Source organism: Desulfonatronum parangueonense, assembly GCF_054656975.1.
This window is the reverse complement of record NZ_BAAHXH010000003.1, coordinates 4,348,598-4,463,940: the sequence shown is the minus strand read 5'-3', so window position 1 is coordinate 4,463,940 and position 115,343 is coordinate 4,348,598. Positions and strand designations below refer to the sequence as shown.

Genomic DNA, 115,343 nt, shown 5'->3' with positions numbered 1-115,343 from the left:
CACTGTAAAAAAGCGGCAATACCCGGGTCCACCGCAAGGGGTCCGGCTCGTTTTCCGACAGGGGCCGGACTTTTCGCCGTTTGGCCGTGTCCAGGGCCGTTTGGATCACCATTTCTTCGCTGAGATTGCCGTGAACAGCGGCCAGGTAGTGTTTCCGAACCAGGCCCTGCTCCTGCCATGCCCCATATTCTTGAGCCGCCGGAGCGCCCAGGGCCACCAGCACCAGTCCGGAGACGGATTGATCCAGGCGATTGAGCAGGATTGCCGACCTGTCCGGAAAAAGTTCGGGCAACACCGCTTCAACACTGGGACCAGTGCTTCCAGCCACAATTTCACTGTTCACCCCGCTTGGCTTGACAAGTGCCGCGAAAGATCCGTCACGAGCCGCAACCGTAATCGGGAGATGATCTGCCACACTCCGTGCTTCAACGGCCTCCCGGTCACTCTCCAGGGCTCTGAGACTGACCCGCTGCCCGGCTTGGACCCGAAATCCGGGCACTCGGCACCGCCCGTTCACCAGAACGAGGTGCTGCGCAAAAACCCTGCGGGCTCCCCGCCGCCCCAGACCGGGCATGATCCGCGTCAAAGCCTGGTCCAGCCGCCATTCATGGCAATCATCCGGAACGATCCAGTCCGCGCCACCCGGCATGATATGCCGATCCGATTCCTGACCGGAAATTTGCGACCTATTCGCCAATGATCTTCACCAGCACCCGCTTGCGGCGGTTGCCGTCAAACTCTCCGTAGAAAATCCGCTCCCAGGTGCCGAAATCCAGCCGTCCCTCGGTGACGGCCACCACCACCTCCCGCCCCATGATCTGGCGCTTCAGATGGGCGTCGCCGTTGTCTTCGCCGGTCCGGTTGTGATGGTACTGGCTGATGGGAGCATGCGGGGCCAGTCTTTCCAGCCAGGCGTCGTAGTCGTGGTGCAGCCCGGATTCATCGTCGTTGATGAACACGCTGGCCGTGATATGCATGGCATTGCACAACAGCAGCCCTTCCCGGATGCCGCTTTCCCGCAGGCATTCCTCCACCTGGGGTGTAATGTTGATGAAGGCCCGCCGTCCGGAAACGTTGAACCACAATTCCTTACGAAAGCTTTTCATTTGCTTCTCCATTTGTTTGATCACGGGGTTGCTCGGAAATTTCGCACTGCTCTGGCCGGCCGAGGGGGTCATCAATGCCCGCGGCCGAACCGGGGGTCTCCATGCGTATGAAAAAAGCCAGCAGTGATGGGATCACAAAAATGGTAAACACCGTGGACAGAGCCAGGCCGCCCAGGACCACGCTGCCCAGTCCGCGATAAAGTTCCGATCCCGGCCCCGGAAAGATCACCAGCGGCAGCATGCCGAAAATACTGGTGGCCATGCTCATGTATATGGGTCGCAACCGGACCCGGGTGGCTTCCAGCACGCCGTCCAGGTGCTCCATGCCCAGCTGGCGGACATTGATCAGCGACTGGTTGACCAGCAAAATGGCATTGTTCACCACCACGCCCACCAGAATGACGAAGCCGAGCATGGTCAGAACGTCCAGAGGCTGGGGAGCGATGAGCACGTTGACCAGCTTCAGTCCCACGAATCCGCCGGCCGTGGCCAGGGGAACCGTGAACAGAATGATCAACGGATAGAGAAAATTGCCGAACAAGGCGGACATGAGCAGATAAATGATCAGCACGGCCAGCACGAAATTCCACTGCAGGGCCAGACGGGTTTCGTTCAGCTTGTCGGCCACTCCGCTCATATTCACGCTCGAATTCGCCAGCAGGCCCTGGGCCTGCAATGCGGGGACAATCTGGGTCGCGACGGTTTCCATGGCCTCCTGCAGGGTCACGTCCTCGGGCGGCGTCAATTGCAGGGTCACGGTCCGCTGTCGTTCCAGGTGCCGGATCTGGGTGATTCCGGTGGTCCGTTCCATGATCGCCAGGGAGGAAACCGGCAACGGAATGCCCTGGGGCGTAGCCACAAGGGCCGAGTGCAGAACCTCGGGATTGGCCATGGCTTCAGAGGACGAACGCAGCACGAGATCGATGGTCTTCTGCCCCTCTTCCTTGAATTCACCGATTCTGCGCCCATGGGTCAGCACGTCCAGGGCCAGCCCCAGGTCAGCTGAGGTCATTCCCGCGGCTCTGAGCCGATCCCGGTCTGGAATAAAGCGTATTTCAGGGTAAGTCAGTTCCAGGGACGGTATCGGGCGGACCTGGGCCTCGGGATAGATGCCCCGGAGCATGCCGAACATGGCCCCGCCCACTGTCACCAGTTCCTCAAGATTCGGGCCCACGATGTCGATGTCGATGGTCCTGCCGCGGCCCAGCCGAGTCTGAAAAATTCCGGCCTGCAGGCTCACGCCGAGCATCCCGGGTATGGTGCTGATCACGTTGCGGAACAGGGGGATCAATTCTCCGGCCCGTTGCTCGTGAATGCTGGTGGCCCCGAAAAACATGAAGGATTCCGCTCCGACGTAGAACAGGTGCTGGATGCCCGGAAATCCGTCCCTGTCCTGGTCATAGTGGGGCTGCAGCCGCTCATGGATGTGCCGGCCGATCTCGACCCTCTCCGGGTAGGACAATCCGGGCGGAGGAATGAGAATGTTCAGAATCAGATTGCGGTTGCCCTGGGGCAGGTAATCCATTTTCGGGAAAAACAGCCAGGCGATGAGCAGCGCCGAGGCGGTCAGACCGCTCACGGTCAGGATGCGGGTGAACCAGTTGCGCACGGCCTGACGCACGAAAAACATGATCAGATTGACCATGAAACCGCCAAACCGCGGCAGGGGCCCCAGATCCCGCGGCTTGACAGAGCTGACGACCCGGAAGATCTGGCAGGTCATGGAGGGAATGACCATCACGGAAACCAGCAGGCTCAGACTGATGGCGCAGGTCACGGCAATGGCGATGTCCTTGAACAACTGCCCGGCCTCTTCCTGAATGAACACCACCGGCAGGAAGACGGCCACGGTGGTCAGAGTGGAGGCCAGAATGGCCCCCCAGACCTCCCGGGTTCCGTCCAGGGCGGCCTGGCAGGTGGGTTTGCGCATCTTCAGGTGACGATCTATGTTTTCCAGGACCACGATGGTGCTGTCCACGAGCATGCCCACGGCAAAGGAGATTCCAGCCAGGCTGACCACGTTCAGATTGCGGCCCAGGGCGTTCATGAAAATGAAGGTCCCGATAATGCTGATCGGAATTGCCCCGGCGGCGATGCTTGTGGTGGAAATACGCCGCAGAAACACAAACAGTACGATCAAGGCAAGAGTTCCGCCGATCAGGATGTTCTGCTGCACCAGCCCGATGGCTCCCAGGATGTAGTTGCGCTCGTCCGCCAGCCATTCCAGGTTCAAGCCGTTAGGATTGAGCAGATCCCGGTTCAGCCCCTGAACCACTGCCTCCATCCGATCGGTCAGGTCCAGGACGTTGGTTCCCGGTTCGGCCTGCACGCCCACGGTGATGCCCTTCTGACCCTTGTGCAGCATGGCCGCCGTGGCCTTTTCATATCCGAATTCGGCATGGCCCACGTCCCGCAGGAACACCCGTTGCAGCCCGGTGGACCGGAGGGGAATGTTCCCGATCTCCTCAGGACTTTGAAATTCCGCCACCGTGCGGATTCGGTAATCCCGCCGACCCACGTCGATGCTGCCGGCGGCCACATTCACATTTTCGGACTGAAGGCCGGACACGACTTCGTTCAAGGTCATGCCGTGGGCTGCAAGCCGCTCCGGCAGGACCACGACATGCATCTCCCGCTGCCTGCCCCCGAAGACGAAAAGATCCGCGACCCCTTCCACCCGCTCCAGGTTCTGGCGAACTTCATTCTCGAAGAAAGTGCGGTAGGTATCGATATCTCGCGGGTTGTCCGGCAGGACCTTGAGCGAAGTCCAGATCACGGGCGACGCGGCCGCACCCGTTGCGGAGATCACCGGTCGATCCGCGCCCTGGGGATACGAACGGACTTCATTCAACTTGTTGGATACGCGCAGCAGAGCGTCGTCCACGTTGGTGCCCAGGGAGAAACGCAGGTTGATGCGGCCAAAGGAGCTGAAGCTCTCGCTCTCCATTTCCACCAGACCCGGAATGCCCTTGAGGACATTTTCCTGTTCCTCGATGATGTCCCGCTCGATTTCATACGGAGTGGCCCCGACCCAGACCGTCTGGACGGAAATCTCCGGCTCGACCACCGTGGGACTGAGCTGATAAGGCATGCCGAACAGGGAAATCAGGCCGAACAGGACAACGAAAATCACGCCCACCATGATGGTGACCGGATTGCGGATGGCGAAGCTGATAGGATTCATTGATGACTCGAGAGTGGATTCAGGTGGAAATATTATAACTACTCAGCTTCGTTCCGGCTTGTCTCGATTTTTCGGCCTCGCAACTCCTGCGCCGGCTTCATAGCATCGAACCATTGCTCGAATAAACATCCATGGGCGCTTCAGGCGTTTGGCAATGGTTCGATGAACGAATCCTGGCTCAGTCAGACAGGCGATGCCAAAAAATCGAGACAAGCCGGAACAATCCAAGTTTGTCATGAAAAGTGCCGAGTAGTTACGAAAAATTTTGAGCGCAATGGCGGCCTGCGCAGGCACCAGCGCCTCACGCCGATCCAGGTCATGTTCGGCAATCATTCCTGCTGCGATCAGGGGCCGGCGCCCTCGGTTTGATTGCCGGCAAGGCGCACGGGCTGGTTGTCCCTGAGCCGCTCCTGTCCCCTGACCACAACCAGATCGCCTTCTTCGACCCCCTGGGCCTGAATGCCGGCCTTGTCCCTGGCAAAGGCGACCACGACCACCGGAATCATTCTGGCCTGCTCTTCCCGGACCAGAAAAATGACGCTGCCCATGGGGCCGGAAACCACCGCGTCCCGGGGAACGATCAGCCCGGCATGACTTTCCCCGGTGGGCATAAAAAGGCGGACCTCCATGCCCTCCAGCAGTCCGGGTTCGTCGTGCAGCCGCACCTTGACCGGGAATGTCCGGCTCCCCACGTCACCCCTGGGGATGACGGCCGTGACCCGGCCTTCCAGCTCTCTCCCGACCGCCTGCCCGATCACTGTCTGTCCCGGCTCAAGGGACATGGCCACATTGACCGGGACATTGACCATGATATCCAGCAACCCTGTACGGGCCACTTCGGCCACCGGGGAACCGGGAGCCAGCCATTCCCCGAGATTGCTTTGCCGGGAGAGCACGATCCCGTCAAAGGGCGCCCGCACCTCCAGCTTGCGCAGTTCTTCCTGGATTTTGGCGATCTCCGCCGCCAGAAATTCAGCTCGCCGCTCCAGCCCCTCGACCTGAAACCGGACATGATCATATTCCTGCTCGGAAACCGTTCCCTGGTCGAAAAGCCGCTCCAATCGTCCCAGTTCCCGCTGGGCCCGGGCAAGTTCCACCAGGGCTTCCTCACGTTGCGCACGGCGCGACTGCAGGTCCTTGGTCTTCAGCACCCCGTCCATGGTCACAAGCTTGGCGCCTTGGCTGACCGTCTCACCCTGCTCGAAATGCACCGCCGTGATCCGCCCGCTGACTTCCGCGGCAACAAGAGAGGTTTCCTGGAAGTAGATAGTCCCCAGGAATTCCTTTTCCACACGCATCTGGCCGGATGTAACGATGCCCGTCTCCACAACCGCCGGAGGCTGTCCGGGAGGTTGGGCGAGAACCGCGCCGCCGTGCGTCAGGACAAGAAACATCATCACCGTCAGAATCCGCCAATATTTGTTCATTCTCGCTCCCCAGTATGCATTCTTATCCGAATCTTGATCCCATTGCGCCTCACGGATGTTACCATGGCGTCGAACATACTCAAAGGCGCTGGTCAAGATGTCAAGCAATCATCAATGTATCAAGGTGGTAAGTAACGGTTCAGCACACGGTCCCGTCTTTCATGAAATGAGCAGAGGAGTTCCGATGCTGCTTGGCTTTCCTGAACTCTGAGGCTATCAGCCTGTCAGCAAAGCATGCGGCGAGCGGTACGGCTACCGCATGGCTGTTCGCCGCTGCGAGCTTTCTGAATCAGCCTGGCACATAATCCACGGAGGATGAATGCAAATCCGAAAGTTTCTCATTGCCGGGGGCAATGCCACGGCCCTTGTCCGGGACTGCCCCTCAGGCAGTCGGAAGGCCTTGGTGGCCGAGCTTCTCCAGGAGGTGGAGCAGGTCGGATTCATGAAAAATGATTCCCGCCCTCCGCGAATGGACATGATGGGTGGTGAATTCTGCATCAATGCCTCTCTGGCCTTTGCGTCCACCCTGGAACCACAAGGCTGGATCGAGGTCAGCGGCCTGGAGCAGCCCTTTTTCTACAGCAACCACGCCGACACAACCGTCATCACAGTGCCCCTGACGTGGAGCAGACACGACAACATCATTCTGCTGCAAGGCATTGGATTCATCCTGCTTCCATTGGCGCAATGCCCTGATATTGACAAGGCGTCCCTCGCGGATCTCTGCTCCCGTTTTTCCATGCCGGCCTTCGGTGCTGTCCTGTATACGGATAACCGAATTATCCCCTATGTTCATGTCCCGGCGGTCGATTCTTTCGTTCCCGAAACCGCCTGCGGCTCAGGCAGCGTGGCCTTCAGCATTTTCAGCGGCGTCAACAACGTGGTGCAGCCTTCGGGCGGAATCATCGCCGTCCGGCAACCTGAAAACCAGGAGGGCGCGTCGAAGCAGACCTTCAGCATCGAGGCCGCGGTGACTTCGTTGCCAAGATGAGGTCCTGCCTGCCCCCCGGGACGGATCAGGAGTTTTCAACCGCGGATATCTTATTTCAGTGCCGCTGCCAGTTACCATTCAGTACATATTCTGCGCTCTTCCTCCGGCAATCGGTATCGGGGTCGGTATCGGTATCGGTATCGATTTCAAAACATTGGGTTGCCCCTCTAAATGGCTCCGATACCGACCCCGATACCGATACCGATACCGATATTTACTCCGATACCGACTCCGATCACAATGCTCAAACCGGCAACAGCATCAGTTTGCTCAGTGGATACGAATATATTGCCCTTTATGATGTGTGCGTTTACTATTTTTTCACCACCAATGCCCGGTTCAACCCAAGTTCGATGTTTGACAACCTGACACCTGTTGTGTTCTCTCACCGTCTCTCAACATCATCGTGTGATCATGCCAAAGATTAAAAAAAAGTGTCCCCACTGCGCCGAATTGTTGGAGGATTACCTCAATCCCGTCCCCACGGTGGACATCCTCATCAACATCCCTGGAAAGGGTATCGTACTCATTGAACGTCGCAATCCTCCACCCGGCTGGGCCTTGCCCGGAGGGTTCATCGACCATGGAGAATCCGCGGAGCAGGCCGCGGTACGGGAGGCTCGGGAAGAAACCGGCCTGGATGTCGAGCTGACCGGTCTTCTCGGCGTCTACTCCGATCCCCGGCGTGACCCCCGCCAGCACACCATCAGCACGGTTTACACGGCCCAGGCCGTCAACCCGGAACAAATGAAAGCCGGAGACGATGCGGGCAAAGTCGGAATTTTTCCTGTGGACGCCCTGCCTTCGAACCTGGCCTTCGACCATGGCCGAATCCTTCAAGACTATTTGCGTATCTTTCAGCCCCTGAACAACCCCATTCCCTGAAAGCCAGCGGACGCCGTTGACGGGAGAAAATCATATGGACACCTATCCTCAGGTCCTGTTCGTGACCTCGGAAATGTACCCGTTTTCGAAGACAGGGGGCCTCGCGGACGTCATGGGTGCCTTGCCGCTGGCTCTTTCCCGGGTTGGCGTCAATGTCGGGGTGATCACTCCGTTCTACGGCCGGCTCGCCAGCAGCGAATTTCCCTTGCGGCTGATCTACGAGGACTGTCCCGTCGGCTACCCATGGCCGGACACCACAGCTGACATTTTTCTGGCCGATTACCACGGCCTGCCGGTCTACTTCATCTCCCGCGGAGAGTATTTCGACCGGCGCTTTTTGTATTGCACCCATAAGGGTGATTATTTCGACAACTGCGAGCGGTTCATATTCTTTTGCCGAGCCACCATGGAGTGGACTCGGCGGCTGGCCCATCCCCCGGCCATCATCCACGCCCACGACTGGCATGCCGCACTGGTGCCGGCATACCTGCACTTCCTGCGCAAGGTCGATCACTTCTGGGAAAACACCAAGTCCGTCATGACGGTCCACAACCTGGCGTTCCAGGGGCGCTTCGCCTACCGCCTCTTCCAGCACTCCGGACTGCCCCATGCGGCATGGCACAGCGGCGGGGCCGAATACTTCGGAGACTTCAATCTCCTCAAAAGCGGAATTTCCTACGCGGATATGGTCACCACGGTCAGTCCGACCTACGCGGAAGAGATACTCACACCGGAATTCGGATGCGGACTGGAAGGTATTCTTCAGTACAGGGCCACGGATCTGCGGGGCATCCTCAACGGCGCGGACTACGAAATTTGGGATCCCCGCCAGGACCGGTTTCTCCCGTGCACCTACTCGCCGGAACTGCTGAAAGGCAAACAGCGCTGCAAGGAAAGTCTCTTCCATGAACTCTGCCTGGATCCGGAAATGCTTACCCGCCCCCTGCTTGGCTTTGTCGGCCGTCTGCGTCGTCAAAAAGGCATCGACATGCTTCTGGACATCCTGCCCGAACTGCTCCGTCGTGATGTCTGCGTCGTGGTTTTGGGTGAAGGCAATCTGCAGTTCGAGGCCTTGCTCCAGGACATGATGGAAACCTATCCCGGTCGTTTCGTGGCACGGATCGGATACACGGAAGATCTGGCCCACCGCATCCAGGCCGGCGTTGATCTGTTCCTGATGCCTTCCCGGTATGAACCCTGCGGCCTGACCCAAATGTACAGTCTCCGTTACGGCAGCCTGCCCGTCGCCTCCGCGGTTGGAGGTCTGCTGGACACCATCGTCAGTTATCCCCACCCGGAATCTACGGGCTTCATTTTCTCCCCCGCCGAATCAAACGCTTTTCTGGAAAGCATTAATCAGGCCCTGGACCTTTGGTCAAAGCGCCAGCAGTGGAATGCAATGCAGGTTCGGGCCATGCGTACCGATTTCTCATGGACCAGCGCGGCGCGGGAATATATCCGGGCCTACACTGATCTTGGCTCTGATCTGTCCACCTGATTTTATCAAGGATAAGCTGATCGATTGGGATTACCGTGCAACCATGCCTACAACCTAAAAATGAGGACGTTTACCGATGAAAATGAACGAAATCCGGGCCATGGCCAAGCAAAGAGGAATCAAGTACGGCATCGGCATCACCAAGATCCAGGCCATCCGAATGATCCAGCTTGATGAAGGCAACTTCGACTGTTTCGCTCGGGCCGAGTCAGGCTTTTGCGACCAGACCGGTTGCATTTTTCGGGAGGACTGTCTCACCCTCTCCCCGCAGCCGAAAGACACATGACCACAGCCGCGACCATATGACCAATTGCATTTCTGATGAACAACGTGTCCAAACTGCCGACAAGTCTTGATTCACCGGTTTTGATATGATCATGTCCCCTGCGTATGCTTCCTGAGGCGCAATCCGGGCTTCCGGCGGTTTCACATCCCTGCACAGTCGCTCTGACTCTTGGCGATTCAAACGGGCTGGGGCCGGAGCTTGTTTGTCGACTTTTCAATAATTCCACCAGCACGTCACACCGAATCCTGATCATCGGCCCTGAGCAGGCTCTGCAGCATCATTTGCGAACCAAGAGCCGATTGCCCTTCTGGCACCCCCTGCCGGATGCGCAGTCAATCTCGCTGCAGCCTCCCGGAATCTATCTCCACTCGCCACCATGCCTGGCCTCGTTGCCGGTTCAGCCGGGGCTGGCCGCCACAGCCGGAGGCAAAGCCGCCGGCGAATCCCTTGAAGTCGCTTGTGCTCTGCTTGCTTCCCACGCGGTTCAGGCCCTGGTGACCTGCCCTTTGAACAAGGCCATGCTCCAGCAGGCAGGATTCGATTTTGCCGGACATACCGAATTCCTGGCCACCCGCGCCGGCTTGACTCCGGACAAAGTCTGCATGCATTTCTGGGGCCCGGAGCTGCGGGTCAGCCTGGCCACTACCCATCCGGCACTGCGCGCCGTGCCGGAAATGATCACCACCGAGCTGATTCTCCACAAGCTGGAATTGACGCACAAGCTGATACATTCTATGGACATGCGCCGACCTATTGCGGTATGCGGCCTCAATCCGCATGCCGGCGAGGAAGGGAGCATCGGCGATGAAGAGCAACACATCATCGCGCCGGCAGTTGCCGAAGCAACGGCCCGCGGATGGAACGTGGTCGGCCCGTTGGCCGCGGATACGGTTTTTCACCGCGCAAGGCTCGGCGACTTTTCCGCTGTCCTGGCCATGTATCACGACCAGGGGCTGGCGCCCTTCAAGCTGCTCCATTTTCATGCCGGCATCCAAATGACCCTTGGCCTGCCCTATGTGCGCACCAGCCCGGACCATGGCACGGGGTACGATCTCGTCGGCCGGGATGCGGCTTCTCCGGAAAGTCTGCGCAATGCCCTGACCATGGCTCTGAACCTGATTTCAACACGTCAATAAGGTACTCATGTCTCAACCAATCCCCCCATCATCCCAGGAAGACCCGCCTTACACTCATATTGCCCCGCGTCTCCGGGGTCTGCGCGAAGCCCTTGACCTCAGCGTCGAGGAAATGGCTGCCAGGATCGAATCCACTCCGGACAAGGTAGCTCTGTACGAATCCGGTACCGTGGAAATTCCGGTGGGCCATCTTTTTCAGACCGCCCGGGCTTGCGGCGTGGACCTGACCGTCCTGCTCTCCGGTGGAGAGGCCCATCTGCACAACCATGCCCTGGTTCGCCGCGGCAAAGGCATGAGCGTGGACCGGCGCAAGGACTACACCTACAAAAGCCTGGCCTTCAGTTTCACCGGCCGCAGGATGGAGCCGTTTCTGGTAACCGTGCCGCCGAAAACGGAAGAAGAGCTGACATTCACCGAGCATGCTGGACAGGAATTCATCCACATGATCTCCGGTAAGCTGGAACTCCGCCTTGGCGACCAGATCCTCATCCTGGAACCGGGGGACAGCTTGTACTTCACGTCCAGGACGCCCCATGCGCTGCGCGGGCTGGATCAGGCCGAAGCCACGTTTCTGGACGTCATCATCTAGGTTTTCGCGGGCCAACTGCCTTTCAATTTGCCGAAAATCCCGCACCATTATCGGGAAGCCGGCTGTGACGGAACATGGCGGGTTTCGATTTCCCACCCCTGATCCCTTCTGCAAAGCGCAGTAGCCCGCGACGCAATTCTTTAACATCCCATCGAGAACGAGCGACCAATGAACGTTTCCACCACGTCATACGAAGATTTTGTAAGATCCTTTCAAATCGACATACCTGAAAACTACAATTTTGCTTTTGACTTTCTGGCTGAACAGGCCCGGCAGGATCCCGACCGCCCGGCCATGATCCATGTTGACGACGCCGGAGTACGCAAGGACTACACCCTTGGCTTCTTCGAACACGAATCCAACAAGCTGGCCAATGCCCTCCGCAAGCTCGGCCTGGGCAAAGGCGACCGGGTGATGCTCATCCTGCACCGGCGGGTGGAGTTCTGGATCAGCATGCTTGCCCTGCACAAAATCGGCGCCGTGGCGGTGCCGTCCCCGGCCCTGCTCACCGCCAAGGATATCGTCTACCGGGTCAACTTCGCCCGCATCAAGGCCGCAATTGTGGATGGCGGAGTCGCTCCCGTTGTTCAGGCCGCCCTTGCGGATTGTCCCGGCCTGCGCACCCTGATTCATGTCGGAGCCGGAGAAGCGACGCTTCCGGCACGGGACTGGCTGGACTACGCCGCGATCGTTTCCGAAGCCGACGAAACATTTCCCCGGCCCGAAGACGTAGCCGGCGGAAAGGACAGCCTGCTGATCTTTTTTTCTTCGGGCACCACCGGGCCGCCGAAGATGGTCGAGCACGTACATACCTATCCGCTGGGTCACTATACCACCGGTGTCCACTGGCATGATCTGCGACCGGGCGACATTCACCTCACCCTGGCCGACACGGGATGGGGCAAGGCGGTCTGGGGAAAATTCTACGGCCAGTGGATGGCCGGGGCCATTGTTTTCGTCCATGACTTTCGGGGAAAGTTCGATCCGGCAAAGCTGCTTTCGCTCCTGGCCGAGCACAAGGTGACTTCGTTTTGCGGGCCGCCCACGGTCTACCGGTTCCTGATTCGCCAGGATTTCTCCGGCCTGGACCTCTCCAGTCTCCGCCATTGCACCACTGCCGGGGAACTGCTCAACGACGGCGTGTTTCATGCCTGGAAAGAAGCCACCGGACTGTCCATCTATGAAGGCTACGGACAAACCGAGACAACTCTGCAGGTCGCCACGTTTCCGTTCATGACGCCCAAGCCGGGTTCCATCGGCAAGCCCAGTCCGGGCTGGGACGTGGTGCTTCTCAATGACGACCAGCACCCCTGCGCGCCGGGGGAGGAGGGCGAAATCTGCATTCGCCTCGATGGCGGCAATCCCTTGGGGCTTTTCACCGGCTATCTGGATGAGCCAGAAAAGACGGCCCAGTCCAGGGCCGGAGGGTTTTATCATACCGGCGACAAGGCCTGGATGGACGAGGAGGGATACCTCTGGTTTCTGGGAAGGGTGGACGACCTGATCAAGAGTTCCGGCTACCGGATTGGACCTTTTGAGGTCGAAAGCGTCCTGATCACCCACCCGGCCGTGGTGGAAGCCGCTGTCACCGGCATTCCGGACCCGGTTCGCGGCCAGGCGGTCAAGGCCACGGTAGTGCTGGCTCCGGGATATTCGGCTTCGGAAGCGTTGACCAAGGAACTCCAGGAGCATGTCAAATCCCTGACCGCCCCCTACAAGTATCCCAGGGTCGTCGAGTACCTCGACGAACTGCCCAAGACCATCAGCGGCAAGATCAAGCGGGCCGAGATCCGGACCCGGGACATCCAGGAGGCGGGCAAGGCAGGCTGATTTCGGGGGGAGGAAGAGGATGGTCAGAACAGGTTGACAGTTGACGGGCGTCAGGTGCCTTGAGCAACCCCGATGTGGATGCACGGCCTACCATAGGGGCGGTTCGCGAACCGCCCCTACTGCATCTCGGTACCGGAATGGCTGCCGGGTATTCTAGTGTCAACGTGTTTTTCCGCCAGCTTAAACCATCCCGAATGAGGCCGGAGAGTCATGCACTGCTTGCCTCGATGATTCGATTCGATTTCGATTTCGATTTTGATTTTGATATGAAGAAGTGTAACTGCTCAAAAAATTGAGGCAATCAACAGGATAAATCCTGGGAGCGCCGCACCCCAGTGCGGCAAGCGGTGTAACGCACAAAGGGCAAAGTTCCGGCTGGAATATGGCCCCCGTGGCTTGGACACAAAACTTCGCGTCGATGGGATCGGTGCACAGAAAAACTCGTCGCCCGATCTTTTTGAGCAGTTACGAAGAAGTTCGTTGATTATCAGGACAGTGGCAAGAGGGACGGCCGGTTCAGAAATCGCTGAGATATCGTTTTACCAAGGGCGCTTCCATGGCGAAAACACAGCCTCGAATCTGGGCGACATTGGATCCGTTTCTCGAATCCGGGGCGATCTGGGGCCGCAGGGTGGCCAATGAGCAGTTCCTGTCGGCTCTTTTCGATCTTGACCCCTTCGACGCCTACCATTTCTTCCTTGCCACCCCCAGGGAAGTACAAGAGACCGGGGAGCTTTTCAGGCAACGATTTCCAGATTTTTTGAATACCGGCCACGTCCGCTTTTTTCTGCGCCATGAACTGCCGCAAGCCTTGCGGTCCAACAATTATTACTGCTTCCATCTTTCGGACTGCATCAATCATCCCCCGGCCCTGGCCCGACTGCGCAATGCCTGTTCCGACCGCCTCTTTCCCGTCACCAGCGTCACGCATTCCCTGAGTTATCCTGGCTATCCGGCCCATTTTCTGGCTCACCTTTGGCCGGGATGTACGTCCAGGGATGGGATCATCGCCACGTCACACGCGGGAAAAGACGCCGTGCAATCCTATTTCGCCCATCTGCGCCGATCTTTCGTGCTGGATGGGCAACGGTTCCCACAGCCAAGCGTATCTATCATTCCCCTGGGCATGAAGGCTCCTCACGCCCCTGACCCTCCCGAAATCATGCGCCACAGAGGCAGAGACAGGTTGCAAACTTCCGACGAAACCTGCGTGCTGCTGGTCCTGGGCAGGATCTCACCCCATGCAAAAATGGACTTGCTGCCCCTGCTCCGGGCATGGCAACGCATTCCTTCAAAGAAGGATACTCAAGTACTGCTCGTGATCGCCGGCTGGACTGAACCGAAGGACGATTTTCCCGGGACGTTTTCCGCGCTGGCCAGGAACGTGGGGCTTCCGGTGCGGCTTGTTCCCCGCCCGGACGACGAACTAAAACAGGAACTCTATGCCGCCGCGGACATCTTCATCTCCCTGGCGGACAATCCCCAGGAAACCTTTGGGTTGACCCTTCTGGAGGCAGGCCTGGCCGGGCTGCCGGTCATCGCCGCCGATTACAGCGGTTACCGGGATATTGTTCTTCATGAACGCACCGGGTTTCTGATACCGACGTTCGGCCCCGGGAATTCTAAAGACATCGACATGCTGTCTGGGTTGATCCCGGATTATGAGGTCCAGTTTCTCCTGGCGCAGCAAACCGCCGTGCTCGTACCTGCCCTGGCCGAGGCCTTGCGCCGACTGATCGACAACCCTGATCTTCGCCGCGACATGGGCCGACAGGCCGAACGCCATGTCAAAACCCATTACTCCTGGCCGGATCTGATCCGGCAACACCTTGTCCTCTGGGACCACCTTTGGGAGCAGGAGATTGCCCAGCGGTCCGAAAAGCACTCTCCCCATCCTCTGGAGCTTCCGTATGCCGAAATTTTCTCCGGGTTTCACCGCTCGACCATCACTTCGGAAACAAGACTGATCTGCTCCCGAATCGGTGAGAAAATCTACTCCGGCCGAGATTTTCCAGTCATCTACGCCGGGCTGGAAGATCTTGTCCCGCCGGCGGTCATCAAGCAGATCCTTTTTTGCGCCCGCAAGCCGGTAACAATGGCTGAGCTGATGACGAAAATGGATCAGATCCCCCCCCGGACGAATCATCAGACCGTTCGCTTCTGCCTGCATTGGGCCGTGAAACATGATCTGCTGGAGATTGTTCCGGAAAAGGAAGAGACACCGTAGCGTCTCAGTTGAGGTGCATGTATTACTATGATTGGAACTACTCAACTTGAGTAGCAGGAAAGGGTAAGCCTTCCAAAATTTTGAGCAAGCATGACCTGGATACCGGCCTTCGCCGGTATGACTTCAACATGCGATCTCCTTCATCCGTCATTCCGGCGAAAGCCGGAATCCAGGCATTCCCCATATAACGTAGTTTTCATCTGGAAACAAAAGATTTTCCGGAAGGAACTATGTTACAGCCCTTTCTTTTTGTGCAGTTACATTTGCTGAGTGGTATCCGACGATTCAAGGCAAACCAAGTCCATCTTGCCCCAAACGCCCACCTGATCCCCGCACTGGGCGAAGACTCCGTCCAGCCCATGCCGGGCGAAGCGTTTGGCCTGATCCATGACCCGGGCCATGTCCCGGGGTGATTGCAGCATGTTGCCGAGGGCGGTGGCCGCGGCATCGGCCAGGGCGGCGTCTTTGGAGCGCGTCACCACCAGATCGGCCTGGCCAAAGCTCAGGGAGTGGCCGATGGTGGCCGAGGAGGAACACAATGAACAGGGAAAATCCCGCGGCGTCAGCCGCAATCCCATGCTCATCTCGCTTCCGGGAACCGCCAGCAGGCCGACAACGCGCTCTCTGGTCGATTGCAGAAAAAGATCACCGCCATTCTCCACAATGAGATTCGGGCTGAATGCCGTGCATTGGCCGGCGACCCATTGCGCCACCGCCCCGGCCACGGCGGCCATGGGGCCGACGTTGCAGATCCGGGCGGCCCGGGCCATGGACTGGATGACCTCCGGGGCCTTCGGCCGAACTTCCACCGGCGCCAGGCTGGTCCCGAACTCAGGCTGGACCGCGATGTATGTTTGCAACTCTGCGCGGCATGCATTCACCGCCTGCAGCACCTCGTGGCGCAAGTCGCGTTCAGCGACCACCCAAAGATCCGTCTGCGCCACCACCACCTGGAAGCCTATCTCCCCCGGTCCAGGTCCACACCGGCCACGGTAGCTTCTCCAGGAGGAGGCATGCGGGGAGGAAGAAGAAAAATCAGTCACGGTCGAGAAGGATCGGGTTGCCCAGCGGGTTGCGGCTAGGAATCATCCCGGTAGTGACATCCCTTGCTCTGAGGATTGCGCATGGCCGCCGTGGTGATGATGTAGGCCGTCTGACATCCGTGGAAGAGATCCACCAGGGATTTGGAAACCTGGGTTTCCTTGTAGAAGGAGTGCAGGCGCTTGTTCAGGTCGCGCAGGTCGTCGAAGGCGCGTTTCAGGCGCGGCGTGGTTCTCCTGATGCCCACGTAGTTCCACATGGTATGCTTGATGGTCGCCCAATCTTGGCTCACGAGAACCGGGTCCTCGTTCTGGCGATGGCCCAGGGCAAACCACGGCGCAATGGAGGATTTCAAGCGGCTGTTCAACATGGCGTTGCGCTTCACGCGCCGGGCGATGTCCTGCCCGATGGAATGTCCCCACACCAGTCCTTCCAGCAGTGAGGTGCTCGCCAGGCGATTGGCCCCGTGAACCCCGGTGCACGCGCACTCGCCGCCGGCATAGAGCCGCTCGATGGTGGTCCGCCCATGCTCGTCCACCAGGATTCCACCGCAAAAGTAGTGGGCTGCCGGAACAACCGGAATAGGCTCCTTGGCCATATCGCAGCCATGTTCCTGACATTTTTGATGAATGGTCGGGAAGCGCCGCTCGATATCCATGTCGATGTAGTTCGCCGCGTCAAGATAGACAAAATCCTCGCCGGTCTTGACCATTTCGTCCACGATGGCCCTGGTTACCACGTCCCGGGGCGCCAGATCGGCGCGGGGATCGTAATCCGCCATGAAGGCATGGCCGTGCACGTTGACCAGCTTTGCCCCCTCGCCGCGCACAGCCTCGGAAATCAGGAACTTGCGCGGACCGCGGTGAAACAGGGATGTCGGATGAAACTGAATGTATTCTTGATTCATCAGTCTGGCCCCGGCTCGGTGAGCCATGGCAAAACCCGAACCGAGGGAGCCTGACGTGTTGGTGGTGTTCAGGTAGATCTGACCGATTCCGCCCGTGGCCAGGACAGTATAATCCGCCAGAAATCTGCGCACGATTCCCGTGGAGTGTTCAAGCACATACGCTCCAACGCACTGGTTTTCGATCTGGTAGCGGATTTCCAGGGAATGACTGTGGTGATGGGTGGTCAGGACGTCGATGGCCGTCATTTCGGTCATCACCCGAATATGCGGATTTTTGCGTACAGCCACGATCAGGCTGTCCATGATCACGCGCCCGGTATAGTCGGCGCTGTAGAGGATTCGCGGGCGACTGTGCCCGCCTTCCATGGTCAGGTGATATTCGCCGTGCTCCTCACGGGCAAAGGGCACGGCCAGCTTTTCCAAAAAAATCTTGTTCAGGACTTCCGGCCCCTTGCGGCAGAGAAACCGGACCGCGCGGGGATAATTCAACTCCCAGCCGGCGGTAATGATGTCCTTGGCCATCAGCTGCGCGGAATCCCCCAGCCCGCGGTAGACAATCCCTCCCTGGGCCAGGGCGGTGTTCCCGTCGTCCAGCTGACGACCGGCACAGATCAAAACCACGTCCACGCCGGCTTCGGCGATGGTCAGGGCCGCGACGCAACCGGCAATGCCGGAACCAATGACCAGGGCTCGTGTCTCAACGGTATCGATCATTTTCTGCCCGCCATGACGTCCAGCATCGTTTCCAGGGCCTTGCGGGCCTTGGGGGCAACGGCGGGATCAACCTGCACCGCCGCATGCTCGTCAAGATTTTCCAGCGTGTCCAGGAGCTTGGCTTCGGTTATCTTCAGCATGGCGCTGCAATAGCCCGCCCCCAGCGGATAGATGTGCTTGTCCGGATGCAGCCTTGCCAGGCGCAGGACCAGATTGTCCTCCGTGCCGATGTAGATCGTCGCCCCCGGCGGCGCTTCCCGGACAGCCCGAATGATCCCGGACGTGGAAGCCGACACATCCGCCAATGCGACAACGCCGGGTTCGCATTCCGGATGCACGAACACCAGGGGTCGAGGGTCGTCTTCCTGAACGAGCCGGACATCCTCCGGCTTGAGCCGAAAATGGATCGCGCAGACCCCCGGCCAGAACAGCAGCTTCTTGGAGAGAGAATCCGGGTTCAGACCGTCCTTGTCCCGCACATTCAGCACGGCCTGCTCCTGCTCCGGAATGCGCAGCAGGTCAGCGGTATTCATCCCCAGATTCTTGTCCGGCAGAAAAAGAACGCAGTCCCCTTGGCCCAAGGCCCATTCCAGCATGGTCGCGGCATTGGCCGACGTGCACACGCTTCCGCCATATTCTCCGCACAGCGCCTTCACGCCAACCGTGGAATTGACGTAGGCCAGGGGAATCACCTTTCGCCCAAGGTCGGTAATTTCTTGCAGGACCTTGGCCACCCGCTGCGTCGGGGCCGTGCCGGCCATGCAGCAGTGGGCCTTGGGATCAGGTATCAGGACGGACTGTTCTTTCTTGGCCAGCAGGGCCGCCGTCTCAGCCATGAAGGAAACGCCGCAGAAGACGATATACCGGGCGTCCAGGTCCGGTATCTTCCGGGCCAGCTCCAGAGAATCGCCCTGGAAGTCAACGTGCCGAACAACGTCATCGCTTTGGTAATGATGCCCGAGAATGGCCAGGGAAGAGCCGAGCTGCTGCCGAAGTGCCGTGATTTTTTCGGATAGAAGTTCATTCATGAAGCGAGATCCTTACGGTTTTGGAAAAAATATCGAATGCCGGACATCATCTGAGTTGCTTAAGCATTGACTTTCATCTGAGTTCATTTCCCGGAAACAGGATAGATGTCCATGCTGATGTCCGCGCAGGTGGCGGAATGGGTCAGTGCGCCGGCGGAAATGAATGTCGGGCCCAGCGTCGCCAGTTCGGCGATGGTTTCCAGATTGACCCCGCCGCTGATCTCCGTTTCCATGCCGGAGGGCACCATGGCCAAAGCCCGCGCCATTTCTTCCCGGCTCATGTTGTCCAGCATGATTCGCTGCACAGGCAGGGCAGCGGCTTCCGCGACCTCCTCCAGCGTTCTGCATTCCACCTCGATGGGCGGACAAGGATCATAGGCGGCAAGCAAAAGCCGCACCGCGGGGGTAATCCCTCCGGCCCGGTCAATATGATTGTCCTTGAGCATCAGCATTTCACTCAAATCCAGCCGATGATTGGTTCCCCCGCCCATGGCCACGGCGTATTTTTCCGGATACCGCAACCCCGGAGTGGTTTTTCGCGTATCCAGCAACAGCACGCCGCTTCCGGCAATCCGGTCGCAAAAATTTCGTGTCAAATTGGCTATACCGGATAACCTCCCGATGAAATTAAGCATCACCCGTTCCGCCTTGAGCAGTGTTGTCGCCGGTCCATGAAATTTCGCGACACGAGTACCGGAAACGACTTGCGATCCTTCCGGCACGACAAAATCAACCTGCACGGGACCGGGCAGACGCGAGAGGATCAAGGTTACGAGAGGCAGTCCAACCACCTGAGTATCCTGCTTGACTTTAATGGTGGCCTCCGCCTGATCATTCTCGGAAAAAAGAGCTATGGACGTCAAATCATCGCCGTCCTCGTCCAGGCTGAGCTGAATGAGTCGTTCCAAAAACGTCAAGGACTTTCCTTGAAAAAAAGAGTCAAACAATGATTGATCGTGCATATCGTTCACCTGTATTCACCTGCCAAACATCTTCGCACGTTCACTACGATAGGCCTTCCATTCTTGTAAAGATTGGATAAGCCGTTTCATCCCCCCCAACGCGTATCCGACAGGAGTTTAGCAGATCGCACCTAGATTTTCTAAAATAACTCACAATTCCGGTGCATTATCCGGACAATTCCTGTAAGACCCCATTGCTCACTTCGTACCCCATAGCTTTCATTATCTGGGCCTGGGCTTGGTTTGGTTCCTCAAGTTTACGGATCGCCTTTCGGGCGCCGGCATTCCAACAAAGACATGAATGGAGTGCGCGCATCTGCTGCATTATCGTGGCCGCGGAGAGCTTCAGTCCGGCTTTTGTCAAGCGCAATTCCAAGAGGCGCAGGTAGGAGAGGGCAACAATGCAGCACAGGATGTGGCAGCGGATCTTGCTGTCTGTCCAGTGCCGCATAGGTCTCATGTTGACCAAGTCATTGTCCTTGGTTTGGCGAAAGCTTTGCTCCACCATGTACCTATCCAGGCTGGCCCTGACAATCTCATCAGTACTCCAATCCATTCTGTCCGTGATCAGCACATTCTTTCCGAACCTATCGATATGTCGCTCGATTCGATAATAGTTTTTGCGAAAGCTCATGACCAAGCCTCCACTTTTCACGGCGAAACTCAGATCGTAAAGACTGTCTGGAAGATACAGATCCCGGCAAATATTTCGGTAGCGCTCCCTGATCGTGTCTTCGTCGCGCCACTGGGCAGCCCTGGAACGAACCTTTGATCGGATTTCGTATAAAGCCGATTGGAGTGTTCGCATTTTCTTTTCGAATTTATACCGTTGCTTGGAGGCGGTCCGGGGGTTGTAGGTCACGATCACCGTGCGCGTCTGACCCCAATACTCCCCGGTGCTTCGCCAAGCAGTCAATTGATCGTCCTCTCTGCCGAGTTCACGAAGTCGCCGATTTTTTTCGGTATCCGCGACGATAAACTTTTTCCTGTCGACATGGATAAGCTCCTCGACAAAGTACGTCGAGTAGCTGGTCACGAAATGCACGCCGTCCATGGCGTCAATGACGTCCATGGCGTCTTCGGAATTCATGCCCTTGTCCAAAACCACAGTCACGTCTTGCCGACCATATTTGCGCATGGCATCCACAACGTTCTCTAGAACGCACTGAAACACCTTGGAATCATGGCAGTTGCCCTGATACTCTCGATAGAAAAAAGGCAGGCCGGTATCCCTGGCCACCAATAAGGCAAGCCCTACCTGGCGAAGCCAGTAGCGGCCCTCTTTGCTTTTCCCCGTCTGAGCGAGATCAGACTCGGTATTGCCGGCCAAGTAAGTGTAGTAGTTGGTGGTGTCGAAAAGAAAGCAGTCGGATTGGGATATCTCAATTTGCGCCAGCTTTGCGAAGAACTTCCTTGCGATAGACTCAATCTGGCCTTGACTGACCCTATCCCATTTCTTCCAGAATTTCTCCGAGGATAATGCCTTGATGTCCACCGGCCTGATCTGCTGGACGGCAGTCTTGTCGTACCAACCCGTCAGAGCTCTTTTGGACTGAGCGTGAATCATCCTGTTGAAGACTGCGTAAAGGAAGTACTCGCCAACAGATGGTCCGGTCTCGTTCTTTGCCCTGGGAACCACCTCGTCCACGATCTTGGCAATCCCGACACCTTGGTCGATCAAATTGGCCAGCCACAGCGATCCATACTCCTGGGTCTGAATTTTTTCTAACGTAGCGCCAGCGCCTTTTGCCAATTCCATGATTCTCTCTGGCGAACCAAGATAGACTTGGTTGGTGACTTTCGGCTTGCCATCGATCCGTGCCATCTCCCGTACATAGTAGTAGGGTCTACCCTTTTTGATCTTTTTGTGCAGGTGAGCCATGCGCAAGGCATATCAGTAGGGTCTAACAATGTCAACACAAAACTCGATAAAACATTAAAATATTGAATCTTATTCATTAAGTTTGGAGAGGGAAGAAGGGTCTTACGCAGACGAGAAGGCTAACAACCTGAAATTACGACAAAAAAAGGTGGGAAGGCGATGATTCGGCTAAAGTCCTGTCCGACAATTCAAGACCGGAAATTCCGCCAAAAAAATATGTCTTGTTTGCGATGAAATTTCTTCGTATGATTGCTTGCGTACTACCGAAGGTCCTCTCGAGACAAAGCAGGTGGCCTGATCACAATGCACAATTTTCTTGAAACGACTATCGAACGGACTTCATCTCGAAAACTACTGTCCAATTAGCCTATCTGTTCAACAATGCTCCCAACTGTTCGGCAATTTCTCATCATGAAACAGGAACTGGCCCGTTTGCCCTGGTTTCGCGGTCCCGTGGGAACAAATACCGAGTGCAAGTGATTTGATTCTCCATAATCGTCGAAGAAGTTCGTGATATCGCCAATCGTTGCATCCGAACCTTCAAGTGAGTTTTTGCGAACAAAAAAAAATTTCGGAAGTTGTGCATGTCTGAAAGAGCATCAATGGAATATACATCTCTCTGCCTTGAATATTCACGGGCTTTGATCGTTCAAAAGCGCATCCACGAAAAAATCGATGACTACGCAGAATATAATTTCTCATCCCTGCAAAGCACGGCGCTCAATGTTTTTTTTGACTTGGCCCAGGAATTTGATTCTTTCCGGGACCTGATGACCATATGCGCCCTGGTGCCCAAAGTTTTTTTTGATCTGGAATGTACGCTGTTCTTGTTTCTGGAGGAAAAGGTCGAGCATTTCAAGGTATGCTACGATTCCCAACGACAGATCAATTCCGGCATGTACATCCCGTTTTTCATTGCTCCCACTGCTCGCGACGGTCATTACTATCTGCCGATCCATGGCAACCTTGAACTTCAGAACTATCTGCCGCTCAAGCTGGAAGGCAATCTGATCGGCATTCTGGATATTTTTCCAGAGCAGTCGCTGAACGACCACGATCGTCTTTTTTTCGAGAAGTACGCCAATCGCATCGGCTTTCAACTGCACAGCAGATTGATCAGTCAAAAAAACCAGGAACACCTTCATTTCATTCGCAGTCTGGTCAAGGACATCGGCCACAACGTCGTGGTTCCGAACATGTATTTCAAGCTGTTCTATCGTCGCCTGGAGGGAACCATCAATGCCCTGGGAGAACTGAGTAAGGATTTTTCCGCCTTATCCGGGCAGGCTCCCCCGCTCCCCCAGGATGCCCAGGTTCGACAGCTCGATAACAGGTTGACGTATCTTCATGACGCGCTTCAGGATCAGTTCCGCGAAATTTTACGCCACTACGACAACACCAGTCTTTTTCTGGAGACGTTGTTGCGCCGCAGCCACTTTGAGCAGGGACGATATGTCCTGGAAAGAAGGATCTGCAATTTCAAAAGTCAGATCATCGACCCTCAGATCGCACGTTTCAAATCCGAGCTTGAAGCCCGCGGTATTGAAATCGCATGGGCCGGAATTCCGGACAAGGAAATCGAAGTCGTCGTGGATGTTGGTCTGATCAATCAAGTGTACGCAAACCTTTTTTCCAATGCTGTCAAATATACCGCGCCCGTTCGGGATCTTCAAGGCAAGGAGGTTAAATTCATTTCTTATGGCTGGCAGGATATGCCGAACTTTTTCGGCCATCAGCGTGACGGCATCAAGTTGAACGTCTTTTCCACCGGACCGCACATTCCCGAAATGGAGCGAAACATGCTTTTCAGGGAGGGCTTTCGGGCCGGCAATGTTGATGATGAGCCGGGCACAGGCCACGGGCTGTTCTTTATCCGACAAATTATTGAGCTGCATGGTGGTCGTATGGGGTATGAGCCGACGCCCATGGGCAACAACTTCTACTTTATTCTGCCCAGAGATCCATCTGACGGTTCCCCTCCCGGCCACTTGTGATTTTTTCAGTACTTGGATAAAATTTCTGATATTTTAAATGCCCCATGGCTATTGGGAAGGAGGTGAAGCTGCTCCCTGATCGCAGACGCAATCCGTCCCTCTAAAAACAACTAAGGTTTTGAGGTTCACTCGTCCTGTACACCTTTTGAAAGGAGTTGCACTATGCACAAACGGTTTTCCAAGCTTGTATTGGTTGCATTGACGGCTTTACTCGCACTTTCTTTGGCGACAGCCGCCATGGCCCAGACTGAACGCATTGTCCCCAGAGCAGAGAATTTTCTGTTCTTTGTTGATCATTCCGGGTCCATGGCCATGAGTGCCCCAAATGAGACCCATAATTCGCTGGCGCCCCGCCACGACCCGAACAAGCAGGGAAAAATCGGCTACGTAAAAGAGATATTGCAGGCTATCAACAACGATATTCCGAACATGACGTTCAATGCAGGTCTCTATACTTACGGCCCTTTCCAGGAGTACATCGCTCCGGCTCCGTATGCCCAGGAACGTCTGGGACAGGGCATTGACAGCCTGCAAGACCAGTACGACATTTTTGGACGCCTGACCCCCATGGGACTTGGCCTGCAGTCCCTGGACACCGTCGTTTCCGGCCTTTCCGATCGCCGTGCAGTGATCATGACCACGGACGGCGAATCCAACCTCGGCCCTAATCCGTTGCCGATTCTGGAAGACATGTATGCCAAGTACGGCAACAACATCTGCTTCCATGTCATCAGCTTTGCGCAAACCCCGGCGGAAAGAGCCCTGGTGGAGCAAATCGCCGCCATCAACCCCTGCACTGTCGCCGTGGACGGCATGGACCTGCTGGACGACGCCAAGCGCGACGACTTCATGCGCAGGGTATTCTACGACATCGAAATCATTCCCGCCGCCCCTGTTGTCGAACCGGAACCAGCCCCCGCGCCGCCGGTGGAAGAAGTCATTGTTTTCCGTAACATCAACTTCGACTTCGATCGTTCCAACATCCGTTCCGAGTTCGTTCCCGTCCTTCGAGAAGCCGCTGAAATCATCAAGGCCCGCCCCGGCAGAACGGTTGTAGTCGACGGTCATACCTGCAACATCGGCCCCGCGGACTACAACATGGGCCTCTCCCAACGCCGCGCTGCTTCGGTCCGCGATTTCCTGGTCAACGAGGGAGTTGCCGCGGAACGCATCCAGACCCTGGCTTTCGGGCTGACCGCTCCTCGCTTTGACAACAATACTCGCGAAGGTCGCTCCCTGAACCGTCGCGTGGAAATCCGCTTCGAATAACGTCCGATTCGCATCCCCCTCCTCATCCGGGGAGGGGGCCTTTAACCAAGCAATCATGCCATGAATTACAAAAGAATCCTGGTGCTGTTTTTCCTGCTCTTGCTGACGCCCATGCATTTGGTGGCCTCGGGGCGTGACGTTCTTGCGATTCCTTCAATACCAAGTCATGTCGAACAACAATTCGCCGACTTTTCACATAGATGGATCGACAAGATTGATCGTAATTTTGCCTCCCGTATTGGAAAGATGGAAATCATTCCCCATTCGGAGGGCTACCTCGCTCGCTACATGCAGGTCGACCGGGATTCAGTTTCCTGGTCCGTCAAGACAAGCTCCAGCTCGCCATTGAGCTACATCGGTCTTCTGGAATATGTGGAATGGACTTATGAATTTTTGGCTCCCACCCGCGAGGCGGTGGTCCTGGGTCCCTTCGAGAAGGTCCGTGGGCGGCAGGTTACGGAGATATTTCAATACGACAAGAATAAATGGTTGGAATAGCTGCATCTTGCATTTCAACAAAAAAAGCGATTCGGGCAAAGCCGAATCGCTTTTTTTTGTAACTGCTCAAAAACTTGGGGCAATTAACGGTTAAATCCAGGGAGCGCCGCACCCCAATGCGGCAGCGGTGTAGCGCACTGAGGACATAGTTCCTGCTGGAGCGTGGCCCCCAGTAGTTGAATAACGAAACTTCATCCCGGAGAAACTCCTTGCACTGTAAACCTTATCGCCCGACCTTTTTGAGCAGTTGCTTTTTTTGTTAGCAACTTTGATGGAGTCACCCCGATCCAAATGCAACCCCTTGGAAAAAATCCAGATCATTCCCGGTTGCGCCCAATATGCAATAAAGAAAAATAGGAGAGCTGTTCAGGAACGTGGTCCAGGTCGGAATAGACGGATTCGTCCGACAACCCGCAACGCACCACCAACCTTGCCCTCTTGTCCAATCCTTTGTCTCTCAGGGCATTTCTGAGGATCGCAAACCGCTTGGCCGGTTTCAAGACCACCACTGCGTCGGCGGCGTCCAAAAGCCGATCCAGTTGCTCCGGCTCCGCATTTCCCGTGGCCACGGCAAGACACTCATCCCCTTCGACCAATGTCCTCCCGAGTCGTGCCGCCGAGGCCTGATACGAGGTAATGCCGGGGATGATTCGGATGTCGACATCGGCATCGCATTTGCGCATATCTCGGGACAAGTGCCCGAAGGTGCTGTAAATCAACGGATCGCCCAGGGTGATGAACGCGGCGCTTTGGCCGGAATTCAGGTGCTCCAGCACGGTCTGGGCATTTTGCATTCGGGCGCGGCGCCGAATTTCATCGACCCGGGTCATGGGAAAGTCCAGCCGCCGGATCACGACGCCTTCCCGCAGATGAGGTCGGATAATATCCAGAGCCAGAGAAAAGTCGTTCTTGATTGAAGCCGGCGCAAACACCGTTTCCACCATGGCCAACGCCTTCACCGCAGCCAAAGTCATCAGATCAGGATCCCCCGGTCCGACGCCTATCCCATACAAAGTACCTTGTTGCTTCAGTGACATCCAGGAATCCTATATAAGCAATTAGTAACTACTCAGCTGCGGCCCGGCTTGTCTCGATTTTTCGGCCTCGCAACTCCTTCGTCGGCTTCGTAACATCGAACCATTGCCTGAATTAACAGCATTTAGCGCTTCAAGCGTCCGGCAATGGTTCGATGAACGAATCCTGACTCAGTCAGACAGGCGATGCCGAAAAATCGAAACAAGCCGGACCAATTCACTCCATGGAATCAAAAGTACTGAATAGTTACAGCAATTATACGTATAACCAAACCAGCAGCATTCCGAGCAGAAGACGATACGCCACAAAAGGCTGCATCCCCACGGTGCGGATGAATTTCAGAAAATAGTGAATGCACAGATAGGCGCTGATCCCGGAAAGCAATGTCGCAACCCCGATAATGCCCCATTGAACGGGCTCGTGCTGGTTGAAGAGATGTCTGGCTTCCAATGTTCCGGCCAGGAAAATAACCGGAATGGAGAGCAAAAAAGAGAAACGGGCGGCGCCATCCCGGCCCAGGCCCATGAACAGGCCGGCGGTCATGGTGATCCCGGAACGGGATGTCCCGGGTATCAAGGCTATGGCCTGGGCGCAGCCGATAACCAGGATATCCTTCCACGTCAGACTATGTTCGTCGCGATCGCCCGTATGGCGCCAGTCCGCCAGACCGAGAAGCAGTCCGAAAAACATCAGGCCAAAGGCAAGAATCAATGGGTCACGAAGGTGCATGGCCACGACGTCCCGAAAGATCAAGCCGGCCAGGCCGACGGGAATGGTCCCGAGGATAACGGCCCACGCCAGCCGGGAGCTTGATGTGTGCCCTTTTCCGGTGAGGGAGCGCGTAAAATCTCGCGACATTTCAAGCAGGTCCGCCCGGAAATACCAGACCACGGCCACTAGGCTGCCCATATGCACGGCAACATCAAACGTCAGACCTTGATCTTCCCAGCCGGTGATGACGGAGACAAGTATCAGATGGGCCGAACTGGAAATAGGTAAAAATTCGGTCAGACCCTGGACCAGAGCCAGAACGGCGGCTTGCAATAGACTCATGAATTATCCGCTGAGTTGAGATGTTGAAGATTGCTGATCCGGGACGAACCAAACCGATTCAAAGCCGCCCCCCCTGTAGCTGCAGGCACTACGAACCCAGCTGATGCAATTTTTCCTCCAGTCTGAGGCATTCCCGGGCCATGTCATCAGCCGACAGACTTTCCTGTACAAGGTACGGCCGGCCATAGACGACGCGACAATGCGCTCCAGGCCAGGGCAGCTGGAACTTGTCCCAGGCATTCTGAAAAACATAGGAGCGGGACATGAATACCCGCAACGGCACGAGATGCGCTCCGGTCTTGGCAGCCAGGTAGATCGCCCCTTCCTTGACCTTGTGCCGCGGCCCCCGTGGACCGTCCACCGTAAAAACCACATCCGCGCCGTGCTCGCGCATCTCCTTGCGCGCGGCAATCAGCGCACCCGCCCCGCCCCGGCGGCTTGAGCCTCTGGCCAGCTTGAACCCAAAACGAGCCATGACCTGGGAGAGAAATTCTCCGTCACGACTCTGGCTGACCACAGCCACGACACCTTGATCCCGGTGCAGATGAATCAGCGGAAAAAGTTCGTCGTGCCAGAAGGGGACGACGAACCTCGCTCCCTGCTGACGCATCTGCTCGCACTCCGCCAGCCCCTCCTGGGTGAAACGCAGGGTTCGGCTCAGCAGATTCGTGAGCATTGCAGCTACCGGAACAAATCGAATCGGATTGATGTGCAGCCTCATGCCGAGGCTTCTAAGGCAGATGGAACGCGAATACAAGGATCTGAAAAAGCTCCAGTCTAACGTGAGGCATAGACCAAATCTATTGCATTCTTTCAATTCGATTGAAATTATCAATTTGATCAACACGCTCAACTTCTCTAGGGTCATTTGCGATATCCAATGACTTGGCACATGTTGTTTTTTCGTGCTTCTCCTTCGATGATCGGGGGCGGGAGTCGGAATCAGTCTCGAAACAGTGGACTGCCCCTCCACAAGTTCGCTTCCAATGCCGATACCGAGACTGACTCAGAAACAGCTGTTGCCGATATTCAACATAACAACCAGCAAAAAGGAAAAAATATGGACCAAAAGAATCTGGATTGCCGAGGATTGCCCTGCCCCCAGCCTGTTGTGCAATGCAAGCACAGCATCGACCAGGATAAGCCTGAAGAGATCTCCATTCTCGTGGATAATGAAGCAGCTCGCCAAAATGTCACCCGTTTCTTAAAGTCCCAGGGCTACCATGTGGACGACCAGCAGGAATCGGATAACGTTTGGCTGATCAAGGGATCTTTCGAGGAAGGCAGTCTCATATCCCAAAATGCTGATCAGGCAGAGCCACCTGCTCAACCGGCGAACGAGACCAGGACCCTGGTTTTTCTCAGCGCTCCAGGCATCGGTGTTGGAGATCCGGCCCTGGGCGAGAAGCTCATGGTCAATTTCCTGGCCACACTGCCGGAATTGGGAACACAACTATGGCGGATGATTCTGGTCAACGGAGCAGTAAAGCTGGCCGCGGAGGACCATCCGTGCCTGGAGAGCCTGCAAAAGCTCGAAGGCCTCGGCGTCACCATCCTTGTCTGCGGAACATGCCTCACCCATTTTGGGCTCATGGAAAAGAAGGCTGTGGGGCAAACCACGAACATGCTGGACGTGGTCACCAGCCTGCAGATGGCAGGAAAAGTCATTCGTCCATAGATTCTTGCTTCGCGAGTTCCGTCAGGCTCTTCATTCTCCCCCCTGATCCAGGCAATGAAAGACCTGAATCGGGGGTTCATCAACACCACTCGACTTCAATTATGCATCGCTTGGCCAAATTGTCACGGAGAGCACGGAAGTCACGTCATGTTGCGTGGGATCTGCGAAGCGTCTGTGACGGGAGGATTTGCGCCGAGCAGGGCATCCCGCAACACCTCCACCGGGTGCAGGACTGGAATGACGTCCATGTGCTGGAACTGGAGGCGGCAGCTTAGGCATTCGGTAATGATGGCTTCCGGCTGATGAGCCTTGATCTTGGCCATCAACGGCGCGCCCAGTTCCAGGCTGGGCTGATGGAACTGTTTCTTGTAGCCCATGATCCCGGCCATGCCGCAGCAGTTCAGGGTTCCGGCGAGAGGAACGACGTCGAGTTCCTGAACCTTGGCCAGCAGTTCCAGAAAGGGGTATCCGATTTTCTGCTCCCGCAGATGGCAAGGCGGATAGTAGACCATCCGCCTGGAGACGGGCTGCTTCATTTCGATTAAACGCCCTTCCCCTGCAAGTTTGCCGAGATATTCCCCCAGGTCGAAGGCATGTTCCCCCACGGCAATGCGTTGGAGCGGGTCAAGGCTGGAAAACATCCCCGTGTCCCGCAGAATTGAGCCATAGGTGGCCCGGTGCAGGACAACCATGTTCCCTTCTCGCGGCCCGTTGACGCCAATGCCGGCGGGGATGCGCAGCGACTGCGCATCCCCGCCGACCTGTTTCTGGTAGGCTTCCGAAAAGTAGGCCCCTTCGCGCAAGAGGTGCTTGAAGAAATATCCGCATGTCGGACAGGAGCAGACCAGATCGAAGCCCTGCGTCACATGCTCGGACATCCAGCGCAGGTTGCGCACGACCAAACCCAAGGCCATGTCCTGATCCCCTTCCAGCAGCGGCGGCATGCCGCAACATTCGCCATCCGGCTCATTCACGGCGGGGACGACCTGCACGCCGCAGCTCTCCATGACTTCCACCGCGGCCCGGGCCACCTCCGGGAACAGGTAACGGGCCGTGCATCCCGGGAAGTAGACCGCCCTGCGGGTCGCCGAATCCTCTGAACTGCTTGAACGGCCTGAACGACTAGACGCGGATCTGCGGCGGACCCAAATATCAAAATTTTCCCGAGGCACCGCGGGCATGGATCGATCCGGGTGAATTCCCAGAGCACGTTTGACCAAGCCCGATGTCACCGGATTGGAAGTCGCCAAACCGCTCAGGCGCGGAAACGAGCCGCACAGCTTCCCTATCCGGCCCACGTCCTGGATCATCCGTACTCCGAAAGGCAAGCCGTCACGTTTGGCATAGGCAGCCTTGGCGGCCATGATCTCCCGCCGAATGTTCACACAAGGACACAATCCACAAAGGTTGCACAGATCCGAAAGGTTCTTCAACTCCTCCGGCGTCGCCTCCTCGCCAAGTTCTCGTTTGCGGTCCTGCAGCCGAAAAAGTTCCGGCAGGAACAGACAGGCGTCTTCGATGAAGTGGCGGCAATCCTCGCAGGAACCGCAGGCTGCAACCACGGATTGTATCAATTTTTCCGGACCGTCGTTTCCCGGTGCATCGTGGGGCATTGCGCTATCCTTTTGCATGAATTCAGCCTGGGGATAAGTCAGGGCAATTTGTTCTCAGCTGACCACTTGAGGTACTCAGTCTGTTTACCCTGTTTTGGCTGGAACGACTGTCTGCCGAGTCAGGCATTGTTCATCAAGCCGTTGCCTAATAACATAGCGAACACACTCGCTTGTTCCATCGCAACGGCTTGATGTCGAAGCCGGAGAGGGAGTTTCGACCCGGCCAAACATTCCGAAGGATAAATTTTTGAGATGATTTGCTTCACAGCAAAAATTGTCTTTTATCATTTCTTTCGTCTTTAAGCTATGCTCTGGAACCGTCATGTCGTTTCCAAAGCCAGTCATACCCGCGCTGGCCTGCATCCAGTTCACATTTTCGGCACCATCACATCGCAAATTGGGCACCATCATGGACTCAAACCAATCATTGGCCAATTATTCTCCTCGGCCCACCTGGCTCCGGTAAGAGCAGTCTGGGGCAGGCTGCCTGCCAGATCCTTGGCCTGCGCTTTCTCGACCTTTCGGTTTCCTTGGTTGATTGATTTTGAAGAAGAGGCGACTATCCCATTACTGTTATACGGCTGCACCGTCACCATCGCAAACCTGAGCGAAGAAATGCATGTTCTGGACATTGATGTACATCCTGCTGCCGGCGGCAATGATCGCCGCGATTCGGCCGGCTGCCTGGCGGGGAGTGCTCCTGGCCTCGCGCCTTTTCTGCAAGATGGCGACGATCCTGAGACAAGTCGGGGCTCGAGAAGGTATTTCCAAAAATAGTGCGAGACTCAGGGCATCATTCCCGGAGACGTTCAGAGTTTTGCAGGCGCGATTGACGCCTACCCGGCATACCGGCCTTCCCTTGACGATCATGGTGATCACGGCGCTTGCCATTGCCGCCTTGCTTGGATGGCTTGTGGGGGAGTTGCTGAAAGCCGACGATCTCCTCCGCGTCGATGAGTGGATCAATCGACGCATGGACCCGCTGCGCAGGGACGGCGCAATCACCATTTTCATCTGGATCACCGACTTGGGCGGAACAGCCGCCCTGACGGCGGTGGCGTTCGCAACGACCGGACTGCTGTGGGTGGTATGCGGGCGAACGATTCAGCCACGGAATGTCTCTTCTGCCAAGAGGATTCACGGATTGAGGACAAGGCATTTCACGCCGTACCCATTTTCGTTGTTGGGCCAGCCGTGAATCCTCATTCAAGACAAGATGTCCAGAGCTGACCTCACTGCCAAAGTCCAAAAAGCTGGTAAACGAAGCCACGATGCAAGATTGACACTTGAAGCAATGTAATTACAATGTGTCCACATCAGTCAGGAGGTGTCTCATGAGGGCGCATATCGTCAAAATCGGTAATTCCCAGGGATTGCGCATCCCAAAGCCTATTCTCGAGCAGACGGGAATTGTCGACGATGTCGAGATAGAGGTTGGGGTGAATCGGATCATCATTCGTCCGGTTCAAAATGTACGGGATGGATGGGACAAGGCTTTTGCAATGATGCGGGAAAATGGGGATGATTCTTCCCTCGTCGAGGGCATGGATCTTTCTCATTCATGGGATGAGGAAGAATGGCAGTGGTAGTCAATCGCTTTGACGTCTACCTTGTGAACCTCGATCCGACTGTTGGCTCTGAAATCCGGAAAACCAGGCCCTGCTTGATTATCTCGCCGGATGAAATGAACAGGCACATCCGAACGGTGATCATCGCTCCCATGACATCGACCAGCAAGGATTACCCAACGCGGGTTCCCTGCTCCTTCAAGAAGAAACATGGCCATGTCGTATTGGATCAGATTCGAACGATAGATAAAGAACGCTTGGTCAAAAAGCTCGGAATGATCGATGAAAAGGTTCAATTGGAAATTTCTTCAGTATTGCAGAGAATGTTCGCATTCTAAACAGCGCTCACACCATAACCATCCATCGTGATTTGATTCCCGACGAGAAACGCCAGGGCAGCCCAAGGAACACGAAAAAAACGGATTCGAAATTATCGAAGAAGGTTTCGAAGGGCATGGGAGGCTTTTGCTTGGAATGCGAGGCTCTGCACTCGCAGTTCTTGAAGAGCAGGTATGGATCCCCGCGTTCCTGGGGTTTACGTGTTCACCGGTGCTCCAGGGCCAGTCTTTGGCATGGATTGCAAACCCCTCCTTATAGGGTGCGTTTGCGTCACGAAGCTGTAGCGATTTTCCTGTCACTCCAACGTTATGCGGCTGCGGAGTCACCATCTCAAGCCTGAGCGAAGAAATGCATGTTCTGGACATTGATGTACATCCTGCTGCCGGCGGCAATGATCGCCGCGATTCGGCCGGCTGCCTGGCGGGGAGTGCTCCTGGCCTCGCGCCTTTTCTGCAAGATGGCGACGATCCTGAGACAAGTCGGGGCTCGAGAAGGTATTTCCAAAAATAATTCAAGACTCAAGGCATCGTTTCCGGAGACGTTCAGAGTTTTGCAGGCGCGATTGACGCCTACCCGGCATACTGGCCTTCCCTTGACGATCATGGTGATCACGGCGGTTGCCATTGCCGCCTTGCTTGGATGGCTTGTGGGGGAGCTGCTGAAAGCCGACGATCTCCTCCGTGTTGATGAGTGGATCAATCGACGCATGGACCCGCTGCGCAGGGACGGAGCAATCACCATTTTCATCTGGATCACCGACTTGGGCGGAACAGCCGCCCTGACGGCGGTGGCGTTCGCAACGACCGGACTGCTGTGGGTGCACGGCCCCAGACTCATGATCGCCCCGCTCTGGCTGACCTTTCTCGGATCACAGATCGCCGTTTATGCGGGCAAGTACCTGTTGATGCGGGAACGACCGGAGTTCGTCACCGAGGTTGGCGCCCTCACGCCGTCGTTTCCCAGCGCCCATGCAACCAGCGCAATGGCGGTCTACGGAATCATCGTCTATATCATTGCCAGAAGCCTCGCGACGACACGGCAGCGCTTCGAGATCATCTATTGGGCAGCGGTTCTCATCGGCCTGATCGGCTTCAGCCGAATGCTGCTCAGCGTGCACTATGCCAGTGATGTTGTCGCGGGATTTCTTCTCGGCGGCTTCTGGCTGCTGCTTGGCATCGCACTCGCCGAGCACAAACGCAGCTAAGGCTATGGTTGGCTCAGGCCATCGGCTCCCGGGCGCGAAGCAAAAAAAGAAGGACTCGGTTGCGCAAACTTGCGCAAAGAGCTTGACATGCTTTCCTTCCGGTCCGTAACGAATGACCTTTCAATTCCAGATATTCTCTTCAAATTCCATCAACCCAACCGGCCATGACGAACATGACCACGGACCCAGCCCAGATCGCCCTGAGCATACGTCACCCCTGGGTTGAGCTGATCCTTCTGGGGCGCAAGACCATCGAGGTCGGTTCGGGGACGACCAGGCACCGGGGGCCGCTGTGGCTGCATGCCGGGATGACGCGCGAAAGAAAGCGCCAGTGGTCAGAAACGCCGTGTACTCTACGGGGCAGCATTTTCCGCTGAAGCGAACACATCTTTGGCGAATTGTCCCGACATCGGCAAATCCGAAATGCTGAAAATCGCCCGTATCGCCTAGCCGATGTCGGGAGGACGGTCAGCGTTTTGTTCATGGGGCGCAAACGCTCCGAAACAGCGAGGGCAGGTCATCTTCGAGATTGAAGCTGTTCAATCCAACGCAGCCAGGGCGGTTTCCGGTGTTTTATTCAGGACCTTGAGCAGGGTTTTCGCCGCACCCGTCGGACGTCGCTTTCCTTGTTCCCAGTTCCGGATTGTTTCCACGGGAACCTCTATGCGCCTGGAAAACTCGGCTTGGCTCAAGCCCAAACGCTTACGAACCCGGCGAGCGAATAGAGCTGCATCTTGCAAAGCCTCCAACTCATCCTGGCGTTTTTGCGCCGCCAGCTCAGTCTCGGTTGTCGCGTCCAGTCGTTGGGCATCTACCCGCCCAGGAGGCAGTTTGTCGGGGAAATCAGGTTCAATTGTCACGCGAACTGTCTTCATATGTCTTAACCTCTCGTTGATTTGCTTTGCGCGCTGAAATGATGCGAATGGCCTTGCCGCGAAACGTAAATGCCACAAAGAAGACCCGGCCTTCGATTTTGCCCAGCAGGTGGTAGCGTTCTTCTCCGTAATTCCAACGGAGATATTTTCGGACCACCCTTCGACTGTCCAGAAAAGCACGCAGAACATAGGCAAAGTCAAACCCTCTTTGTTCATAGCAACGATCGCTCTTGTCCGGATCCCCCCTCAAATATCATGATATATGGGTAGTTCATTGGGCTATGGCTGGTCAAGCTTTACAGCAATATCGGTTACAGGATCGCCCCGAGCCAACTCCTTAATTCATCATGCGAACCTTTTGTGGGGTACCCAGACGCGAAACGTGTAGGAAAGTGCTTGACATGCTTTCCTTCTGGTCCGTAACGAAAGATCTTTCAATCACGGATATTCTCTCACAATTCGCATCACAACCGACCGGCCATGTTGAAAATGACCACGGAACCAGCCCAGATCGCCCTGAGCATACGTCAACCTTGGGTTGAGCTGATCCTTGTGGGCCGCAAGACCATTGAGGTCCGTTCGTGGACGACCAAGCACCGGGGGCCGCTGTGGCTGCATGCCGGGATGGCGCGGGAACGAAAGCTCTTGCAGCGGTTTCACCTGGACGAGAAGCTGTTGGCCTTTGGCGCGCTCGCGGGCCATTGTGAACTGACGGACTGCATTGCATTCACTCCCGCGACCTGGGAACAATGGCGCGGCGCCATCACAATCCCGGCCCCCTCACCGGCACGCTGCGCATCAAGCCCGCTGATACCGAGTACGCCGCCATCTACATCAACGGCGACACGACACTCGACGATTCGCATAACAAAATCCTGCTCACCGAACAGGCCTTCCTCGGCCTCATGTTCGACGTGAAGGAACTGTGAGGGAGAAGGACCGCGAATGGACACGAATGAACACAAGTTGAGAGCGCTGATCGCGGGAGGTGAGGAAATCTCGACCGAGTTCAAAGCGTGCCGGAACCAAGTCAGCCGGGAAGTGGCATCCAATCTGCTGATCCATCGGGAATATGCCAGCGGCGTTCCCGCCCGGCTTGTCATCGAGCGCGAAAAGGTGACAACCTACAATGCCAACCGTGCTCATGGCTTTGGCGCCCTTGATCCCGACTCCTTCGCTCCATATCCCAAGAACCCGGTGATCGGCGCCTTTTTCCGGGAAATCGACCGGGCGGACGAACTCGGCTCCGGCATGCGCAACATGATGAAATACGGCAAGTTGTACGGCGGAGCCGATCCGCAACTTGTCGAGGGAAATGCCTTCCGGATGATAGTCAGAGTCCCCGAATCCGGTGAAACCGGAAAAACGTCGGAGAAAGCGTCGGAGAAGATTTTACGAGCAGCACGGAAAAATCCTGGCATTACAATCGCTGAGTTGGCCGTATCCATCGGCGTTTCGACCCGTTCTGTCGAGCGAAATATCAGGAAACTACAGGACGGTGGACGACTGGCCCGCGTGGGCTCGGACAAGGGTGGCCACTGGGAGGTACGGGACTGATGGCGGAACGACTTGATAAACGACTCGTACTCAATGAATGGCTGTTCAGCCGGCTCGGCTACAGCGATACCGAGCAGGGCATGAAAAAGGTCGCGAAGATACTCAGGGACGAGCCGGTCGGCGTGATCGAGGCCAAGCGGGCCGCTCACTTGGGACATGCCCGCGGCCGGAAGGAAATCATCGGCTGCCTTGGGCTGCACAACAGCACGGAGATCTGTATCTTGAAGGGAAAACGCTATAATACAGGACCTGACCACGTTCCACAGCCCTCAAAGGTGTCGTAGTGATGAAAGCAGAAGAAAAGAAAAAAATCAGGGAACATGCGAATCGAGCGCGCCGGAGCCTGCTCAATGAAAAGAAGAAGTACGGCTACATCAATGACGGATCTGGCAAACGCTACCGGGTTGGAGTCTTCTATGTTTTATCCGGTGACCTTGAGAAGGCTCTGGAGTTCTATTCATGGTTCGAGCAAGAGTTTCCAGACGACATTGGTGAACCGATTTTCGATCTGTATTGGGCTCTTGCATACTACCGATCCGGAAATATTGAGAAAGCGCGCACTCGTCTGCAAAGCGCAATGATTCAGAATATCTACATGCTACCCTATTTGTTTCATGAGCCGGTTGAATTACAGGAAATTTGGCACAGTTCTAATTTGAAGCAGCCAGAATACCTTCTCGAGGTTGAAGAGTTTCTGGATGAACCCACCGTTGATGAGAGGAAGTGGATGAAGAATGAGTTTTTTAGCAAAAGCTTTGAGGAATTGCGCACCGGCTACATTGCAACCTATAAAGCCCTATTTGGCGAACGGGATATCGGAAAACGTCGGAAGATTCTGGATGACTGGCGTCACTATGAACAACGGTTTTTTGAGTAACCGGCTAACCTTATGTTTTAAAGGGCGAATTTTCAGGGTTGCGCCGGATACGGGTTGGCTTGTACCGGGTGGTGTATGAAATCCAGGATGGTCGCTTGACGATCCTGGTCGTACGGATCGGTCAATGGCGTGGAGTTTACCGCTGAAACAGGACCGAAAAGAGATGAGCCGGAACGATGGCCCGCACTCATTCCGACTCAGACACTCCTCGGGATTCCAATTTCTGGCGCCATGCGCGGGCCCATTCAGAGTGGTTTTCCGCCAATCCTTGATCTTCAACAATTTGATTTCGCCATGCACGCACCCATTCTGAATCGTCTTCCGACAATCCCTGGTCCTCACCGCTCAGCTTTTTTTCCACGGCATTTCTTTTCATTTTCGCTTCAATGGCAAGATGCCGCAGCTTTTTCTGCAACTCTTCATTCGTTTCCAAAGGAATCGCTTCCCTGGCATTGACTTCGATGATCAGAAGATGCTTGCGAACGCACATTTCGCTCTCAGATTCGCAAGGAGGATCCTGACCGTTGAGATGGCTCTGCAACAGGAGCATTTCATTCAAGATCTGTTCATACTTCCATTTCAAAATTGACGCCGGTGTTTCCGTCATGACCTACCTCGCTTGGTGATCTATTTTAGATTGCAGGTAACTATTCAGCACATACCGCGCATGATCATTCTCCAGAACTGGATTCCGGCTTTCGCCGGAATGACATGTTGGAGAACTCGTTTCCATGCCAGTCATTCAGTGAACGCCTGTATCCAGGTATTTTTTGCGATTTTTGCTGAATCGTTACCGGAATTGTAACTATTCGGTATGCTGCTGGTGCCTGCGTTGATATCGGAGTCGGTATCGGTATCGGGGTCGGTATCGAAAGCAAAGCCATGTGAAGACTCCTCAACGTTTTGAAACCGATTCCGACCCCGATACCGACCGCGACCCCGATTAGAGGCAGATCGCACAACATGTGCCGAATAGTTACCAGGAATTGAGCCTTTTGGCTCGGGACGAATTATTGCTCGGCAAACCCCTTTTCGATCCGCTCACCGATCTCTTGGTCTATATTGCGCCAGTATTCGAACACACGTTGCAAAACGGGCTCGGACACGCCTTTTTTGAGGTGTCCGATAACATTGGACACCAACCTTTCTCGCTGGGCATCATCCATGACCTTGCGTATCAACGCGCGGGGCTGCACGTAATCATCGTCATCCTTGCGCGGGGTGTAAGCTGCTCGGATGAATTCACCGCTGGCATTCCAGCCCGCAATTTCTGGATAGCGTTTTCCGTCAGCCTGTGGACCACCCTTGGAATTCGGTGCGTACACGGGATCGGTGACGTTATCCATCCGCATTACCCCGTCCTTGCTGTAACTGTGCACCGGCACCTTCGGACGATTGACGGGTATCTGCTTGTAGTTGACGCCCAGGCGGGCCCGATGGGCGTCGGCATACGAAAAGAGGCGGGCAAGCAGCATTTTGTCCGGACTGACACCGGTCCCGGGGACGAGGCTGTTTGGTTCAAATGCCGCTTGTTCAATTTCGGTATGAAAATCCGTGGGGTTGCGATTCAGCGTCAACCGACCGACCTCATGCAACGGGTAGTCGCCATGCGGCCAGACCTTGGTCAAGTCGAAGGGATTGAACCGATAGGTTTCCGCTTCCGCGAAAGGCATGATCTGCATCTTCAACGTCCAGGTCGGGTAATCACCCCGCTTGATTGCTTCGAACAAGTCGCGCTGATGATAGTCCGCATCGATTCCGGCAATTCGGTCGGCCTCTTCCTGTGTCAGAAAATCATTGCCCTGGTCGGTTTTGAAGTGGTATTTCACCCAGAAACGCTCGCCTTCCGCATTGACCCACATATAGGTATGGCTCCCATAGCCGTTCATGTTCCGCCATGTCTTCGGAATGCCTCGGTCACTCATCAGCAACGTGACCTGATGCGCGGTCTCCGGCGACAAGGTCCAGAAGTCCCACTGCATGTCATGATCGCGAAGACCACTGTCCGCACGCCGTTTCTGGGACCGGATAAAATGTTGAAATTTCATGGGATCGCGGACAAAGAAAATCGGGATATTGTTTCCAACCAGATCAAAATTGCCATCACTGGTGTAAAACTTCAGTGCGAAACCTCGGGGATCGCGCCAGGTATCCGGGCTGCCACGCTCGCCGGCCACCGTGGAAAAACGGATCAAGATGTCTGTCTTCGTGCCCGGCTGGAATACCGCAGCTTTCGTATACGCACTGACATCCTTCGTCACTTCGAAATGCCCAAAAGCTCCGGAACCCTTTGCATGTGGCTGACGCTCGGGAATCCGTTCCCGGTTGAAGTTGGCCATCTGCTCGATGAGATAATGATCCTGCAGCAGAATTGGTCCATCCGGCCCAACTGTGAGTGAAAACTCGTCGCTACTTACAGGGTTTCCTGCGTCATTTGTTGTGGGCTTCCGGTTGTCGTTCATGCAAACCTCCATCAGGCTTGTGGTTGTCATTCAATCGGCTTAATCAATCAGCCAGCCAATTAAAACTGATAAAGACAGTGATCCCAGGCAATGGGTAAAAACCCTTATTTCTTGATGCATAATACCGTATCACTGAGTAGTAGCCGACAAATGCCTGGATAGGCAGCAAACCACTCACGCTGCGTCGGAGGCAACCCGGCCGGAATAAGCCGCTCCCGCTTCCCCGAGAACATCCGGCTGTCTTGAAGAAATCCCATGGTGGGACTGGGCCGTGGCAAAGATTGCACGTAATCTTCCGGCCATTTTCAGGGCTGACATCCAGGCATTGCAAAAGGCTGCCGCCGGCTAGAGTCGCTGACTCCCTGACGAAGGTTCATAGCAATGAATATTTTCGTACTTGATTTGAACATAGAAAAATGCGCGCGGTATCACTGTGATCAACACGTCGTGAAGATGATCCTGGAGAGCGTTCAGATCGCCTGTACAGCGCTCAATCTGAAGGGATTCTCCACGCCTTACAGATCAACCCACGTCAAGCATCCATGCGTGATGTGGGCAGGGACGTCCTTCGACAACCTGCTGTGGCTGAAGAAGCTGGCGAGAGCGCTGAACCGCGAGTACCGATACAGGTTCCGATCCTCCGCAGATCACCGTTCCATCGCGGTGCTTGACCAGATCGAGGGGATGGCGTTTGCGTCGTCGGGAGTAACCGACTTTGCGCAAGCCATGCCTGCACAGTACAGGGTGCCCGGCGATCCGGTGCAGGCATACCGAAACTTCTATATCGCTGAGAAACTGCAGTTCGCACGGTGGACGAGGAGAAGACAGCCTGCATGGGTCGTGGAAGCTTTGCGTCGGCACCGGCTCCAGGACGCTTTCTCAAGCTGAGTCGTTACCTGAAGAGATAAAGTCTGGGTAACGACTCAGTAAATCCCGGCGAACGCCGGAATCCAGTGCAGGTGCATAACGGCATGCTCCCTGCAGAGAAGCTCGACGTCGTTCCGGGTTCCCTGTCCAAGACGCGGGTAAATATTCAGCATATACGGCGCACAACAATTCTCCAGCACTGGATTCCGGCCTTCGCCGGAATGACAAGTTGGAGCATTCCTCGGTAGTTATATCGGCGAAGGCCGGCGCTATTGCTATCCAGGTCTTTCTCCAGCACTGCTGAATACTTACAAGGCGCAAAAGCAAAGATTACGATGAAATTTACGGCTTCCACGATCCCGGCGACCGCTCGGCAAGCTTGCAGCGCCCGCATATAACTCCAACAAAATTGTCATATCATGTTCAAGAATCTCACAAATTCATTCATTGATTCCATGCCCGGCGCCGCATGCGCTCGTGCTTTCGCACTCAATTCAAGCGATGCTCCGGATCCAAGTCCAGACGCCGCGTCCGACTTTGCTGAGCCGGAAACCATTGGCGCGACTCTCCCGGTGGACCACGATGCCTTGATACAGCTTTTCGCCGGATCCCCCAACGCCGTGGTTCTGCGCGACCAGGACGGCCGGCTGATTGCCTGTAATGCGGCTTTTGAGCGCATGTTCGGGCCGCTTGGTGCACGTGGTCCGGAGACCATAAATCGGTGCTTGCGGGATTTGATGCGGCCCTGCCCCGAGTTCGAGAAGCAGGCGCAACGTGTCTGGAGCGGTGACGCGGCCTTTCAGGGGGTGGAAATATGCTGGCGAGCCGCAGGCGGTCGAACCGTGGAAACCTGCGCTTCCCAGTTTTCCATCGCCATGGCCGATGGCCGCCGTCTTTCCTGGTGCATCTTCGTAGACATCTCCGACCGCAAGCAGGCTGAACGGATGCTCCAGGACGCGGAAACCAAGTATCGCTCCATTTTCGTCAATGCCGTGGAAGGCATCTTCCAGACCACCACGGATGGGCGCTACCTGGACGTGAATCCATCCCTTGCCCGGATTTACGGCTACGACTCGCCCCGGGAAATGATTCAGGCCTTCCGGGATATCAAGACCCAGCTGTATGTTGACCCTCTCCGAAGGGACGAGTTCGTGCGGATCATGGACCAGGACCATGAAGTCTGGAACTTTGTGTCCGAAATCTACAAAAAAGACGGCAGTCGGATCTGGATTTCCGAAAACGCGCGGGCCGTGTACGATGTTCGCGGAAATATCGCCTATTTTGAGGGAACCGTGGTGGACATCACCCGGCGCAAGTTGGCCGAAGAGGCCCTGGAAACCCAGCGGGAGCTGTTCACCCAGTTGTTCGCCAATACCCCCCAGGCCATCGTGCTGACGGACATGGACCGCAACGTGATCAACGCAAATCAGGCCTTTGAACAGCTTTTCGGCTTTCGGGCCGAGGACGTTCGCGGCTTTGCCGTTCGCGGATTCATCGTGCCCGAGGAACTGACGGCGGATGCCGAAACGTTCCACGCCGCCATTCTTTCCGGCAATTCCATGCAGACCGAGACCCAGCGCCGCCACAAGGACGGCCGGCTGATCCCGGTATCCATGATCGGATTCCCCCTGAAGGTGCGGGAGGCCATTCAAGGCGTGGTCTTCATCTACCAGGACATTTCCGAACGCAAAGCCTTTGAGGAACAAATCACCCATCAGGCTTTTCACGACGGACTGACCGGTCTGGCGAACCGGAGCCTGTTCGCCGAGCGACTGGAGCGGGCCGTGGAGCGGGGCAAGCGGCGCGTGGACTACCGCTATGCCGTGATCATGGTGGACCTGGACAAGTTCAAGACGATCAACGACACCCTGGGACATCAGGCCGGGGACAATTTGCTGATCGAGGTCAGCCGCCGGCTGAGCGGATGCGTCCGCTCCATGGATACCGTGGCCCGGATCGGCGGTGACGAGTTCGCGCTGATCCTGGAGGAACTGACCTCGGAGGAGGAGGCCCTGGCCATTGTCCGGCGAATCGAGGAAACCCTGCGCCAGTCCCTGGTGCTGACTGCCGGAGAAGTCCGGCCCGAGGCCAGCATTGGAGTGGTCATGCACTCCGGGGAGTACGTCTCGGCCGAAGACATGCTACGCGACGCCGATATTGCCATGTACCGGGCCAAGGAGTTGCGCTGCGGCAATCTGCTGTTCGACCGCTCCATGCGCCTTGAGCTGCAGGAATCCATGAACCTGGAAAACGAGCTCCGCCTGGCCGTGCAGGAAGGGGGGCTGAGCGTCCACTACCAGCCCATTGTCCACGTGGACGGCGGCGGCCTGGAGGGCTTCGAGGCCCTGGTGCGCTGGAACCATCCGAGCATGGGCCAGGTGCCGCCCTCTCGGTTCATTCCCCTGGCTGAAGAGACCGGACTGATCCTGCCCCTGGGCCGGTTCGTGATCCGCGAGGCCTGCGGCCAGCTGGCCGCATGGCGCGAGGAGTTCCCCATAGCAACGCAGTTGTCCATGAGCGTCAACGTTTCCTGTCTGCAATTTCTGCGGGACAACCTGGTGGACTATGTGGCGGACGTGCTTCGGGAACTGGACCTGAAACCCGGAAACCTGAAGCTGGAAATCACCGAAACCGTGCTGATGCACGACCCGTCGCACACGGCCCGCGAGCTGCGGCGACTCAAGGATCTGGGCGTGCGCATCGCCATCGACGATTTCGGCACCGGCTATTCCTCCTTGAGTTACCTCCAGCAGCTGCCCATCGATCACCTCAAAATCGACCGTTCCTTCATCAGCGGCACCGAGCAGGCCGAGGGCAACCTGCACATCGTCAACTCCATCATTTCCCTGGCCAGGGCCCTGGGGATCTCGGTCATCGCCGAGGGCGTAGAGCGCGAGGAACAGCTGACCTCCCTGCGAGACCTGCGCTGCGACAACGCCCAGGGCTTCATGTTCTCCCGCCCTTTGGACGCGGAAGACGCCGCGGCTTATATTTTGCGCTGTTCTTGCGACAAGGAGCAGTGAACGCTCTTTAAACTTCGTTGCCGAAGAGACCTTTCCGCAGTCCATTCAAAATCAGGTGCACGGGAGCAAATCAAGCTGTCCAGCCACTTTCCGTGAGCTTCGTCAACGGGCCGCGTCGTTCATTGCGTCGTCATTTGCTTTTGCGCGAACCAACCGTACCCAGTATAATCGAATGAAGGTTAATTGGCTTGACCACTTGAACTCAAATATAATGGCCCTATTATGAACTATTCCAGAAAATAGCCGAATGGCAGGATGAATCCGGTCCAGCAATCTCTTCAAGCGAATATGTTCAACATCCTTTGTCTTTAGCCAGTTACAGCAAAAAAAGGTAACTGCTCAATAAGGCAGGGCAACCAACCACCGCGGATCCGTGCTGCCAGGATAGCGGAACGCGCCGGCCTGCACCGGTATGACGGAGTGAAGTACCTCGAAAGCGAGTTCTCTCGGTCGTCACCCCGGCGCAGGCCGGGGTCCAGGTGTTTTTTCTAGGATTCACTGCCCGGAGTTATTGAGTAGTTACAAAAAAAGCACCGATGCCGAATTGCCGGGCAGCCTGACATATTTAATCAACAAATACCTATGGGATACATTCTATGATTGCCGAATTGCATTGTCACACATCGGAACATTCCGCATGCAGCCATGCAAATGCCGTTGAACTCATCAAGCAGGCGTTCGACATGGGATTGCAGGCCATAGTCATTACGGACCATCACTATCAATGGAATGATTCCGACCTTCAAAACGTAAAGCGGAAATCCGGGGTAGAGGACTATTTCACCGTTCTCTCCGGCCAGGAAACGCACACGTCTGATTATGGGGATATCCTGATATTCGGAGTGAAAGAGACCATTGAGAGACAGAAAGTCTCGCTCCGGGAAATCCGGGAAAGATTCCCTGAAGCAGCCATTATCTGGGCTCATCCCTACCGAAACGGCAAAATACCCGCGAAGGAAAAGCTGCTGAATCCCCTGCTGGATGGAATTGAAATATTCAACTCGAACTATACGGTTGCGGAAGCGGCCAGAGCTCTCAAGGATTGGCATGAAATAAAATTTACGGCCGTCGGCGGCACGGATACGCATGCCTTAAGTTATACAGGCGCATACCCGACATTGTTCGACCATCCTTTCGCCACAATTGAAGAGCTGGTGGGCGAAATCAAGGCCGGCAGGTGCCGCCCCTATTTCAAGGAAATTCCCCGGACAGGAACATCCGACGCACAGGTGACGGAGATCACGACAGGCTTCAAAGCTTCAAAAGCACGGAAAAAAATCATCACCAAAACATTCACCAATATTGGCGCCTGGAAGGAAGGCGAACGGGCTTTCAATTTGATGAACGAAATTTCCCAACACGGTTTCACCAAGGGAAAATATCGAATACCGCTTCCCCTAGATAAAGATTCGGACAGTTTTTCCGTCATGGAAAAATGTGTTTCCGGAGAATCTCTCTACGAGAAAATCCTTGCTGCCGATCCGGAGGGAGCCAGGGAATACTTGCGCAAAGCAGCCGGATGGCTGGCGACGTTTCACAACTTCAACTTCAAGATAACTCCTGTCGATGAATACCTATCGATTGAGAAAGAAAGATTGGAGTACTACTTGAGCAGAATGTATCGAAATAGCCACAGGGACACTGCTCGGGTCCAGCAAATACTTGACGAAGTATGGAAAAGCGAGGTTGAACTTATAGAGGGTATGCCGGAACGATTGGTCCAGGGGCACGGCGACTTTCATTTGAAAAATATCATTGTCGGCAGAGATGAGGAATTGGATGAGGAATATGTCGCGGCAATTGATTTCAACAGCTCCTATCAGCTTCCCAGATCCTTTGATGTCGGGACGTTTATGGCCCAATATAAAAACATGTATTTTGACAATCCTGAGATATATGCCAAGGCGCCCATTGAAATTTTCTACCAGGAATACGTGGATCAATCAGACGACCTCGACTCCGACTTCGAACTTCAGGTGCAGTTGTATAAGGCGCGCGCCTATCTAAGCATAATTTATTACCTTGTTAAGGTCGGCAAAGGAAACAGCCAAAACTTCTGGGCCATATTGATCGATGCGGAAAAAAGCCTTGCCCATAGATCTTTCAGGAAGGAAATTTGATCATTTGATGATCGCTTGAACGGAAGCGGACTTGCTTTCCGCCGCAAGCACTTGAGCATGCCCATGGCTCAGGTACAGTGACCACGGGGAACGGGCGAGCCCAGGCAGTCGGCCTGGAACTATTCCATCAGGGCGCGATGTGAACTTGAACGTCCAAGAAATCCGCGCCCTAGGTCTCGGCCCAGGGACCACGGCCGGAAACTGATTCATACCGTCTAACCTCAGCACGTACTCCACGCCCAGAAGAAAGGCACGCCCGGCGGATCGCCTGGCACGGCGCAAGTGACGCACATCCCGCAACGCATGTTGCAGCGGATGGTGGTCTCCACGTGGAGGATCCGGGGATGGAGGCGCGCGTATCGTGCGGCGGGGTTACGGCGTAAGAACTGAAACATGAAGCATTATTGATCCCTCACGATGTTGGTTTGCCTTGACTCGATTCCCTCAGAAAACGAAACCATTGATCTGAATCAAACGGTTTTGAAACCGCCATGCAAATTTGGCATGGTTGAACATTTCCCGCTCATGACATAGCGTTTTGAAAATCATGCCCGGTGCTCGGAACCTGTTGATCCGCAATAAACCCTAGGAGTTCTTGCCATGCAACACCTTCCAGTGGGCATCAATACCCTGGACAAGATCCGCTGCGGCGGATTCGTGTATGTGGACAAGACCGAATATGCCTATCGCATCGCGCACAAGCCGGACCGAGCGCAACCTTGTCGCCTTGGATGGCTGGGAGGTTGGCAAAACGCCTGCCTGAGAAATTTCTCCTCCCGATCCGGCGGGAGAAGTCAGAGGTTGCAGGATTGATGCGACAGTATGGAGTGATAATTCCTGAATTACAGTACTTGAAGCATTCGCTGGTTCCGGACAAAATGTGCATATCGCTCTCCGAGCGTGCAGCCTGGTTCCAAAACTACTCAAAAAGATCGGGCGATTAAGGTTTCGTGTGCAAGGGGTCCCACCCTGCGCGGAGTTTCGTGAACCGGCTACCGGGGCCAAGCTCCAGCTGGAATCTGGTTCCAAGTACATTACACCGCTTCCGAACTGGGGTGCGGCGCTCCCGGGATTGCATCGATGATTGACGCAAGTTTCTGAGCAGTTATCTGATTCCAAGAGTAACTATTCAGTCCATCCGAGAAAAATCGGACTGGATACCGGCCTTCGCCGGTATGATTTAACTTTGAATGGACGTGGTATGATACGTCAATCCGGCAAAAGCCGGAATCCAGCTCTCGAGTGATCACAGAGTATGTGCTGAATAGTTACTTCCAAAATATCTATTCAGCATACGACTGCTGCTGCCGAATTCGGCGTCTCTGTCGGATTCGGTATCGGGAACGGGAACGGTAGCGAAGCCATGCGGAGGACCCCCAACGTTTTCGAAACCGATAGCGACCCTGACTCCGACTCCGATTCCCGGAGAAAGATCACGCAACATGTGGTGAGTGCTTACATTCCAACTACAAGGAGGTTTTGTCATGACGGTCACGGAAGCCATTGCAGCCAGACGCAGCATCCGCAAATTCACGGATCAGCCGGTAAGCGAGGAACAGATGTCGAAACTGCTGGAGGCGGCCAGACTGGCGCCGTCCAGCATCAACTGCCAGCCGTGGCGATTCAAGGTGGTCAGGGAGCGGGAGGACGTCCAGTGGCTTTCCGGAGCGCCGACCAAGGGGCAGCGCTGGCTCGCTGGAGCCGGGGCGGTCTTGATCTGCTGCGCGGATGTGCGGCGGTTTGTCGAGGATTCCGCGGCCAATGTGCGCTTTCTCCGGGACAGCGGCATGTTGCCTCCGGAGATGCTGGAGGGGCTGAACGAGTACCTGGGCCGGGCCGAGAACGCCCAGCCCGAAGTTCTGCGCTGGGCAGCGGCATCCAATTGCGCCATCGCCCTGACCCATATCATGCTCCAGGCCGTGGAACTCGGGCTGGGAACCTGCTGGATCGGGATGTACGACGAAGCCGTGATCAAGGAGAGGTTCCAGATCCCCGATCCATTGCCCGTGGTGGCCATGCTGGCCGTGGGACATCCGGCCGAAGCCCCGGATCAGCGGCCCAGAAAAGAAATGGCGGATATTCTTCTCTAGGCGTGCGGCCGATGGCCGCAACCCAAACTGAAGGTGTTTGAACCGCCCGCTTCGCTCAACATTTTGCAGAGAGACCCCGTACAGGCTTGGAAACAATATCGCGCAAGGGGAACTGCCGCCAAAATACTTTAATCACAGCATGCCAGAAGTGATCAACCCAATGATGAAACTGCAAAAAGATCTCCTCGAGCATTTGCCGGCATTTGTTTATTTATTGGCCCAGAATTACACCATTAGTTACGCCAACAAGCATTTTCGGGAGCATTTTGGAGATCATCAGGACAAATACTGCTATCAAGTCATTGCAAATCGCGACAAGCCATGTGACGATTGCATGCTGTCCAAGGTCTTGGAGACGAGTGAAACCCATCAGATTGAGATGGATTGCTCCGATAACCTGACCGTTCAGATCATGGGCACTCCATATGTTGGCGAAGACGGCACACTCCAAGTTCTGGCATTGGGTGTCGACATATCCGGGCGCAGGATGAATGAATTGCTGTTGCAACGATCCCACGACGAGCTGGAAATTCGCGTTAAACGCCGTACCGAAGATTTATATAACTTGAATCTTGGATTGCGATGCGAAATTGAAAATCACAAGAAAACGAGTCAACAGTTGAAGTTCCAGCAGGAAATGTCTTCAGCTTTTGCCAGCCTGAAAAAAGCGTTGCTCAATCCCAATTCCTTCCAGGAAATACCGAATCTCATTCTGAAAAAAGCCATATACCTGACCGGCAGCGAACTTGGCATTGCTGGATATATCAAACCTGAGACAGACCAGCTTGTAAATGCGACCATGGCTGAAGATACGTGGTGCAATTGCGAAATCGAATCCAAGAAATCTACATCTGATATTTTCAAGGAACAATGGTCATGGGTTCTGCGCCATCGCAAACCCCTGCTTAGCAATTACGACAGGAATCATGGCCTTGACGACATGCCAACCGTCCATCCGCAAATCCGTCGCCTTTTGTGTGTTCCGGCACTGTTCAACGGCCAGCCGGTGGGGGTCATCACGCTGGCCAACGCCAAACAGGATTATGCGTCTGGAGATTTGGAGGCGGTGGAACGACTGGCGAATATTTACGCCCTGGCGCTGCACCGGAAACTGGAAGAAAATAAACTGTTATGGACGAACCAGCATCTGAACGCCTTGCTCGAGGCATCCCCTCTGCCGATCATGGTCGTAAATCGGTTCGGAAAGGCTACCTTCTGGAATCAAATGGCCCGCAAGACATTCGGGTGGTCGCAAAAGGAAGTGCAGGAGTTGGGTTTTCCGATGTTTTCAGGAAGCGAGGCTCAACGATTCAATTTGATGCACGAAGACGTTCTGAACGGTATTGACGTGGGCACGACAGAAATCCGGGCAAAATCCAGAAACCATTTTTATATGGACGTTGTGATTTTCTCTGCCCCTGTAATGAGCGTGGACGAGCCGGACAAGATTTGCTGTGGAATTTATATCATGGACGACATCACAGCCGACAAACAGATGGAAACGGATTTGCGGATTTCGGAACGGCAATTACGAGAACTGTCTGCTCAATTACTGCATGCTCTGGAAAAGGAAAGAAAACGAATCGCCCTGGAACTGCATGATCGTATCGGACAATCTCTCACGGCAATTAAATTTTCCATGGAGAGCGCTCTGGTCCAGAATGAAAGCCAAAAGCAGAAGACCTTGCAATCTGGAATCAACATGCTTCGGAACTCCATTGACGAAGTGCGCAAGATATCAATGGACCTGCGCCCGTCCATGCTGGATGACCTCGGACTGCTGGCCACGGCAAACTGGTTTTGTCGCGAATTCAGCCAAACATTCCCCAACATTCGGATCACGAAACGATTTTTCGTAAAGCAAAAGCAGGTTCCAGAACCTTTGAAAATTGTCATCTACAGAGTGATGCAGGAAGCGTTTAACAACATCGCCAAGCACAGCAATGCGACCAAGGCGATTCTCATACTGAAAAAGAACCAGAAATCTCTGGAATTGAAAATTGAAGACAATGGTCAGGGCATTGCCCTTAAGAAGAACATGCCTCCCCCCCATTCAGCCGGGCTTGGTTTGGCCAGCATGCGTGAACAGACGGAAATATCCGGGGGGCACTTCGAAATCATTTCTGCCCTGGATAAAGGAACCATAATCCGCTGCACATGGTTTTTATGAGTGTAACTAATCAGCAGAGCCAGAAAAAGACCTGGATAGCAACAGCGTCGGCCTTCGCCGGCTAGAGTGGTAAAGCTTGCCAGATACGTCATTCCGGCGAAACCGGAATCCAGTGCTGGAGAATGATCATGCTCCGTATGTGTTGAATAGTTACTTATGAGTTTCGGTGAATGATCAACCGGAACATCAAGCCGATCCAGCGATTCCTGGCGAGAACTCAATCCCTTCCCACCAGGCCGGCTTGAATGGCGAAAGCCGTCAAGGCGGATATGCTGTGCAGGCTAAGCTTGTGCATCAGGTTTGCCCGATGCTTCGCCACGGTTTTGGGGCTGATGAACAAGATTTGGGCAATTTTCTTGCTCTTGTTTCCTTCGGCGATCAACTGCAGAATTTCCCTTTCCCTGCTGGTCAGCACATCCAGCGCCGAAGCCGGTTCCGATTCATTTTTCCTACCTACAAAGCGCCTGATCACTCGTTCGGAAATCCCCGCACTGATGTACGTCCGTCCTTCCAAAACGTTCGAGATGGCCAGCAACAATTCCTCATAGGATGAATCCTTGAGCACGTATCCTTTGGCGCCGGCACGAAAAGCGGAAAGAATATATTCATCCGACTGATGGACCGTCAGGATGATAATTTTTGTCTGGGGACACATCTTCGTCAAGGGTTCCAATGCGGTTATTCCGTGCATGCCCGGCATGGAGAGATCCAGAAGCAGCAGATCCGGAGCCAGATTGTATGCCAGACGAATGGCTTCCTGCCCATCGCCGGCTTCACCCACGACCTCGAGGCTTGGATGTGAAGACAAGAGTGACTTCAATCCTTCCCGCAAGATGACATGATCTTCGGCAATTATGATACGGCTTTTAGCCATCCCCCCTCCCTTGTGGATTGAAACCGCCCGTCAAATTCTTCCGCTTAGCCGCAATAGTTCCCAATGACGAGTCCTATCCCTCTCTTGGCTTGCGATTTCCAGCAGGCCAAGGAGATTTTTCACGACTGCTTAACGTGAATAGCAAGTTGCGAGCCCCTTCGAGGCTCGCACGAAAGAGAGTAAAAAAGGCATATTACAAGCCAGGTAAGATTCAATTATGTATTAGGTGTATCGACTGTCTCACGAAGATTTGCTCCCTGGTTCCAGAACATTCTGTCAAAGAGCAAGGCATAAGTCTTTTTGCCATCGCGAATTACACCATTTGGCTTATAGCACTCCTTCCGCAACAATTCATATTGTGACCATAATCATTTCTTCCAATCGAGGAAGAGGCATTATGACCAAGGGAGGTAGTTATGTCTGGTGAAGTGAGTCGAAGATCTTTTTTACGAGGAGCCGGGCTATCCATGGCTGGTTTGGCCGCTTTTGGCGGGGTAGGGCTAGGCCTGAACAGGACGATGAGTACAAACGAGGCTTCTGCGTCGACAGCGCCTTTCACGTATGTCAAGCTTGATCCAGACAAGGCGGCGGCTGCGGCCTTTCAAGCGTATATGGAGCAGGGCGGCTGAGGGCCTGGAGCAGCCGAAGGTCTTTTCGGCTATCTTGCTCAAGAAGTGGGCGCGCCATATACACATTACCCTGCGGTCCTTTTCCGGCCCTTCTCTTCCGGTGTCATTCCTGGGTGGGCCTCCATATGCGGCGCTCTGGTACCACCGTTGGCGCTCTTTGGTGTCGTTGCCGCCCATGATGGAAAAATCATGAGTCAGCTCTGTGATGAGCTGATGGCCTGGTATCAAAAATTTCCTTTTCCTGAATACCAGCCTGCTGGAATGAATTTACCCAAAATAGCCATTGACTCCAGCCTTTGCCATGTCTCGGTAACAAAATGGATGAAAGAGGCAGGCGTGGCGAGGGGTTCGGAGGAACGTAAGCACAGATGCGGAGGTCTCACCTCGGACACTGTCATCAAGGCGGTTCAAATGTTGAATGATTTAGCTGACAAAGGAACCTTCGCCGCGACGACAAGTCCATCGCCTGTGGTTGCCAGTTGCATGAGCTGTCACTCGGCGGAAGTACAGCCCTTCACGCACGGAAAGGAAAATTGCATGAGCTGTCATGGTTCAAAGCTGATCAACATTGAAGACTGTTTAAAACATAAACGTATGCTGTGACCTGTTTCATAAGACAGAGATGTTGATTCACTATTTCTTCTTATAACATCCACGAAAATGTGGATCGGCAGATCAAACGTCGATCCACATCTTTTAACATGAATTCCTCGTACGCATCCATTACCGGCTAGAAGAAGGTGCAAACATGGCTTTCAGGAAAAGGCATATCTGTATTACAGTTCCGCTTGGCGCATTTTTCATTATTTTTTTGACATTACTTTCGTTTCATCATTCAGTGATTGCTGCTCAAGGCGATCGATGCACAGTCACTTCACCTTGCGTTGCCTATGTCAGTGCAGATGAATTCAATTCGATCAAGGCATTCAGCAGAGTCAATGTCGGCCCCTTGAGAGGGTCGGCTGAAAACCTGGGATTAATCAGGTCGGAGCTTACAGAGTATGTCCAAGAACTGTTCAGTAAATATTTTATTGATATTGATTTGAATGAAAAGCTGTTTCCTTTTTCCGTGGATGAACCCCGGGAACTGGGCTACATCCGTTTTACGGTGCGAACAGTTGAAGACGATGACCCTGTAATTCTGCATATCCTGCTCAGATCCGGAAATTACGCCTTGATAGGCAAAGGAATCGCCACTATTCAGATATATGATGAAGACATGCTGCAACTATCTTCTAAAGAAAATATCGACAATGATGTAAAGCAATTACTTGAAGAGATGATAAAGGATCTGGCAAGGAATTTTCACGATGCAAGGAGATAGCTCTTATCAACAGTTAATTGCGATATGACAGAAATTTCAGAAAAAGGGAAAACCCTCTCGCCGGATTCAAGGCCAGAAGGTGTTGCCCAGGCGCGGAAACGCACCGCACAGCATTCCGTTCTGTCCCATGTTCTGCAAGACCCGCACGTTGAAAGGCAGCCCGTCCCGATCCGCATAGTCATGCCGGCGAAGGCAGGCGCTGTTGCTATCCAGGTCTTTTTCTGGCTCTGCTGAGTAGTTACAAACAGATTCCTTGACAAGACGGAAATGACCTGTATTCTATATTTCGTCGTCTAGCTATATGTGCATTCCAGGAGAAAACATGGAGAAAACCCTGAACATGGCCAAGGCCTTGGCCGACGGCAACAGGATGCGCATTGTCGCCGCGCTCATGGATCATGATGAATTGTGCGTCTGCCAACTGACCGAGATGCTCGGGCTGGCCGGGGCCACGGTTTCGCGGCACATGAGCATCCTTCAGGCCGCGCGCCTGGTCAAGAGCCGCAAGCAAGGCCGGTGGGTCTTTTACCGCCTTTCCGGAGAATTTCCCGGATTGCTGCGCCAATGGCTTTTGGAGTCGCTACATGACTCACCGGAGACGGAAGCGGACAGGATGAGCCTTAAATCCATCCTGGCTTGTGAGCCCGACGATCTGTGCCGACGTCAGCGGGAAAGAGCGGAATGTTCCGCAAAATCGCAATAATCAATATCGATTAGGAGCGTGCAATGAGCGAATCCGTTGCCAAACAGATGTCCTTTCTGGACCGTTATCTGACCCTGTGGATTTTTCTGGCCATGATCGTGGGCGTGGGGGCCGGTTATTTCTTCCCGGTCATCCCGGACATCATCAGCCTTTTTCAGATCGGCAACACCAACATTCCCATCGCCATCGGCCTGATCGTGATGATGTACCCGCCCCTGGCCAAGGTCCAGTACGACAAAATGCATCTGGTTTTCCGTCATACTCGTGTGCTTGTCCTGTCCCTGGTCCAGAACTGGATCATCGGCCCGATCCTGATGTTCCTTCTGGCCGTGGCTTTTCTCGCCGACCATCCTGAATACATGGTCGGCCTGATCCTCATCGGACTGGCCCGTTGCATCGCCATGGTCATCGTCTGGAACGACCTGGCCAAGGGCGACCGGGAATACTGCGCCGGCCTCGTGGCCTTCAACTCGGTCTTCCAGATCCTGCTCTTCTCGGTCTACGCCTACCTCTTCCTGACCGTGTTTCCGAGCTGGCTGGGCTTTGAGGGCACCCTGGTGGACATCACCATGAAAGAGATCGCCATCAGCGTGCTGATCTACCTGGGCCTTCCTTTTGCCGGCGGCATCTTCTCCAGGATCTACGGCGTCCGGGCCAAGGGTGAGCAGTGGTACCAGGAAAAGTTCGTGCCCTTCATCAGCCCCTTCACCCTGATCGCCCTGCTTTTCACCATCGTGGTCATGTTTTCCCTCAAAGGCGAATATATCGTTCAATTGCCCTTTGACGTGATTCGCGTGGCCATTCCGCTGCTGATCTATTTCGTAATCATGTTCATCATCTCCTTTTTCCTGTCCATGAAGTTCAATGCCACCTATGAACAGTCCACCTCGCTGAGCTTCACCGCTGCCTCCAACAACTTCGAGCTGGCCATTGCCGTGGCCATCGCCGTATTCGGCATCCATTCCGGTGTGGCCTTTGCCGCAGTAATCGGGCCGCTGGTGGAGGTGCCCGTGCTCATCGGCCTGGTACACGTGGCCCTGTGGTTCAAGCGCAAGTACTTCCCCTTTGCCGTGCATACGCCCACCGGAGTCTGCCATGTGACCTGCGAGCCGGTTGAGGTGGATGCGAAGGCATAGCGTGAGAAATCCGCTCATCAGCGACAGCCCGCTCCGGCACGCGTTACTTCCGGAGCGGGCATTTGGCTGACGTAAAACATATGACGGCAACACTGCCAAGTCATCAGCGAACATATTTGACGACCGATCATCATTTGGCTATTTTGCCAAATACCAAAAATAAACGAGAACTGGATGCGTAATGCATAAAAACGATTTTCGATCCAAGATTTTCAAAGCCCTGGGCCATCCCAGCCGGATTGTCCTGGTGGACGCCTTGTTTGATGGGGAACGATGCGTCTGTGAACTCCGCGAACTTGTGGGAGCTGATGTGTCCACCGTTTCCAAGCATTTGTCCGTGCTCAAAGAGGCCGGCATCGTGGGCTGTGAAAAGCGCGGGGCCAATGTTTATTATTTTCTGCGCATGGAATGCGTGAAAGGGTTTCTCAACTGCGTGGACCGTTTCAATGCCCGCAGGATCGAGGAACATACGTGCATATTGTGCGGCGACGAAAAACTGATCTCAGGAAACAGAAGCAAAGTGACAGAGGCGGAAATCGAAATTCAGCAGTTAGCTGCAAATCACTAACGTGAACCAGAAAAGGAGAGATCAATGAAAATCAAGGTATTGGGCCCAGGTTGCCCCAAGTGTGCGGAGGCGTTGCGGGTTGTCACGGATGCCGTGGCCGAATCCGGAAAACCCGTGGAAGTTGAAAAGGTCACGGACATGCAGGAGTTCATGCGGTACGGCGTGTTCAGCACTCCGGCCATCGTGGTGGACGATACGGTTAAGGTCGTGGGCAAGCTGCCGACCAAAAATGAAGTTCTCGGCTGGATCAATGCCTGATCCGCGGATGCAGATCATGTCCGCCGAAAACGACATGTTTTCCGTTTCGCGGAGACCGTTCTGTCTGAAGGTGCTGATTTTCTTCGGAGCGCTGCTGATTCTGCTGGCCGGACACCCAGCCCTGGCCGAGGAAGTTCCCCAGGCGCCGGTGCCCGGCATGGTCACCGTGGCCAGTTTCGGGGCCGTAAACTGCGTCCCCTGTCGAATGATGGTGCCCATCCGTGAAGAGCTTCAGCAGGAGTACGAGGGCCGGGCGGCCATCGTGTTCATCAATCTGCATCGCCACTATAAACTGATCGACCAGTACGCCATCCAGGTCATCCCCACGCTGATCTTCTACGACGAAAACGGCAACGAGGCGAAGCGGCACATCGGGTTCATGGACAAAAAGTCCATTGAAGCGGAAATGGCCAGACTCGGTGTAAAATAGGATCTGTATGGACCAGTTTTTCATTACCCTGAACATGTGGATCACCAGCGGAACGGGCATTGCCATGGCCGGCAGCTTCTTATGGGGCATGGTCAGCGTATTCTTCAGCCCCTGCCATCTGGCCTCCATCCCGCTCATCGTCGGCTATGTCGCCGGACAGAACAAGCTCATCGAAGGCCGCGCCGCCGCCGGCTACGCCGCATTGTTTTCTTTCGGCCTTTTCGTAACCATTGCCCTGGTGGGTATAGTCACTGCCCTGCTGGGCAGGATGCTGGGCGACATTGGCCCCTGGTGGACGATTCTGGTCGGACTGGTTCTGATCTGGGTGGCCCTGGACATGCTCGGCGTGTCAAGGTGCTCCATGTCCACGGGACTGATGAGCAAACTCAAGGTCAGCGGGCTTTCCGGCGCCCTCATCCTTGGACTGGCCTACGGCGTGCTCTCCGGCTCCTGCACCTTCGGCTTCATTGCCCCGATCCTGGCCATCATCACCATCCAGGAGCAGTTCGCCAACGGCATTCTGCTGATCGTGCTTTTCGGCATCGGTCATTGCATCCCCATTGTTATTGCCGGCAGCTCCACAGCACTTGTCCGGCGCATCCTGGAAAGCCGATCCATGGCCACCGGCGGCCTGTGGTTCAAAAGGGGCGCTGGAACGCTCATCGGCCTGCTGGGGCTGTACTTCATCGCCTTGCCGTTTCTGGAAATCTAGAACAACCCGCACGTCACGAAACAAGGAATCAAAATGAGTTCAAAGATTGCAATCGGCATTGTGCTTGTCCTGGTCGCCCTGCTCGGAACCATTGTGCTGATCCATCAGTACCAGGCGGATCAGCTCAACGACACGGCCGCCGTGGACCTTCAATCTCTCGGAGACGGTTCAGCCCACGAAGCGAACATCGAACTGGACCCGAGCCTGCTGCCGGGCAATCCATCCCCGCTGCCGCGTCTAGTGGACCTGGGCGCGGACAATTGCCTGCCCTGCAAGCTGATGGCGCCCATCCTCCAGGAATTGAAGGTCGATTACGCCCACCTTTTCGCCACGCACTTCATCGACGTCTGGAAAAATCCGGCGGCAGGCAGGCAATTCAGCGTGCGCATGATTCCAACCCAAATTTTTTATGATGTCGAGGGCAAGGAACTGTTCCGCCATGAAGGCTTCATGTCCAAGCAGGATATTTTGCGACGGTGGAAGCTGTTGGGGATCGAGGTGGAGGCGACGAGTTGAGATGGTCCTCCATGAAAACGGCCTTGCGGGAGACCGCTCCCTCACCTGTGTTCTTCCGATTTGAGACCGATATGAGTTATTTACTTGAGAAAATGCAGTTATCGGCGTCGGCGTCGGTATCGCTATCGAAATCGATACAGTTCGTTAGCCCATCCATTCATTCGATCCCGATTTCGATTCCGACCCCGATACCGATACCGATACCGATACCGAAAGAGAAGTTCAGCCACGCAAAAGAAGTAAACGAGGCGCACTCATGAACTGGAAAATCGAATGGAAGCCGCTGGTTGCCATAGTGGTTGTTTTCCTGGCCATATTCTACCTGCCCGTTGGCCAACCCCGCTTTGACAATGCCGTTCAGGAAGCGCTGTACCTGGCTCGCTGGTACGCCCAGGAACACGTCCTGCTCTGCCTGATCCCGGCTTTTTTTATAGCCGGAGCCATCGGCGTCTTCGTCAGCCAGAGTTCCATCCTGCGCTACCTCGGCCCTCAGGCGAACAAGGCCTGCGCCTACGGCGTGGCATCCTGCTCCGGCTCCATCCTGGCCGTCTGCTCCTGCACCATCCTGCCCCTGTTCGCCGGAATCTACCGGATGGGCGCGGGCATCGGGCCGGCCACGGCTTTTCTCTATTCCGGGCCGGCCATCAACATCCTGGCCATCGTGCTCACGGCCCAGGTTCTCGGCCCGGAACTGGGCATCGCCCGTGCCGTGGGCGCCATCTTCTTTGCCGTGGTCATCGGCCTGATCATGCACATGCTCTATCGGCGGGAAGAGGCGGACAAGACCGCGAACATGGTTCTGCCCGATGAGGAGCCCAAGCGCGGGCTTGGCAAGAACGGACTCTACTTCCTGAGCATGATCGGCATTCTGGTCTTTGCCAACTGGGGCGCGCCAAGTGAAGCCACCGGCATCTGGCAGACCGTCTATGAAAACAAGTGGCTGCTCACGACCATATCCGGACTGGGGCTGGCCATGATCCTGCCCGCCTGGTTCGGCCTGCCCTGGTCCCGGATGTTCATGGTCGCGCTGCCCACCGCGGCCCTGGCCCTGGCTTTCCCAGGCGTGCCCGTCCTGGCCTTCACAGCCGGATTTGTCGGCCTGTCCATAGTCATCAGCACCCGGGAGGACGAACTGGGTCAGTGGTTTTCCACATCCTGGATCTTTGCCAAACAGATCCTGCCCCTGCTGTTCATCGGCGTGCTGGCGGCCGGACTGCTGCTCGGACGTCCAGGCGAAGAAGGGCTGATCCCTTCGGCCTGGGTCAGCGCGGCCGTGGGCGGCAACTCCCTTGGCGCGAACTTCTTCGCCTCCTTTGCCGGGGCGTTCATGTATTTCGCCACCCTGACCGAAGTGCCCATCCTGGAAGGCCTGCTGGGCAGCGGCATGGGCAAGGGCCCTGCCCTGGCCCTGCTCCTGGCCGGACCGGCCTTGAGTCTGCCGAACATGCTGGTCATCCGCAGCGTCATCGGCACGCAGAAAACCCTGGTCTTCGTCAGTCTCGTGATTGTCATGGCCACCTTTAGCGGGCTGATCTACGGGCACTTCTGGGGATAGCGCCGACAAACACCCATCTGGAATCCAAGGAGAGATATCATGTCCAAGACGAGCATTCTGTTTCTCTGCACCGGCAATTCCTGTCGCAGCCAGATGGCTGAAGGCTGGACCAGACACCTGAAAAGCGATTCCATCGACGCCTATTCCGCGGGCATCGAAAAACACGGACTTAACCCTCTGGCCGTGAAGGTGATGGCCGAAGCCGGAGTGGACATCAGTTCGCAGACCTCGAAAACCCTGGATGATCTGCCGGACGTGGAATTCGATTACGTGATCACCCTCTGTGGACACGCTCAGGAGTCATGCCCGTTCTTTCCGGCCAAAACCGCCAAGATCCATGTGGGCTTCGACGATCCGCCCAAGCTTGCGGAAACTGCTCAGAACGAAGAGGAAGCCCTGGGCCATTACCGCCGGGTGCGCGATGAAATCCTCGATTATGTTCAGACCCTGCCGGAATCCCTTGTTGTTCCGGAAAAATCATAGCAGTTTTAGGATTTAACCGGCTGTTGTAATAACTGCTCAAACCAAACTTCAGCCGAAAGTTGGCCCTGATGCGTTACACCGCTGCCGCACTGGGGTGCGGCGCTCCCAGGACTTAATCCCGTCAATGCCGCACGTTTTGAGCAGCTGCCTATTGCATTTGCATCTCCGGAGCTTGTAACGGATGTATCTTCTTCCACAAGAATCTGATCGGCCCTTCCGGCGCACCCTTCGACATCTGGCGATGTTCTCGCTCGTCCTCTGCCTGTTATCCGGCATGGCCGAGGCACGGCCGGACGTGACCCTGGAAACAAGAATCGGCCAGATGCTGCTGGTCGGCTTTCGCGGCCTTGAAGTGGACGAATCAAGTCCAATTGTCCAGGACATCCGGTCCGGGCGGATCGGCGGCGTGATTTTGTTTGATCGCGACGAGGCTCTGAACACCCCGGAGCGCAATATTGCCTCTCCCGTGCAGCTTGAACGGCTGGTAGCCGACCTCCAGGCCGCGGACCCGGACATGCCGCTTTTCGTGGTTATTGATCAGGAAGGAGGACAGGTCAGTCGCCTCAAGGAAGAACTCGGCTTCTCCCCCACGGTTTCCCAGGAATGGCTCGGCAACCGGAATGATCCGGTCCTCACGGCCCGGCAGGCTCGCCAGACTGCTCGAAATCTTGCCGAACTGGGAATCAACGTGAATCTGGCGCCCGTGGTGGATTTGAACGTGAATTCGGACAGTCCGGTCATCGGCAAGCTGGAGCGCAGCTTTTCATCCGATCCGGAGGTCGTTGCCGAACATGCTTTTGAAGTGCTGGTCATGCATCAGGTCGAAGGAGTTTTATGCGCCCTGAAACACTTTCCCGGTCTTGGCAGCTCCACCGTGGATTCGCACCATGGCTTCATCGACGTGACCGATACCTGGTCAGATGTTGAACTCGAACCCTACCGGAAAATCCTGAGCGCATACGGAGCGGACATGGTCATGGTCTCCCATGTCTTCAACGCCTCATTGGACCCGGAGTGGCCCGCGAGCCTTTCCATATCCATCACCCAGGGGTTGCTGCGCAACCAGCTGGGCTATACGGGAGTGGTTGTTGCCGACGACATGCAGATGCCGGCCATCACCGACAACTATTCTCTGGAAACCGCTCTGGAGCGAACCATCCTGGCCGGAACCGATATCATTATCCTCGGCAATAACATGACATATGACCGGCACATCGCGGAACAAGCCGTACGCATCATTGTCAAGCTGGTCCGGGAAGGCCGCGTGCCCGAAGCGAGGATCAACGAATCCTACATTCGGATCATGCATCTCAAGAATCGGCTTGTTGACCACGGCGATCAGGACTGCAGGCTCTGCGACGCGTATTGAGAGGGGGTTGGCTTTGGCGGCCTATATGAGGCATCGTTAACAACGACAACACCAGCTATTGCGCGCAAATGTCCTTAAATCGTTGTAACTCCAGTTCGAATCATAAAGCTTCCACCTTTCTCGCACCATCCATCTGACCTGAACGTAATAAAAATTCAAAAAAGTTTTGAGAGGAGTTCAATGAAAAAACCTATGATTACAATATACGGTTGGATCGTTAAATTTCAGTATGTTAGGCGGCAAGCTGTGCTATACTTTCTCATCTTATTGTTTAGTGATTCACCAAAGCGCGAGCGGCGACCTTTTTAATAATTTGCAAACAATTATTTAAAATCAATGATGATTTAATTGGTTTTTGAGGTGGGGGCAATTCGATCGTGATCCAGCTTGTTGGCTTGAAATTTGACAAAGTATTGCATGATGCTATCCCTCTCGCTACGATATGCAATACTTTACCAGGAGGCCAACATGTCTTCTTGTCTATCGCCAGATCAAAAGCTTGCCCCTCCCTTCTCGGAACAACCATGCTGGCAAATCGAACCCCTTGCAACTCGACTCAACTACTCAGTTCCCTCTACACGGCGTTTTTTGAGCGTGGTTGGATACCACAGAAGCTTTTCCCACAATGGCAAATGGTACACTCTGAAAAGCATTCCCAAGTTCGGCCACGACGGGTTATGGTTTTCGGACGACATCGGCTTTTCCAGGGTAGGCAATCTCAACAAAACCCTTGTCAGGCTGGTCAATCGCAGCCCCAAGGGAATTACTGCCGAGGCCTTGGGAGAAATACTGCGTTGTCGATGTCATTCGGTGCTTGTCCAGTTGTGCAGGCAGGGGCGGTTGCAGCGGGACAAAATTGGACGTTCTTTCGTCTATTTTTCCCAGGATATGACCACTGCCGACAAGCAACGCCAATCCGCGGCAAATCGGGCCATGCCATCGGAATTGCTTCCTGCCGAGATCGCGGTTTTCGTCTTGGCGGAATTCATCCGGTCCCCCAATCTCAGCTTCGAGGAACTGGCAATGCATATAAAGCGCACAAGGCATGTGAGCATCAAAGCAGCCCAGATCGAAAAGCTGTTTGCGCAGCACGGGTTAAAAAAAACTCCAGAAACTACGGCCCGCAAGCAATCGAGGCGTTGAAACGATGTCAGGCGCTTCTGCAACGGGAAATATCCCCGGCGGCATTATTCCCAAAACCGCCAGTGGTGTCTTTTGTTCCGGAGCAGGAAAACTGCACATGCACCCATCCGCGACTTGTCCAGAAAACGCGCAGAAAAGTTGTTTACAGCATGGCCGGACCATTCATCGCACATGAAACCGTACTTAACTGCCCTCAATGCTCACGAGCCATGGGCTCCGAAACGCTGCTCCGAATGGTGCCGACTCGATGCAACGTGGCCTATGACGTCTTGGTCTTTGTCGGCCAGGCTCTGTTCAGAAACTTCCGCACACTCGACGAAGTGCAAACTGAACTGAAAATGCGCAACACGCACATCAGCCTCTCAGAGATCGACTACCTGGGCCGCAAGTTCATCAAGTATCTGGCCCTTGCTCATGCCCAAGCCGCGCCCTGCATCCGCCAGAAAATGCGGATGGCCGGCGGATATGTCCTCCACCTGGACGCCGCCCATGAAGGAGATGCGCCAACCTTGTTCAGCGGCCTGGACAGTCTGAGTCAATTTGTTCTGGGCAACATCAAAGCACCCAGCGAAAACGCCGTCCACATCAAACCGTTCCTGAAGAACATTCAAGACACGTATGGTACGCCGGTTGCCTGCGTCCATGACATGGGCACCGGCATTTGCAAGGCGGTCAACGAAACCTTCCCCGGCATTGCCGACTTCATCTGCCATTTCCACTTTCTGCGTGATGCCGGCAAAGACTTCCTGGAACCGGCATACTCGCGATTGAGAAACCGCCTGAAATCATTTGCAGCGACTACCAACCTGCGAGCACTCATTCGGCAAATACGGCAATCGCTGGGGCAAAGCCCTGATTTACCCTTGCTGGTTGATGCAGTGAATACAAAAACTCCGCCCCATAATGTCGAAATGCTGCCGTCTTTGTCCGCGTATTCTCTGGCGCTATGGGCCTTGCAGGGCAAAAACAACGGCAACGGATATGGCTTTCCCTTTGATCGTCCGTTGCTGGAGTTTACTGAGCGAATGCTTGAATTAGACCGGTATTTGCCCAGGCTCCTTGAACACCCCTGCGGCCTTGAAGATAACCACAAACCTCTGCGCGTCTTGGCAAAAAAGATATCCAACATCGCCAATGATCCCGAATTGGTCCAGGCAACGACAGAACTGCGATGGCGCGTCGAAGTGTTTGACGATCTGCGCAACGCCATGCGCATTGCCACGCCGGACGAAAATAACGGCCTCAACGATGACGGTTCGTCTGAAGCCATGTCAACCATCCGCCAGGGTGTTGAAAAGTTCCGACATAGGCTCCAAAAGGAAAGCCGTTTGGCTGATGACCAGCTTTGCCTCAAAATGGAGCAACAAATTGATAAATACGGTAAAAAGCTCTTTGCCGACCCCATTATGGTAGCCAGTCCGCAAGGCTTTGTCACAATCTACCCTCAGCGGACCAATAACATTCTCGAACGCTTATTCCGCGGCCTGAGAAGAGGCCATCGCCGCAAAACCGGCAACAATTCCATGCGAAGAACACTACAGGCGATGATCGCCGATACTCCGCTTGTCAAAAACCTGGACAATCCCGCATACATGGAAGTGCTTCTCAACGGAAAAGACAGCCTGGAGGAACTCTTTGCCAGTATCAGGTACGAGGACGAAAAGGACAGCAACAGTTCAAACGGAGACACCGACCGGATACTCCCTGGTGGGCGTGCAATCATCAAAAAGCAAGGGTTACCACAACAGATCCTCGAGTTGTTCATGAAAACGAAATCAGCTCAAGACAGTCAATCCAACTGAATTTTGTAACCATAGGAAAAAACTGTTGCTTTTCTTGTTGTTGCCGGTCTTGCTCACGGTGTCCAACCTCCATGCCGATGAGCAGACCATGGAAGACTACCTATTGCAATACGACTATGCCGCCCGCTGGGACATGAAGATTACCAGCCAGGAGCTGGTTGCTTTGCTCCAGCAGGACAAGGTCCAATTCGTGGATATCCGGTTTGCCGAGGAACAGGCGACCTGGAAAATGGGCTTTGGCCTGCACATCCCTCTGCCCGACCTGCCCCGACAACTGCATAGGCTCGATCCCAACAAGCTGGTGGTCACGGCCTGCCCGCTCAAGGACCGGGCCATCATCGCCATGACCTACCTGAGGACGAAAGGGTACGACGTGAAATACCTGTCCGACGGCATGCTCGGTCTGGCCGAGCATCTGCGAGGAGACATGGCACTGGAACTGACGGACGTGCTGCCTCCGCCCCGTCAGGACGATCCTTTGGAATCATTTGGCATTTGTCCTGGTTGATTGCCCGGCCTGTTGATCACGATCATCTGTCCGATTGTTTCTGTTCGTCGGACACACCTTCCCCCGCACCGCAACAAGGAGCCATTTCCAACGGCTGCATCGGCTTCAAGTTCGTTTCCTTCTCAGACTGAGAAGGTGGCGACCAGCTTCAGGTCGGTGCGGGGGGCTCTGTGTTTTCCGCACTAAGCCGGGAATGACTCTCGGAGCATGGGTTATCGCCCGCTCCCCCTACTTTGTCACCCGGCGCCGCGGCCTCCCGATCTGCCTCCGTGACTTCTTCAAGACCCGTACTGCAACATCGGGAACTCTTGGACCCAAAAAGTTGTCCATACAATCCCCTGCTCTTTTCAAATTCGGACAATGCATCCCCCTAACTCAAGGCAATTGATAACTACTCAGCTCATCCGAGAAAAATTGGACTGGATACCGGCCTTCGCCGGTATGACTTAACTTGGAAGGCCTGGTACGATACGTCATTCCGGCGAAAGCCGGAATCCAGCTCTGGCGAGTGACCACAGAGTATGTGCTGAATAGTTACGGCAATTGAAACAAAAAAATCTCCCTGGCAGCATCCTGCCAAGCAGACAACCACTGACGGTGTTGATACCAGCCAAGCCCCATGCGCTCCCGGAGAAGCCCGGCCGGAACGTTCCGGCCGGAAAAGGATCATGGCAACACAAATCAAGGTCGTCCGCAACCCAACAAGCTCAGCTTGATGAAGGGTAATTGCATCGTTGGAGAGATGCGGAGCCAGTGACCCCGGCCATGGACCGAAACCTGATCTTCAGGGTTCTGGTTATTCTCAAGAGCATCACTGACAGCCACCGGCAGCCACCGAGGGTAGGTTGAAGTTTTCACAATCATTGATAATATAACGTTTTGACCTGTTTCTCCCCCTGGAGCTACCGTTTCATTCCCTGCGAGGACCTCGCTAAGTTGAATTCCGGCCCGCAATCCGAGTGACCATCGTCCAGTCAAACTCCCTCCTCAACAGGACAAGGACCCCTGCCATGACAACACTGATTATTATTCTGATCGTGAGCGTGATATGCGTTGTTTTTGGTCTGATTCTCATCGCTCTATCGATAGGGATCGGGTACCTGATCGCCCTGATGATTCCGTCTTTGACCATTACCCATACCATCACAGCCGGTGCCGTCCTGACGACCTTCATTTTCTATTCTTTCGTGAAACTTTTTTCCCTCATCAACAACGCTTCTGAGGAAATGGAAAACGACGCTTCCAGCGACTCCGAGCAAGACGACGAATCATCCGATATTCCCGACGTCAAAAGCCGTGCCCCCATCTACATCATCCCTTCCTCCTTCGTTCCCAAGTCCAAACGGTCCAGCACCCGTAAAAAACGCAAACCAAGAGGGGATTCCAAAGAATAGCTCTTCATGCGCATCACATTTCAGTTTGAGGCAAAGATGCGGGTGTCGTTGATTGCGCGGAAGCTCTTGGCGGGAGCCGAAAAACAGTTTCCGCGATCCTGAACGGCCGCTCCGGTATCAGCCCGCAAATGGCGCTTCGTTTGACCAAGGCCTTTAATACCACCCGGAGAGTTGGTTGAATCAGCAGATGCAGTACGACTTATGGAAGTGAACAACAGGCCAAGGATCTCAAGCTGCGGAAACTGAAGGCGGCATAACCATCGTACGGTGAAAAGCCGCGACGCGGTTCAAACGCCGTCCCTTCCTCGCCCCCTTGACCGCCTCTCCGTGTCGGATTATTTTCAGCACAATTATCCAATCCGGCAACAGGAGACATGGCTATGCGTACGCAAGATTATATTTCCGCCACAACGCTTTCCAAAAAGACATCCTCTACCCTGGATGCCCTGGAACGTGGCGAGGCTGAAGAGTTGATCATCCTCAAGAACAATGAGCCCAAAGCCGTCCTGCTCTCCATGGCCACTTACGAATCCATGCGGGAAGAGATCGAGGACCTGCGTCTGGCCTCGCTGGCCATGGCCAGATTTGAATCCTTTGACCGTGACAGGGCCGTCCCGCATGATCGCATGATGGAGAAATTCGCTCCATGACCTGGACGGTCCTGTATCACCACGATGTCGAGGAGGATTTGGAAAGCGTGGGTCCGGCCATGGCGCGGCGCATTGTCCTGGCCATCGACCAGAAATTGACCCAATCTCCCCTACAATTCGGTGCTCCCCTGTCCGCCGGCCTGGCTGATTTTCGCAAGCTGCGGGTTGGTGATTGCCGGGTCGTGTATCAGGTAAGAGAGCATGAGGTTGTTGTTTTTGTCCTGGCCGTTGGTCCCAGAAGAGATAAGGAAATTTACAAGGCTGCGCTGCGAAGAAAGACACAGCCGCACCAGCGGTGATTGATTTTTTCCTGGCTAACGGTCGGCACAGCGCATTTCCTAGCATGGGGTCAAGTCTACTCTTGACCTATATATCTTTCAAACTATGAGCCCGTCTGCTGCAATGCTTTATGGAGTGAAGCATCTGCTGGGTTTCAATGATGAAGGTTCACGCCATTTGAAGGCGTAGACGGCATGGCGACATCCGGATCGGCGAGGTACTGGGCGATGGTCTGGGCCAAATTGTTCGCGGCCGGCGGGTGGTGACGCAACCAAAGCTCTGGTTCGATGAGTTCCAGCTCCATGACCGCCAGCCGTCCGTCGTCGCACCGAACCATATCCACTCGACCATAACAGGGAGACGGGTCGCAGACGGCCATGGCCCGCTCGGCCAGTTCCACATGTTCCGGGGACGGTTCCAGATGGTGAACTGTTCCGCCGAAATCGTCCTGAACACGAAAATCGCCTGCTTTCGGCACCTTCCGGACCGCATGGGTCACCCGGCCATTGATGACCATCACTGTATCTTCGCCGGTATGGATGATGTCTTTGATGAATGGTTGAAGCAGGAATGCCTCGGTGTCGAGGTGCGGTTGGAGTTGAGCTTGCACCGAGTCGGCGGTTTCGCGATTGAGACGGTGGGTGTGGCGTGCGCCGCCGGATACGCACGGCTTGAGGACCGCTTCGTCCCATCCGGCCGCATCCAAAACTTCTCGCAGGCGCTGGGCGTCGCCGGCTTCAAGAAGCTGAAACGGCACAACGGGAACGCTTCGAGAAGCCAGGTCGGCCAGGTAGTGCTTGTCCAGATTCCACCAGATGATTTCCGTGGCGTTGCACAGCCGGGTCTGGGACTGGACGCGACGCAGCCAGGTGCTGAATTCGGTGATCCGGTCAAAGTAGTCCCATGTGGTCCGGAAGACGGCGCACCGAAACATGGACCAGTCGACATCTGTTCGGGACCAGTCAACCCGAGTGGCGGACAGTCCGACTTGGGCGAGGGCATCCTGGAGCAGCTCGTCGTCGCGCAGGATGTTGCCCAGATACCAGTCGTCCCGAGCCGAAACATTCACGGCGTAGCGGCGTTCGGTCAAAAGAGCTACATCGGCCTTTGGCGGGGTGGTTGGCTGGCGCCTGTTCATTCGTCGGACCTTCTTTGGGAGATTTAGCGGATTGCGCCGAAAAGACGCTTAACAGTTCGGACTGCGTTTCCTCGGTAGCCATGTCCGGACAATGCTCGTGGCTCGGCAATAATGCAGCGACCCGGATTCGGGATGTCGGGACAGGATGGGTTCAGGGGAAATGGGCAAATGGCGCAGGATGGCTACCCGAACTGGATGACCCAGCACTATGCAACATTGGGCGAGGGGATGGTCGTCGAGCATGCCGGGAACCCCTCAAATCGTTGATCGCGAATAAACAATAGTGCTGTTTGGGTCAATGAGAACTCGATTATTCATATCAGGCGATGTTCTTCATGGCCGCGGTCAGCCGCGGAGAGACGAACAACCAGCAGAATTCAAACTGTCTGAGGAACCAGTTGTCGGTTCAATTTCCAAGATCATTGTCAATATGGGAAAATGAGGTGATGTCATGAGGAAAATCGTCATACTCGGCGCTGGAACCGGCGGGACGATGATGGCCAATCGGCTGTGCGAGAACCTGCGCACGGAAATTGATCAGAACAAGATCAGCGTGACCATTGTGGACGAGGACCGGACCCACGTTTACCAGCCCGGACTGCTGTTCCTGCCTTTCAGCATGTACCGGTCCAGAGAGGACGTGCTCAAACCTCGGGACGTCTTTCTGCCCTCGGAGGCCAAGTTCATTGTTTCCAAGATTGAAAAGGTGGATCCGGACGCCAAGAAGGTTGTCCTGAAAAAAGGGACCATTGACTATGATCTGTTGATCATCGCCAGCGGTTCGCGTTGCGATCCGACCGAAAACGAGGGTTTGTTGGGGCCGAACTGGCAGAAGTCCATTTTCGACTTCTACACCCTGGACGGCGCCCTGAAGCTGCAACAGGCCATGCGCTCCTTCAGGGGCGGCAGGATCGTGCTCAATGTCGCCGAAATGCCCGTCAAATGCCCGGTGGCCCCTCCTGAATTCGTAATGCTCGCGGACTGGTACTTCCACGAGCGCGGCCTGCGGGACAAGGTGGAAATCGTCTTTGCCACGCCGCTGAGCGGCCCCTTCACCAAGCCTCTGGCCTCCCAGACATTGAAGTACGTCTGTGAGGAAAAAAATATCAAGATCGTGCCGGATTTCGCTCTGAGCCATGTGGACAACGAAAACAAACGCATTGTTTCCCATGACAAGCGGGAGGAAGAATTCGATCTCCTGGTCTCCATTCCGACCATGAAGGGCGCGCAGTTCATCATCGATTCGGACATGGGCGACCCCCTGGGCTGGGTGCCCACGGACAACCACACCCTTCAAAGCAAGAACTTCAAGGACATCTTCGTCATCGGCGACGCCACCAACGTGCCCACCTCCAAGGCCGGCTCCGTGGCGCACTTCGAAAGCGAAATCCTGATCGAGAACATCCTGCGCCATTTGGACGGCCTGGAACCGCTGCCCAAGTACGACGGGCACTCCAACTGCTTCATCGAGTCCGGATTCGGCAAGGCCCTGCTCATCGACTTCAATTACACCCAGGAGCCGTTGCCCGGAAAGTTTCCTCTGCCCGGAGCCGGGCCCTTCACCCTGCTCAAGGAGACCAAGATGAACCATTACGGCAAGATGATGTTTCGCTGGGCCTACTGGCATCTCCTGCTCAAGGGCAAGGATCTTCCGGTTTCCCCGTTCATGACCATGGCCGGCAAGGAAATGCCTGAACCGGTCACGGCGTAGGAGGTGGACCATGAATCTGGAACAACATGTGGAAACGTTGACTTCCCTGGAGCGCAAGATGGACGAAATCTCCACCATGGCCAGGGAGATGATGCGGCGCAATGAAATGGCCCAGGATCTGGCCAAGGATCTGAACATCGTCGGCAACGCGGCCATGTTCTCACTCCAGGAGGAACTGGAACTGGAGAACGTCCAGGTGGACGGGCGAGAACTGCGGCAGATGCTGATCCTGTTTCTGAAGAACATTCACAACATCAACTACGCCATGCGGCAACTGGAAGCCGTATCCGAACTGGGCAAGGAATCCTACGACACCATCCGCGGCCTGCTTCTGGACTATATCGAACGGGCCTCGGAATGGGAGAGAAAGGGCTATTTCCAGACCGCGACCAAATCAGTGGACATCATGGCCAGGATGCATGACAGCATGCCCAGGGACACCCTGGACAGACTGGAGAAGTCAGCTCCGGAAATCATCGGCCTGCTCTCGGACCTGGCCGACCCGGAAACCATCAGGCAGACCCGGCAAATGCTCCGGATGCAGAAGTATCTGGTGCCGGCCCTGGTGACGGCCTGGGTTGTGCCGGTGGGGTTGTTGGTGCTGCTGTTGCTGAGGACATGATACAAGGGGTAACTACCACTACAGCGACATTTCCATTTCCGTCTGATCAGGTTCTATTCACCACGGGGCACACGGGGAACAAAGGGAAAAGAGCTTGGTTTTACGGAATATGTTCCCCGTGCCCCCCCGTGATCCAAGTGGTAAACAATCAGCGGTGTCGATTGGAGCATCAAAATGTCGTTGTGGTGCAATTCAGCACATCCTCTGAACACACGCGCCAGCACTGGATTCCAACTTTCGCCGGATTGACGCATCATACCACATCCTTTCCAAGTTTAGTCATACCGGCAAAAGCCGGTATCCAGCCAGCTTGCCACAAGGTTTGAAAGCTACCCTTATCCCGCTCTATCAACTGAGTACTTACTTTTGCCTTGTCGCAGGCGAACCGGAATGGATGCACTTTCTTGCCAGTCCGTCTGTTCCGGCTTAACTATTTGATAACGTGCCAACCTGGAGGTTCATATGAAGGAGAATGTAGGAAGCGTAGATCAAGCTGTTCGCGGCGTGTTGGGTCCAATTTTGATTTGCAAGGGATACTTTCGCCTGGGGGGAAGCAAGGGTCGCCCCCTCGGCCTGCTCGCCATGCTGGCCGGAGTCAGTCTGCTTGAAAGCGCGATGACGAGGGTTTGCCCACTGAGCAAGTATCTCGGCATCGACACCCGTTCAATGCAGGAAAAACGCCGGGACCAGAATTACTGTAGCATTCCAGACTGAAAGATCCGAGTCGGCCAGGTCATTTTTTTTCTCAGCTAACTGCCCAGAAATAATTTGGCTGGTTTACCTGTTTTGTTGGATCGACTGGCAGATCTGTTCTCCCGACTTCTGTTTTCAGGAAAAAGGGAAAGGTGGCCTTGAAGAAGGGTGATCTGGGAGTTCAACCATGATGGCTGATCGCCTTGAAGGACCCGTTGCTCGTGGCCGTGTTGATCGTCCTGGTTCTGGATGGTACCAATGCTGACTGCCCCCACCAAAGCCGCGCCCAGAGACGCGGCTTTGGCCTTACGAGAACCTGACCCGGCAGGCCTTGGGCGAGCCCTCAACCATCCATTTACATCTTCATTCCATGCCCCCACATCCATTTCCCCACTCGACTTCCAGACCTCGCATCATCGGCGTGGACACCGGCGGAACCTTCACGGATCTGATCTACCAGGACGGCGAAGGGTGGCAGGTGTTCAAGCTGCTTTCCACTCCGGACAACCCGGCCCGGGCCGTGCTGGATGGGTTGCGGGCCGTGGCCGGAAGCGGTCCGCTGCAGGTGGTCCATGGTTCCACCGTTGCCACCAACGCCATTTTGGAACGCAAGGGGGTGCGCACGGCCCTGGTCACCAATGCCGGATTCGAAGACGTGATGGCCATCGGCCGTCAGAACCGGGCCCGGCTCTACGACCTGGCCTATGTCAAGGAACCGCCCCTGGTGCCGGAGGAATTGTGCTTTGGCGTACCCGGACGGATGCTCCAGAGCGGTGAGGAGCGGAAGCCTTTGGACGAAGCCCGGGCAAAGGAAGTGATTCAAAAAATTCTCGTTGCCGGGGTCGAATCCGTGGCGGTCTGCTTTTTGTTCGGCTTTGCCAATCCGGCCCACGAGCGGCGCATGGCTGAACTGCTGTCCGAGGTGAGCGGGGAAAGCGGCCCGCCGGTCTCCCTGTCCCATGAAATCCTGGCCGAATTCCGGGAGTTCGAGCGAACCTCCACCACGGTGATCAACGCCTACGTCTCCCCGAAGATGCACGGCTATCTCTCTTTTCTGCAGGACCATCTTCAGGCATGCACAGAAGAGGGCGGACCTGCCGAAAGCACGCTGCGGATCATGCAGTCCAACGGCGGCTCCATTTCCGCGGCCACGGCCATGCGGGAGTCCGTGCGGACCATCCTCTCCGGGCCGGCAGGCGGGGTGGTCGGCGCTCTGGCCATGGGCCGGATGTCCGGCTTCGACCGACTGATCACCTTTGACATGGGCGGCACCTCCACGGACGTGGCTCTGCTGGACGGCGACCTTTCCCTGACCACGGACGCGGCCATTTCCGGCTATCCGGTACGGACGCCCATGCTGGATATCCACACCGTTGGCGCCGGCGGCGGATCCATTGCCGGACTGGACGCGGGGGGTGCGCTGACCGTGGGTCCGGAATCCGCCGGGGCCGATCCGGGACCGATCTGTTACGGACGCGGCGAGCGGATCACGGTGACGGATGCGAATCTCTTTCTGGGCCGCCTGTTGCCGGAACATTTCCTGGGCGGGAACATGGCTCTGGACGTACAGCGCATCCAGCAGCCCTTCGCTGCCCTGGCCCGGGAGTTGGGACTCAGTCCCCCGGAACTCGCCGAAGGCATTCTGTCCGTAGCCAACGCCAACATGGAGCGGGCCATCCGGGTCATCTCCGTGGAGCGTGGTTTTGACCCACGGGAGTTCACCCTGTTCTCCTTTGGCGGGGCCGGAGGTCTGCATGCGGCGTATCTGGCCAGGCTGCTGAACATGCCCCGAGTGTTGATTCCCAGAAATCCCGGCATCCTTTCGGCCGTGGGCATGGTCATGGCCGATGTGATCAAGGACTATTCCCAGACCGTCATGCGTGAGGCCCAATCAAACCGGCCGGATGGCATCCCGAACGATCTTGCCGGCGAGCTGTTGGAGTTGTTCGCGCCAATGGAGCGACGGGCCGTGGACGAAATGGCCGCGGAGGGTCTTTCCGGCGCTGATGTCCGCCTGGAGCGGTTCCTGGACATGCGCTACCATGGCCAGTCCTTTGAGATCATTACTCCCTTTGATCCGAAAGCCAATTTCGTGAACGCCTTTCACGAACTGCACGAAAAAGCCTACGGGTACCGCAACCAGGACAAACCCGTGGAGATCGTCACCCTGCGCCTGCGGGCTCGAGGCATGCCGGACAAGCCGCTTTTTCCAGCCATCGCCCAAGGCACGGACCAACCGCCTGCCGCGGCCCTGCTGGATACCCGTCCGGTAATTTTTGAAGGCCGGCCCCACCAGACCGCGATCTGGCAGCGTGAGGCCCTGCTGTCCGGCAACCACATTCCCGGTCCGGCGGTGATCGTGGAGTACACCTCCACCCTCCTGGTTCCGCCCTTTGCCCTGGCCCTGGTGGACGATTACGGCGCGCTGATTCTGGAGATCAAGGCTGACTGACAGGGACTGCTCAAAAACTTACGGTCAACGGGTTGAGCCTGGGAGCGCCGCACCCCAGTGCGGCAACGGTGTAACGCACTCAAGATAAAGATCCACCTGAAGCGTGGCCCTGTAGCTGGTCACGAAACCTCGCGGAGTTTGCAATCCTCGCACGGCAAACCGCATCGCCCGACCTTTTTAAGCAGTTACGACTGACAAGGCAGTCGGCACAGGACAGAGAATAGATGAACCGCGGTGAAAGACGCGTAACCGCCGGCCAACGGAACCGGAAAATTATGACCCTGAATCCCATTCTCCTGGAAGTGTTCAAGAATCGTTTTTCCTCCATTGCCGAGGAAATGGGCATGGCTCTGATGCGCACGGCCTTTTCTCCGAACATCAAGGAACGCCGCGATTTTTCCTGCGCCCTGTTCGATGCCCGGGGCGAAATGGTGGCCCAGGCCGCGCACATTCCCGTGCATCTGGGTTCCATGCCCCTGTCAGTGCAGGCGGCCATGGCCGAACCCATGGGGCCGGGTGACATGGTCGTGCTCAATGATCCCTTCAAGGGCGGCACGCACTTGCCGGACATCACCCTGGTCGCGCCGGTGTTTGCCGAGGGAGGCGCCGAACCGGAATTCTATGTGGCCAACCGCGCCCACCACGCCGATGTGGGCGGCATGGCTGCCGGGTCCATGCCCTTGTCCACCTCCATCTTTCAGGAGGGCGTCATCATCCCGCCCCTGAAGCTGGTCGAGGCCGGACAGATCGACGGGAAGCTTCTGCGATTCTTCCTGAACAACGTCAGAACGCCCCAGGAACGGGAGGGCGATTTTTCCGCGCAGATCATGGCCAACATGACCGGGGTGCGCCGCACCCGGGAGCTGCTGGCCAAGTATGACCCGGAAACAGTACGCTTCTACGCCCAGGCGCTCAATGATTATGCCGAAACCATGACCCGGGACGCGGTGGCCCGGATACCGGTCGGCACATATCGCTTTGAAGACCGGATGGACGATGACGGACTGGGCCGACAGGATATTGCCATTCGTCTGGAAATGACCGCGGATGGGCGGCAGATCGTTCTGGACTTCAGCGCCACGGACGCCCAGGTCCCCGGTCCGGTGAACGCGGTACGGGCCATCACCCTGTCCGCCTGCCTGTACGTGTTTCGCTGCCTGGTTCGGGAGTCCATCTCCGCCAATGCCGGTTGTCTGCGCCCGCTCACGGTGATCACCAGGCCGGGCACCCTTGTGGACGCCGTTTTTCCGGCAGCCGTGGCCGGAGGCAATGTGGAGACGTCGCAACGGATCGTGGACGTTATTCTCGGAGCCCTGGCCCAGGCCCTGCCGGAAACCATTCCCGCCGCCAGCCAGGGCACCATGAACAATATTTCCATCGGTGGATTCGATCCGCGCCGCAATCGGCCCTTTGCCTACTATGAGACGCTGGCCGGAGGCATGGGCGCGTCCAGACATCTTCCCGGAGCTTCCGCGGTACATGCCCACATGACCAACACCCTGAACACACCGGTGGAGGCTTTGGAGTACGCCTATCCTTTTTTAGTCACCGAGTATTCCATTCGTCGCCGCTCCGGCGGGGCGGGGCGGCAATCGGGCGGGGACGGGCTGACCCGGGAAATCCTTTTGGAAGCTCCGGCCGAGGTCACGGTCCTGGCTGAACGCCGTACCCGAGGACCGTATGGTGTTCAAGGCGGCGAGTCCGGATTGCCTGGGCGCAACATCCTGATCCGTAACGGGATTCCAGAGACCATGCCCGGCAAGTTCTCCACCCAGGTGGCCGCCGGAGACGCCGTACGGGTGGAGACTCCCGGCGGTGGAGGACACGGAGCGAAAGCGCCGACTTAGCTTCCTGGAACTGTTCAGCAAACTAAAGCTGTTGCCGCGCTCGGAATCAGAATCGGGGTCGGAAACTGGGTGCGGTATCGGGGGGCGGCACCGGAAGCGAAATCACGTGGAATGCATTGCAATGTTTCGAAACCGATTCCGACCCCGACCCCGATTCCGATTACCAGAGGAAGAGCGTGTGCTGAGTAGCTACCAGGGGAGCATTACGCGTTTATGACACAATTCTACGTTCGCTGAGGTATGTCGCCCTTACAGGGCTCTTTCGCTTTCCCATCGTTGTCCCAGGGCGTTGCCCTGGGCTATAACATGTCGCCCCTTTGGGGCTGAAATCAAGCCCTGAAAGGGCGAAACAGAATTTAATACCACCCCCGCCCTTCGGGCACGGGGTCAAGAATTCCCCTCCTTTGGAGGGGTGGCAGGCGAAGCCTGACGGGGTGGTGCCGAAGAGAAGTGCAAAAACGCTACATGTCCTTACTTTTCAACCTAAACCACCCCGCCCTACGGGCACCCCTCCGAAGGAGGGGAATTTAAAACCACCCCGCCCTACGGGCACTCCTCCGAAGGAGGGGAATTTAAAACCACCCCGCCCTACGGGCACCCCTCCGAAGGAGGGGAATTTAAAACCACCTCGCCCTACGGGCACCCCTCCGAAGGAGGGGAATTTAAAACCACCCCGCCCTACGGGCACCCCTCCGAAGGAGGGGAATTTAAAGCCACCCCGCCCTACGGGGCACCCCTCCGAAGGAGGGGAATTAGCCCAGGGCAACGCCTTGTATACAATGAGTTAGTTTATCCAGCCCTGAAGGGGCGATCTAAATGGGTGAAGCTCATCAAAAAATGCGTAATGCTGCGCATCCCGATTTACAGAAACGCGTAATGCTCCCGTTACCAGCGCATCGAGATGGCATTTTCCTGGTGATTGCTTGTTGCGAGGATGATTCATGTCCGCGGCGAACGAGAGAAGGTCAGGTCCGGTTTTTTCAATCGTTCAACTGCTCCAAGCCAGGCATAAACCAAGAGGCAAGGGTCGCGGTCTCCCACCGTGATGCGATGCGGTTGGCCTGAACGATTGAGGACAAGCGAACCTGGTGCGTAAACCGCTGCGTCGTTTTCCGACCAGGCCCCGGCCACCGAGACATAGCTTTCCTCGATGTCTCCATGGAGATGCTGAGGATAGACCGTACCCGGAGCAAAGAGGACGAGTCCGATGATCAGTGTTTCCGCGGGCACGGGACCGAATGGCCCAACGATTTCGGCAAAGGCGAAACGCTTGGCCAGCGTGCGCGGCATCTTGTCATAGCCGTAGGCCCATGTCAGCCTTGGTGCGATGCGTCCGATGGTTCGCGCCATCTGCGCCAGAGGCCCCGTGGCCCCCAGCTCAAGAGCCCGGGGAAGATGAGCCGTCACCGGCTTGTCGCCGGCAGGACGTGATTCAAAAAGCGGACTGTCGGCTTCAATGATCCGGGACAGTGCGTCCCGCACCCGGCGCTGGTGCGCACGGATCACTTTGCTGCCCCCGGCGGAGCTGCGCCGGTAGACATCATCCACGTCCCGTAGCAGATAGAGCATGTCGGCCACGTCGCTCAGTCTCCTGGGGGCGGCATCATCCTGAACGTCAAGCATGGTTGCCTCTCCTGCGGAAATGGCCGTTCCTGATGTTTATTGAAGTCGACAATTCATCCGTTCTTCCGTCAGCTATCCGTTGCTGATCTTGCCCGCTTGGTCACGAAAACAATACGGATCGCGGTCCTTGCGGGGGTCGAGTCCCAGGCTGTGGATCACGGCCTGGCAACCGCCGCAGGACGGCAGGAGTTTGCAACCTCGGCACCCCTCGCTTCCGGCTCTGTACCGTTGTCCGGCCTTGGAATCGTAGCATTGGGACAGCCCCTGCTCAAAAATATTGCCCAGAGGGGAAGGGAACTTGCGGCAAGCGTGCACTTCGCCGTCGGAGAGCAAGGTGACGAAATTGAACGCGGCTCCGCATCCGAAGCCCGTGCACCCGCCAAAGGGCTGTTGCCCCTCCTCCTCGCGAATGATGTTGATCAGGTTGTCCTTGAGACCCAGCACGGGATTGTTCGAGCACTCCCGGAGGAAGATTCGTAAAAAACGCTCATATTCTTCCGGCGTGGGCATGAGCAGTTCGGCTCCCTCACCCACCGCGGACAGTCTGTTGAAGGTGAACAGTTCCGTCACTCCGGACAACAGTTTCCCAAGTTGCAGCACTTGGTCCATGTTGTTCCTGGTCAGGGTGAGCATGACCTGGGATGGGATGCCCACTTCCTTGAGCAGGGGCAAAAATTCCAAGACCTTGTCGAAATATCCTGTCTGCCGGATGTAATCGTTATGTTCGCGCAGCCCCTCCAGGCTGACCTGGTAGAGGGTGGGACGCTGGACAGCCGCAAGGCCCTCCAGGCGCTGCCGGGACGTGGGGTTGCCCAGAATGGCCACTGGAAATCCTCGTTGAGCCGTTTCCAGGTACAGTGCGTCAAATTCCGGATACATCAACGGATTGCCGCCGGTGAAGGTCACCTTGGCCCGGACGTTGTAGTCCGCACAAAATCCCTCCAGCTCATCGAGAACGAACATGGCCTGATCAAGGGACAGGGCATGGCGGGCGGTACGGTCGTAGCAGTGGCGACAGTGCAGGTCGCAGGCCTGGGTGATGTGCCATTGCAGGGTAAAGACCCGGGAGGTCATGAAGCGCTGGTGATGCTTCTTCTCCACCTCGAAGATGGCCGGATCCCTGCGCAGGCGCGACTTCGGAGCCAAAACCAGCCCTTTGCTAATCACCTTGTCCACGGCCCGGTGCAGACTGGACAAAGAAACGCCGTGCTCCAAGGCGATCCTGCCCACATGCAGATCTTCCGTAACGATTTTCAGCCCGGTCAGCACGGCGTCGTCAGCGGACTGGAACCTGGTTTTCCTTTTATTCGGATCAAACCAGACCAGCACCACGTCGCGTCCGGGAAGGACATCCGCTGTTCGCCCGCCCCCGGGGGCAAGCACAGCGGGCAAGCCGGTCCATTGCAGCTCGAGAAAGTTCAAAGAAGGATTGAGTTGCCGTGTCGGCACATCTGCCGGAACCCGGTCCCGCATTTGTTCGCAGCGGTGCAATGCGGACTCGAGTTTGGCAAGTGCGCTCATGTATTGCGGCAGGTTCAGAGGTCCGGTCAAAGTGGTGACGAGTTCCGGGAAAATATCCCATACCGCGTTCTCCTCCGGATTGGAGTCCAGCTTTGAGGTCAGACTGGACCAAGTTGCAAAATCAACCACTCGGCGGCAAGCGGGAAAAATCTCGTTCAGGATGGTTTCCGGGTAGGTCATGGAGATGTCTTGGAGACGGATTGGTTCTGTCCGTTCGCGCCGGACCTTCGTGCATGAGAGCCCGGCGCGGACGCACAAGTCAATGATCGGGAACAAACTGTTCCCGGCGCAGCCTTATCAGCTGCCCCTGCCTTCTCAGGCCCCGCTGCCGGTGGGTTCGTCGATCGGTTCGTCTCCGGTCGGTTCATCACCTGAGGGTTCATCAACCGGCTCATCTCCCGCTGAACCCGTACCGTTCCCGCTGGTTTCAGCCTTTGCTCCGTTGGTGGAGCAGCCGGAACCGCTGCCAAAAGCCGGTCCCGGAGCGGCCATGGTGCCTCCGGTCAACAATGCGGCCAGACACAGTCCGGCCAGATAGGTTTTCACGTCCTGATTTTCCACGGCAACCTCCTAGGGTTACAAGATGCGTCAACATTAGCCGGTACAGGCACAACGAAAACCGAGCGCACCGACCATGTCGTTTGGCCACGTGATTGTCTTTGGCGTCCTCCTTTGTCCGACGGGACATAATGGGTCGGCAGCAAAGCTTCACAGCTCCACTGTTTGCGGTATCGCGGATTCCGACACAGAGGGTTTTGAGAAAACAATTCAGGTCCGGCGAGCACGAAATACCGTTTGCATCATGACTATTAAGGTACCTGTTCACACTGCTCTCGTGCAAGCACTTTCATGACTTATCCAGCACAGAGTACGGCTACTCATTACCAGATGTTTGGCTTTTCGGTGATGAGCGATTTTTCCGAGAAGATAACGACTGGGTTCCCCTTGGCAGGGGGGAAGATGATGCTGAAGACAGTTTTGAAGCAAGCCCGGCGAGTTCAGTATCTGTATCTGACTGGTCGCGGTCCCGCGAAAAACCAGATAATCAGTCCGAGAAACGGCAGGATGAGAATCAGCACGACCCAAAAGACCTTTGACCCGGTGCTCGCATTGCTTTGAACAGTCTGCACGATGGCCCAGACCCCGGCTATCAACAAAATCAAGCCGAAAATTCCACCTATTTCAATCCCCATAACATCCTCCTTGGCTAATCCCAAGCCGGGTTGGCAATGAACTTCTTAAACATCCCAATTCGGAAATATTCCAGCAATCCAACAAGATGATTCAAATCCGCGTAAATACTCAAAAATGTCGGGCACGGCCTGCTTGTCGCCTTCCAACTGGATTCCCGCTTTCGCGGGAATGACTTCATAGAGAACGCATTTCTAGTACGTCATGCCCGCGAAGGCGGGCATCCAGGCCATGCTTGCCGCAATTTATTGAGCAGTTACAAATCCGCAACTGTTCCATCGCTGAAGGACATGCGACCGGGATTCGTCGATCAAACAGAGGGAGAATAAGATCAGTAGCTACTTAGGTCCTGTTTTCCCGGACCGTCGCGACAAAAAACTCATACGCATAAGAGTCCCCGTACCGGCGATGCATTTCGGGTTCCTTTGCGAGCTGGTCAAGTATGGCGAGGGGTTGGACGACTCCGGCATACTTGTCGCGCAACTCATCGATGCGTTGCTCCATCGGCGTGTAGAATCCGGTCCACCAGGCTTCATCCGGAAGGGTGAAGCGACCGAGCAGCTCAAATCCATGCATATCCAATGCCGCAACGATATCGTCCGCATTACCCATTGCCGGATAATCCAGGTCAAAGCTCTCCTTGATTTCGGACGGCGGATCCTGCTTTCGCCAGACTGCGTCGGTGAAGGCAAGGCGGCCGCCGGGACGGAGCAGCCCATGGCATACCTTGAGAGCATTCTCGATTCCAATGTTGTAAAGCGCTCCTTCGGACCAGATCAGGTCAAAACTTTCCGGCAAAAGATCCGGCCGGGCCATATCCCCTATCACGGTCCGAATTCGTGACCCCATCCCCAGTGTATCCAGCCTTGTCCGCAGCCGGTCAATGAATGGCGCATGGTTATCCAGGGCGACAATGATGCCGGAGGTGAGTTCCGCGAGATGCAGCGTCTGCCCGCCGACACCGCATCCCAGATCCAGAATCATCGGAGACGGAGGCAGGTCTCCGCAGAGACTGAGCGCTTTTGCGGCGCAGGCACGGTCACCCGGACCCTGCCGGGGCAGCGCCTCATAGACCTCGAAAAAAATCTCCCAGAAACGGGCATTGACCTCGTCCATTGTCGTCCCCCTCCGTTAACTGTTCAGCACATCCTGTATTTGATCATTCAGCTGCACATGATCATACCGTAGAGTGCAGCTCAAGCCCGTGCCGAACCTTCGGCTTCATTTGGAGTGGAAGAAAAAACTTCGCTCTCTTCAATCCTTTTGCGATCGGTTATATCGGCGAAAATACATGCGAACTGGTTTTTTGCGGGGCGAAATGCCGCAACCTGGAAATGCTTGCCCAATACCTCGAAATAATTTTCAAAAGTAATCGGTTCTCCAGTCAGGGCGACACTACCAAAGGTCTTGATCCAGTGATCTTCCGTGGCCGGAAAGACTTCACGCACGGTCTTGCCCACAATATCCACCCCTGAAACGCCGATCATCCTTTCAAAGGCGGGATTCACGGCAAGAAATCGATAATCAACAGGCTTGCCATGATTGTCGAGTACAATCTCATGCACGGAAAAGCCGTTCAACATTTCATTGAACAAGGTCTGATAATCCTGCTGTACCCTGCGTTGCTCCGTGATGTCCTCAAAGCTGGCATACACCTCATACGGCTCGGCATCTCCAGGATGAAACAGCGGGATGGCCGTGATCACCAGCCAGATGTGCCTGTTTTTGTCCGGATGAAAGACTCCCCTGACCACGGGTCCGAATTTTTGCCCGGTGCGCAGGGCGATCATGGCCGGATGATCCGTTCCCGGGACATCCGTCCCGTCCTCGAGAATCATCCTCCAGCGTGGATCCATGGACGTCTTGCCCAGGATCTGCTCCGCTGACAGCCCCAGAATCCTTTCCGCGGCAGGATTGGCGGAGATGATTGCGCCATCGGCGGCATGGTACACAACGCCCAGGGACAAGGTTTCAAACAGTCGACGATGCTTTTCCTCACTGCGTCGAACTGCTTCTTCCGCATGCTTGATTCTGGTGATGTTCACGAAGGATATCAAGGTGCCTGAAAAAGTCTTTGGCCCGACGGCATATGGAATCACCCGCATCAGGTGCCAATGTCCATCTATGGAGCAGACCTCCATTTCAACCATTTCACTTTGTTGATGAACCGCCTCGATGACCTGTACCAGATTTACACCCACCAGGTTGTGCGAGATGTGCGTCAGCGGACGACCTACGTCGCTGTCCAATAATTTGAAGATATCGGCGACCTTGGGGGAGAACCGGCGGATTTCCATGTTTTCGTCCAGCAAGAGCTTGCCGATCTGGCTGGCGCTCAAGAGGTTGTCCACGTCATTGTGCAGTTCGCTCAACTCCATGATCTTGGATTGATACTCGGAATTAACGGAATACAACTCTTCATTGGTGGACTGCAGCTCCTCATTGGTGGACTGCAGTTCCTCGTTGCTGGCCAGCAGCTCCTCATTGGTGGCCTGCAGTTCCTCATTGGATGTTTCCAGTTCCTCCACCGTTGCCTGCAGGTTTTCGCGAGTAAATTGCAGTTCCTGTTCCAGGTCGCTGATACGCTGCTCTGCCTCATGGGACAGATCAAAATTTGCGTTCGCCTGCGCTGTTTCCAGGTTCGCCTTTTTCTTGATCTCCTCCAGGAAGACAGCCACAAGCGACTCCTGGCCCTTCTTTTGCGGCAGGGGCTTGATCCGTAAATCCACCATTTTATAATCGTCCTGATAGCGGACCCGAATATTGGAAAACCGCAGCGGCTCCTGCTTGCGAAAAACCTTTTGGATGCCCGTGGACAATGGAATAGCCAAATCCTTGGATGCCATCTTGGAAATATCCATGGACAACTTGCCTGAAGGCAGTTTGAAGTACCCTTCGGTGTCTCCAATGATATGCAGTACTTCAAGCTGCTCGTTCACTACCACGGCAAGGGGAATAAGATCATCGCTCAAGGCGTCGATAAAGCGTTCCAGAACCCGGTCATCGCCGCCGCGTGGCGTTCTGCGGGTCGTGGTAAAAGAAATACCGGAATCGCGAACATTGTGATTCTGGATATGATGCATTGCGCTTGAATCCATGCCGAGCTTGACTCGCCCTTTGGAGCGATAAATTTTGGTTTTATTGTCCAGATTTTCAAAATAATCGCCCATATCGCCGACCGTCTCGCTGGTACCCAAAACCAGTACTCCATGCATGTTCAGGGAGAAATTGAAAAACTCGAAAACCTTGCGCTGGAGAATCGGCTGCAGATAGATGAGCAGGTTACGGCAGGAAATCAGATCGATATTGGTAAAGGGCGGGTCCTTGATCAGGTTGTGCTGGGCGAAAACGACCATTTCCCTGATGCTCCGGGAAATTTGATAACTGTCTTTCTTCTTGTAAAAGTATTTGGTCATCAGGTTTTCCGGTATATCGGCCGCGACACTTTCCGGATACACGCCATTGGCGGCGAACTGGACCGCGTGGCGGTCAATGTCCGTGGCAAAGATCTTCAGATCTTTGTTGATTCCCCGGTCCATCATGTATTCCTTGGCCAGAATGGCCAGGGAATATGCTTCCTCTCCCGTTGAACAGCCGGGGACCCAGAACCGAACTTCCCGGTTCACGGCGCGATCCAGAACGTCCGGCAGAAATTTTGTTTGCAGAAGCTCAAACACCTCCCGATCCCGAAAAAAACGGGTCACCCCAATCAATAATTCCCGAAACAAGGTTGCCGCCTCAGCGGGATAATTCTGCATGTAAAAGACATAATCCCGGATCTCATTGATCCGGTTGATGGACATGCGTCGTTCGATTCGCCTGGTCACGGTGCTGGGCTTGTAATACGTGAAATCGACCTTGTACTTCTCGCGCAGGATGGCAAAAATGCGTGCCAAGGCATCGTCATCGCTGATCATGATCTCAGAACGGACCGCTTTGACCACAAAGGGATGCTTTGCGTAGGAAAGCAGCCGTTCCGGCATCTCTTCCGGCGGCAAAATAAAGTCCACCAGCCCGGTGGAGATGGCCGCCCGGGGCATGCTGTCGAACTTGGCCGTATTCTCGTTTTGCACCATGACCATGCCGCCAAATTCCTTGATGACCCGCACCCCCCGCATTCCGTCGCTGCCCGACCCGGAAAGGATGACGGCCACGGCCTTTTCTCCCTGGTCCTCTGCCAGGGAGCGCAGAAAGATGTCGATGGGCAGATTGATGATTCCCCGAACGTGCTCCTGATCATTCAAGAGCAGCTTGCCATGGAAAATGGTCAGATTCTTCTTGGGTGGGATCAGATAAATGTTGTTTGGCAGCACCTTCAGGCCGTCCTCGGCCCGATGCACCTTCATCTCGGTTTTCTTGGACAGAATTTCCACCATCAGACTCTTGTAGTCCGGAGAGAGGTGCTGGATGACCACGAAAGCCATGCCACTGTCCGAGGCCATTCCGGAAAAAAAAGCCTCAATGGCCTCCAGACCTCCGGCCGATGCTCCCACGGCAACATACAGGGACGGGCCAGAATGATCTGGAGTTACGGCATCACTTGCTGGGACATCTTCTTTGAGCTTACTGGTGGAAGATATTTGGGACATGAATGAACCACTCCTTGGAAGATCTGAAGCAAAGTATAAATTGAGAACAGAACAGCGACCAGGCGAACGAAAAACCAGCCGTCCGGACACTGCAATAAACTGTAATGCTCCAAAATAACTTCGAAGGTCAAGATGTGGTCTGGAGATTTCGCCGAATGTTACTTCAGCTACGAACTGAGATCCTATGCTGTTGACCGTAACTGCTCAAAAACGGGCAGGCACCGACTTCAGATTGCCTTGAAGCTGGATTCCCGCCTTTACGGGGTGGTTCGGAGTTACGATGTCGGCGAGGGAGTTTGCGAGGCCGCAAAATCATGGCAAGCCGGATCTCGACTGAGAGTTGTTATAAAAATATTTGGTAACTATTCAGTTCATCCGGAGGGTGGTCATTCACCTGCACTGGATTCCGGCTTTCGCCGGAATGACTTATCGTGGCAAGCTGCATCTATACAGTCATACCGGCGAACGCCGGTATCAAGATCTTTTTCGCGGAGTTGCTGAATAGATACAATATTTGTAACTGCTCAAAAAGATCGGGCGATGAGGTTTACCGTGCAAGGAGTGTCTAAGGGATGGAGTTTCGTGATTCAGCTACTGAGGACCACGCTTCAGCCGGAAATTTGTCCTGAGTGCGTTACACCGCTGCCGCACTGGGGTGCGGCGCTCCCAGGATTTGCCCCGCTGATTGCCACAAGTTATTGAGCAGTTACAAATATTTCACAAAAAAGGAAGAAGTAGTTGAAGTTCTCCATAAATGGGTATATGTGATTTTTTGAACACGAACGATGTTTTTACAGTGAAAATCATTTGCATCTCCATGGTTGAAAGGCAGCCACACTTCGAACAAAAGGAGAGAGTAATGACGGTTCAGGAAAATGATCGTTGTGTAGAGGATCTGGTTCAGGATATCCAGATTCACATTGAAGATTGCATAGACTATGAGCTGCAACCGGAATCACAAGCCATAAATGCAATTCGCGAGCATGCCCAGGCATTTGAGCAAATAAAAATCAATTTTATGAATAATTTAAAAAACAAAGACCAAGCACGGAATCAATACCTGCGTTACCTGTTTCATTCCGCAAATGAAGCTGAGAAGTCATACCCATCGTTCATGAACAGATAATCGATTACTTGTTTAACCTGAAAAGTAAATTTCAGTTCCTCCTTGCGAAGTCTGACTGGACACCCGCCTTCGCGGGTATGACTGATTCAAAAACGGAAGAAACAAGTCATTTCCGCGAAGGCGGAAATACCGTGCCGGAATCAGGATTTACCCTGAATGTGCGCATAGGTTTTACAAATTTAAACACTCAACCATAAGCAGTATAAATTCGACCATCCTTCAGCACTGGATCCGGCTCTCGCAGGATTGTGTCGACCTTCACCATGTTCCAAGTCAGTGATACCCGTGAAGCCCGGTATCCAGTCTGATTTTACTCATAGGTGTCTGAATTCTTGCTTTGCAGACGCCTCTTCCAAACGCCATCGAATCCGCATAACGTCCAGATCCAGGCTGATTCAATTCGACATCAATCGACTTGTTCTCCGATCCAGACACTCCCTGACTCCAGGCATGAATTTCGGCCAGGATACAAAAAGCCCCCTTTCCGTCAGCATTCCAGGGCGTGGACGGCAATCCTCCCACCACTCCCGTCCCTTGTGCATCTTCAGTATCTCCACGGCCTGATGCGCGCCCCAATGATTCTTTTCCGTGATCGCGACATGCGTTTGACTGTCGTGCATCACGATGATCCCTGAGCACAGACAAAGCGCGGTCAAGGTATCGCTCAGGGCAGGGGCGCCATGATCTCCGTCGATCAGAATCAGGTCGGGCGACGGCAAATTCAGGTGCTGAATCGGCTCGGTATGAAGGGTCCAGCGCGTTTTCGGCATCCTGTTCAATACGGCGATCAACTGCCAGCGCGGCTTGATTTCCACGACATGCAAATGAAAGCCGGCTCCGTCTTTCTGGGATTGAATAAACGCCGCGGTGCTGGCGCCTCGGAAACTGCCAATCTCCACCACGTGTTGCAGCCCCGACATCATGGCGAGACTATATAGGATTTGGATATGCGGCAGATCCATGTTCCAATGGACCTTCTCATCCGGTTCCATTGCGAACTGGTACGGTCTGAAGTCAAAAAGCATATGTTTAACCTTTCTCAAATCGGATAATAACTATTCAGCACATACTCTGTGGTCACTCGCCAGAGCTGGATTCCGGCTTTCGCCGGAATGACGTATCATACCACGTTCTTTCCAAGTTAAGTCATACCGGTGAAGGCCGGTATCCAGTCTAATTTCTCGAATGAGTTGAGTAGTGTACATCGGATACAACATTTCTGCCCCACGCTTTATCAGTGTCACCCAGCCGAGTCTTCCCAAAATGTAAAATCCATGACGTTTCAATATGAATGCCATGAAAGCAGCATCATGGTCATTCACCTGCATTGATTCCGGGTCTCACCTGAATGACTTGTCACAGCAAGCCCTATTTCCATCAGTCATACCGGCGAACCCCGGCGCTATCGCTATCCAGATCCGCGTTTCGAATTTTGCTGAATCGATACAACAATCGTAACGACTCAGCACTTTCAGGATAGGGCTGGAGTATTCCGGATTGTCTCGATTTTTCGGCATCGCCTGTTTGACAGAGCCAGGATTCGTTCATCGAACCATTGCCCAATGCCCGAAGCGCCAGATGAGGTATATTCGAGCAGTGGTTCGATGTTACGAAGCTGGCGAAGGAGTTGCGATGCCGGAAAATCGAGACAATCCGGAACGCAGCTGAATAGTTACCAACAATCCTACACAACAAGAACAAATTCTTAACAACCGAGAACCTTATTTCTTTTGCATCAGCATAAATTCCTGGTGATATGGCTCGAAAACATTGATATTTTCAGAATCAACAGGCTTATCAGCATTCACTCAGCCAAAGGAAAGTCCTATTGACACTGAGACCATGAGAATTGTTTTTTGGCACGAGATCAGCATGAAAAAATCTGGAACATTTTCCGACATCTGCACCCACCAATCCCACGGAGGGAATTCAATGAGGACGATTGCCTGGACATTCCTGTTTTTTTTACTTGCCCTGCCCGCACAAGCCGCTATGACGACGAAAACGGTGGACTATACCATCAACGGCGAACAATTCGAAGGCGTGATCATCCACGCTGAAGCCGTGGACGCACCCAAACCGGGCATTCTGATGGTTCCGAACTGGATGGGCCCCACGGAGCAGTCTCTGGAGAAAGCGGCTCGGATAGCCGGTGATTCGTATGTCGTGTTCATGATCGACATGTACGGCACGGACATCCGGCCCGAGGACACGGCTCAGGCCAGAACCGCCGCCGGAGGGTTGCGGGAAGACAGATCCCTGATGCGCGAACGGGTCAATGCCGCTCTGGAGGTTTTCAAGGATCAGGGCGATGCCATCCCTCTGGATACATCCCGCATTGCCGCCATCGGGTTCTGCTTCGGTGGCGAAGTCGCGCTGGAGTTGGCGCGCAGCGGCGCGGAGCTGGACGGCGTGGTATCCTTTCATGGTACATTAGGCACCGCCGATCCGGCTGATGCCCGGAATATCAAGGCCAAAGTCCTGGTCCTGCACGGCGCGGACGATCCCCTGGTTCCCGACGACCAGGTTCAAGAATTCATCGATGAAATGCGTGATGCCGACGTGGACTGGCAGATGATCCACTATGGCGGGGCCGTGCATTCCTTCACCGATCCCTATGCGGAAATGCCCGGTACGGCGGAGTACCATCCGGTGGTGGCCAGGCGGGCGTTCTCGGCCATGAAAACTTTTTTTGAGGAAATATTCCAATGATGCTGCTCGATTCCGCGAAAGAATCTCCGACAAGCGTTTTTCCGGAGCACATCCGGCAGACAGCGGCCCAGTGCCGCCACTACGCCATGTGCAAGATCGATTTTCTGGACACGGGGCTTTGCGCCTCGGGCATGGAAAAGCATTTTGTCGGCTATTTCCCCCAGGGCCGGATGGACATCTACGACGCGCTTGCCAGAGGCCTCGTGCCCATCACCCAGGGGCTGGTGGACATTGCCGATTCCTGCGATCTGTGCGGCATCTGCGACCGGCAGTGTCATTTCGTGACCGGAATGCGCCCGGTCCAGGTGATGAAAGCCCTGAAAAAGCACGTTCGGGAGTGGCTGGCTCAGGGCAACACTCCCGTGCCTGTCCAGCCCGATCCGGACCTGGAAGGACTGCAAAGCATCGTGGGCTCGCAATGGGTCACCAATGACCCGGCCATCCTGGTGACCTACGCCAACGATCCCTTCCCCCTGGCAGGGATGCGCATGCCGCGCTTCGTGGCTCTGCCGGGGAACCGGGACGAGGTCGCGGCCCTGGTCCGCTTCTCCAATGAACGGAAACTCCCGTATATTGTCCGCGGCAACGGCGGCAGTGTTTTCGGATTCGTGTTCAGCGACGGGCTGGTCATGGACATGCATCGCATGAAGGGCATCGAAATCGACGCCGAGAACTGGACCGCCCTGGTGGAGCCCGGAGTGACCTCCTTTGAGCTGCAGCAGGAAGCCGTGCAGCACGGCTTCCGCGTGAACACGGCGGAACCCGCGGCCACGGTCTGCGGGAACATCGTCTGCACCGGCCTCTTCTCCACCTGGGCCAATGCCTACGGCGTGAACGCGGACACCTTCGTGGACATGGAATTCGTGGACAAGGAGGGAAACCATTTTCGGCTCAATGATCCAACCTCTCCCAATGCCTTCTGCTACGAGCACAAGTTGACCTCCTCGCCGGGAATCTGCACCCGCGCCCATGTTCGCCTGCACCCGATGACCAAGGACGAGGAAGGACTCCTCGTGCCCTTCGCGGAGTTCCGGAATGCCGTGGATTTCGCACGGGAGCTGAGCCGGCGCCGGATCGGATTGGCTGTCGGCGTGCTCGGCGGCCACTATCTGTCCACCTTCATGTCCCCTTCGGCCGAATTGGCGGATCGGGTGCGGTACACCCTGACCGACGCCATCGGACTCAAGTATGCCGTGTTCGTCATCGGCGACGGCTTTGCCTGCCGGGCCGTACGCGAGATGCGCGAAGCCGTGATCGACGGCGAACTGTTCCGCATGTTCATGCTCGGGCTGCCCAAAATGGCGGATGAGGAATGGTTGGAGTTGATTGCCGGGATGGACGGCGATCATGCGCCCTACGAGATCCTGTTGCGCCCGGAAATGCGGCCCGTGCTGGACGCGGTGCTGCGGCCGTCCCCGGAAACCGCGGCCGGCGTCGTGGACGAGGATCTTCAGGCATTCTACGCCCGGCTGTACGCCCGTCCCGAAATGACGGACATGGTCTGGCTGAACATGTTCCGGATCCTCAGCTCGCGCATGTCCCGACACAAGCACATGTTCGCCTTCCTGGTCTACGTGCCCCTGGACCGGGTCGAGGTGATCGAGGACATCTGCGCGGAGCTGAAGCGCATCGCGGACAGCCACGGCATCGACAACGACTACGGGTTCCTCACGCCGTTGGACCTGGGCAAGCGCGGCATCCTGGAATACGACTACTACATCGATCACCAGGACCCGGAAGAGGCGGAGAAGATCCGCCTGGCAATGACGGAATTCGAACCCTACCTGGACAACCTGAGCGCCACGACCAAGGGAGTGAAGTGGCTGAAGTACATCTTCTCCCAGGGCTGCGCGCGCAAGGATGCCTTTCTCTACACATGACAAGAACCGGGTTCCGCCCATGACCCCGCAAGGGCGCACCATTCTGATCACCGGAGGAACAGGCTTTCTGGGCAGCCATCTTGCCGTGCGCCTACTGACTGAAGGTCATCGAATCCTCCTGCTGGCCCGTGGTCGCCCCCAAATTTGCGCCCAAAGCCGAGTGGCCAAGCTGCTGGACTGGTTCGGCGTTCCCCAAAGCCGACGCTCCGGGATGGAAGTCCTGGAGGGCAACCTGGAACAGCCGGGTCTGGGCCTGCGTGCCAGGGATCTGCAAACATTGGTCGATGGCGTGGCCGAAACAATCCATTGCGCCTCGGACACCTCCTTTTCCGAACGCAAGCGGCGCCAAGTGGAGGACACCAACATCCGTGGACTGGAACACCTTCTGGACGCCCTGCAGGACAGCGCTTGCCGCGGGCTGCACCTGGTCAGCACGGCCTATGCGGCCGGGAAGCAGAGCGACCCCTGTCCGGAGGATCTGGTCCGGCCCGCGGGATTTCACAATGTCTACGAAGAAACCAAGTGCCGCGCGGAACATCTGGCCGCGGAGCGTTGCGCCCGGAATCGAATCACCCTGACCGTGCATCGGCCGTCCATTGTCTACGGGGACTCCGTCACCGGCCGGACCTTTCTCTTCAACGCCCTGTACTATCCGGTGCGCACCCTGCACTTTTTCAGCAAGTTGTACGGCAAGGACATCCTGGAACAGGACGGGACCAAGGCCCGGGCCATGGGCGTATGGATGGAGCAGGACGGTTCCCTGCATTTGCCCCTGCGGATCGTCGGGTCCGAGAGTCACGGGATCAACCTGATCCCCGTGGATCATTTTGTCCGGGCCTTCATGGCCATTCGCGCGGATGCTCCCCAGGGCGGCGTATTTCATATCGTCAACCCGGAAAGCGTCACGATAGGCCGGCTTGTGGATTACACTCGCCGGTTCTTCAGATTTGGCGGGATTCGCACAGTTGTCCCAAATGAGTTCAAAGACGTTCCCAGAAACGGACTGGAACTGCTTTTCGAAAACCATATCCAGGCCTACGGGTCATACATGCAGGACGACCGTGCCTTTGAACACGCCAAATCCGCGGCCATCCTGGACAGACGCGGCATCATTTGCCCGGCTTTCACCTACGACGTCTTCGCGACGTGCATGCGCTACGCCGTGGATGTGGATTGGGGCCGTGATTCGAAGCCGCAAACTGAGCGCCCGGAACATCCGAAAACATGCCCGACATCTCCTCCTGGACAAAAAGCCGATGCCCGAACTGAAATCTCCCGATCCACGCATGCCTGAACAGGTCTCCTACGGCTACGCCAAAATCCCGTCCTCTGAAAAACGCCGGCGGGTGCTCGGGCACTTCGAGACCATCGCCCATCGCTATGATCTTGCCGACGCTCTGCTCAGCTTCGGCCTGCATTTTTTCTGGAGACGCAGAGCCCTGCGCAGGCTGAATCTCCGGCAAGGCGAGCGCGTGATGGATCTGTGCGGAGGCACCGGGGATTTCGCGATCATGGCCGCCAGGGCCGTTGGGCCGACGGGACAGGTGATTGTCTGCGACTTCAGCCGGACCATGATGGATCGAGGTCGGCGCAAAGCGGCGCGGGCCGGGCTGGACGATTCCATCCAGTGGGTTCAGGGGGATGCCATGCATCTGGGAATTGCGCGGGACAGCTTCAGTGCGGTCATCGTGGGCTACGGCATCCGCAACTTCGTCTTTCTGGAGCAAGGGCTGGGTGAGATCCGGCGTGTACTGAAGCCGGAAGGAAGATTCCTGGCCATGGAATTCTCCATCCCGCAATCCTCATGGCTGCGAAGGCTTTATCACTTCTACTCCTTCCGGATCATGCCCCGGGCGGGCAGATTGATCACCGGAACGGCCGAACCCTTCCACTACCTCGCCGAATCCATCCGTGTTTTTCCAGCTCCGGCTCGGGTCCAGGAAATCCTGACCAAGAACGGCTTTGGCCGTGCAGACCACGAATTGCTGAGCAACGGTCTTGCTGTGCTGTATACAGGACACAAAGGGATGGATGCGGTAACGGCGTAACCCTGTAGAGACAAGGCATGCCTTGTCTCTACAGGGTGCCTGCGTGAGGCGGATGGGTGCGGCAACGGCGTAATTGTGTAGAGACAAGGCATGCCTAGTCTCTACGGGGTGCCATGCATGGGACGGATGGGTGCGGTCAGGGCGCAATTGCGTAGAGACAAGGCATGCCTTGTCTCTACGGGATGCCATGCATGAGGCGGATGGGTGCGGTTAGGGCGCAATTGCGTAGAGACAAGGCATGCCTTGTCTCTACGGGGTGCCATGCATGGGACGGATGGGTGCGGTTAGGGCGCAATTGCGTAGAGACAAGGCGTGCCTTGTCTCTACGGGGTGCCATGCATGAGGCGGATGGGTGCGGATGTGGCGCGATCGTGTAGAGACAAGGCATGCCTTGTCTCTACGTGTTGCCGTGCCCGCCGCGATCCATCCAGGCCAGCATGGCCGGCGTGAAAAGCAATGTCAGCGGAGTGGCGATAATCAGGCCGCCGACGATGGCAGTGGACAGGGCCACCCAGTACTGGGTGGCCGGCGCGCCGAAGTAGATGTCCCGCGCCAGGAAGTCGATGGTCAGGCCGAGAACCATGGGTGAGAGGCCGAGAATCGTGGTCACCGCGGTCAGGACAACCGGACGCATTCGCTGGGCTCCCGTGCGCAGCGCCGCCTCCAGGGCTTCAAGGCCGCCGCGGCGCTCCCGGTTGTAGTGGTCGATGAGCACGATGTTGTTGTTGACCACGATTCCGGCCAAGGCCAGGATGCCGATCCCGCTCATCACGATGTTGAAGGGCTCCCCCCGAATCAGCAGGCCCAGCAGCACCCCGGCGGTGGAGAAGACGATGGCCGACATGACCAGCACCGCCTGCAACAGGCTGTTGAACTGGGTCACCAGGATCAAGAACATCAAGAAAATGGAAACCATGAAGGCCCCCAGGAGGAAATTGGCCGACTCGGCCTGATCCTCGGCCTGACCGCGCATAGCGAAATCCACGCCCTCCGGAAGCTCCTCCCGCTGCAAGGCCTGCTCGAGACGGCGGATCTGCTCGTTGACCTGGTAACCCGAGGCCGCGTCCGCCTCGATCCGATACGCTGGGCGGCCATTGATCCGGTTGATCACCCCCGTGGCCGGAGCCGGTTCCATGGACACGAAGTTGGTGATCGGCACCATGCCGCTGGCCGTCGGAACCCGCAGCCTGGCCAGTTCCTCCATGTTCCGGCGCTCCAGGGGAAAGCGCATCCGGATATCCACTTCCTCGTCGCTGTGGGCGGGCCGGTACACCCCCAGCACGACACCGGCGGTGAGCATCTGCACCGATTGCCCCAGCAGGAGCACGTTCGCCCCATACCGCGCGGCCTCCTCCCGGTCCACCAACAGTCGCAGTTCCACTCCCGGCACGGGCAGATCGTCCTGGACTTCGGCGTATCCTCCCAGTTCATCCATGAGTGTCCGCACCTGCCCCACCGCCTGAAACAGCATGGGACGTTGTTCGCCGCTCAGTTCGACCACGATGGGCAAACCCCGTGCAGGCCCTTGGCCCTCGTCGCGCACCAGGATCCGCAACCCGGGCAGATCACGGGTCCGATCCCGCACTTCAGCCGAAATTGTCGCGGCTTCAGGACGCCCGCGCCAGTCCAGCAGCTCGAGGCGGATCACGCCGATGACATCCGCCGGCAGATTCTGCTGCAGGCGCAACTGCTGGTCCGCGATGGTCTGGGTGTTCACGGCCTCGACTCCGTTCAGCCCAGTCAGCCGCTGCTCCACTTGGCGGACCAGATCGTCGGCCTCCCAGACCGAGAGATCGCCCCGTGCATGCACCCGGACCTGCAAGGTCTCCGGCTCGATGTCCGGAAAAAACTCCACTCCCCGCCCCAGCGCGCCGTAAAGCAGGTACAGACAGAAGACGAGGCCCACTCCGCCGAGAAGAGTGAGCAGGGGACGCCGGCAGCAGAAACCGAGCAGGGCGACATAGCGGGCCGTGACCTTGCCGGTGTTTTCATAATCTCCAGCTTCCGCCGCCTTGATCCGCCGGGATGTTTCATCATCGCCTTGCCTCCCCGGCCCGAGCACCTGGCCCAGCGCGGGCACGAACACCAGGGCCATGAGCAGCGATGCGAGCAGGGTGACGATGACCGTTGCCGGAAGATAGATGATGAATTCGCCGATCATTCCCGGCCAGAACAGCATGGGCACGAAAACCGCGATGCTGGTCGCGGCGGCGCTGATGATGGGCCATGCCATGCGCTGCGCGGCGAGCAGAAAGGCTTCCCGGCGATCACGCCCCTCCTTGATGAACCTGTCGGCCAATTCCACCACCACGATGGCGCCGTCCACCAGCATTCCGACCACGAGAATCAGGGCGAACAGAACGACGATATTCAGAGTAAAGCCCATGGCGTAGATCACCAGGATGCCGGTCAAAAACGCTCCCGGCACGGCCACCGCCACCAGCAGGGCCGCGCGCAGGCCCATTACGGCAATGACCGTCAGGGAAACGAGAAGCACCGCGATGATCACGGTGTTTTCCAGATCGCCGAGGAGATCTTGAATCTGCTCGGCCTGGTTCTGGAGCAGGGTCACCCGCAACGCCTCGGGCCAGGCCTGCCGCGCCTGCTCCAGTTCTTGCAGTACCGCGTCCACCGTGTCCAGCACGTTGGCGCCGGTCCGGGGACGAACATCCAGGGTCAGGGCTGGCTCTCCGTCGATGCGGGCGAAACGCTCCGGATCAACGAAACCTTCCCGGACCTCGGCCACGTCATTGACCGTGATCACGATGCCCTCTTCCACCCGCACGGCGATGTTGCGTACGTCCGCCATGTTCTCGATGGTTCCGGGAACGATGATCCCGATCCGTCCCGCGCCGGCATGCACCGAACCGGCGGGCACGAGCTGGTTGTTTCGTTCCACGGCGCCGGCCAGTTCCTGGAACGAAATCTGGTAGGTCTCCATCATGGTCGGGTCGACCAGGATCTCCATGACCTCGTCCCGTTCGCCGATGATGTCCACCTGCAGCACGCCGTCGATGCCTTCCAGGCGGTCGCGCAGGTTCCGGGAGATCTGGAGCAGGGAACGCTCTTCCAGGGGCCCGGAAAGAACGATGCTCAGGATGGGGAACAGGTCCAGATTGACCTCGTTGACCACCGGCTGCTCCGCCCCTGCGGGGAGTTCCGGAGCAGCCACGTCCACGGCCTGCTGAACGTCCAGCATGGCGGTCCGGCTCTCGAAACCGGGCAGGAACTCGAGGCGGATGATCCCGAACCCCTCTCCGGCATTGGAAATCATCTCGTCGAGTCCGGCCAGCTGCTGGAGTTCGCGCTCCAGAGGCTGGAGCAGAAGGCGTTCCGAGTCTTCCGCGGACACGCCTGGATAGGCCACGGTGACGAAGAAAATCGGGATGTCGATGTCCGGCGCGGCCTCTTTCGGAGCAATGACGTAGGCCGCGCCTCCGGCGGTCAGCAGAAACAGGTGCAACAACAGCAGCGTGCGGTTGCGGCTCAGGAGCCCGGCGAGAATCGCATTCATGGAGCCGGAGTCTCCACGGCTTCATTCTCGTGCCTGAGGTGCTCATCCTCGGAATGGGGAATCACCTCTTCACCGGCCCGGACAAAGCCCTGCCCCACGGTAATGATGCGGGACCGCTCCGGCAGTCCCGTGACCCAGACCCCTTCTCGCCCGGCGCGCACGACTTCGATGACGTGGAAGCGCACTGTGTCGTCATCGTCCACGGTCTTCACGCCGATCCGGCCGTCATCATCCAGCCCGATTACCGCGGGCGAGACCTGATGCGCAAGCACTTCCTCGGTAGGAATCTCCACCTCGGCGCTGGTTCCGGCCGGGAGTCTCTGATCCGGATTCGGCACCTCGACCTCGATGCGGAAGGTGCGGGTGGCCGGGTCAGCCAGGGTGCTGACAAAGGTCACTTCGCCCTCCACCGTGCCGTGCCGCAACACGTTGACCCGGGCCGGCAGCCCCACCGTGACCCGGCCGATGCTGTGCTGCGGCACCTGGACCATGGCCCGCAGGGGATCATTGTCCACGATCCGGGCCACCTCGTCTCCGGTGGAGACGAAATCCCCCCGCTCGGCAACGCGCTGATCAATCCGTCCGGCGATGGGAGCCCGGATCCTGGTGCGGCCGATCTCCTCTTCGATGGCAGCCAGATCCGATTGCGCGGCTTCCATTTCCGCCGTTGCCGTTTCCAGTTGGATCTCCGCCTCGAAGCCGTCGGCCACTAGCTGTCGCGTGGCCTGGAGCTGTTTTTCGGCCACGTTCAGCCTTGCCTGGGCCTGGCGCAATTGCGCGCGGCGCTCGCTGACCTCGAGCTGGGCCAGCATGTCACCCACTTCCACGGCAGCACCGAGCTGAACATGCCAGTTCTCGATGCGCCCGCCCGTTTCCGCGCGAACCATGACCACCTGTTCCGGTTGCAGATCCCCGTGCAGGACCAGAAGCCGCTCCACCGGCTGTGCATCCATCTGCCGCACGGCCACGGTGGTTCTTCGCTCCACCGGCCCCACCTCCTGCTCAGCTTCCTCCTCGCGAAAAAACACTCCGCTGGCGATCCAGACGATCACCAGGACAAGAATGCCGACGATCACCCATGTCTTCAGCCCTCCCGGAACCTTGTTCATCATCTTGTCCGCCTTCAATCCGCCTTCTGTCGTCCCGGTCATGTATTCCAGAGACGATAACCGCTCCTTGATCCTGGTTTATCAACAAATCCGGCAACTATTCGGCACACGCTCTTTCTCCGGCAATCGGAATCGGGGTCGGGGTCGGAATCGGTTTCGAAAACACTGGATGCCCTTCCACATGGCTCCGTTTCGATACCGATCCCGATACCGATCCCGATACCGATACAGACCCCGATTCCGGGCCAAACCAGCAACAGCATTCGTCTCGCTGAGTAGTTACCAAATGCGTGACTACTGGCATCTTTCATGATCAGACACGGAGTGTTCCGGCTGGTCTCGATTTTTCGGCCTCGCCTGTCTGACTGAGCCAGGATTCGTTCATCCGGCACCTATCCCTCGAGCGATTATGTATTTCATATTCCTTGTTCGGCGTAGCGGGATAGGTGCCGGATGCTACGAAGCCGGACGAAGGAGTTGTGAGGCTTAAAAATCGAGACCAGCCGGAACGAAGCTGAATAGTACACGAATCCAAACATATTTCAGCAATTCATCCTTCAAACGTCATCATCTCCCTGTGGTTGTCAAGAAGAACAGTCTTCATCGCCACTGATGCGCTGCATTTGATGGATGATCAATAAAAGAACGCCCGCTGCAGAATTGCTGCACCGGGCGTTAAAAATGGTTGGCTCCTTGTCGAATATTCCGGCATCGCATTGATCAGGTAGAGACGGACTTCTTTGCCGGCAAAGTCAAAACGGACTTCGGGCAATGACGAGCGTGTGCCGGGATTACCTGACCTGTGAGGTCAAATCAAAGATCGGCCCCATGACCGCCAGAACGAGAAAGCCCACCAGCAGCCCTAAAGCCAGGATCAAAGCCGGTTCCACCAGGGCGGCAAAGCGTTTCAAGGTGGCGTCGGTTTCACGTTCAAGCAGTTTGCCCAGACGCTCCAGAAACGAACCAAGCCCTCCGGCAGCCCTCCCGGCACTGATCGCGGTTAAAAAAACATCTGGATAGATGCCCTGCCTGGACAGCACTTCATCCAACGGCTGGCCCGTGGACACTTCCCGGGCAGCCTGGGACATTTTTTCTCGAAAAAAAAGCGAACCCACTCCGCGAGACGAACTTTCCAGCGCCTGAACCAAGGGAATGCCGGCCTGCAATTGAAAAGCGACAAGACCGGAAAATCGAGCCAGCACCCCTTTCTGAACCACGGACAGCCGCCAAAAGAGCCTGTCCAAACGCATTCGCCAGCCGGGTCTGCGTTTGTAGGCCAGGACGGACATCCATGCCGCGCCTCCTAACCCTAGCGCAAGCAGCAATCCCCAGGATTCCATCCACGCTCCGACACTCAGAAGCACTCGCGTATCCCAGGACAATTCTCCCGCGGAAGAAGTCACGATGTCGGCAATCCGTGGAAGAACCCGGGACAGCAGGAAAAAGACAGCGCCTAGGCCTATGACCAAAATTGTTAAAGGATATCCGAGAGAGGTAAGCAACCGTTCTCGAAATTCCCGTCTCCCTTCCTCGTAACGGGCGATTCGCTCCAGCACCTCGCCCAGTCGCCCAACCTGCTCCGCGACATGGACCATGGCCGCATATACGGGAGAAATGATCGCTGGATGATCCTGCAGGGCCTCGGAAAAAGCCTGCCCACCCACCACCGCGTCTCGGATCTGGAGCCAGAATCCGGCGGCATGACCAGTGGATGTCCTCGCCAGAAGATCCAGGCTTTGCGCCAGTGATCCGCCTCCCTGGAGCATCATTCCCAGAGAATAGAAGGCTTCATCCAGCCGGATACGATGCAGCCAGGCACCTGGAGCAAGGCGGGCGCGCAACGAACCGATGCGGACGCCTCCGGCAAGCCCGAGTTGAAGGGGCAGCAGACCCTGCTCCTGAATTTTTCCATAGGCCGCCGTACGGCTTTCAGCCTCACACAGTCCCTTGCGCTGAGTACCCTGACGATCCAGGGCAACATATTGGAATGTCGGCAATGGTTGTCCTTGTTGAATTGTCGTGAACGGATCAACAACCCAAAACTGGTAACTACTCAGCTAATACTGCTGTTGCTGAGTTCGGCGTGGTATCTGGATCGGGGTCGGGGTCGGTATCGAAAACGAGGTCAAGTTGGGGCGCTCAAATGTCTCGATACCGATACCGATTCCGACCCCGATACCTATACCGATTTTCGCTGGAAGAGTGTACAACGAGTGCTGAAGAGTTAACCAAATCGTAACTATTCAGTTCATTCGAAGGGTGGTCATTCACCTGCACTGGATTCCGGCTTTCGCCGGAATGACTTATCATGGCAAGCTGCATCTATACAGTCATACCGGCGAACGCCGGTATCCAGATCTTTTTCGCGGATTTGCTGAATAGATACACCAAATCGATATTAAGACCGATTGCGATTTCGATTGCGATTTCGATTTGGAAAAACACGGATCATACACGAAATGAGCTAAGCCCATTGACTGAGAGCGCGGCCCGCATCTCCCTCTTTATCGAAATCGAAACTCCTCACAATCAATATTTCCATCAACCCCTGTACGGCTAAGCCACGCCTTCGTTATCTTTAGTGTACTGACGAAGCCGATTCTGCCCGCTCGGAGTTCGGATGTCCATCCTCCGGGCATTCACGCGCCGGCAAATGCCCATGGCTCCATGGGGAAGCAATTCAAAAGTCGGCACTTGCCGTGCCGCATGTTGTGCAGTAAAAGCCCATAAGCCGGAAGTGTCCTTTCAGTTACGCAAACGGACCATTTCCTTCATTTGTCCATTGGGACAGATCCACTTTCAACAAAAAAGAATATGCCACACAAAGAAACCAATCAATCAATTCGGAATATCGCCATTATCGCCCACGTCGATCACGGCAAAACGACCCTGGTGGATGCACTGTTCAGACAAAGCGGATTGTTCCGGGAAGGTCAGGAAGTTGCCGAACGGATCATGGATTCCATGGATCTGGAACGGGAGAGGGGCATCACCATCGCGGCGAAAAATTGTGCCGTGCTTTGGAAAGACGTCAAGATCAACATCATCGACACCCCAGGACACGCTGATTTCGGCGGTGAAGTGGAACGTTCCCTGTCCATGGCCGACGGCGCCGTGCTTCTGGTGGATTCCTCAGAGGGGCCCTTGCCCCAGACACGCTTCGTGCTCAAAAAGACGCTTGAATCAAAATTGAAAGTCATCGTGGTGATCAACAAGATTGATCGCCAGGATGCCCGCGTCGCGGAAGTGCTGAATGAAATCTATGATTTGTTCATCGACCTCGACGCCACGGAAGATCAGTTGGATTTCCCGGTGCTCTATGCGATTGCCCGGGACGGCATTGCCAAGCATGACCTGGCCGATCCTGACGAGAACCTGCATCCCCTCTTGGATACGATCCTCGATACAATCCCCGGGCCGACTTATGATCCAAGCATGCCTTTTCAAATGCTGGTTTCCGACTTGGGATATTCCGACTATCTTGGGAGATTGGCCATCGGACGGGTGATAAATGGAAGTGCGAAACAGAACGAACAACTGATCTGCATTGACGCAGCTGAGGAACAGCTTCCATTGCGGGTGACCAAGCTGCAGACATATTCCGGCCTTTCCCTGCAGGACGTCAAGGAAGTGGGCCCTGGCGACATCGCTGTCCTGGCCGGGATTGAAAATGTGGCCATCGGCGACACCATCTGCACCAAGGCCGAGCCTTCAGCGCTCAAACGGATTACCGTGGATGAACCCACCGTGGCCATGAAATTTTCTATCAACACCTCTCCTTTAGCCGGACGGGAAGGTAAGTTCGTTCAGTCCCGCAAGATCTGGGAACGATTGGTCAAGGAATCCCTCAGCAATGTGGCGATCCGAATCGAGGAGACCGAGGACAGGGACAGCTTCGTGATCAAGGGACGCGGAGAATTCCAAATGGCCATTCTCGTGGAAACCATGCGCCGGGAAGGTTACGAACTCAGTGTCGGTCGTCCGGAAGTCATCTACAAATATGTGGACGGGAAACGCCTGGAACCCATGGAGCACCTTTTTATCGACTGCGAGGAGGTTTTTCTCGGTGTGGTCACGGAAAAACTCTCCATTCGGAAAGGGCGCATGTCCAACCTTGTGAATCGGGGAACCGGACGGGTCCGGGTGGAATTCTCAATTCCTTCCAGGGGGTTGATCGGTTACCGTGATGAATTCTTGACCGACACGAAGGGAACCGGGGTCATGAACTCTTACTTTTCCGGTTATGAGGAGTACCGGGGAGACTTTCCCACGCGGTTTATGGGATCAATCGTCTCGGACAGGGCTGGAACCGCCGTGCCCTACGCATTATTCAATCTGGAACCCAGGGGAAGACTTTTCATTTCTCCCGGAGAACCAGTCTACGAAGGGATGATCGTCGGGGAACACAATCGGGAGAGCGACTTGAACGTCAATCCCTGCAAGGAAAAAAAGCTCACCAACATGCGGGCCTCGGGAAAGGATGAAGCAGTCATCCTGACGCCTGTACTGCCGTTGACTCTGGAGTGGGCGTTGCACTTCATTCGCGAAGACGAACTCGTTGAGGTGACTCCGCATTCCATTCGTTTGCGCAAGTCCGTATTGTCCGCATCCAAGCGTCATGTCATGGGCGGATCAAAATAATGCAAATGAGTGGGGATTGCCGCTCAGATTGCTTTTAAGCGGAGAGTGAGGGGGGACGGGCCGAGGCGGAACACTGCAACCGCCCCCTTGCAAGAGGCTATTTTTCGCGAAAAACGATTCGCCCCTTGGTCAGGTCATATGGGGACAACTGAACCCGAACCTTGTCTCCGGGCAAAATCCGAATTCGGAATTTTCTCATCTTTCCACAAAGATGCCCAAGGATTTTATGTCCGGTTTCCAGTTCTACGGAAAAAAGGGTGCTGGGCAAAGCCTCCTGGACCACCCCGCTCATTTCAATACATTCTTCCTTGGCCATAGGCCCTCCTTAGGTAAAAGATAAAAAGTTGCGCAAATTCAGTGCCCTGAACCGGCAACACTCAGCAAAAATCCGGCTCATGCCGCTCGGGCGTGATGGCGGAAGATCAGTGGCAAATTTTCCACCGGCCCTGAAGCGGGAATGCCGGCCTCAGACATCAAGCACAAAGCCATAAGCTCGGTTACCATTTAATTACTTCTTGATGCATTGCAAGCATAAAAAAGCCCCGCCCTCACGAAGATAGAGGACAGGGCTTCGTAAGGCCTTATCTATCCAGAAATCGGGTTGCCACTACCAGCGCTTGGACTGACGGTTTCTGTCGCCATACCCACCGCCGCCGGGACGGGGAGAACGTTCCTGGGCTTCATTAATGCGCAGGCTGCGACCTTGAAAATCTTTTCCGTCCAGTGCTTCCTGGGCGGAACGAGCTCCGGCTTCGTTCATCTCGACAAACCCGAAACCTCGCGGGCGTCCAGTTTCTCGATCACTGATCAGGGCTACGGAAAGAACCTCGCCGTAAGCGGAGAAAAGATCACGGACATCATCTTCCTGAGCGGTAAAGGGCAAATTCCCAACATACAACTTACTTGACATGCGAATGACTCCAAAAGGGGTTGGGGCAATTTTTTCCTGATCTTTCCGAATCCGAGCCGCCTCGGTGTCCAGAACTGAACGAGATTCTTGCCGGTGCAAATTGAAAACAAAAAAATAATTTGCGTTTATATATTTGTCAACTTATTTTTTTCCTTCGAGATGCAAAACTGTTTCCCCGGCAGCAACCTCTGCTGCGCGTTCTGACCTCAAGAATGGAATTGATCAAAGATAACGCCCATGAGCACGCCCCGCCCTCCTCTTTCAGCCCAGTTGGTGCTTTCCCTGTTCAGCTCTCGATGGGAGATGTTCTGGCCTGATCTCATCCCGACGCTGGAAAAGTTTCTGGGCCCCCTGGAATCATCCGGCACTCCCATACCCTTTGCGGAGACAACCTACTATGAGACTGAGTTCGGCACTCCGCTGCAGCGCAGGCTGCTGGCCTTTGAACAGCTGGTCCCCCAGGAACGGCTTCGGGAAATCAAGCTCTGGTCGCACGAACTGGAACAAGAATACCTTCACGATGATCAACGCCTGTTCAATCTCGATCCGGGATTGTTGACCCAGGAGCGTTTTGTTCTGGCAACCGGAAAAAATTTTACCCACCGCATCTACCTTGGCGACGGAGTCTTTGCCGATTTGACGCTCATTTATCAGGCAGGTCGCTGGCGGACATTGCCCTGGACGTTTCGCGACTACGCAGCTCCTCCACTGCAGAATCAATTGACGCAATTGCGACGGAGGTACAGGACAAAGCTCGGCATTATCGGCAAATCTCCTGACATAACCACATGAATCCTACCCGGGCATGACATGAGGCAATTGCTCAATAAGGTCGGGCAATAACCACCGCTGGCTCCTTGCTGCCTGGATTCCGGCTTTCGCCGGAATGACGGAACGGCGTACAATATTGACGAGTCCCTTCGTCCGTCACCCCTGTGTAGGCCGGGTTCCATGTGTTTACGCGTGGTTCAGCTGCCAGGAGTTATTGGGAGTTACGGATCGAGCCGCAAACCCAGATTGACAGCAGCCAATTTCCGGGACAAAATTTAATTTTTTTGAGCAACTATTCAGCAAACCTTGATCCTGGGTTTGGAACTCGTTCCATTTTCTTTAACGCACTCGATACTTGAGGATTTTGAAAAACACATGCACGACATTCGCAGAGCCATGGGTCGGCGGCAAACCAGGGAAACGACAATCAAACTTGATTTGGTTCTTGACGGTTCAGGATCGACGCAGATTCAAACCGGAATCGGTTTTGCCGATCACATGCTTCATCTACTTTGCTTCTGGGCGGACTTTGATCTCGATCTGACCTGTACTGGCGATCTGCACATCGACACCCATCACAGCCTGGAAGATATTGGATTAACGCTCGGCGCCTCCCTGCAGGACGCTCTCGGCGACAAAGCCGGCATCGCCCGTTTGGGATCGGCCATTGTTCCCATGGACGAGGCTTTGGTTGAGGCAGTGGTGGATCTTTCCGGGCGGCCTTACCTTGTTTACAATGATGATCCCTTGCCGGCCATGATTGCCGGGGATGAAAAAGACATCTGGCGTGAATTTTTTAAATCCCTGGCTCAGGAAGCACGAATGAATCTGCATATTACGTATCGTTACGGCCGAAATGGCCACCATTTCGTGGAAGGCGCCTTCAAGGCTGTGGGCATGGCTCTGCGCCAAGCTGTCTCCAGGACTCGTACCGGTGTGCCGAGCACCAAAGGAAGTTGTTGAAAATGCGCATTTGGACCGTTGCCAACATTTGTCTGTGGTGCCTTATCCTGTTTTTGAGCGCCTGTGCTCCCCGGCCTGCAGTTCCACAGTTGCCGGCCGAACAAACCCTTGCTGTAGCCGGATTTCACCAACCCCTCGAAGGCTGGCAACTGCTCTCCACCTCCAGAGCTGACCAGACAAGCACCTTGTCCCCCGCACTGCTGGGCGAACTGGACACCATGCTCGTCGAGCTGCTTGGTGAAAATGATATCCGCGCTTTTCTTGGAACAGAGGCGACCAGGCAGTGTGAGGAACTTGTTTTGTCCGGCATCAATACTGAACGTGGCGGAATCTCGGGCCTGCGGTACTGGATGGATGTCGGCGCGTGTACCCGTGCGGATTACCTGCTGGTCCCGCAGATCCTGGAATGGCGTGAACGTGAGGGTGGAGAATGGGGTGTGACCGAACCTGGCCGGGTTGTCCTGGAGCTGACTTTGTTGAATATCCCGAACCAGAGGATTGCCCAGCGTTTCAAATATGATGAACGGCAACGCTCCTTGAGCGAGGACCTCCTGCAAGCCGACAGGTTTTTTCGGCGCGGCGGCAAGTGGTTGCCCACTAAAGAACTCGTGCGGGACGGACTGCGTGAAGGACTCCGGGAGATGGGACTATGATCCTTTTTCCCGCCGTGGATATCAAGAATGGGCAATGTGTTCGCCTGCGTCAGGGCCGAGCCGATGACGTTACCGTCTTTTCACCTGACCCCGCGGCCATGGCTCGGCATTGGGTGGAACTGGGCGCGCGATGGCTTCACCTGGTGGATCTGGATGGTGCTTTTGACGGCCTGCCTGTCAACTTCGACTTGATCAAGCGGATTTGCGGCCAGATTTCTGTTCCGGTCCAGCTTGGCGGCGGGATTCGCGACATGGATACCGCACGCAAATATCTTGACGCCGGGGTGCGACGTCTGATCATCGGAACCATGGCTCTGGAAGATCCCGATGCTTTCGCCGCGCTGTGCTCGGCACTGCCCGGCCGGGTCGGGGTGTCTCTGGATGCCGTGGATTCAGCATTGAAAACAAAAGGTTGGGTAGACGACGCAGGGCTGACCATCAACCAGGTGCTGCCGCGGCTGGAGAGCCAGGGTGCGGCTTTCATCATCTACACGGACATCAGCCGGGACGGAATGCACAGCGGAGTCAACCTTGCGGCCATGGAGCATCTCGTCCGTTCAACCCAGATCCCGGTCATCGCTGCCGGCGGCGTCACTAGGCTGGAGGACGTTCAGCTTCTCCAGCCTTTGGCTTTCCAGGGTCTGGAAGGGATAATTACCGGAAGAGCAATATATGAAGGCACCCTTGATTTCAAAGCCGCCATGGGGTGGATTGAGCAGCAGGAATCTGGGTCAGCATGACTATTAAAGAGAGTGTGAAACACGAAGGAGTTGCGTATGGCCACGATCAAAGTCACGGGCATGTCCTGCCAACACTGTGTCAATGCCGTAACAAAGGCATTAAGCGGAATTGACGGCATCCAGGACGTTCAGGTTTCTCTGGAAAAAAGCCAGGCCGATTTCACGGAAACAAAACCTGTTTCACGAGACGTCATTCGTGAGGCCTTGAAAAAAGCAGGTCACGATCTGGGTTGATCCCGCACGACCTGCAAGGTGTTCAACAAAAAAAGCCATCCGTTCAGGATGGCTTTTTTTGTTGACGTTGACGGCATGAAGAGAGCTTCCGACATTCTCTTCACAAAGCTGAATAACACTACAGCGACACATCCATTTCCATCGTCTGACCGAGTTGTTTAACCACTGGGCACACGGGGCACACGGAGGAAAGAAACTGGATTTTTACGGAAAATGTTCTCCGTGCCCCCCGTGATTAATCTTCAGCGTTTCGGTTGTTTCTCAAAATGTCGTTGTAGTGACAATCTTTTATGCGTAAATGACATTGAAAGCAGCCAGGTGCCGGGCAAACCCTGATGGCGGCTCATACAGGCCGGACAGCCATTTTTCAGGCCATGCCCCTTCACCATGCATGGCTCCTATCAACGTGCCGAGAACTGCGCCGCGATGACAGTTGTCGCCGCCGAGATTGGTGTTCACGACCAAGGCCATTTCCGGATCATCCTGGTACTTCCAAGCCAGGTAATATGTGAGCGGCAATGCTTTTTGCACATAGCAGGCCGTGCTGAACACGTTCATCGCCACCTCCGCATCGGGTTGCCGCGCCAATTCTTCAAACGGATGACCGCCAAACTGCATCAGGTTTTCCGGCCATTCCTGTTCCAGCGCCTGTCGAATATCCATGCCCTGCAGGATGGATTGCAACACTTGCACGAAACTGGCGAATGCATCTTTCATCAACTGCCCGGGATGGGTCAGTTCCATATGCTGTTGTCCGAGATCCAAGGCCTTTTGCGGTTGATCGTGAAAATACAGCAGGATTGGAATGGGCAGGCACAGTCCGCCAATATGCTTTTCGTCCGGCGCTACGACCTTGTCCTTCTTGTTCCGGGTTGCCCAGACCTTGAAAAACTCCCGATGGCACTCCTCAACATAGGTATCGCGGTGATTTCCCGGTCGCGTCATGAAGGAGACATAACGCTCGACATAGCGATCCAGAATGTCCTCCTCGTCCTCAAGGAGCAAGTCCATGAGGACCCGGTTCAATTTCATGTTCAGGGTGTTTTCCCCGGCTTGCAGGAACTGATGATAATGCACACCCCGCTCACCCCAGAACATGGCCTGATTGTGCAGGATGTCCGTCTCCGGACTGGGCGGACGATAGCGTGAACGCCAGAGCAGACTGTCCGGGTGGGGATTGCGGGGTTGTTGATAGCCTTGCACCAGGCCGTAGTCCTTTGTCAGCGCGAAAGTGTCGTAATACCAGTGTACCGGCATGGCCAGGGCATCAGCAATGTGCGCGCCGTATATCGCTCCGGAAAGGCGTGAGTTGATCTCCGGGACATGTTTCAGCATGGCATTATCCTTTGTAAAAGGTGATGAATATCATACTTCTTTCCTTGATAAGACCGGAACCTGAAAGGTCAATCCTCGCTACGGATCGGCATGAGTGAAAAGCATGCCTTCCTGTCGCGAGTTGAAGATCTTTCAAGCCCGGCAAATCAGAGATTGGTCGGCTTATAACAATGCCCGCGCTCACGCCGCCGCCAAAAAAAAGGCCCCTCTGACGACTGCAGAGGGGCCTTGGTTGATTCATGCAAAATTAAAAAGTTATTCGATATCGGAAGTCGGGGGCTGAAACTCGGGCAATGGCTGCCCGTTCTTGAAATGATGCGCCCCTGGAGTTTCGCGGATCAGGACATAAATATATTCCCGTGGCGCACCAATGGTTTCGTGCACCACGCGAGTGATTTCCCGAGCCAGGGCTTGCTTTTGCTCCGGGGTCCGACCTGCGCGGATATCACATTGAATGACAGGCATGCGCTTGCTCCTTGGTATCTACTCAGCAATTCACGGCTCAGGGATACGTCCCCGGAAGCTCAATACTCCACGACTATGTCGTGGAAAGGGGTTGATCCGGTTCCGCCTCGGCTTCCAGATCCATGCTGGAGATCTTGGTGAGACCAAGGAGGATGGGACTGGCGATGAAAATTGAAGAAAATGTTCCAATGGCGATCCCTATGAACAAGGCCAGCGCAAAATCATGAATCACCCCGCCACCGAACAGAACCAGGCAGAGTACGACCATCAACGTCGTGCCGGAGGTGAGAATCGTCCGGCTCATGGTCTGGTTGATGCTCAGGTTGATCACGCTGAACAAGGTCATGTCCACCTTGTCGCGAATATTCTCGCGGATCCGGTCGTAGATGACGATGGTGTCATTGAGTGAATATCCAAGAATGGTCAGGAAGGCAGCGATGATGGCCAGATCCAGTTCCTTGTTCAACAGGGAAAAGATGCCGAAGGTGATGAACACGTCATGGATCAGGGCAACCACGGCTCCAAGAGCGTATGAAAGTTTCAGCTTCCAGCACAAGGCCACGGTGATGATCAATGCGGCCAGGACAAGCAGTTCCATGGGCAGGCCGATCCAGCGCAATACGGCGATGCCTCCGGCAAGCCCCGCGGCCATGATCACGGCGGGAAACCATCGTTTTTCGAACCGACCGGAAATGTATATCGCAATCAGCAAAACGGCGTAGAAAAGCGCCTCCATGGCCTGGGCGCGCAAATCCGCGCCAACCCTGGGACCGACCATTTCAAGGCGCTGGATCTCGTGGCCGACACCAGGCAGATTTTGCTCCAGTCTGGCGCTGATGTCTCTGCGGACAATGTCGGATGACAAGTCAGTAGCCGATGTTCTGACCAGAAACTCATTATCCTGGACTGTACCGAAGCGCTGAATCCCCAGACCGGGGAGATCAATCCCCTGGAGGGCCTGTTGAACCTGGCCCACCTCCATCTGCTGATCAAACTTCAGCTGAATGATCATGCCTCCGGAAAAGTCAATTCCGTATTGGGGACCGCCCTTGATCACCAGCGAAATGATGCTGACGAGAATCAAAAACCCGGAAAACAGAAACGCCGCGTAGCGCAGCTTCAGAAAATTGATCCGGGTATCCGGACGAATAATTTGCAGACCCATGCTCTCACTTCTCCTTAAATGCTCAATGCGGTGCCGGGCTTGCGCCGTTTCAGCCAAAAATCAAAAAAGATGCGGGACACGAACACGGCAGTGAACATCGAGGCCAGGATGCCCAGGATCAGGGTCACGGCAAAACCTCGAATCGGGCCCGTTCCAAACTGATACAGGACCACCGCCGCGATCACCGTCGTAACGTTGGCATCCAGAATGGTTTTCAGCGCCCTGCCGTAACCCTCATCAATAGCCGCTCCGGGCGTCAATCCGCGACGAATCTCCTCCCTGATGCGCTCGAAGATGAGAACATTGGCGTCCACGGCAATACCGATGGTCAGGATGATGCCGGCAATACCCGGCAGGGTGAGGGTCGCGCCGAACGCGGCCAGCCCGGCCATGACCAGCAGGAGGTTCAGGCACAGTACAGTATTGGCCACTATTCCGGAAAAGCTGTAATAGACCAGCATGAATACAAGAATCAGCGCCCCGCCGAAAAGTGCCGCGCGCAGGCCTCTTTCTATGGACTCCTGTCCAAGGGACGGACCAACAGTTCGCTCCTCCATGATATGTACGGGAGCGGGCAAAGCTCCGGCCCTGAGCACCAGGGCGAGATCGGTTGCTTCCTCCGTGGTGAAGCGCCCAGAGATGCTGGCTCGTCCACCAGAGATCCGTTCCTGGATGACCGGCGCCGAATGAACGTTTCCGTCCAGAACGATGGCCAGTCTGCGACCCGTGTTTTCGCCGGTGATCCGCTCAAAGAGCCTGGCGCCGCGGGCATTGAAATTCAAGCCGACGTAGGCCATGTTGAACTGGTCAAAGCTGACCCGGGCGTCCGTGATGAATTCACCCGTCATCAAGGTATCGCGCTTGAGGACGATGGGTGAGCGGGAGATGGAGCCGTCGGGATTGCGCGTCTGCAGATAGGCCAGCTCGGCATCCGGCGGCAGGATGCCCCGCAGGGCGCGTTCCAGGTCCGCCTGGTCGTCGACCAGCTTGAACTCCAGATGTGCTGTACGGCCAATGATGGCCACGGCCCGCTCCGGATCCTGAAGCCCGGGCAACTGCACCTGAATGCGTCCTTCCGCCTGCCTGCGAATGTCCGGTTCCGCCACGCCGAACTGATCGATCCGGTTGCGGATGGTCTTGATCGCCTGATCCACCAGCAGATCTTCAAGATGGGCGCGATAGGCACCGGTCATGCCCAGAGCATACCTGACCTGCCCGGCTTCCTGGACTTCCTTGGTCAGAATCTGAAGATTGTTGAAACGATCCCGCAAGAGACGTTCCAACTGATCCTGCTGCGCCCCACGGGCCAGCGTGAACTCCAACCGCTCGTTCACGACCTGAGGCCGGAGCACGAAAATGCCGTCCTCCTGGGCTTCGGAACGGACATCCTGGCCGATTTGGGACAAGGTGTTCACCATTCCCCTGGGTATGTCGACACCCAAAGTGAGGTGCATGCCGCCTTGTAAATCCAGGCCCAGTCGAATCTCGCTTTCGGGCAGGATTCTGGCCAAAAAAGTACCCTGGATATTGACCAATGCCGGCAAGGCATACAGCCCGCCAAGCAACAGACCGAGCATGGCCAGGACGATCCGTAATCGCAGACTCATCTTCATTGTTTTTCCTCTAGCTTGTCACAATAAACCGCAAAACAGCCCGTTTAACCGGAAGGCTGCAATTTCTCCAAGACATGGCCGACTCTCGCGCATCCTTGCCGCGAGGTGAACACGCCAAAATACTCATCGTGAAGAGGGAATCTTTTCCGAGAGGATGTTCTTGAGAGAATACTTTGCGGGAATCACGGTTTGCTGCTGTATTTGCTACTTGGGTTCCTTGCTCACTGGACGCGTCTCGGTCTCGGCAAGGCCGGCAATGTAGTTCCGGTTGGTTTGAACCTTGACGTTGTCTCCGATTTCCAGAGTCAGGATGTCTTCGTTCAAGGCATGAATCCGACCATACAGACCGCCGGCCGTGATGACTCGGTCCCCTTTCTTGAGGTTGCTCAGAACTTCCCTGTGCTGCTTTGCCTTCTTTTGCTGCGGACGGATCAGCAGAAAATAGAAAATCGCGAACATGACGATCAACGGGATGAATGCCGTGATCGGGTTTCCTTGGCCTTCGACTCCGTTGGCCCCCATGGCAAATGCCAGGCTTGGTTCAAAAATCATGATACGCTCCTTGGTCGTGTTGGGGTGAAGATCGGGAACATGTTGCCGAGAAAGGCGAATTTTTCAGCATGGACAAGCCCCGTCCGGCATCACCAGGCTTGTAAAGATGGATGATGCTTTCAGGTCAAAAACAAAAGGGGAAATACTACATGACATTATTGTGGATGTACAGTGCAAGAAAGGGCTGCACGGGGCAAGCCATTCTCGTCGAAATCGCAATCGAAATCGAAATCGAAAATTATCAAAAACGGATTGCGATTGCTCCTGGGGAATCCAGGCAAGAGGCCTTGAACACCCAGGCCTCTATTGCATTGGCATCAAGAAAATTATCAGAGTATAAATGCCGGGGGGCTGCGGCGAGATTCAGGCGAAACCCGAAGTTACCGGAAGAAAAAAGGTAACTGTTCAAAATCTTGTGGCAATCAACGGGATGAATCCTGGGAGCGCCGCACCCCAGTGCGGCAGCGGTGTAACGCACTCAGGGCAAAGTTTCTGCTGGAGCATGTTCCCCCGCAGCTTGGTCACGAAATTTCGCTACGATGGGAATCCTTGCACGGGAAACTTGGTCGCCTGATCTTTTTGAGCAGTTACGAAAAAAGATGATCACAAGCTGGTGACCCGGAGCAGTTCTTCCTGAGTCGTTTTCCCAGCGGCCACAAGTCTGGAGCCATGGTCGTGCATGGTTTGAAAACCGTGTTCGCGCAACTGCGATCGAAGTTGTTCCACGGAAGCCTTTTGTACAATCAGGCTTCGTAATGCTTCGTCCACGGGCATCAGTTCAAAAACACCCTGACGTCCGCGATATCCGCTCTGCCTGCAGGCGTCGCATCCGCTGCCGCGAAGCCGAGTGGAAGCCAAGGAATTGCCCCTTGCTCCATCAGCGTTTGCCTCCGTGGCCTCAGAAAATTTTGAATTATTTGCAGGCACCGAGTTTACGTCGTTCACCTGTCTGGAACAAACCGGACAATTCAACCGAACCAGGCGTTGTCCGATCACCAGGTGCAGGGACGAGGCCAGCAGGAACGGCTCGACGCCCATTTCCAGCAGCCTCGTAACCGCCGTGGGCGCGTCGTTGGTGTGCAGCGTGGCCAGCACGAGATGCCCTGTCAGGGAGGCCTGCACGGCCGTACCGGCAGTCTCCTGATCCCGGATCTCCCCGACCAGAATGATGTCCGGATCCTGACGCAGAAATCCCCGGATCGCCGTGGCAAAGGTTACGCCCGCGGCGCGGTTCACCTGGACCTGGTTCACCCCCGGCAGATGATATTCCACCGGATCTTCCACGGTCATGATGTTTCGGGAATCTCGGATCAGCTCCCTGAGAGCCGCGTAAAGCGTCGTAGTCTTGCCGCTGCCCGTGGGGCCGGTAACCAGAATGATCCCATGCGGCGCGGTGATCATCCGCGTGATGGTGGCCACGGACTCGGGTTCCAGACCGAGATCGGACAGCGGCAAAATGTTTTTCGAGCGGTCCAGAATCCGTAAAACGGCTTTTTCCCCATTCAGAGTCGGCATGGTGGAAACCCGGACATCCACGTCCTTGCGGCCGACCCGGACCTGGAACCGACCATCTTGAGGCGCCCGGCTCTCCGCCACGTCCATCTGGCCCATGACCTTGATCCGGGCCAGAACCGTGGACTGCACCGCCAGATCCAGCCGGCGCTCCGTGCGCAATTCTCCGTCCACTCGAAACCGGACCTGAAAGCTGTTTTCCCGGCCTTCGAAATGGATGTCACTGGCCCCCTGGCTGACAGCTTGATGCAGCACCCGGTTTACCAGCCGGACAATGGGCGCATCTTCATGAGACCAGCCCAGTAGTTCCTGGCCGGATTCTTCGAGTTCATCATTTCCGGCATCCTCTTCGGCGGGATTGTCCTCCTCCCACAAGGTCAGAGCCTGTTCCAGGGCCGGGAAAAAAACCTCATTGGAAACCAGTTGCGTTCGAATCCGCAAGCCAGTCTTCCAGGCCAGGAAGTCCGCCAACGGCCTGGCCTTGGCCGTACGCAGCCACACCAGAACGCGACCATTCTCGGCGGCAATGGGCAGAAACTCGTTGCGCCGGGGAAAAGCCAGATATTCCTGGACAAGGTCCGCGGGCAGTCGAGTGAGGTCCGGAGCGGAAACGGCAGTTGGGCCCATCATCTCGGCTCCGCGTACTCCGGCATGGCAGGCCCACGATACTCGCCGCCTCTCCAGAACTCTCGCTGCAGCAACTCCTGACTTCTTGCTCTGTCGTCGCGAATGCCCTCCATGCGGCTTCTGGTCAGATTTTCAGCCTGCTCCATGGTGTTGATGATCCTGGCGGTCAAAAAAACCATCAAGGTCCTTTTTTCCGCGGAAACCGCCTCCCGCCGAAAAAGCCATCCCAGCGCCGGAATGCGGGACAAACCGGGCATTGCCCGCCTATCCTGCGCAAAATCGTTCTGCATCAAGCCGCTGATGACCATGGTGAAGCCGTCCGGAATCTGCACGTTGGTCCTGGTGGTGCGACTTATGGTCGTGGGCCGGGAATTCGTGGCATCGACCGTCAAGACGTTGCTGACCTCCTGCTCCACCTGCATCCGAATCACGCCGGAATCCGTATTGATATGCGGCGTCACCTTCAGACGAATTCCGACATCACGATACTCGAACGTCTGGACGGGGTTGTTCTGGGCGTCAAACTTTTCGCTGACCATGAACGGCCTGTTCTGGCCGACGAATATTTCCGCTTCGGCATTGTCCAGCGTCATGATCTGGGGAGTGGACAGGATATTGAAGTCGTGCGCCGTTTTCATGAAGCTGACCAGTGCGCCGAGAGTCGAGAACTTCACGCCGGCATAGGTAATGACGTTGCCCAAGGCCCCCACGGTGAAGCCTCCGGGCACGACCGGCACCCTGCCGGGTTCCCCGGTCATCAAAGGCGGCAGACCGGAGGGAACTCCAGGGGTGGGAGAAGCAGGTCCCAGGAACCCGCCGGTGATGATCCCGTCGGCGCCCCCGCCCCCGACGATCCATTCCACGCCCAGATCCTGGCTGTTGGTCAGGCTTGTCTCGACGATCAAGGCTTCCACGAACACCTGATCCAGACCGCGATCCAGATGAGCGACGATGGATTCGACCTGTCGCTGGACCCTCGGCGCGGCCAGAACCAGAACCGAGTTCGTCTCCGGATCCGCGGCCACCACAACTGCCCGGCCGGGTCGCCCCTCCCCTGCGTTGACCTGATCCCCCTGCAGCAGGCTGCGCAAAACCTCCGCCGCTGAAGATGCCTTCGCGTTCTTCAGCGCGTACATGCTCATGTCCGCGCTGGAATCAACAATCTGATCCATATTCAACAGCAAGCCGCGAACCGCCTCCAACTGTTCTTCCGATCCGGCCACAAGCAACGAGTTGGACCACTCAACCGCAAGGATGACCGGCGTCTCGGCCAGATGGCCCCGGGCAAACAGTTCTTCGTAGAGTTGAGCAACCTTATGAGCTGTTTCTCCGGCCTGGGCTTGATGCAAAGGCAGAAACTCCAGGTTCCAGCGTCCGCCCATGGCCAGCACCGCGTCCAGGACCTCCTGCATCTTGCGCACCCGGGCCCGGGTGTCGCGCAACAGCAGGGCCCGGGCCTGGGGAATCTCCATCACCATGCCGAATCGGGAAGTAAAAGGCTGCAGCAACTCGTTGATCTGCTTCACCGGCGCACGCGGATCCAGGCGCAACACCGTGGTCAGCAGCTCCCCCTCCTCCCCCGGGTCCAAAGGCGCCCGCAAGGGGTCGAGCATTTCGCCGGCCAGGTTTCCCTGTAGAATGTAGTACAGGTCACCCTGGGCCACGAGATCCAGGTTGTTGCTGGCCAGAACCCGTTCCAGCACGGCCAGGAGTTCCGGCTCGGTCATGGGGGCCTGGGAATGCAGGGAAACCTTGATGGGCGGAATCTGGTCCTCTCGAAAAACGATGTTCCGTCCGGTGAACTGACCAACGAAAAGGATGAAGTCCCGCAGGGTGATTCCCTCCAGGTTCGCGGTCATCCGCTGGTCTTGAACGCCCTCACCGTCCTGAGCAAAGGAAACTCCTGGGGCAACGACCATCAAAAAGACAAACAGACACGATAACCGGAACCATGCGCCGATGGATAGCATAAGGATAATTTCCTGGTTCATTGGTGAGGCCGGCAGTGGCAATTGTTTCCGAGAAAGCCGACGACTCACCAGAATTTAATTCAATTCAACAAGATAGGTTTGCATCTGGGAAGCGCGCTGAACATCCAGAGTGATCAAGGATGCCCGGTCCATTCCGGAATATGCCTGCAGCAGCTGCGTCGGACCGGTCAGGGTTTGTCCATTGATGCGCGCCAGGACATCGCCGTTGCGCAGCCCGATCTTGCTCAGCAGGGAATCAGGACGAATGCTCAGAACTTGGAACCCTCCGACCCGACCGTTCACGGTGAAGGGCTTGAAACTGGCCATCTGCAGCAATGCATTGGGATCGGACAAAAGCGGTTGCACTTCCTGTCTGGTGAGACTGACCCGTGTCGCGCCGGCAGGCGCGGACCAGGGCTGAGGCGTGGCGATTTGCGGGGAAAACAAAACATCCGCGTCTTCCTGATCCGCGGTTTTCTGCCAGAGCAGGACTTCCTTGCGTCTGTCTCCGGAAATGAAAGTCACGGAGCCAAGATGGACCTCGGACAGTTCCCAGCCGTCAATCAAAGCACCGGGGTCCAGCACCAGAAAATCCTCACCCGAGCGGAGCAAGGCCCTGGGAGATGTTCCGGTAACGGTTCCCAGAAGCACAGGGGCAAAAGAATCCGGATTATTGACGGGTTCCGGAGCAGCCATGCCGCTGTCCGGCATGTCCAGTCCCAGGATATTCTGATCCAGAATTACCGGTACCCAGGACTCTGCCGCAGGTCTGACGAAGGACGGGGAAACGGTGCCGGGAACCGCGACATATGATCGGACGGAATAGTACTCCCAGGCCCCGGTCAAAATGAACGCAAAGGCCAAGCCGAAGGCCAGCGGGAGGACCAGCCGGAACAGCCGGGTGGACATCAGTCGGGAAGAGTTCACGTGGTATGCAGACGATTGCTTGAGGTGCTGGACACGGGGGGAAGCTAAATCATTCGTCGCCTTCGGGCAAGAAAAACACAATGCGTTCAGGGCAGATTTGTTCCGCCGACTGGTTTACCCTCTTTATGGCCGGTACGAAACTCTCTCGCCGGTCTCGCCGGGGTAAACCAG

Annotated in this window: 105 protein-coding genes and 3 pseudogenes (1 of these 108 cut by a window edge); 66 read left to right on the top strand and 42 right to left on the bottom strand. The window is 55.8% G+C overall.

The genetic code is table 11. The annotated features are described in order from the left end of the window. The 5 genes in view from ACYQ15_RS19945 to ACYQ15_RS19925 are tightly spaced (at most 42 nt apart) and all read right to left on the bottom strand, a layout consistent with a single transcriptional unit that may run on beyond the window. Positions 1 to 649 carry the 5' portion of a pseudouridine synthase gene (locus tag ACYQ15_RS19945; protein WP_459939235.1) on the bottom strand. It extends 248 nt beyond the left edge of the window, so the window shows 649 of its 897 coding nt (coding positions 1–649); its start codon is at positions 647 to 649; the stop codon falls past the left edge of the window. 37 nt (positions 650 to 686) lie between these two features. Beyond that, positions 687 to 1,106: a secondary thiamine-phosphate synthase enzyme YjbQ gene (locus ACYQ15_RS19940; RefSeq protein ID WP_459939234.1), complete on the bottom strand. Its 420-nt coding sequence runs from the start codon at positions 1,104 to 1,106 to the stop codon at positions 687 to 689. Further along, entirely contained in the window at positions 1,090 to 4,290 is a 3,201-nt protein-coding gene (locus tag ACYQ15_RS19935; protein WP_459939233.1) for an efflux RND transporter permease subunit, read from the bottom strand. Before ACYQ15_RS19935 ends, ACYQ15_RS19940 begins: the two co-directional genes overlap by 17 nt. 42 nt (positions 4,291 to 4,332) lie before the next feature. After that, positions 4,333 to 4,623, bottom strand: coding sequence for a hypothetical protein (locus tag ACYQ15_RS19930; RefSeq protein ID WP_459939232.1), 291 nt, complete (start codon positions 4,621 to 4,623; stop codon positions 4,333 to 4,335). Positions 4,624 to 4,634: 11 nt separating this feature from the next. After that, on the bottom strand, positions 4,635 to 5,717 hold the full coding sequence (locus ACYQ15_RS19925) for an efflux RND transporter periplasmic adaptor subunit (RefSeq protein ID WP_459939231.1): 1,083 nt from the start codon (positions 5,715 to 5,717) through the stop codon (positions 4,635 to 4,637). Positions 5,718 to 6,036: 319 nt separating this feature from the next. Here ACYQ15_RS19925 and ACYQ15_RS19920 point away from each other — a divergent pair, with 319 nt between their 5' ends. Next, positions 6,037 to 6,708, top strand: a complete 672-nt coding sequence (locus tag ACYQ15_RS19920) for a hypothetical protein (RefSeq protein ID WP_459939230.1) — start codon at positions 6,037 to 6,039, stop codon at positions 6,706 to 6,708. 167 nt (positions 6,709 to 6,875) lie between these two features. On the opposite strand, the gene ACYQ15_RS19915 is transcribed toward ACYQ15_RS19920, so the two are convergent. Then, entirely contained in the window at positions 6,876 to 7,097 is a 222-nt protein-coding gene (locus tag ACYQ15_RS19915) for a hypothetical protein (protein WP_459939229.1), read from the bottom strand. 25 nt (positions 7,098 to 7,122) lie between these two features. Between ACYQ15_RS19915 and ACYQ15_RS19910 the strand changes: the two genes are divergently transcribed. From ACYQ15_RS19910 to ACYQ15_RS19880, 7 genes are all read left to right on the top strand, one after another. Continuing rightward, entirely contained in the window at positions 7,123 to 7,593 is a 471-nt protein-coding gene (locus tag ACYQ15_RS19910) for an NUDIX domain-containing protein (RefSeq protein WP_459939228.1), read from the top strand. A 34-nt stretch (positions 7,594 to 7,627) separates the two neighbouring features. Further along, positions 7,628 to 9,091 (top strand): glycogen synthase GlgA, encoded by a 1,464-nt coding sequence (glgA, locus tag ACYQ15_RS19905; protein WP_459939227.1) that lies wholly within the window; start codon positions 7,628 to 7,630, stop codon positions 9,089 to 9,091. Between the two features lie 76 nt (positions 9,092 to 9,167). Further along, positions 9,168 to 9,377: a hypothetical protein gene (locus ACYQ15_RS19900; protein WP_459939226.1), complete on the top strand. Its 210-nt coding sequence runs from the start codon at positions 9,168 to 9,170 to the stop codon at positions 9,375 to 9,377. A gap of 104 nt (positions 9,378 to 9,481) precedes the next feature. Next, positions 9,482 to 10,513 carry a 4-hydroxythreonine-4-phosphate dehydrogenase PdxA gene (gene pdxA, locus ACYQ15_RS19895; RefSeq protein ID WP_459939225.1) on the top strand — a complete coding sequence of 344 codons (1,032 nt, stop codon included), beginning with the start codon at positions 9,482 to 9,484 and terminating at the stop codon, positions 10,511 to 10,513. A gap of 7 nt (positions 10,514 to 10,520) precedes the next feature. Further along, entirely contained in the window at positions 10,521 to 11,102 is a 582-nt protein-coding gene (locus tag ACYQ15_RS19890) for a helix-turn-helix domain-containing protein (protein WP_459939224.1), read from the top strand. A 168-nt stretch (positions 11,103 to 11,270) separates the two neighbouring features. Beyond that, positions 11,271 to 12,932, top strand: a complete 1,662-nt coding sequence (locus tag ACYQ15_RS19885; protein WP_459939223.1) for an AMP-binding protein — start codon at positions 11,271 to 11,273, stop codon at positions 12,930 to 12,932. 556 nt (positions 12,933 to 13,488) lie between these two features. Further along, on the top strand, positions 13,489 to 15,159 hold the full coding sequence (locus ACYQ15_RS19880) for a glycosyltransferase family 4 protein (RefSeq protein ID WP_459939222.1): 1,671 nt from the start codon (positions 13,489 to 13,491) through the stop codon (positions 15,157 to 15,159). A 257-nt stretch (positions 15,160 to 15,416) separates the two neighbouring features. Here the strand turns inward: ACYQ15_RS19880 and ACYQ15_RS19875 are convergent, their stop codons facing one another. The 5 genes from ACYQ15_RS19875 to ACYQ15_RS19855 form a co-directional block, all read right to left on the bottom strand. Further along, a complete protein-coding gene (locus ACYQ15_RS19875; protein WP_459939221.1) occupies positions 15,417 to 16,202 on the bottom strand; it encodes a UPF0280 family protein in 786 nt (261 codons plus the stop codon). A 35-nt stretch (positions 16,203 to 16,237) separates the two neighbouring features. Further along, positions 16,238 to 17,821 carry an L-aspartate oxidase gene (nadB, locus tag ACYQ15_RS19870; protein ID WP_459939220.1) on the bottom strand — a complete coding sequence of 528 codons (1,584 nt, stop codon included), beginning with the start codon at positions 17,819 to 17,821 and terminating at the stop codon, positions 16,238 to 16,240. Then, positions 17,818 to 18,849, bottom strand: a complete 1,032-nt coding sequence (locus ACYQ15_RS19865; RefSeq protein ID WP_459939219.1) for a quinolinate synthase — start codon at positions 18,847 to 18,849, stop codon at positions 17,818 to 17,820. Before ACYQ15_RS19865 ends, nadB begins: the two co-directional genes overlap by 4 nt. Positions 18,850 to 18,932: 83 nt before the next feature. Continuing rightward, positions 18,933 to 19,766 carry a carboxylating nicotinate-nucleotide diphosphorylase gene (nadC, locus tag ACYQ15_RS19860; protein ID WP_459939218.1) on the bottom strand — a complete coding sequence of 278 codons (834 nt, stop codon included), beginning with the start codon at positions 19,764 to 19,766 and terminating at the stop codon, positions 18,933 to 18,935. 211 nt (positions 19,767 to 19,977) lie between these two features. Continuing rightward, positions 19,978 to 21,693: an IS1634 family transposase gene (locus ACYQ15_RS19855; protein ID WP_459937859.1), complete on the bottom strand. Its 1,716-nt coding sequence runs from the start codon at positions 21,691 to 21,693 to the stop codon at positions 19,978 to 19,980. A 602-nt stretch (positions 21,694 to 22,295) separates the two neighbouring features. Here ACYQ15_RS19855 and ACYQ15_RS19850 point away from each other — a divergent pair. From ACYQ15_RS19850 to ACYQ15_RS19840, 3 genes are all read left to right on the top strand, one after another. After that, positions 22,296 to 23,687, top strand: a complete 1,392-nt coding sequence (locus ACYQ15_RS19850) for a GAF domain-containing sensor histidine kinase (protein WP_459939217.1) — start codon at positions 22,296 to 22,298, stop codon at positions 23,685 to 23,687. Between the two features lie 162 nt (positions 23,688 to 23,849). Then, complete coding sequence (locus ACYQ15_RS19845) at positions 23,850 to 24,956, top strand: OmpA family protein (RefSeq protein WP_459939216.1); 1,107 nt, start codon at positions 23,850 to 23,852, stop codon at positions 24,954 to 24,956. Between the two features lie 60 nt (positions 24,957 to 25,016). Further along, complete coding sequence (locus tag ACYQ15_RS19840) at positions 25,017 to 25,454, top strand: hypothetical protein (RefSeq protein WP_459939215.1); 438 nt, start codon at positions 25,017 to 25,019, stop codon at positions 25,452 to 25,454. A gap of 317 nt (positions 25,455 to 25,771) precedes the next feature. Here ACYQ15_RS19840 and cobI read toward each other — a convergent pair whose 3' ends face one another. From cobI to ACYQ15_RS19825, 3 genes are all read right to left on the bottom strand, one after another. Further along, positions 25,772 to 26,491: a precorrin-2 C(20)-methyltransferase gene (gene cobI / locus ACYQ15_RS19835; RefSeq protein ID WP_459939214.1), complete on the bottom strand. Its 720-nt coding sequence runs from the start codon at positions 26,489 to 26,491 to the stop codon at positions 25,772 to 25,774. Positions 26,492 to 26,744: 253 nt separating this feature from the next. Next, positions 26,745 to 27,542, bottom strand: a complete 798-nt coding sequence (locus ACYQ15_RS19830; RefSeq protein WP_459939213.1) for an undecaprenyl-diphosphate phosphatase — start codon at positions 27,540 to 27,542, stop codon at positions 26,745 to 26,747. 88 nt (positions 27,543 to 27,630) lie between these two features. Then, positions 27,631 to 28,263, bottom strand: a complete 633-nt coding sequence (locus tag ACYQ15_RS19825; RefSeq protein WP_459939212.1) for a lysophospholipid acyltransferase family protein — start codon at positions 28,261 to 28,263, stop codon at positions 27,631 to 27,633. 339 nt (positions 28,264 to 28,602) lie between these two features. Between ACYQ15_RS19825 and yedF the strand changes: the two genes are divergently transcribed. Further along, positions 28,603 to 29,220 (top strand): sulfurtransferase-like selenium metabolism protein YedF, encoded by a 618-nt coding sequence (gene yedF, locus ACYQ15_RS19820; protein WP_459939211.1) that lies wholly within the window; start codon positions 28,603 to 28,605, stop codon positions 29,218 to 29,220. A 140-nt stretch (positions 29,221 to 29,360) separates the two neighbouring features. Here yedF and ACYQ15_RS19815 read toward each other — a convergent pair whose 3' ends face one another. Together ACYQ15_RS19815 and ACYQ15_RS19810 are read right to left on the bottom strand one after the other, a co-directional pair. Then, positions 29,361 to 30,833 (bottom strand): heterodisulfide reductase-related iron-sulfur binding cluster, encoded by a 1,473-nt coding sequence (locus ACYQ15_RS19815; protein WP_459939210.1) that lies wholly within the window; start codon positions 30,831 to 30,833, stop codon positions 29,361 to 29,363. A gap of 84 nt (positions 30,834 to 30,917) precedes the next feature. Beyond that, complete coding sequence (locus tag ACYQ15_RS19810) at positions 30,918 to 31,268, bottom strand: hypothetical protein (protein ID WP_459939641.1); 351 nt, start codon at positions 31,266 to 31,268, stop codon at positions 30,918 to 30,920. Here ACYQ15_RS19810 and ACYQ15_RS19805 point away from each other — a divergent pair. From ACYQ15_RS19805 to ACYQ15_RS19780, 6 genes are all read left to right on the top strand, one after another. Beyond that, positions 31,223 to 31,375 (top strand): AAA family ATPase, encoded by a 153-nt coding sequence (locus ACYQ15_RS19805; protein WP_459939625.1) that lies wholly within the window; start codon positions 31,223 to 31,225, stop codon positions 31,373 to 31,375. The two genes, ACYQ15_RS19810 and ACYQ15_RS19805, sit on opposite strands and share 46 nt — an antisense overlap. Before the next feature lie 92 nt (positions 31,376 to 31,467). Continuing rightward, positions 31,468 to 32,031, top strand: a complete 564-nt coding sequence (locus ACYQ15_RS19800) for a hypothetical protein (RefSeq protein ID WP_459939209.1) — start codon at positions 31,468 to 31,470, stop codon at positions 32,029 to 32,031. Between the two features lie 136 nt (positions 32,032 to 32,167). Continuing rightward, entirely contained in the window at positions 32,168 to 32,422 is a 255-nt protein-coding gene (locus ACYQ15_RS19795; protein WP_459939208.1) for an AbrB/MazE/SpoVT family DNA-binding domain-containing protein, read from the top strand. Next, the gene (locus ACYQ15_RS19790; protein ID WP_459939207.1) at positions 32,410 to 32,739 is read left to right on the top strand and encodes a type II toxin-antitoxin system PemK/MazF family toxin; all 330 of its coding nucleotides are present in this window, start codon (positions 32,410 to 32,412) and stop codon (positions 32,737 to 32,739) included. Before ACYQ15_RS19795 ends, ACYQ15_RS19790 begins: the two co-directional genes overlap by 13 nt. A gap of 353 nt (positions 32,740 to 33,092) precedes the next feature. After that, positions 33,093 to 33,944, top strand: coding sequence for a phosphatase PAP2 family protein (locus tag ACYQ15_RS19785; RefSeq protein ID WP_459939206.1), 852 nt, complete (start codon positions 33,093 to 33,095; stop codon positions 33,942 to 33,944). A 173-nt stretch (positions 33,945 to 34,117) separates the two neighbouring features. Beyond that, a complete protein-coding gene (locus ACYQ15_RS19780) occupies positions 34,118 to 34,321 on the top strand; it encodes an ASCH domain-containing protein (RefSeq protein ID WP_459939205.1) in 204 nt (67 codons plus the stop codon). Between the two features lie 162 nt (positions 34,322 to 34,483). Here the strand turns inward: ACYQ15_RS19780 and ACYQ15_RS19775 are convergent, their stop codons facing one another. Next, on the bottom strand, positions 34,484 to 34,819 hold the full coding sequence (locus ACYQ15_RS19775) for a helix-turn-helix domain-containing protein (RefSeq protein ID WP_459939204.1): 336 nt from the start codon (positions 34,817 to 34,819) through the stop codon (positions 34,484 to 34,486). Then, positions 34,794 to 35,069: a BrnT family toxin gene (locus tag ACYQ15_RS19770; protein ID WP_459939203.1), complete on the bottom strand. Its 276-nt coding sequence runs from the start codon at positions 35,067 to 35,069 to the stop codon at positions 34,794 to 34,796. Before ACYQ15_RS19770 ends, ACYQ15_RS19775 begins: the two co-directional genes overlap by 26 nt. Before the next feature lie 230 nt (positions 35,070 to 35,299). Between ACYQ15_RS19770 and ACYQ15_RS19765 the strand changes: the two are divergent. The 6 genes and pseudogenes from ACYQ15_RS19765 to ACYQ15_RS19740 all read left to right on the top strand — a co-directional run. Further along, a pseudogene (locus ACYQ15_RS19765) lies at positions 35,300 to 35,527 on the top strand (ASCH domain-containing protein); the annotation flags it as partial. A 41-nt stretch (positions 35,528 to 35,568) separates the two neighbouring features. Further along, the gene (locus ACYQ15_RS19760) at positions 35,569 to 35,748 is read left to right on the top strand and encodes a hypothetical protein (protein WP_459939640.1); all 180 of its coding nucleotides are present in this window, start codon (positions 35,569 to 35,571) and stop codon (positions 35,746 to 35,748) included. Positions 35,749 to 35,764: 16 nt separating this feature from the next. After that, positions 35,765 to 36,376, top strand: a complete 612-nt coding sequence (locus ACYQ15_RS19755; protein ID WP_459939202.1) for a winged helix-turn-helix domain-containing protein — start codon at positions 35,765 to 35,767, stop codon at positions 36,374 to 36,376. Continuing rightward, entirely contained in the window at positions 36,376 to 36,660 is a 285-nt protein-coding gene (locus ACYQ15_RS19750) for a hypothetical protein (protein ID WP_459939201.1), read from the top strand. The genes ACYQ15_RS19755 and ACYQ15_RS19750 overlap by 1 nt, the downstream gene beginning before the upstream one ends. 2 nt (positions 36,661 to 36,662) lie before the next feature. Next, positions 36,663 to 37,253, top strand: a complete 591-nt coding sequence (locus tag ACYQ15_RS19745) for a tetratricopeptide repeat protein (protein WP_459939200.1) — start codon at positions 36,663 to 36,665, stop codon at positions 37,251 to 37,253. A gap of 38 nt (positions 37,254 to 37,291) precedes the next feature. Continuing rightward, on the top strand, positions 37,292 to 37,399 hold the full coding sequence (locus ACYQ15_RS19740) for a type II toxin-antitoxin system RelE family toxin (RefSeq protein ID WP_459939199.1): 108 nt from the start codon (positions 37,292 to 37,294) through the stop codon (positions 37,397 to 37,399). Positions 37,400 to 37,440: 41 nt separating this feature from the next. Here ACYQ15_RS19740 and ACYQ15_RS19735 read toward each other — a convergent pair whose 3' ends face one another. Next, positions 37,441 to 37,860 carry a hypothetical protein gene (locus ACYQ15_RS19735; RefSeq protein ID WP_459939198.1) on the bottom strand — a complete coding sequence of 140 codons (420 nt, stop codon included), beginning with the start codon at positions 37,858 to 37,860 and terminating at the stop codon, positions 37,441 to 37,443. Positions 37,861 to 38,263: 403 nt separating this feature from the next. Further along, positions 38,264 to 39,715 (bottom strand): catalase, encoded by a 1,452-nt coding sequence (locus ACYQ15_RS19730; RefSeq protein ID WP_459939197.1) that lies wholly within the window; start codon positions 39,713 to 39,715, stop codon positions 38,264 to 38,266. A gap of 381 nt (positions 39,716 to 40,096) precedes the next feature. Here ACYQ15_RS19730 and ACYQ15_RS19725 point away from each other — a divergent pair, with 381 nt between their 5' ends. The 6 genes from ACYQ15_RS19725 to ACYQ15_RS19700 all read left to right on the top strand — a co-directional run bounded on the left by ACYQ15_RS19725 (position 40,097) and on the right by ACYQ15_RS19700 (position 49,985). Continuing rightward, on the top strand, positions 40,097 to 40,603 hold the full coding sequence (locus ACYQ15_RS19725; protein WP_459939196.1) for a pyrimidine dimer DNA glycosylase/endonuclease V: 507 nt from the start codon (positions 40,097 to 40,099) through the stop codon (positions 40,601 to 40,603). A 398-nt stretch (positions 40,604 to 41,001) separates the two neighbouring features. Next, on the top strand, positions 41,002 to 43,605 hold the full coding sequence (locus tag ACYQ15_RS19720) for a sensor domain-containing protein (protein WP_459939195.1): 2,604 nt from the start codon (positions 41,002 to 41,004) through the stop codon (positions 43,603 to 43,605). A gap of 596 nt (positions 43,606 to 44,201) precedes the next feature. Beyond that, entirely contained in the window at positions 44,202 to 45,725 is a 1,524-nt protein-coding gene (locus ACYQ15_RS19715; RefSeq protein WP_459939194.1) for a phosphotransferase, read from the top strand. A gap of 600 nt (positions 45,726 to 46,325) precedes the next feature. Beyond that, positions 46,326 to 46,538 (top strand): hypothetical protein, encoded by a 213-nt coding sequence (locus tag ACYQ15_RS19710; RefSeq protein ID WP_459939193.1) that lies wholly within the window; start codon positions 46,326 to 46,328, stop codon positions 46,536 to 46,538. 671 nt (positions 46,539 to 47,209) lie between these two features. Next, positions 47,210 to 47,815 (top strand): nitroreductase family protein, encoded by a 606-nt coding sequence (locus tag ACYQ15_RS19705; RefSeq protein ID WP_459939192.1) that lies wholly within the window; start codon positions 47,210 to 47,212, stop codon positions 47,813 to 47,815. A 37-nt stretch (positions 47,816 to 47,852) separates the two neighbouring features. Then, on the top strand, positions 47,853 to 49,985 hold the full coding sequence (locus tag ACYQ15_RS19700) for a GAF domain-containing protein (protein ID WP_459939191.1): 2,133 nt from the start codon (positions 47,853 to 47,855) through the stop codon (positions 49,983 to 49,985). Between the two features lie 217 nt (positions 49,986 to 50,202). Here the strand turns inward: ACYQ15_RS19700 and ACYQ15_RS19695 are convergent, their stop codons facing one another. Further along, positions 50,203 to 50,859 carry a response regulator gene (locus ACYQ15_RS19695; protein ID WP_459939190.1) on the bottom strand — a complete coding sequence of 219 codons (657 nt, stop codon included), beginning with the start codon at positions 50,857 to 50,859 and terminating at the stop codon, positions 50,203 to 50,205. Between the two features lie 653 nt (positions 50,860 to 51,512). Between ACYQ15_RS19695 and ACYQ15_RS19690 the strand changes: the two are divergent. The 19 genes and pseudogenes from ACYQ15_RS19690 to ACYQ15_RS19600 all read left to right on the top strand — a co-directional run. Continuing rightward, positions 51,513 to 52,091 (top strand): annotated as a pseudogene (locus ACYQ15_RS19690) (C-GCAxxG-C-C family (seleno)protein); the annotation flags it as partial. A gap of 145 nt (positions 52,092 to 52,236) precedes the next feature. Then, positions 52,237 to 52,812, top strand: a complete 576-nt coding sequence (locus tag ACYQ15_RS19685) for a hypothetical protein (protein WP_459939189.1) — start codon at positions 52,237 to 52,239, stop codon at positions 52,810 to 52,812. 322 nt (positions 52,813 to 53,134) lie between these two features. Further along, positions 53,135 to 53,515, top strand: a complete 381-nt coding sequence (locus ACYQ15_RS19680; protein ID WP_459939188.1) for an ArsR/SmtB family transcription factor — start codon at positions 53,135 to 53,137, stop codon at positions 53,513 to 53,515. A gap of 23 nt (positions 53,516 to 53,538) precedes the next feature. Then, positions 53,539 to 54,651: an ACR3 family arsenite efflux transporter gene (gene arsB, locus ACYQ15_RS19675; RefSeq protein WP_459939187.1), complete on the top strand. Its 1,113-nt coding sequence runs from the start codon at positions 53,539 to 53,541 to the stop codon at positions 54,649 to 54,651. 181 nt (positions 54,652 to 54,832) lie between these two features. Then, positions 54,833 to 55,219, top strand: coding sequence for an ArsR/SmtB family transcription factor (locus ACYQ15_RS19670; protein ID WP_459939186.1), 387 nt, complete (start codon positions 54,833 to 54,835; stop codon positions 55,217 to 55,219). 24 nt (positions 55,220 to 55,243) lie between these two features. After that, positions 55,244 to 55,477 carry a thioredoxin family protein gene (locus ACYQ15_RS19665; RefSeq protein ID WP_459939185.1) on the top strand — a complete coding sequence of 78 codons (234 nt, stop codon included), beginning with the start codon at positions 55,244 to 55,246 and terminating at the stop codon, positions 55,475 to 55,477. Positions 55,478 to 55,493: 16 nt separating this feature from the next. Further along, a complete protein-coding gene (locus ACYQ15_RS19660; protein WP_459939184.1) occupies positions 55,494 to 55,907 on the top strand; it encodes a thioredoxin family protein in 414 nt (137 codons plus the stop codon). A gap of 7 nt (positions 55,908 to 55,914) precedes the next feature. Beyond that, on the top strand, positions 55,915 to 56,619 hold the full coding sequence (locus tag ACYQ15_RS19655) for a cytochrome c biogenesis CcdA family protein (protein ID WP_459939183.1): 705 nt from the start codon (positions 55,915 to 55,917) through the stop codon (positions 56,617 to 56,619). 33 nt (positions 56,620 to 56,652) lie between these two features. After that, positions 56,653 to 57,135 carry a thioredoxin family protein gene (locus ACYQ15_RS19650; RefSeq protein WP_459939182.1) on the top strand — a complete coding sequence of 161 codons (483 nt, stop codon included), beginning with the start codon at positions 56,653 to 56,655 and terminating at the stop codon, positions 57,133 to 57,135. Positions 57,136 to 57,391: 256 nt separating this feature from the next. Beyond that, complete coding sequence (locus ACYQ15_RS19645; protein ID WP_459939181.1) at positions 57,392 to 58,690, top strand: permease; 1,299 nt, start codon at positions 57,392 to 57,394, stop codon at positions 58,688 to 58,690. Positions 58,691 to 58,729: 39 nt separating this feature from the next. Continuing rightward, a complete protein-coding gene (locus tag ACYQ15_RS19640; protein WP_459939180.1) occupies positions 58,730 to 59,173 on the top strand; it encodes an arsenate reductase ArsC in 444 nt (147 codons plus the stop codon). A gap of 241 nt (positions 59,174 to 59,414) precedes the next feature. Next, positions 59,415 to 60,542, top strand: coding sequence for a glycoside hydrolase family 3 protein (locus ACYQ15_RS19635; RefSeq protein ID WP_459939179.1), 1,128 nt, complete (start codon positions 59,415 to 59,417; stop codon positions 60,540 to 60,542). A 594-nt stretch (positions 60,543 to 61,136) separates the two neighbouring features. Then, positions 61,137 to 61,685 carry a hypothetical protein gene (locus tag ACYQ15_RS19630; protein WP_459935726.1) on the top strand — a complete coding sequence of 183 codons (549 nt, stop codon included), beginning with the start codon at positions 61,137 to 61,139 and terminating at the stop codon, positions 61,683 to 61,685. A gap of 65 nt (positions 61,686 to 61,750) precedes the next feature. Beyond that, positions 61,751 to 63,487 carry a hypothetical protein gene (locus ACYQ15_RS19625; RefSeq protein WP_459936306.1) on the top strand — a complete coding sequence of 579 codons (1,737 nt, stop codon included), beginning with the start codon at positions 61,751 to 61,753 and terminating at the stop codon, positions 63,485 to 63,487. Positions 63,488 to 63,512: 25 nt separating this feature from the next. Beyond that, positions 63,513 to 63,995: a rhodanese-like domain-containing protein gene (locus ACYQ15_RS19620; RefSeq protein ID WP_459939178.1), complete on the top strand. Its 483-nt coding sequence runs from the start codon at positions 63,513 to 63,515 to the stop codon at positions 63,993 to 63,995. A gap of 1,010 nt (positions 63,996 to 65,005) precedes the next feature. After that, positions 65,006 to 65,389, top strand: a complete 384-nt coding sequence (locus ACYQ15_RS19615; RefSeq protein ID WP_459939177.1) for a hypothetical protein — start codon at positions 65,006 to 65,008, stop codon at positions 65,387 to 65,389. A gap of 68 nt (positions 65,390 to 65,457) precedes the next feature. After that, positions 65,458 to 65,568: pseudogene (locus tag ACYQ15_RS19610) on the top strand (helix-turn-helix transcriptional regulator); the annotation flags it as partial. 201 nt (positions 65,569 to 65,769) lie between these two features. Next, positions 65,770 to 66,039 carry a type II toxin-antitoxin system Phd/YefM family antitoxin gene (locus ACYQ15_RS19605; protein ID WP_459939176.1) on the top strand — a complete coding sequence of 90 codons (270 nt, stop codon included), beginning with the start codon at positions 65,770 to 65,772 and terminating at the stop codon, positions 66,037 to 66,039. Then, positions 66,036 to 66,338 carry a type II toxin-antitoxin system RelE family toxin gene (locus tag ACYQ15_RS19600; RefSeq protein WP_459939175.1) on the top strand — a complete coding sequence of 101 codons (303 nt, stop codon included), beginning with the start codon at positions 66,036 to 66,038 and terminating at the stop codon, positions 66,336 to 66,338. Before ACYQ15_RS19605 ends, ACYQ15_RS19600 begins: the two co-directional genes overlap by 4 nt. 134 nt (positions 66,339 to 66,472) lie before the next feature. On the opposite strand, the gene ACYQ15_RS19595 is transcribed toward ACYQ15_RS19600, so the two are convergent. Beyond that, a complete protein-coding gene (locus tag ACYQ15_RS19595) occupies positions 66,473 to 67,456 on the bottom strand; it encodes an ATP-grasp domain-containing protein (RefSeq protein ID WP_459939174.1) in 984 nt (327 codons plus the stop codon). Between the two features lie 451 nt (positions 67,457 to 67,907). Between ACYQ15_RS19595 and sqr the strand changes: the two genes are divergently transcribed. The 5 genes from sqr to ACYQ15_RS19570 all read left to right on the top strand — a co-directional run bounded on the left by sqr (position 67,908) and on the right by ACYQ15_RS19570 (position 74,781). Continuing rightward, positions 67,908 to 69,167, top strand: a complete 1,260-nt coding sequence (gene sqr, locus ACYQ15_RS19590) for a type III sulfide quinone reductase, selenoprotein subtype (protein WP_459939173.1) — start codon at positions 67,908 to 67,910, stop codon at positions 69,165 to 69,167. A gap of 10 nt (positions 69,168 to 69,177) precedes the next feature. Beyond that, on the top strand, positions 69,178 to 69,789 hold the full coding sequence (locus tag ACYQ15_RS19585) for a hypothetical protein (protein WP_459939172.1): 612 nt from the start codon (positions 69,178 to 69,180) through the stop codon (positions 69,787 to 69,789). Positions 69,790 to 70,251: 462 nt separating this feature from the next. Further along, the gene (locus ACYQ15_RS19580) at positions 70,252 to 70,503 is read left to right on the top strand and encodes a YgaP family membrane protein (RefSeq protein ID WP_459939171.1); all 252 of its coding nucleotides are present in this window, start codon (positions 70,252 to 70,254) and stop codon (positions 70,501 to 70,503) included. Between the two features lie 349 nt (positions 70,504 to 70,852). Next, a complete protein-coding gene (locus tag ACYQ15_RS19575; protein WP_459939170.1) occupies positions 70,853 to 72,934 on the top strand; it encodes a hydantoinase/oxoprolinase family protein in 2,082 nt (693 codons plus the stop codon). A gap of 275 nt (positions 72,935 to 73,209) precedes the next feature. Then, positions 73,210 to 74,781 carry a hydantoinase B/oxoprolinase family protein gene (locus ACYQ15_RS19570; RefSeq protein ID WP_459939169.1) on the top strand — a complete coding sequence of 524 codons (1,572 nt, stop codon included), beginning with the start codon at positions 73,210 to 73,212 and terminating at the stop codon, positions 74,779 to 74,781. A 939-nt stretch (positions 74,782 to 75,720) separates the two neighbouring features. Here the strand turns inward: ACYQ15_RS19570 and ACYQ15_RS19565 are convergent. From ACYQ15_RS19565 to ACYQ15_RS19540, 6 genes are all read right to left on the bottom strand, one after another. Then, entirely contained in the window at positions 75,721 to 76,404 is a 684-nt protein-coding gene (locus ACYQ15_RS19565; RefSeq protein WP_459939168.1) for a dimethylsulfonioproprionate lyase family protein, read from the bottom strand. Between the two features lie 72 nt (positions 76,405 to 76,476). Continuing rightward, complete coding sequence (gene sbtM / locus ACYQ15_RS19560; RefSeq protein ID WP_459939167.1) at positions 76,477 to 78,105, bottom strand: thio(seleno)oxazole modification radical SAM maturase SbtM; 1,629 nt, start codon at positions 78,103 to 78,105, stop codon at positions 76,477 to 76,479. Positions 78,106 to 78,240: 135 nt separating this feature from the next. Next, a complete protein-coding gene (sbtA, locus tag ACYQ15_RS19555; RefSeq protein ID WP_459939166.1) occupies positions 78,241 to 78,486 on the bottom strand; it encodes an SbtA family thio(seleno)oxazole RiPP natural product precursor in 246 nt (81 codons plus the stop codon). 437 nt (positions 78,487 to 78,923) lie between these two features. After that, positions 78,924 to 79,118: a PLDc N-terminal domain-containing protein gene (locus ACYQ15_RS19550; RefSeq protein ID WP_459939165.1), complete on the bottom strand. Its 195-nt coding sequence runs from the start codon at positions 79,116 to 79,118 to the stop codon at positions 78,924 to 78,926. A 340-nt stretch (positions 79,119 to 79,458) separates the two neighbouring features. Next, on the bottom strand, positions 79,459 to 80,232 hold the full coding sequence (locus ACYQ15_RS19545) for an SAM-dependent methyltransferase (RefSeq protein ID WP_459939164.1): 774 nt from the start codon (positions 80,230 to 80,232) through the stop codon (positions 79,459 to 79,461). 80 nt (positions 80,233 to 80,312) lie between these two features. Then, positions 80,313 to 83,705 carry a chemotaxis protein CheB gene (locus ACYQ15_RS19540; RefSeq protein WP_459939163.1) on the bottom strand — a complete coding sequence of 1,131 codons (3,393 nt, stop codon included), beginning with the start codon at positions 83,703 to 83,705 and terminating at the stop codon, positions 80,313 to 80,315. Between the two features lie 859 nt (positions 83,706 to 84,564). On the opposite strand from ACYQ15_RS19540, the gene ACYQ15_RS19535 reads away from it, so the two are divergent. Continuing rightward, positions 84,565 to 84,831 carry a hypothetical protein gene (locus tag ACYQ15_RS19535; RefSeq protein ID WP_459939162.1) on the top strand — a complete coding sequence of 89 codons (267 nt, stop codon included), beginning with the start codon at positions 84,565 to 84,567 and terminating at the stop codon, positions 84,829 to 84,831. A gap of 395 nt (positions 84,832 to 85,226) precedes the next feature. On the opposite strand, the gene ACYQ15_RS19530 is transcribed toward ACYQ15_RS19535, so the two are convergent. Further along, entirely contained in the window at positions 85,227 to 85,856 is a 630-nt protein-coding gene (locus ACYQ15_RS19530) for a class I SAM-dependent methyltransferase (RefSeq protein ID WP_459939161.1), read from the bottom strand. Positions 85,857 to 86,763: 907 nt separating this feature from the next. Here ACYQ15_RS19530 and ACYQ15_RS19525 point away from each other — a divergent pair. Genes ACYQ15_RS19525 through ACYQ15_RS19510 form a run of 4 tightly spaced genes read left to right on the top strand, consistent with a single transcriptional unit; the run spans position 86,764 to position 91,471 of the window. Continuing rightward, complete coding sequence (locus tag ACYQ15_RS19525; protein WP_459939160.1) at positions 86,764 to 87,543, top strand: dienelactone hydrolase family protein; 780 nt, start codon at positions 86,764 to 86,766, stop codon at positions 87,541 to 87,543. After that, complete coding sequence (locus ACYQ15_RS19520; RefSeq protein WP_459939159.1) at positions 87,540 to 89,423, top strand: FAD-binding oxidoreductase; 1,884 nt, start codon at positions 87,540 to 87,542, stop codon at positions 89,421 to 89,423. Before ACYQ15_RS19525 ends, ACYQ15_RS19520 begins: the two co-directional genes overlap by 4 nt. Next, the gene (locus tag ACYQ15_RS19515; RefSeq protein WP_459939158.1) at positions 89,404 to 90,717 is read left to right on the top strand and encodes an SDR family oxidoreductase; all 1,314 of its coding nucleotides are present in this window, start codon (positions 89,404 to 89,406) and stop codon (positions 90,715 to 90,717) included. The genes ACYQ15_RS19520 and ACYQ15_RS19515 overlap by 20 nt, the downstream gene beginning before the upstream one ends. Then, positions 90,680 to 91,471, top strand: a complete 792-nt coding sequence (locus ACYQ15_RS19510) for a ubiquinone/menaquinone biosynthesis methyltransferase (protein WP_459939157.1) — start codon at positions 90,680 to 90,682, stop codon at positions 91,469 to 91,471. The genes ACYQ15_RS19515 and ACYQ15_RS19510 overlap by 38 nt, the downstream gene beginning before the upstream one ends. A gap of 397 nt (positions 91,472 to 91,868) precedes the next feature. Here ACYQ15_RS19510 and ACYQ15_RS19505 read toward each other — a convergent pair whose 3' ends face one another. The 3 genes from ACYQ15_RS19505 to ACYQ15_RS19495 all read right to left on the bottom strand — a co-directional run bounded on the left by ACYQ15_RS19505 (position 91,869) and on the right by ACYQ15_RS19495 (position 98,091). Next, positions 91,869 to 94,985: an efflux RND transporter permease subunit gene (locus ACYQ15_RS19505; RefSeq protein WP_459939156.1), complete on the bottom strand. Its 3,117-nt coding sequence runs from the start codon at positions 94,983 to 94,985 to the stop codon at positions 91,869 to 91,871. Continuing rightward, complete coding sequence (locus ACYQ15_RS19500) at positions 94,982 to 96,136, bottom strand: efflux RND transporter periplasmic adaptor subunit (protein ID WP_459939155.1); 1,155 nt, start codon at positions 96,134 to 96,136, stop codon at positions 94,982 to 94,984. Before ACYQ15_RS19500 ends, ACYQ15_RS19505 begins: the two co-directional genes overlap by 4 nt. A 749-nt stretch (positions 96,137 to 96,885) precedes the next feature. Beyond that, positions 96,886 to 98,091: a type II secretion system F family protein gene (locus tag ACYQ15_RS19495; protein WP_459939154.1), complete on the bottom strand. Its 1,206-nt coding sequence runs from the start codon at positions 98,089 to 98,091 to the stop codon at positions 96,886 to 96,888. Between the two features lie 817 nt (positions 98,092 to 98,908). Here ACYQ15_RS19495 and typA point away from each other — a divergent pair. Continuing rightward, positions 98,909 to 100,735, top strand: a complete 1,827-nt coding sequence (gene typA, locus ACYQ15_RS19490) for a translational GTPase TypA (protein ID WP_459939153.1) — start codon at positions 98,909 to 98,911, stop codon at positions 100,733 to 100,735. 97 nt (positions 100,736 to 100,832) lie between these two features. Here the strand turns inward: typA and infA are convergent, their stop codons facing one another. After that, complete coding sequence (infA, locus tag ACYQ15_RS19485) at positions 100,833 to 101,051, bottom strand: translation initiation factor IF-1 (protein ID WP_092122798.1); 219 nt, start codon at positions 101,049 to 101,051, stop codon at positions 100,833 to 100,835. Positions 101,052 to 101,342: 291 nt separating this feature from the next. Continuing rightward, positions 101,343 to 101,645 carry an RNA recognition motif domain-containing protein gene (locus ACYQ15_RS19480; protein WP_459939152.1) on the bottom strand — a complete coding sequence of 101 codons (303 nt, stop codon included), beginning with the start codon at positions 101,643 to 101,645 and terminating at the stop codon, positions 101,343 to 101,345. A gap of 237 nt (positions 101,646 to 101,882) precedes the next feature. Between ACYQ15_RS19480 and ACYQ15_RS19475 the strand changes: the two genes are divergently transcribed. From ACYQ15_RS19475 to ACYQ15_RS19455, 5 genes are all read left to right on the top strand, one after another. Further along, entirely contained in the window at positions 101,883 to 102,437 is a 555-nt protein-coding gene (locus tag ACYQ15_RS19475) for a DUF4416 family protein (protein WP_459939151.1), read from the top strand. A gap of 354 nt (positions 102,438 to 102,791) precedes the next feature. Then, the gene (gene hisB / locus ACYQ15_RS19470) at positions 102,792 to 103,379 is read left to right on the top strand and encodes an imidazoleglycerol-phosphate dehydratase HisB (protein WP_459939150.1); all 588 of its coding nucleotides are present in this window, start codon (positions 102,792 to 102,794) and stop codon (positions 103,377 to 103,379) included. Positions 103,380 to 103,468: 89 nt separating this feature from the next. After that, positions 103,469 to 104,032 (top strand): hypothetical protein, encoded by a 564-nt coding sequence (locus ACYQ15_RS19465; protein ID WP_459939149.1) that lies wholly within the window; start codon positions 103,469 to 103,471, stop codon positions 104,030 to 104,032. Then, the gene (hisA, locus tag ACYQ15_RS19460) at positions 104,029 to 104,772 is read left to right on the top strand and encodes a 1-(5-phosphoribosyl)-5-[(5-phosphoribosylamino)methylideneamino]imidazole-4-carboxamide isomerase (protein WP_459939148.1); all 744 of its coding nucleotides are present in this window, start codon (positions 104,029 to 104,031) and stop codon (positions 104,770 to 104,772) included. Before ACYQ15_RS19465 ends, hisA begins: the two co-directional genes overlap by 4 nt. A gap of 36 nt (positions 104,773 to 104,808) precedes the next feature. After that, a complete protein-coding gene (locus ACYQ15_RS19455; protein ID WP_459939147.1) occupies positions 104,809 to 105,006 on the top strand; it encodes a heavy-metal-associated domain-containing protein in 198 nt (65 codons plus the stop codon). A 288-nt stretch (positions 105,007 to 105,294) separates the two neighbouring features. Here ACYQ15_RS19455 and ACYQ15_RS19450 read toward each other — a convergent pair whose 3' ends face one another. The 5 genes from ACYQ15_RS19450 to yajC all read right to left on the bottom strand — a co-directional run bounded on the left by ACYQ15_RS19450 (position 105,295) and on the right by yajC (position 110,136). Then, positions 105,295 to 106,341, bottom strand: coding sequence for an ADP-ribosylglycohydrolase family protein (locus ACYQ15_RS19450; protein ID WP_459939146.1), 1,047 nt, complete (start codon positions 106,339 to 106,341; stop codon positions 105,295 to 105,297). A gap of 255 nt (positions 106,342 to 106,596) precedes the next feature. Beyond that, positions 106,597 to 106,824 carry a tautomerase family protein gene (locus tag ACYQ15_RS19445; RefSeq protein ID WP_459939624.1) on the bottom strand — a complete coding sequence of 76 codons (228 nt, stop codon included), beginning with the start codon at positions 106,822 to 106,824 and terminating at the stop codon, positions 106,597 to 106,599. Between the two features lie 55 nt (positions 106,825 to 106,879). After that, positions 106,880 to 107,971, bottom strand: coding sequence for a protein translocase subunit SecF (secF, locus tag ACYQ15_RS19440; RefSeq protein ID WP_459939145.1), 1,092 nt, complete (start codon positions 107,969 to 107,971; stop codon positions 106,880 to 106,882). 14 nt (positions 107,972 to 107,985) lie between these two features. Further along, positions 107,986 to 109,584 carry a protein translocase subunit SecD gene (secD, locus tag ACYQ15_RS19435; RefSeq protein ID WP_459939144.1) on the bottom strand — a complete coding sequence of 533 codons (1,599 nt, stop codon included), beginning with the start codon at positions 109,582 to 109,584 and terminating at the stop codon, positions 107,986 to 107,988. Positions 109,585 to 109,788: 204 nt separating this feature from the next. After that, entirely contained in the window at positions 109,789 to 110,136 is a 348-nt protein-coding gene (yajC, locus tag ACYQ15_RS19430) for a preprotein translocase subunit YajC (RefSeq protein ID WP_459939143.1), read from the bottom strand. Between the two features lie 149 nt (positions 110,137 to 110,285). On the opposite strand from yajC, the gene ACYQ15_RS19425 reads away from it, so the two are divergent. Then, complete coding sequence (locus ACYQ15_RS19425; RefSeq protein ID WP_459939142.1) at positions 110,286 to 110,537, top strand: hypothetical protein; 252 nt, start codon at positions 110,286 to 110,288, stop codon at positions 110,535 to 110,537. A 202-nt stretch (positions 110,538 to 110,739) separates the two neighbouring features. On the opposite strand, the gene ACYQ15_RS19420 is transcribed toward ACYQ15_RS19425, so the two are convergent. The 3 genes from ACYQ15_RS19420 to ACYQ15_RS19410 all read right to left on the bottom strand — a co-directional run bounded on the left by ACYQ15_RS19420 (position 110,740) and on the right by ACYQ15_RS19410 (position 115,172). Next, positions 110,740 to 112,278 carry a GspE/PulE family protein gene (locus ACYQ15_RS19420; protein WP_459939141.1) on the bottom strand — a complete coding sequence of 513 codons (1,539 nt, stop codon included), beginning with the start codon at positions 112,276 to 112,278 and terminating at the stop codon, positions 110,740 to 110,742. After that, positions 112,275 to 114,245: a type II secretion system secretin GspD gene (gspD, locus tag ACYQ15_RS19415; protein WP_459939140.1), complete on the bottom strand. Its 1,971-nt coding sequence runs from the start codon at positions 114,243 to 114,245 to the stop codon at positions 112,275 to 112,277. Before gspD ends, ACYQ15_RS19420 begins: the two co-directional genes overlap by 4 nt. A gap of 75 nt (positions 114,246 to 114,320) precedes the next feature. Beyond that, positions 114,321 to 115,172, bottom strand: a complete 852-nt coding sequence (locus ACYQ15_RS19410; protein ID WP_459939139.1) for a hypothetical protein — start codon at positions 115,170 to 115,172, stop codon at positions 114,321 to 114,323. Positions 115,173 to 115,343: the final 171 nt, after the last annotated feature.

Coding starts and splice junctions, on each gene's coding strand:
- ACYQ15_RS19940 (WP_459939234.1), bottom strand. CDS start 1,106: ATGAAAAGCTTTCGTAAGGAATTGTGGTTCAACGTTTCCGGACGGCGG.
- ACYQ15_RS19935 (WP_459939233.1), bottom strand. CDS start 4,290: ATGAATCCTATCAGCTTCGCCATCCGCAATCCGGTCACCATCATGGTG.
- ACYQ15_RS19930 (WP_459939232.1), bottom strand. CDS start 4,623: ATGATTGCCGAACATGACCTGGATCGGCGTGAGGCGCTGGTGCCTGCG.
- ACYQ15_RS19925 (WP_459939231.1), bottom strand. CDS start 5,717: ATGAACAAATATTGGCGGATTCTGACGGTGATGATGTTTCTTGTCCTG.
- ACYQ15_RS19920 (WP_459939230.1), top strand. CDS start 6,037: ATGCAAATCCGAAAGTTTCTCATTGCCGGGGGCAATGCCACGGCCCTT.
- ACYQ15_RS19910 (WP_459939228.1), top strand. CDS start 7,123: ATGCCAAAGATTAAAAAAAAGTGTCCCCACTGCGCCGAATTGTTGGAG.
- glgA (WP_459939227.1), top strand. CDS start 7,628: ATGGACACCTATCCTCAGGTCCTGTTCGTGACCTCGGAAATGTACCCG.
- ACYQ15_RS19900 (WP_459939226.1), top strand. CDS start 9,168: ATGAAAATGAACGAAATCCGGGCCATGGCCAAGCAAAGAGGAATCAAG.
- pdxA (WP_459939225.1), top strand. CDS start 9,482: ATGCTTCCTGAGGCGCAATCCGGGCTTCCGGCGGTTTCACATCCCTGC.
- ACYQ15_RS19890 (WP_459939224.1), top strand. CDS start 10,521: ATGTCTCAACCAATCCCCCCATCATCCCAGGAAGACCCGCCTTACACT.
- ACYQ15_RS19885 (WP_459939223.1), top strand. CDS start 11,271: ATGAACGTTTCCACCACGTCATACGAAGATTTTGTAAGATCCTTTCAA.
- ACYQ15_RS19880 (WP_459939222.1), top strand. CDS start 13,489: ATGGCGAAAACACAGCCTCGAATCTGGGCGACATTGGATCCGTTTCTC.
- nadB (WP_459939220.1), bottom strand. CDS start 17,821: ATGATCGATACCGTTGAGACACGAGCCCTGGTCATTGGTTCCGGCATT.
- ACYQ15_RS19865 (WP_459939219.1), bottom strand. CDS start 18,849: ATGAATGAACTTCTATCCGAAAAAATCACGGCACTTCGGCAGCAGCTC.
- ACYQ15_RS19855 (WP_459937859.1), bottom strand. CDS start 21,693: ATGGCTCACCTGCACAAAAAGATCAAAAAGGGTAGACCCTACTACTAT.
- ACYQ15_RS19850 (WP_459939217.1), top strand. CDS start 22,296: ATGGAATATACATCTCTCTGCCTTGAATATTCACGGGCTTTGATCGTT.
- ACYQ15_RS19845 (WP_459939216.1), top strand. CDS start 23,850: ATGCACAAACGGTTTTCCAAGCTTGTATTGGTTGCATTGACGGCTTTA.
- ACYQ15_RS19840 (WP_459939215.1), top strand. CDS start 25,017: ATGAATTACAAAAGAATCCTGGTGCTGTTTTTCCTGCTCTTGCTGACG.
- cobI (WP_459939214.1), bottom strand. CDS start 26,491: ATGTCACTGAAGCAACAAGGTACTTTGTATGGGATAGGCGTCGGACCG.
- ACYQ15_RS19830 (WP_459939213.1), bottom strand. CDS start 27,542: ATGAGTCTATTGCAAGCCGCCGTTCTGGCTCTGGTCCAGGGTCTGACC.
- ACYQ15_RS19825 (WP_459939212.1), bottom strand. CDS start 28,263: ATGAGGCTGCACATCAATCCGATTCGATTTGTTCCGGTAGCTGCAATG.
- yedF (WP_459939211.1), top strand. CDS start 28,603: ATGGACCAAAAGAATCTGGATTGCCGAGGATTGCCCTGCCCCCAGCCT.
- ACYQ15_RS19815 (WP_459939210.1), bottom strand. CDS start 30,833: ATGCCCCACGATGCACCGGGAAACGACGGTCCGGAAAAATTGATACAA.
- ACYQ15_RS19800 (WP_459939209.1), top strand. CDS start 31,468: ATGTACATCCTGCTGCCGGCGGCAATGATCGCCGCGATTCGGCCGGCT.
- ACYQ15_RS19795 (WP_459939208.1), top strand. CDS start 32,168: ATGAGGGCGCATATCGTCAAAATCGGTAATTCCCAGGGATTGCGCATC.
- ACYQ15_RS19790 (WP_459939207.1), top strand. CDS start 32,410: ATGGCAGTGGTAGTCAATCGCTTTGACGTCTACCTTGTGAACCTCGAT.
- ACYQ15_RS19785 (WP_459939206.1), top strand. CDS start 33,093: ATGTTCTGGACATTGATGTACATCCTGCTGCCGGCGGCAATGATCGCC.
- ACYQ15_RS19780 (WP_459939205.1), top strand. CDS start 34,118: ATGACCACGGACCCAGCCCAGATCGCCCTGAGCATACGTCACCCCTGG.
- ACYQ15_RS19775 (WP_459939204.1), bottom strand. CDS start 34,819: ATGAAGACAGTTCGCGTGACAATTGAACCTGATTTCCCCGACAAACTG.
- ACYQ15_RS19760 (WP_459939640.1), top strand. CDS start 35,569: ATGGCGCGGCGCCATCACAATCCCGGCCCCCTCACCGGCACGCTGCGC.
- ACYQ15_RS19755 (WP_459939202.1), top strand. CDS start 35,765: ATGGACACGAATGAACACAAGTTGAGAGCGCTGATCGCGGGAGGTGAG.
- ACYQ15_RS19750 (WP_459939201.1), top strand. CDS start 36,376: ATGGCGGAACGACTTGATAAACGACTCGTACTCAATGAATGGCTGTTC.
- ACYQ15_RS19745 (WP_459939200.1), top strand. CDS start 36,663: ATGAAAGCAGAAGAAAAGAAAAAAATCAGGGAACATGCGAATCGAGCG.
- ACYQ15_RS19735 (WP_459939198.1), bottom strand. CDS start 37,860: ATGACGGAAACACCGGCGTCAATTTTGAAATGGAAGTATGAACAGATC.
- ACYQ15_RS19730 (WP_459939197.1), bottom strand. CDS start 39,715: ATGAACGACAACCGGAAGCCCACAACAAATGACGCAGGAAACCCTGTA.
- ACYQ15_RS19725 (WP_459939196.1), top strand. CDS start 40,097: ATGAATATTTTCGTACTTGATTTGAACATAGAAAAATGCGCGCGGTAT.
- ACYQ15_RS19720 (WP_459939195.1), top strand. CDS start 41,002: ATGTTCAAGAATCTCACAAATTCATTCATTGATTCCATGCCCGGCGCC.
- ACYQ15_RS19715 (WP_459939194.1), top strand. CDS start 44,202: ATGATTGCCGAATTGCATTGTCACACATCGGAACATTCCGCATGCAGC.
- ACYQ15_RS19710 (WP_459939193.1), top strand. CDS start 46,326: ATGCAACACCTTCCAGTGGGCATCAATACCCTGGACAAGATCCGCTGC.
- ACYQ15_RS19705 (WP_459939192.1), top strand. CDS start 47,210: ATGACGGTCACGGAAGCCATTGCAGCCAGACGCAGCATCCGCAAATTC.
- ACYQ15_RS19695 (WP_459939190.1), bottom strand. CDS start 50,859: ATGGCTAAAAGCCGTATCATAATTGCCGAAGATCATGTCATCTTGCGG.
- ACYQ15_RS19685 (WP_459939189.1), top strand. CDS start 52,237: ATGGCTTTCAGGAAAAGGCATATCTGTATTACAGTTCCGCTTGGCGCA.
- ACYQ15_RS19680 (WP_459939188.1), top strand. CDS start 53,135: ATGGAGAAAACCCTGAACATGGCCAAGGCCTTGGCCGACGGCAACAGG.
- arsB (WP_459939187.1), top strand. CDS start 53,539: ATGAGCGAATCCGTTGCCAAACAGATGTCCTTTCTGGACCGTTATCTG.
- ACYQ15_RS19670 (WP_459939186.1), top strand. CDS start 54,833: ATGCATAAAAACGATTTTCGATCCAAGATTTTCAAAGCCCTGGGCCAT.
- ACYQ15_RS19665 (WP_459939185.1), top strand. CDS start 55,244: ATGAAAATCAAGGTATTGGGCCCAGGTTGCCCCAAGTGTGCGGAGGCG.
- ACYQ15_RS19660 (WP_459939184.1), top strand. CDS start 55,494: ATGTCCGCCGAAAACGACATGTTTTCCGTTTCGCGGAGACCGTTCTGT.
- ACYQ15_RS19655 (WP_459939183.1), top strand. CDS start 55,915: ATGGACCAGTTTTTCATTACCCTGAACATGTGGATCACCAGCGGAACG.
- ACYQ15_RS19650 (WP_459939182.1), top strand. CDS start 56,653: ATGAGTTCAAAGATTGCAATCGGCATTGTGCTTGTCCTGGTCGCCCTG.
- ACYQ15_RS19645 (WP_459939181.1), top strand. CDS start 57,392: ATGAACTGGAAAATCGAATGGAAGCCGCTGGTTGCCATAGTGGTTGTT.
- ACYQ15_RS19640 (WP_459939180.1), top strand. CDS start 58,730: ATGTCCAAGACGAGCATTCTGTTTCTCTGCACCGGCAATTCCTGTCGC.
- ACYQ15_RS19635 (WP_459939179.1), top strand. CDS start 59,415: ATGTTCTCGCTCGTCCTCTGCCTGTTATCCGGCATGGCCGAGGCACGG.
- ACYQ15_RS19615 (WP_459939177.1), top strand. CDS start 65,006: ATGACAACACTGATTATTATTCTGATCGTGAGCGTGATATGCGTTGTT.
- ACYQ15_RS19605 (WP_459939176.1), top strand. CDS start 65,770: ATGCGTACGCAAGATTATATTTCCGCCACAACGCTTTCCAAAAAGACA.
- ACYQ15_RS19600 (WP_459939175.1), top strand. CDS start 66,036: ATGACCTGGACGGTCCTGTATCACCACGATGTCGAGGAGGATTTGGAA.
- ACYQ15_RS19595 (WP_459939174.1), bottom strand. CDS start 67,456: ATGAACAGGCGCCAGCCAACCACCCCGCCAAAGGCCGATGTAGCTCTT.
- sqr (WP_459939173.1), top strand. CDS start 67,908: ATGAGGAAAATCGTCATACTCGGCGCTGGAACCGGCGGGACGATGATG.
- ACYQ15_RS19585 (WP_459939172.1), top strand. CDS start 69,178: ATGAATCTGGAACAACATGTGGAAACGTTGACTTCCCTGGAGCGCAAG.
- ACYQ15_RS19580 (WP_459939171.1), top strand. CDS start 70,252: ATGAAGGAGAATGTAGGAAGCGTAGATCAAGCTGTTCGCGGCGTGTTG.
- ACYQ15_RS19575 (WP_459939170.1), top strand. CDS start 70,853: ATGCCCCCACATCCATTTCCCCACTCGACTTCCAGACCTCGCATCATC.
- ACYQ15_RS19570 (WP_459939169.1), top strand. CDS start 73,210: ATGACCCTGAATCCCATTCTCCTGGAAGTGTTCAAGAATCGTTTTTCC.
- ACYQ15_RS19565 (WP_459939168.1), bottom strand. CDS start 76,404: ATGCTTGACGTTCAGGATGATGCCGCCCCCAGGAGACTGAGCGACGTG.
- sbtM (WP_459939167.1), bottom strand. CDS start 78,105: ATGACCTACCCGGAAACCATCCTGAACGAGATTTTTCCCGCTTGCCGC.
- ACYQ15_RS19550 (WP_459939165.1), bottom strand. CDS start 79,118: ATGGGGATTGAAATAGGTGGAATTTTCGGCTTGATTTTGTTGATAGCC.
- ACYQ15_RS19545 (WP_459939164.1), bottom strand. CDS start 80,232: ATGGACGAGGTCAATGCCCGTTTCTGGGAGATTTTTTTCGAGGTCTAT.
- ACYQ15_RS19540 (WP_459939163.1), bottom strand. CDS start 83,705: ATGTCCCAAATATCTTCCACCAGTAAGCTCAAAGAAGATGTCCCAGCA.
- ACYQ15_RS19535 (WP_459939162.1), top strand. CDS start 84,565: ATGACGGTTCAGGAAAATGATCGTTGTGTAGAGGATCTGGTTCAGGAT.
- ACYQ15_RS19530 (WP_459939161.1), bottom strand. CDS start 85,856: ATGCTTTTTGACTTCAGACCGTACCAGTTCGCAATGGAACCGGATGAG.
- ACYQ15_RS19525 (WP_459939160.1), top strand. CDS start 86,764: ATGAGGACGATTGCCTGGACATTCCTGTTTTTTTTACTTGCCCTGCCC.
- ACYQ15_RS19520 (WP_459939159.1), top strand. CDS start 87,540: ATGATGCTGCTCGATTCCGCGAAAGAATCTCCGACAAGCGTTTTTCCG.
- ACYQ15_RS19515 (WP_459939158.1), top strand. CDS start 89,404: ATGCCTTTCTCTACACATGACAAGAACCGGGTTCCGCCCATGACCCCG.
- ACYQ15_RS19510 (WP_459939157.1), top strand. CDS start 90,680: ATGCCCGAACTGAAATCTCCCGATCCACGCATGCCTGAACAGGTCTCC.
- ACYQ15_RS19505 (WP_459939156.1), bottom strand. CDS start 94,985: ATGAATGCGATTCTCGCCGGGCTCCTGAGCCGCAACCGCACGCTGCTG.
- ACYQ15_RS19500 (WP_459939155.1), bottom strand. CDS start 96,136: ATGACCGGGACGACAGAAGGCGGATTGAAGGCGGACAAGATGATGAAC.
- typA (WP_459939153.1), top strand. CDS start 98,909: ATGCCACACAAAGAAACCAATCAATCAATTCGGAATATCGCCATTATC.
- infA (WP_092122798.1), bottom strand. CDS start 101,051: ATGGCCAAGGAAGAATGTATTGAAATGAGCGGGGTGGTCCAGGAGGCT.
- ACYQ15_RS19480 (WP_459939152.1), bottom strand. CDS start 101,645: ATGTCAAGTAAGTTGTATGTTGGGAATTTGCCCTTTACCGCTCAGGAA.
- ACYQ15_RS19475 (WP_459939151.1), top strand. CDS start 101,883: ATGAGCACGCCCCGCCCTCCTCTTTCAGCCCAGTTGGTGCTTTCCCTG.
- hisB (WP_459939150.1), top strand. CDS start 102,792: ATGCACGACATTCGCAGAGCCATGGGTCGGCGGCAAACCAGGGAAACG.
- hisA (WP_459939148.1), top strand. CDS start 104,029: ATGATCCTTTTTCCCGCCGTGGATATCAAGAATGGGCAATGTGTTCGC.
- ACYQ15_RS19455 (WP_459939147.1), top strand. CDS start 104,809: ATGGCCACGATCAAAGTCACGGGCATGTCCTGCCAACACTGTGTCAAT.
- ACYQ15_RS19450 (WP_459939146.1), bottom strand. CDS start 106,341: ATGCTGAAACATGTCCCGGAGATCAACTCACGCCTTTCCGGAGCGATA.
- secF (WP_459939145.1), bottom strand. CDS start 107,971: ATGGGTCTGCAAATTATTCGTCCGGATACCCGGATCAATTTTCTGAAG.
- secD (WP_459939144.1), bottom strand. CDS start 109,584: ATGAAGATGAGTCTGCGATTACGGATCGTCCTGGCCATGCTCGGTCTG.
- yajC (WP_459939143.1), bottom strand. CDS start 110,136: ATGATTTTTGAACCAAGCCTGGCATTTGCCATGGGGGCCAACGGAGTC.
- ACYQ15_RS19425 (WP_459939142.1), top strand. CDS start 110,286: ATGACATTATTGTGGATGTACAGTGCAAGAAAGGGCTGCACGGGGCAA.
- ACYQ15_RS19420 (WP_459939141.1), bottom strand. CDS start 112,278: ATGATGGGCCCAACTGCCGTTTCCGCTCCGGACCTCACTCGACTGCCC.
- gspD (WP_459939140.1), bottom strand. CDS start 114,245: ATGCTATCCATCGGCGCATGGTTCCGGTTATCGTGTCTGTTTGTCTTT.